At 46.4% G+C, this 115343-nt stretch carries 94 protein-coding genes, 1 tRNA gene and 1 pseudogene (1 of these 96 running past the window's edge); 49 read left to right on the top strand and 47 right to left on the bottom strand.

Annotated features, from left to right (window positions below):
- Positions 1-577 carry the start of a Glu/Leu/Phe/Val dehydrogenase gene (locus tag ACFW2W_RS20090; RefSeq protein ID WP_378182233.1) on the bottom strand. Its footprint begins 722 nt before the window's first position, so the window shows 577 of its 1299 coding nt (coding positions 1-577); the start codon lies at positions 575-577; its stop codon lies off the left edge, out of view.
- A gap of 784 nt (positions 578-1361) precedes the next feature.
- Here ACFW2W_RS20090 and ACFW2W_RS20085 point away from each other — a divergent pair.
- Positions 1362-1940, top strand: a complete 579-nt coding sequence (locus ACFW2W_RS20085; protein ID WP_378182230.1) for a DUF4126 domain-containing protein — start codon at positions 1362-1364, stop codon at positions 1938-1940.
- A 71-nt stretch (positions 1941-2011) separates the two neighbouring features.
- On the opposite strand, the gene hemH is transcribed toward ACFW2W_RS20085, so the two are convergent.
- Positions 2012-3175 carry a ferrochelatase gene (hemH, locus tag ACFW2W_RS20080; protein ID WP_378182254.1) on the bottom strand — a complete coding sequence of 388 codons (1164 nt, stop codon included), beginning with the start codon at positions 3173-3175 and terminating at the stop codon, positions 2012-2014.
- Between the two features lie 111 nt (positions 3176-3286).
- Between hemH and ACFW2W_RS20075 the strand changes: the two genes are divergently transcribed.
- Together ACFW2W_RS20075 and map are read left to right on the top strand one after the other, a co-directional pair.
- Positions 3287-3913, top strand: coding sequence for a class I SAM-dependent methyltransferase (locus ACFW2W_RS20075; protein ID WP_378182227.1), 627 nt, complete (start codon positions 3287-3289; stop codon positions 3911-3913).
- A gap of 149 nt (positions 3914-4062) precedes the next feature.
- Positions 4063-4824, top strand: a complete 762-nt coding sequence (map, locus tag ACFW2W_RS20070) for a type I methionyl aminopeptidase (protein WP_378182224.1) — start codon at positions 4063-4065, stop codon at positions 4822-4824.
- Between the two features lie 116 nt (positions 4825-4940).
- Here the strand turns inward: map and ACFW2W_RS20065 are convergent, their stop codons facing one another.
- The 5 genes from ACFW2W_RS20065 to ACFW2W_RS20045 all read right to left on the bottom strand — a co-directional run bounded on the left by ACFW2W_RS20065 (position 4941) and on the right by ACFW2W_RS20045 (position 10100).
- Positions 4941-5297, bottom strand: coding sequence for a hypothetical protein (locus ACFW2W_RS20065; RefSeq protein WP_378182221.1), 357 nt, complete (start codon positions 5295-5297; stop codon positions 4941-4943).
- 306 nt (positions 5298-5603) lie between these two features.
- On the bottom strand, positions 5604-6137 hold the full coding sequence (locus ACFW2W_RS20060) for a hypothetical protein (RefSeq protein ID WP_378182218.1): 534 nt from the start codon (positions 6135-6137) through the stop codon (positions 5604-5606).
- Between the two features lie 65 nt (positions 6138-6202).
- Positions 6203-7537 carry a bifunctional ornithine acetyltransferase/N-acetylglutamate synthase gene (gene argJ, locus ACFW2W_RS20055; RefSeq protein ID WP_378182215.1) on the bottom strand — a complete coding sequence of 445 codons (1335 nt, stop codon included), beginning with the start codon at positions 7535-7537 and terminating at the stop codon, positions 6203-6205.
- 155 nt (positions 7538-7692) lie between these two features.
- Positions 7693-8868 carry a DUF1822 family protein gene (locus ACFW2W_RS20050; protein ID WP_378182212.1) on the bottom strand — a complete coding sequence of 392 codons (1176 nt, stop codon included), beginning with the start codon at positions 8866-8868 and terminating at the stop codon, positions 7693-7695.
- Complete coding sequence (locus ACFW2W_RS20045) at positions 8865-10100, bottom strand: sigma-70 family RNA polymerase sigma factor (RefSeq protein ID WP_378182209.1); 1236 nt, start codon at positions 10098-10100, stop codon at positions 8865-8867. The genes ACFW2W_RS20050 and ACFW2W_RS20045 overlap by 4 nt, the downstream gene beginning before the upstream one ends.
- A 113-nt stretch (positions 10101-10213) precedes the next feature.
- On the opposite strand from ACFW2W_RS20045, the gene ACFW2W_RS20040 reads away from it, so the two are divergent.
- Complete coding sequence (locus ACFW2W_RS20040; RefSeq protein WP_378182206.1) at positions 10214-11017, top strand: hypothetical protein; 804 nt, start codon at positions 10214-10216, stop codon at positions 11015-11017.
- A 189-nt stretch (positions 11018-11206) separates the two neighbouring features.
- Here the strand turns inward: ACFW2W_RS20040 and ACFW2W_RS20035 are convergent, their stop codons facing one another.
- Positions 11207-12343, bottom strand: a complete 1137-nt coding sequence (locus tag ACFW2W_RS20035; protein ID WP_378182204.1) for a PD-(D/E)XK nuclease family protein — start codon at positions 12341-12343, stop codon at positions 11207-11209.
- Between the two features lie 337 nt (positions 12344-12680).
- A complete protein-coding gene (locus ACFW2W_RS20030; protein WP_378182202.1) occupies positions 12681-13079 on the bottom strand; it encodes a Uma2 family endonuclease in 399 nt (132 codons plus the stop codon).
- Between the two features lie 871 nt (positions 13080-13950).
- Here ACFW2W_RS20030 and ACFW2W_RS20025 point away from each other — a divergent pair.
- The 5 genes from ACFW2W_RS20025 (at position 13951) to ACFW2W_RS20005 (ending at position 19950) form a co-directional block, all read left to right on the top strand.
- Positions 13951-15321: a CmpA/NrtA family ABC transporter substrate-binding protein gene (locus tag ACFW2W_RS20025; RefSeq protein ID WP_378182199.1), complete on the top strand. Its 1371-nt coding sequence runs from the start codon at positions 13951-13953 to the stop codon at positions 15319-15321.
- Between the two features lie 101 nt (positions 15322-15422).
- Entirely contained in the window at positions 15423-16256 is an 834-nt protein-coding gene (gene ntrB / locus ACFW2W_RS20020; RefSeq protein ID WP_378182195.1) for a nitrate ABC transporter permease, read from the top strand.
- A gap of 101 nt (positions 16257-16357) precedes the next feature.
- Positions 16358-18358 (top strand): nitrate ABC transporter ATP-binding protein, encoded by a 2001-nt coding sequence (locus ACFW2W_RS20015; RefSeq protein ID WP_378182192.1) that lies wholly within the window; start codon positions 16358-16360, stop codon positions 18356-18358.
- A 154-nt stretch (positions 18359-18512) separates the two neighbouring features.
- A complete protein-coding gene (locus ACFW2W_RS20010) occupies positions 18513-19367 on the top strand; it encodes a nitrate ABC transporter ATP-binding protein (RefSeq protein ID WP_378182189.1) in 855 nt (284 codons plus the stop codon).
- A 124-nt stretch (positions 19368-19491) separates the two neighbouring features.
- Positions 19492-19950: a phosphate-starvation-inducible PsiE family protein gene (locus ACFW2W_RS20005; RefSeq protein ID WP_378182186.1), complete on the top strand. Its 459-nt coding sequence runs from the start codon at positions 19492-19494 to the stop codon at positions 19948-19950.
- 410 nt (positions 19951-20360) lie between these two features.
- On the opposite strand, the gene ACFW2W_RS20000 is transcribed toward ACFW2W_RS20005, so the two are convergent.
- Entirely contained in the window at positions 20361-20528 is a 168-nt protein-coding gene (locus tag ACFW2W_RS20000) for a hypothetical protein (RefSeq protein ID WP_378182183.1), read from the bottom strand.
- A 957-nt stretch (positions 20529-21485) separates the two neighbouring features.
- Here ACFW2W_RS20000 and ACFW2W_RS19995 point away from each other — a divergent pair.
- Positions 21486-26744 carry a caspase family protein gene (locus tag ACFW2W_RS19995; RefSeq protein WP_378182180.1) on the top strand — a complete coding sequence of 1753 codons (5259 nt, stop codon included), beginning with the start codon at positions 21486-21488 and terminating at the stop codon, positions 26742-26744.
- Between the two features lie 35 nt (positions 26745-26779).
- On the opposite strand, the gene ACFW2W_RS19990 is transcribed toward ACFW2W_RS19995, so the two are convergent.
- From ACFW2W_RS19990 to ACFW2W_RS19980, 3 genes are all read right to left on the bottom strand, one after another.
- Positions 26780-26989 carry a hypothetical protein gene (locus ACFW2W_RS19990; RefSeq protein ID WP_378182177.1) on the bottom strand — a complete coding sequence of 70 codons (210 nt, stop codon included), beginning with the start codon at positions 26987-26989 and terminating at the stop codon, positions 26780-26782.
- Positions 26990-27487: 498 nt separating this feature from the next.
- Positions 27488-29359, bottom strand: coding sequence for an iron uptake porin (locus ACFW2W_RS19985; RefSeq protein WP_378182174.1), 1872 nt, complete (start codon positions 29357-29359; stop codon positions 27488-27490).
- A 66-nt stretch (positions 29360-29425) separates the two neighbouring features.
- Positions 29426-30631 carry a hypothetical protein gene (locus tag ACFW2W_RS19980; protein ID WP_378182171.1) on the bottom strand — a complete coding sequence of 402 codons (1206 nt, stop codon included), beginning with the start codon at positions 30629-30631 and terminating at the stop codon, positions 29426-29428.
- Positions 30632-31062: 431 nt separating this feature from the next.
- Between ACFW2W_RS19980 and ACFW2W_RS19975 the strand changes: the two genes are divergently transcribed.
- Positions 31063-31818, top strand: a complete 756-nt coding sequence (locus ACFW2W_RS19975) for a class I SAM-dependent methyltransferase (RefSeq protein WP_378182168.1) — start codon at positions 31063-31065, stop codon at positions 31816-31818.
- A gap of 197 nt (positions 31819-32015) precedes the next feature.
- On the opposite strand, the gene ACFW2W_RS19970 is transcribed toward ACFW2W_RS19975, so the two are convergent.
- Positions 32016-34271, bottom strand: coding sequence for a Tex family protein (locus ACFW2W_RS19970; protein ID WP_378182165.1), 2256 nt, complete (start codon positions 34269-34271; stop codon positions 32016-32018).
- A gap of 101 nt (positions 34272-34372) precedes the next feature.
- Here ACFW2W_RS19970 and ACFW2W_RS19965 point away from each other — a divergent pair, with 101 nt between their 5' ends.
- Both ACFW2W_RS19965 and ACFW2W_RS19960 read left to right on the top strand, forming a co-directional pair.
- Positions 34373-34981: a Uma2 family endonuclease gene (locus ACFW2W_RS19965; RefSeq protein WP_378182162.1), complete on the top strand. Its 609-nt coding sequence runs from the start codon at positions 34373-34375 to the stop codon at positions 34979-34981.
- Between the two features lie 26 nt (positions 34982-35007).
- Positions 35008-35502 carry a DUF6615 family protein gene (locus ACFW2W_RS19960; protein WP_378182159.1) on the top strand — a complete coding sequence of 165 codons (495 nt, stop codon included), beginning with the start codon at positions 35008-35010 and terminating at the stop codon, positions 35500-35502.
- 386 nt (positions 35503-35888) lie between these two features.
- Here ACFW2W_RS19960 and ACFW2W_RS19955 read toward each other — a convergent pair whose 3' ends face one another.
- The 4 genes from ACFW2W_RS19955 to ACFW2W_RS19940 form a co-directional block, all read right to left on the bottom strand.
- A complete protein-coding gene (locus tag ACFW2W_RS19955) occupies positions 35889-36251 on the bottom strand; it encodes an aspartyl protease (RefSeq protein ID WP_378182156.1) in 363 nt (120 codons plus the stop codon).
- The gene (locus ACFW2W_RS19950) at positions 36248-36565 is read right to left on the bottom strand and encodes a hypothetical protein (RefSeq protein WP_378182153.1); all 318 of its coding nucleotides are present in this window, start codon (positions 36563-36565) and stop codon (positions 36248-36250) included. Before ACFW2W_RS19950 ends, ACFW2W_RS19955 begins: the two co-directional genes overlap by 4 nt.
- 135 nt (positions 36566-36700) lie before the next feature.
- Positions 36701-37588 (bottom strand): hypothetical protein, encoded by an 888-nt coding sequence (locus ACFW2W_RS19945; protein WP_378182150.1) that lies wholly within the window; start codon positions 37586-37588, stop codon positions 36701-36703.
- 272 nt (positions 37589-37860) lie between these two features.
- Complete coding sequence (locus ACFW2W_RS19940) at positions 37861-38355, bottom strand: DUF4385 domain-containing protein (protein WP_378182147.1); 495 nt, start codon at positions 38353-38355, stop codon at positions 37861-37863.
- Positions 38356-38435: 80 nt separating this feature from the next.
- Here ACFW2W_RS19940 and ACFW2W_RS19935 point away from each other — a divergent pair, with 80 nt between their 5' ends.
- The 4 genes from ACFW2W_RS19935 (at position 38436) to ACFW2W_RS19920 (ending at position 40344) form a co-directional block, all read left to right on the top strand.
- The gene (locus ACFW2W_RS19935) at positions 38436-38918 is read left to right on the top strand and encodes a VOC family protein (RefSeq protein ID WP_378182144.1); all 483 of its coding nucleotides are present in this window, start codon (positions 38436-38438) and stop codon (positions 38916-38918) included.
- A gap of 16 nt (positions 38919-38934) precedes the next feature.
- On the top strand, positions 38935-39213 hold the full coding sequence (locus tag ACFW2W_RS19930; RefSeq protein WP_378182141.1) for a hypothetical protein: 279 nt from the start codon (positions 38935-38937) through the stop codon (positions 39211-39213).
- A 337-nt stretch (positions 39214-39550) separates the two neighbouring features.
- Complete coding sequence (locus ACFW2W_RS19925; RefSeq protein WP_378182138.1) at positions 39551-39943, top strand: phage holin family protein; 393 nt, start codon at positions 39551-39553, stop codon at positions 39941-39943.
- A gap of 212 nt (positions 39944-40155) precedes the next feature.
- A complete protein-coding gene (locus ACFW2W_RS19920) occupies positions 40156-40344 on the top strand; it encodes a YqaE/Pmp3 family membrane protein (RefSeq protein WP_378182134.1) in 189 nt (62 codons plus the stop codon).
- Positions 40345-40755: 411 nt separating this feature from the next.
- On the opposite strand, the gene ACFW2W_RS19915 is transcribed toward ACFW2W_RS19920, so the two are convergent.
- Positions 40756-41565 carry a histidine kinase gene (locus ACFW2W_RS19915; protein WP_378182131.1) on the bottom strand — a complete coding sequence of 270 codons (810 nt, stop codon included), beginning with the start codon at positions 41563-41565 and terminating at the stop codon, positions 40756-40758.
- A 164-nt stretch (positions 41566-41729) separates the two neighbouring features.
- Entirely contained in the window at positions 41730-43256 is a 1527-nt protein-coding gene (locus ACFW2W_RS19910; protein WP_378182129.1) for an alpha/beta fold hydrolase, read from the bottom strand.
- Positions 43257-43379: 123 nt separating this feature from the next.
- Between ACFW2W_RS19910 and ACFW2W_RS19905 the strand changes: the two genes are divergently transcribed.
- From ACFW2W_RS19905 to petJ, 3 genes are all read left to right on the top strand, one after another.
- Entirely contained in the window at positions 43380-43604 is a 225-nt protein-coding gene (locus tag ACFW2W_RS19905) for a hypothetical protein (protein WP_378182126.1), read from the top strand.
- A 99-nt stretch (positions 43605-43703) separates the two neighbouring features.
- On the top strand, positions 43704-43967 hold the full coding sequence (locus ACFW2W_RS19900; protein ID WP_378182123.1) for a hypothetical protein: 264 nt from the start codon (positions 43704-43706) through the stop codon (positions 43965-43967).
- 52 nt (positions 43968-44019) lie between these two features.
- Positions 44020-44355, top strand: a complete 336-nt coding sequence (petJ, locus tag ACFW2W_RS19895; RefSeq protein ID WP_378182120.1) for a cytochrome c6 PetJ — start codon at positions 44020-44022, stop codon at positions 44353-44355.
- A gap of 61 nt (positions 44356-44416) precedes the next feature.
- Here petJ and ACFW2W_RS19890 read toward each other — a convergent pair whose 3' ends face one another.
- Positions 44417-44626, bottom strand: a complete 210-nt coding sequence (locus ACFW2W_RS19890) for a hypothetical protein (protein WP_378182117.1) — start codon at positions 44624-44626, stop codon at positions 44417-44419.
- Positions 44627-44685: 59 nt separating this feature from the next.
- Between ACFW2W_RS19890 and ACFW2W_RS19885 the strand changes: the two genes are divergently transcribed.
- From ACFW2W_RS19885 to ACFW2W_RS19875, 3 genes are all read left to right on the top strand, one after another.
- Positions 44686-45705, top strand: a complete 1020-nt coding sequence (locus tag ACFW2W_RS19885) for an aldo/keto reductase (RefSeq protein ID WP_378182114.1) — start codon at positions 44686-44688, stop codon at positions 45703-45705.
- A 108-nt stretch (positions 45706-45813) separates the two neighbouring features.
- The gene (locus tag ACFW2W_RS19880; RefSeq protein WP_378182111.1) at positions 45814-47946 is read left to right on the top strand and encodes a M3 family metallopeptidase; all 2133 of its coding nucleotides are present in this window, start codon (positions 45814-45816) and stop codon (positions 47944-47946) included.
- 359 nt (positions 47947-48305) lie between these two features.
- Positions 48306-48677, top strand: a complete 372-nt coding sequence (locus tag ACFW2W_RS19875) for a cupin domain-containing protein (RefSeq protein ID WP_378182108.1) — start codon at positions 48306-48308, stop codon at positions 48675-48677.
- A 539-nt stretch (positions 48678-49216) separates the two neighbouring features.
- Here ACFW2W_RS19875 and ACFW2W_RS19870 read toward each other — a convergent pair.
- The 8 genes from ACFW2W_RS19870 to ACFW2W_RS19835 form a co-directional block, all read right to left on the bottom strand.
- Entirely contained in the window at positions 49217-50341 is a 1125-nt protein-coding gene (locus tag ACFW2W_RS19870; protein WP_378182105.1) for a M24 family metallopeptidase, read from the bottom strand.
- 142 nt (positions 50342-50483) lie between these two features.
- Positions 50484-51584, bottom strand: coding sequence for a galactose-1-phosphate uridylyltransferase (galT, locus tag ACFW2W_RS19865; RefSeq protein WP_378182103.1), 1101 nt, complete (start codon positions 51582-51584; stop codon positions 50484-50486).
- Positions 51496-53469, bottom strand: a complete 1974-nt coding sequence (locus ACFW2W_RS19860) for a glycoside hydrolase family 2 protein (protein WP_378182100.1) — start codon at positions 53467-53469, stop codon at positions 51496-51498. Before ACFW2W_RS19860 ends, galT begins: the two co-directional genes overlap by 89 nt.
- A gap of 270 nt (positions 53470-53739) precedes the next feature.
- Entirely contained in the window at positions 53740-53973 is a 234-nt protein-coding gene (locus tag ACFW2W_RS19855; protein WP_378182097.1) for a hypothetical protein, read from the bottom strand.
- Positions 53974-54108: 135 nt separating this feature from the next.
- Entirely contained in the window at positions 54109-54531 is a 423-nt protein-coding gene (locus ACFW2W_RS19850; RefSeq protein WP_378182094.1) for an STAS domain-containing protein, read from the bottom strand.
- Positions 54532-54603: 72 nt separating this feature from the next.
- Positions 54604-56838, bottom strand: coding sequence for a family 1 glycosylhydrolase (locus ACFW2W_RS19845; RefSeq protein WP_378182251.1), 2235 nt, complete (start codon positions 56836-56838; stop codon positions 54604-54606).
- Positions 56839-57116: 278 nt separating this feature from the next.
- A complete protein-coding gene (gene glf / locus ACFW2W_RS19840; RefSeq protein ID WP_378182091.1) occupies positions 57117-58343 on the bottom strand; it encodes a UDP-galactopyranose mutase in 1227 nt (408 codons plus the stop codon).
- A gap of 136 nt (positions 58344-58479) precedes the next feature.
- Entirely contained in the window at positions 58480-59865 is a 1386-nt protein-coding gene (locus ACFW2W_RS19835) for a glycosyltransferase family 1 protein (RefSeq protein ID WP_378182088.1), read from the bottom strand.
- Positions 59866-61314: 1449 nt separating this feature from the next.
- On the opposite strand from ACFW2W_RS19835, the gene ACFW2W_RS19830 reads away from it, so the two are divergent.
- Positions 61315-62160, top strand: a complete 846-nt coding sequence (locus tag ACFW2W_RS19830; RefSeq protein ID WP_378182085.1) for a WGxxGxxG-CTERM domain-containing protein — start codon at positions 61315-61317, stop codon at positions 62158-62160.
- Between the two features lie 117 nt (positions 62161-62277).
- On the opposite strand, the gene ACFW2W_RS19825 is transcribed toward ACFW2W_RS19830, so the two are convergent.
- Positions 62278-62475, bottom strand: a complete 198-nt coding sequence (locus ACFW2W_RS19825; RefSeq protein WP_378182083.1) for an NblA/ycf18 family protein — start codon at positions 62473-62475, stop codon at positions 62278-62280.
- 977 nt (positions 62476-63452) lie between these two features.
- On the opposite strand from ACFW2W_RS19825, the gene ACFW2W_RS19820 reads away from it, so the two are divergent.
- On the top strand, positions 63453-64487 hold the full coding sequence (locus tag ACFW2W_RS19820) for a M23 family metallopeptidase (protein ID WP_378182080.1): 1035 nt from the start codon (positions 63453-63455) through the stop codon (positions 64485-64487).
- Between the two features lie 665 nt (positions 64488-65152).
- Positions 65153-65737, top strand: a complete 585-nt coding sequence (locus tag ACFW2W_RS19815; protein WP_378182077.1) for a peptidoglycan-binding protein — start codon at positions 65153-65155, stop codon at positions 65735-65737.
- A gap of 470 nt (positions 65738-66207) precedes the next feature.
- On the opposite strand, the gene ACFW2W_RS19810 is transcribed toward ACFW2W_RS19815, so the two are convergent.
- The 3 genes from ACFW2W_RS19810 to ACFW2W_RS19800 form a co-directional block, all read right to left on the bottom strand.
- Entirely contained in the window at positions 66208-66588 is a 381-nt protein-coding gene (locus ACFW2W_RS19810) for a response regulator (protein WP_378182074.1), read from the bottom strand.
- Positions 66560-70087, bottom strand: coding sequence for a PAS domain S-box protein (locus ACFW2W_RS19805; RefSeq protein ID WP_378182071.1), 3528 nt, complete (start codon positions 70085-70087; stop codon positions 66560-66562). Before ACFW2W_RS19805 ends, ACFW2W_RS19810 begins: the two co-directional genes overlap by 29 nt.
- Positions 70088-70406: 319 nt before the next feature.
- The gene (locus ACFW2W_RS19800) at positions 70407-70904 is read right to left on the bottom strand and encodes a DM13 domain-containing protein (protein ID WP_378182068.1); all 498 of its coding nucleotides are present in this window, start codon (positions 70902-70904) and stop codon (positions 70407-70409) included.
- 446 nt (positions 70905-71350) lie between these two features.
- Here ACFW2W_RS19800 and ACFW2W_RS19795 point away from each other — a divergent pair, with 446 nt between their 5' ends.
- The 4 genes from ACFW2W_RS19795 to ACFW2W_RS19780 all read left to right on the top strand — a co-directional run bounded on the left by ACFW2W_RS19795 (position 71351) and on the right by ACFW2W_RS19780 (position 73190).
- Positions 71351-71770 (top strand): nuclear transport factor 2 family protein, encoded by a 420-nt coding sequence (locus ACFW2W_RS19795; protein WP_378182065.1) that lies wholly within the window; start codon positions 71351-71353, stop codon positions 71768-71770.
- A gap of 37 nt (positions 71771-71807) precedes the next feature.
- Positions 71808-72194 (top strand): nuclear transport factor 2 family protein, encoded by a 387-nt coding sequence (locus tag ACFW2W_RS19790; RefSeq protein ID WP_378182062.1) that lies wholly within the window; start codon positions 71808-71810, stop codon positions 72192-72194.
- A gap of 187 nt (positions 72195-72381) precedes the next feature.
- Positions 72382-72762, top strand: a complete 381-nt coding sequence (locus ACFW2W_RS19785) for a type II toxin-antitoxin system HicB family antitoxin (RefSeq protein ID WP_378182059.1) — start codon at positions 72382-72384, stop codon at positions 72760-72762.
- A complete protein-coding gene (locus tag ACFW2W_RS19780) occupies positions 72759-73190 on the top strand; it encodes a type II toxin-antitoxin system VapC family toxin (RefSeq protein ID WP_378182056.1) in 432 nt (143 codons plus the stop codon). The genes ACFW2W_RS19785 and ACFW2W_RS19780 overlap by 4 nt, the downstream gene beginning before the upstream one ends.
- 82 nt (positions 73191-73272) lie before the next feature.
- Here the strand turns inward: ACFW2W_RS19780 and ACFW2W_RS19775 are convergent, their stop codons facing one another.
- The gene (locus tag ACFW2W_RS19775) at positions 73273-74358 is read right to left on the bottom strand and encodes a hypothetical protein (protein WP_378182053.1); all 1086 of its coding nucleotides are present in this window, start codon (positions 74356-74358) and stop codon (positions 73273-73275) included.
- A gap of 310 nt (positions 74359-74668) precedes the next feature.
- Positions 74669-75379, bottom strand: a complete 711-nt coding sequence (locus tag ACFW2W_RS19770) for a gamma-glutamyl-gamma-aminobutyrate hydrolase family protein (protein ID WP_378182050.1) — start codon at positions 75377-75379, stop codon at positions 74669-74671.
- A gap of 296 nt (positions 75380-75675) precedes the next feature.
- Here ACFW2W_RS19770 and ACFW2W_RS19765 point away from each other — a divergent pair, with 296 nt between their 5' ends.
- The 7 genes from ACFW2W_RS19765 (at position 75676) to ACFW2W_RS19735 (ending at position 85160) form a co-directional block, all read left to right on the top strand.
- Entirely contained in the window at positions 75676-75948 is a 273-nt protein-coding gene (locus ACFW2W_RS19765; RefSeq protein ID WP_378182047.1) for a hypothetical protein, read from the top strand.
- Positions 75949-76050: 102 nt separating this feature from the next.
- The gene (locus ACFW2W_RS19760) at positions 76051-76416 is read left to right on the top strand and encodes a response regulator (RefSeq protein ID WP_378182044.1); all 366 of its coding nucleotides are present in this window, start codon (positions 76051-76053) and stop codon (positions 76414-76416) included.
- Between the two features lie 209 nt (positions 76417-76625).
- Positions 76626-77183 carry a sugar O-acetyltransferase gene (locus tag ACFW2W_RS19755; RefSeq protein ID WP_378182041.1) on the top strand — a complete coding sequence of 186 codons (558 nt, stop codon included), beginning with the start codon at positions 76626-76628 and terminating at the stop codon, positions 77181-77183.
- A 47-nt stretch (positions 77184-77230) separates the two neighbouring features.
- Positions 77231-79930, top strand: coding sequence for a glucosidase (locus ACFW2W_RS19750; RefSeq protein WP_378182038.1), 2700 nt, complete (start codon positions 77231-77233; stop codon positions 79928-79930).
- Positions 79931-79960: 30 nt separating this feature from the next.
- A complete protein-coding gene (locus ACFW2W_RS19745) occupies positions 79961-81490 on the top strand; it encodes an efflux RND transporter periplasmic adaptor subunit (RefSeq protein WP_378182035.1) in 1530 nt (509 codons plus the stop codon).
- Positions 81491-81628: 138 nt separating this feature from the next.
- Complete coding sequence (locus ACFW2W_RS19740; protein WP_378182032.1) at positions 81629-82792, top strand: ABC transporter permease; 1164 nt, start codon at positions 81629-81631, stop codon at positions 82790-82792.
- Positions 82793-83189: 397 nt separating this feature from the next.
- A complete protein-coding gene (locus ACFW2W_RS19735; RefSeq protein WP_378182029.1) occupies positions 83190-85160 on the top strand; it encodes a TolC family protein in 1971 nt (656 codons plus the stop codon).
- A gap of 103 nt (positions 85161-85263) precedes the next feature.
- Here ACFW2W_RS19735 and ACFW2W_RS19730 read toward each other — a convergent pair whose 3' ends face one another.
- Positions 85264-86169, bottom strand: coding sequence for an ion channel (locus ACFW2W_RS19730; protein WP_378182026.1), 906 nt, complete (start codon positions 86167-86169; stop codon positions 85264-85266).
- 234 nt (positions 86170-86403) lie between these two features.
- Complete coding sequence (locus ACFW2W_RS19725; RefSeq protein ID WP_378182023.1) at positions 86404-87855, bottom strand: YdiU family protein; 1452 nt, start codon at positions 87853-87855, stop codon at positions 86404-86406.
- 247 nt (positions 87856-88102) lie between these two features.
- On the opposite strand from ACFW2W_RS19725, the gene ACFW2W_RS19720 reads away from it, so the two are divergent.
- Positions 88103-88606, top strand: a complete 504-nt coding sequence (locus ACFW2W_RS19720) for a GNAT family N-acetyltransferase (protein ID WP_378182020.1) — start codon at positions 88103-88105, stop codon at positions 88604-88606.
- Positions 88607-88878: 272 nt separating this feature from the next.
- On the opposite strand, the gene pbpC is transcribed toward ACFW2W_RS19720, so the two are convergent.
- Positions 88879-91251: a penicillin-binding protein 1C gene (gene pbpC / locus ACFW2W_RS19715; protein WP_378182017.1), complete on the bottom strand. Its 2373-nt coding sequence runs from the start codon at positions 91249-91251 to the stop codon at positions 88879-88881.
- Positions 91252-91391: 140 nt separating this feature from the next.
- Between pbpC and ACFW2W_RS19710 the strand changes: the two genes are divergently transcribed.
- On the top strand, positions 91392-91931 hold the full coding sequence (locus tag ACFW2W_RS19710; protein ID WP_378182014.1) for a Uma2 family endonuclease: 540 nt from the start codon (positions 91392-91394) through the stop codon (positions 91929-91931).
- A 192-nt stretch (positions 91932-92123) separates the two neighbouring features.
- Complete coding sequence (locus ACFW2W_RS19705; protein WP_378182011.1) at positions 92124-93434, top strand: glycosyltransferase; 1311 nt, start codon at positions 92124-92126, stop codon at positions 93432-93434.
- A gap of 232 nt (positions 93435-93666) precedes the next feature.
- Here the strand turns inward: ACFW2W_RS19705 and ACFW2W_RS19700 are convergent, their stop codons facing one another.
- Both ACFW2W_RS19700 and ACFW2W_RS19695 read right to left on the bottom strand, forming a co-directional pair.
- Positions 93667-94206: a GNAT family N-acetyltransferase gene (locus ACFW2W_RS19700; protein WP_378182008.1), complete on the bottom strand. Its 540-nt coding sequence runs from the start codon at positions 94204-94206 to the stop codon at positions 93667-93669.
- A gap of 34 nt (positions 94207-94240) precedes the next feature.
- Positions 94241-94471, bottom strand: a complete 231-nt coding sequence (locus ACFW2W_RS19695; RefSeq protein ID WP_378182005.1) for a hypothetical protein — start codon at positions 94469-94471, stop codon at positions 94241-94243.
- Positions 94472-94999: 528 nt separating this feature from the next.
- On the opposite strand from ACFW2W_RS19695, the gene ACFW2W_RS19690 reads away from it, so the two are divergent.
- The 3 genes from ACFW2W_RS19690 (at position 95000) to ACFW2W_RS19680 (ending at position 105065) form a co-directional block, all read left to right on the top strand.
- Positions 95000-100726 (top strand): alpha-2-macroglobulin, encoded by a 5727-nt coding sequence (locus ACFW2W_RS19690; protein ID WP_378182248.1) that lies wholly within the window; start codon positions 95000-95002, stop codon positions 100724-100726.
- 313 nt (positions 100727-101039) lie between these two features.
- Positions 101040-101741, top strand: coding sequence for a hypothetical protein (locus ACFW2W_RS19685; protein ID WP_378182002.1), 702 nt, complete (start codon positions 101040-101042; stop codon positions 101739-101741).
- A gap of 315 nt (positions 101742-102056) precedes the next feature.
- Positions 102057-105065 (top strand): EAL domain-containing protein, encoded by a 3009-nt coding sequence (locus ACFW2W_RS19680; protein ID WP_378181999.1) that lies wholly within the window; start codon positions 102057-102059, stop codon positions 105063-105065.
- 23 nt (positions 105066-105088) lie between these two features.
- On the opposite strand, the gene ACFW2W_RS19675 is transcribed toward ACFW2W_RS19680, so the two are convergent.
- From ACFW2W_RS19675 to ACFW2W_RS19665, 3 genes are all read right to left on the bottom strand, one after another.
- Positions 105089-106282 (bottom strand): patatin-like phospholipase family protein, encoded by a 1194-nt coding sequence (locus tag ACFW2W_RS19675; RefSeq protein ID WP_378181996.1) that lies wholly within the window; start codon positions 106280-106282, stop codon positions 105089-105091.
- Between the two features lie 80 nt (positions 106283-106362).
- The gene (gene folB / locus ACFW2W_RS19670; RefSeq protein ID WP_378181993.1) at positions 106363-106734 is read right to left on the bottom strand and encodes a dihydroneopterin aldolase; all 372 of its coding nucleotides are present in this window, start codon (positions 106732-106734) and stop codon (positions 106363-106365) included.
- Between the two features lie 68 nt (positions 106735-106802).
- Complete coding sequence (locus tag ACFW2W_RS19665; RefSeq protein WP_378181990.1) at positions 106803-108107, bottom strand: glutamate-5-semialdehyde dehydrogenase; 1305 nt, start codon at positions 108105-108107, stop codon at positions 106803-106805.
- 296 nt (positions 108108-108403) lie between these two features.
- Between ACFW2W_RS19665 and ACFW2W_RS19660 the strand changes: the two genes are divergently transcribed.
- Together ACFW2W_RS19660 and ACFW2W_RS19655 are read left to right on the top strand one after the other, a co-directional pair.
- On the top strand, positions 108404-109108 hold the full coding sequence (locus ACFW2W_RS19660) for a hypothetical protein (protein WP_378181987.1): 705 nt from the start codon (positions 108404-108406) through the stop codon (positions 109106-109108).
- A 508-nt stretch (positions 109109-109616) separates the two neighbouring features.
- Positions 109617-109850 carry a hypothetical protein gene (locus tag ACFW2W_RS19655; RefSeq protein WP_378181984.1) on the top strand — a complete coding sequence of 78 codons (234 nt, stop codon included), beginning with the start codon at positions 109617-109619 and terminating at the stop codon, positions 109848-109850.
- A 12-nt stretch (positions 109851-109862) separates the two neighbouring features.
- Here the strand turns inward: ACFW2W_RS19655 and mazG are convergent, their stop codons facing one another.
- Together mazG and ACFW2W_RS19645 are read right to left on the bottom strand one after the other, a co-directional pair.
- Entirely contained in the window at positions 109863-110720 is an 858-nt protein-coding gene (gene mazG / locus ACFW2W_RS19650; protein WP_378181981.1) for a nucleoside triphosphate pyrophosphohydrolase, read from the bottom strand.
- A gap of 28 nt (positions 110721-110748) precedes the next feature.
- On the bottom strand, positions 110749-111360 hold the full coding sequence (locus tag ACFW2W_RS19645; RefSeq protein WP_378181978.1) for a metal-binding protein: 612 nt from the start codon (positions 111358-111360) through the stop codon (positions 110749-110751).
- An 82-nt stretch (positions 111361-111442) separates the two neighbouring features.
- Between ACFW2W_RS19645 and ACFW2W_RS19640 the strand changes: the two genes are divergently transcribed.
- From ACFW2W_RS19640 to ACFW2W_RS19625, 4 genes are all read left to right on the top strand, one after another.
- Positions 111443-111515 (top strand) — tRNA-Val (locus ACFW2W_RS19640).
- Between the two features lie 271 nt (positions 111516-111786).
- Entirely contained in the window at positions 111787-112278 is a 492-nt protein-coding gene (locus ACFW2W_RS19635; protein ID WP_378181975.1) for a hypothetical protein, read from the top strand.
- A gap of 86 nt (positions 112279-112364) precedes the next feature.
- Positions 112365-114149: an NACHT domain-containing protein gene (locus tag ACFW2W_RS19630; protein WP_378181972.1), complete on the top strand. Its 1785-nt coding sequence runs from the start codon at positions 112365-112367 to the stop codon at positions 114147-114149.
- Between the two features lie 159 nt (positions 114150-114308).
- On the top strand, positions 114309-114527 hold the full coding sequence (locus tag ACFW2W_RS19625) for a hypothetical protein (protein WP_378182257.1): 219 nt from the start codon (positions 114309-114311) through the stop codon (positions 114525-114527).
- On the opposite strand, the pseudogene ACFW2W_RS19620 reads toward ACFW2W_RS19625, so the two are convergent.
- Positions 114421-114850, bottom strand: a pseudogene (locus tag ACFW2W_RS19620) (retroviral-like aspartic protease). The gene ACFW2W_RS19625 and the pseudogene ACFW2W_RS19620 sit on opposite strands and share 107 nt — an antisense overlap.
- Entirely contained in the window at positions 114843-115103 is a 261-nt protein-coding gene (locus tag ACFW2W_RS19615; RefSeq protein ID WP_378181969.1) for a hypothetical protein, read from the bottom strand. Before ACFW2W_RS19615 ends, ACFW2W_RS19620 begins: the two are co-directional and overlap by 8 nt.
- Positions 115104-115343: the final 240 nt, after the last annotated feature.

Genomic DNA, 115343 nt, shown 5'->3' with positions numbered 1-115343 from the left:
AAGCACCCGTGGCGGTGGCGGTATCTCTGCCTAAACTACCCCCCATTGTTAGCGGTTTGCCAGTGACAACTGCTGGAGTAATTTGACGGCGGATGATACTGTATTGATCCATCATCCAACCCATAATCATGGGATTGGTGTAAACGTCGGGTGCTGGAATATCTACGTCAGGACCAATAAAGTCTGCGATCGCATCCACATAACCGCGACTCAGCCGTTCTAACTCCATCTTTGAGAGTTCTTTCGGATTCAGCGTTATTCCCCCTTTCGCACCACCAAATGGTAAATTTAATACCGCGCACTTAAAGGTCATCCAAAAGGCTAAGGATTGCACTTCATCCATTGAAACATTGGGATGATAGCGCACCCCTCCTTTAGTCGGTCCTCTGGTATCATCGTAACGGACACGATAGCCCTGAAAAATTCTCAAAGTGCCATCATCCATCCGGACAGGAATTGAAACGGCTAAACTGGCTTTTGGATATTTTAAGTGTTCGGCTGCATCGTCGGAAATAGAAACAAATTTTAGGGCTTGTTCTAATCTTTGGCTAGCATCAGCAAATAACGAGTCTGACATCCCACGATTCCTCCTGTTGCACGATCAAGCTGGTATGCTAATACAAATTTCAATTTAAGAGAAGCAGAACGGTGCAAATTAAGGTGACTCTTTAAGGCTGGTAACGGATAATTTTCAGTAGTTTTTAGTCCGGTAGTCCCTGGTTTGTTGCCATTTCACTTTTGTGAAGCTACACATTAGATCGCCCCAACCCCTTTAAAAGAGGAGATAAGAAGAAGCTAAAGTGTCGCGGTGAAAAAGTGAACTGGGATGACGCATGACTAATTACCCATTACAAACCCTACAAGTAATGTTTAATTACACCACCTGCTTAAGTAGATCGCAATAGAAAACGATTGCTTTGGCTAGGGTTGTGAATTAAGTAGGCAAAAACTGCATCCCCCCTAAACCTATTTTTTAATAGGTAATCTTGCGAGTTGCTCATCGTCGAGTTTCTCAGCAAAGTGAGGATTTTTTGTTTATTTTTACCGACTTAATAAGTGTGCGCTTAGCAAGTATTGCAATTAATTTTCTTTCCTGAAAGACGCTTCACTTTCCCTATAAACATTAAAACACAAAAAAAACTGTATTATATGTAACATTTTAAGAATAAGCGACACAATTCCGGTTTAAGCGAAGCCTGGAGCAGCGGGTGAGGGGGGATCACCCATCAGCGCAGTCGCTGCTGATGAAATATCTTGGAAATTAGTGGCAAGCTCTCCATAGCAGTGTGAAACTGTAAACAGAGGAATCTTCTCATCTGTCCTGATGTCAAGCAATCAGTTCTTGTGTCGGCTGAATTCTTATGATTGAAATCTTAGCCGCACTCTCTGCGTCTGCGGCGGCAGGGATGAGAGTGGCTCTGCCCTTGCTAGTCATTGGTCTATTGCACAGTGCCAATCTCTGGTCAAGCGTGCCCCTACTGTCGCGCTTTCCTCCTCCTATCGTTTTAGGAGTGCTAACCAGCTGGTCGTTATTTGAGCTGTTCGCCTCAAAAAAGCTGTTGGGTCAGCGCGTATTGCAAATAATCCAGCTAGTTTTCAGCCCGATTGTGGGAGCCATTATGGGCGTTGCAGTTGCCCAAATCACTGGTGCTTCCACTTGGCTTCTGTGGATAGTTGCTGTGGTGGGCAGCTTATTAGCGTTCGTCCTCCAGCTAGTTCAGGTCGGCTGGTTCTACCGCTTGCGGCGTCTACCTCTGTGGGTCGTCTTTTTGCAAGATTTTCTGTGCGTTGTCTTGGTCATCTTCGCTTTCGATGCGCCCAAGCATGGAGGAATCATCGCCTTACTGTTGTTGTGGCTGGCTATTCGCAGCTCTAAGGAATGGTATCGCTGGTATCGAGGACACAAACGCTCTAGGGGAAACTATCAGCAACCCGACTGAAAGAAAACAAAAGTAAAAAGGCAAAAGAAAGGATTGTTTGTTTCTAGTTTTGCTTTTTTACTTTTTACTTTTCACATCAGTCCGACAAAGTGTAGAGGACCGCGACCGCTAAGTAACTCGATCACTAAGGCAATAAAGCCAAGCATTGCCAGACGACCGTTCCAGACTTCTGCTGCTGTGGTCATGCCCCACTCCCAGCGCTCTTGGGGATACATTTTGACTTTTTTCTTGAGCTGTGGGACTTGGGATAGCTTCAGACTGGGGGCGTCGAGGGCATCAACCACCAAAGTCGCCATTGCTTCAATAAAGCGGGGATGAGTATCTAGTGCTGGCACGCGGCGGAAGTCGTGGATGCCAGATTCTTCTGCCAGTTCGCGGTACTCGATGTCAATTTCTTGTAGGGTTTCGATATGCTCGGAGACGAAGCTAATCGGTACAACTAACAAATTTTCGACTCCCTCGGCTCCCAGTTCTTTTAGGGCATCTTCGGTGTAGGGTTTAAGCCACTCGACTGGCCCGACTCGACTTTGATAAGCCAGGGTGTGGGGATTGGGTCGATTGAGGGTTTGCATAATGAGAGCGGTGCAGTCCTCAATTTCTCTTTGATAGGGATCTCCGGCTTCTTCAACGTAGCTGACGGGAACGCCGTGGGCGCTAAAAAAGAGATGAACTTGGTCGGGATTGGCAAATTGGTCGAGTTCTTGGGTAATCAACTCAGCCATTGCTTGCAGGTAGCTGGGTTGGTGATACCAGGAGGGAATGACAGTGTATTCAATTCGGCTAAGTGCTGGGTCTTCCTGCCAGAGTCTTTCTAAAAGGCGGAAGCTGGAACCGCTGGTGCTGATAGAAAACTGCGGATAGAGGGGGAGAATTACCAGGCGCTCTATAGCGTCGCGCTTGATGCGAGCGATCGCTTCTTCAGTAAAGGGATACCAGTAACGCATCCCGATGTAAATATTCGCTTCTTGTCCTTGTTGCTGCAATTTTGCCTGAAGCGCTTCTGCTTGGGCTTCTGTAATCCGCCGCAGTGGGGAGCCGCCCCCGATTTCCCGATAGTTTTCTTGCGATTTCTTGGTTCTTAAGGTGGAAATCAGCCACGCTAAGGGTTTTTGTAACCCAGAAAAGGGTATGCGAATAATTTCTGGGTCGGAAAACAGATTAAACAGAAAAGGTCCAACATCCTCTAAGTCATCCGGCCCACCCAGATTTAGTAGCAAAACTCCTACACGACCCATAGCGGTTACAGTTTCCCAATCTTTCATTTTCGTTACTGATTTTAACAATAATATTCTTTTAAAGGTTCGGGTCTGCAATAAGAGATACACATTTTAACTAGGGGTGGAGTAGTGGCTACTATTTTAAGGACTTGGAGTTATCAACACCAGTGGCTGTATGATGCGATCGCTCGTTTGGCTGCTGTGAGTGTAGGCGGGGAAGCAAGATTTCGTCAACTGGCTTTGCAAGGGTTAACGATCGATTCAGAAACCAAAGTGTTAGACCTGTGTTGCGGCAGCGGTCAGGCAACCCAAATCTTGGTGAAATATTCCCAAGATGTCACGGGTCTGGATATCTCACCCGTATCCCTGGAACGGGCGCAGCGGAACGTCCCGCAAGCGAAGTATGTGGAAGCCTTGGCTGAAGATATGCCTTTGCTGAGCGATCGCTTTGACCTCGTGCATACCAGTGCTGCTATGCATGAAATGGAACCCGATCGATTGCGACAAATTCTCCGAGAAGTCTACCGGGTACTAAAACCGGGAGGCATCTTTGCCTTAGTCGATTTTCATCGTCCCACAAATCCGCTATTTTGGCCGGCAATCTCGCTATTTTTGTGGTTGTTTGAGACAGAAACCGCTTGGCAGCTGTTGCAGACGGATTTGCCTGGGTTGTTGGAGGAGATTGGGTTTAATCTGGTGGGAGAACCTACACTTCATGCAGGTGGAAGTTTGCAGGTGATTCACGCCAGGAAATAAACCGCTCCAGAACGCCAAGGACACAGAGCTAGAGGGAAGCAGCACTTCTACTCTCCATTCCCAGATACACTAATTAGCTGCAAATGAGACGCCTTCTCTTGCCTCAGAAGCGGCTACTCGCCACCAGAAAATCAAGGAAATATATCACGATGAAAAGCGAAACAATTGAGCTGTTATCGAGCCGGGAGTTGGATAAAATGCGTCAGGCTGGACGCTTGGCGGCTGAACTCCTCCACTATCTAGAACCGATGGTCAAGCCAGGAGTCAGTACCCTAGAACTCAACGATGAAGCTGAACGCTGGACTTTGGCTCGCAAAGCTAAAAGCGCCCCGCTTGGCTACAAGGGGTTTCCCAAGTCTCTTTGCACCAGCATCAACGAAGTGGTCTGCCACGGCATCCCCAGCGCTAAACAGGTTCTTAAAGAAGGTGACATCATTAACATTGATGTGACGCCGCTGGTGGATGGCTACCACGGCGATACCTCTAAGACGTTCTTTGTGGGTAAGCCCTCACCCATTGCGAAAAAGTTGGTTGAGGTGACGCTGGAGTGCCTGAACAGAGGAATTGCTGAAGTCAAGCCGGGGGCGCGGATTGGCGATATTGGGGCAGCGATTCAAGAGTACGCTGAAGGAGAAGGTTTTTCTGTGGTGCGGAACTTCGCGGGACACGGCGTTCACCGCATTTTCCATACTGCACCAGAGATTCTCCATTATGGTAGACGCGGAACCGGGAAGCGTCTGAGACCGGGCATGGTTTTTACGATTGAACCGATGATTAATGAGGGAACTTGGGAAGTCGAGATCCTCGACGATGGGTGGACGGCTGTCACACTAGATCGAAAGCTCTCCGCTCAGTTTGAGCATACAGTTGCTGTCACCGAGGAAGGCGTCGAGATCCTGACCCAAGGTTAAGATTAGACGGTTCCTTGATAAAAGGTTGCTTTGTCGGGCTGGAGAATATTGCTGGGAACTTGTGAGGAGCGTAGATGCACTAGGTTTTGACGAAAAAATCTAAAATTGTCTTGCTTCTACCGACGTTGTTGTTGTAATTCAGCTTGTGCTTCTAGTTTGTTGATGCGCTGCTTGAGTTCGATGACCAGAGTGGCTAGGCGGTCAAACATGGGGTCTGCTGAGGCGGGTCGATTGGCTCTAGGGGCAATGGGAGGCGCTGGTTTAGTGGAGCCGGTTCTTTGAGAGGTGGACTGGTTCAGTCCTAATACCTGCGACTGTAGCTGGTTTATTTGCGATCGCAATTGATAAGTTTCGGCTTCCAATCTAGAAATCCGCGATTCCAAGTAAGATGTTTCTTGCGCCAGTGTTTGTTTGGGCACTAGAGCAATTCCCAACATGATGGCAAGACAAAGCAACTCTATTTTTTTGAACATACATTATTTATCCTCCCAACTGCGTATAGCTATAGCAATCCTAAATGATTCGCACTCTCCCTGTAGAGACGCGATTAATCGCGTCTCTACACTAAGGCGAATACTCGCTTATGCTCACATTAAAGCACTTGCCCAAAGGAAGTGCGATCGCCAGCCTTGGCTACAATCGAATTGATTTGTTAGCTACAATACGAGTCGCCAGTAGGCATTAGCCATGACTGAGAACAAAGCATTGATAAATGAGACTGAGATAGAACAGTCATCTGATTTATCGACAGCTGATTCAGCCGAAAAGCAGCGATCGCGCTAAATTAAGTCAGAGAAGGCAGGTTTTGTGGGTGTATCGATTGATTCAGGCGCTGGGACTTTCATCTTTCTAATTTTTGATTTTTTGGTTTGCGTCCAGCTACAGACATCACGGGCTAGCTGTTTCCCATTGACTGCACACTCAGAAGCTTTTTTGATGAACTCTTCTACCGATATACTCGGTTCGCCCGGTTGAGACTTCACAAGACCATGAGCGCATTCATTCCGGTCGTAGCTCCAAAGCCTCACAGCGTCAATCAAATCTTCCCTAGTTTTATACGGAACTATTTCATCCCGCCTTTTCCATTCCTGAATCAATCTTCCGAGAAAAGTTTCTTTATTTGTAAACTGATGAGTTTCGCCTGCTTCTTTCAGTTTAACAATTAAGTAACTCAGAAGCCGATCTGAGATGATGCTTTCCGCAATCATAATTGATTCTAGGAAAAACTCTTTTTTAATTGCCTCCTCCATGCGCTCAAAAGCAAACTTATAGGATTGAAATTTGATGATATTTTTGGTTGTTTCAGCTTTCATCCTATTCACCTTTGCTAGAGTCGGCAATATGGCACCCCGAACAGATCGGCAAAATTACTCAAAAGTCAGGTTGTATACTCAGCGTTAATCTTCACATAGTCATAACTCAAGTCGCAGCCCCAAGCGATACCAGAACCAGAACCATTCCCGATGCTCAGAGCGATCGCCACTGTCTGTTCTTTGAAATTGGTAGGCGATGCGGGGCGACTAAACGCAACAGGTTGACCCGACTCTACTTGCATGACATCATTGCTGGAATCAGTGCTGAGTACCTCTTTTGCCGACGCCGCCGCCGCTTGTTTTAAATAAGCACTCGCCGCCGCCCGATCGAAGGGCAAAGGTTGACCATTTTCCATCAATAAGAAATCCCCTAGCTGAATCCGGAGATGTTCTTGATCGAACAGCACCCCGGAACGACCCGCCGCTGCTGCAATTCGTCCCCAGTTGGGATCGCGCCCAAACACTGCTGACTTGACTAAGGATGAACCGACAACCGTTTTGGCAACCTGACGGGCGGCTTTTTCATCGGACGCGCCGGTAACTTGCACTTCAATTAAGCAGGTAGCCCCTTCGCCATCACGGGCGATCGCTTTCGCTAAATATTGGCAAACTTCAGTCAGCATCGCCTCTAATTTCTCGGCGTCTGGCCCCATTTCGGTAATTGCCGGGGTGCGAGATTCCCCATTTGCTAAGGCGATCAGCGTATCGTTGGTACTGGTATCGCCATCGACGGTAATTTGGTTGAAACTTTGGTCGGCGGCTCGACTCAGCATTTTTTGCCATAGGGAGGGAGCCACCGCTGCATCGCAAGTGACAAAAGCCAGCATCGTCGCCATGTTGGGATGAATCATACCAGATCCCTTTGCCATGCCGCCGATTCGCACCGGGCGATCGCCAAAAGTTGTCTCTAGTGCAATCGATTTCGTCACTAAGTCGGTGGTGACGATCGCTTGTGCGGCTGCATCGCCCCCAGTCTCAGAAGCGGCGGCGACCAATTTAGGAATCCCATCCCGGAAGGCATCCATCTTAATGCGTTGCCCAATGACGCCCGTGGATGCCAACAAGATAGAGTCGGAGGGAATTCTCAGCGCCTGAGCTAACATTTGGGCGCTTTCAATGGCGTCAATCCAACCTTGGGCACCCGTGGCGGCGTTGGCTTGCCCAGCGTTGCAGAGAATCGCGTGGGCGCTGTGTTTGGTAGAGAGGTGCTGACGGCAATAATCGACACAGGCGGCGCGTACCTGACTGGTGGTGAAGACACCCGCTGCGATCGCTTCCACCTCCGAATAAATTAACGCTAAATCCGGTAAGCCTGAAGGCTTCAGTCCGGCGACGATTCCAGCCGCCCGATACCCTCTAGGAGCCGTTACTCCACCACTAATGATTTGCCAGTTTGTCATCACTCCCCCTGAAAGCTAAATGATGCAAATTTTAGCAATTCTCAGGGCTGCGGTGAGTGTTACTGAGTCATAAATTAAATTGGGAGCGATCGCGCAAGTAGATGCCAATACAGTTCACTCCCTTTCTACTTGGCAATTGTTGAAAGCGATCGCCCTTAAAAACGTAAGATTTCTCTTTCGTAGTTTTCTGGAACTGGCTCTATTTCCCACACCAATCCTTCTCCGGGTGCCAAAATGACATCAACGTAAAGCTGCTCTACAGCAGTCGTGGCAATATCTGCGTTGTTTTCAAAGGGTTGTAGGTCTTCAGTCAGCAGTCTCAGGGTAAATCCACCGGGAATGCTCGTGACTATTGATAAATTTCTTAGCTCAAAGCGCCACCTTCGCTCCTCTGGATTGCCTAGAGGGATGACCTGCAATTCATATTGTTGACCGGCAATCACCAATTGGCGAGACAGTGCGGTGGGTGTCGGTGTGGGTTCTGCGCTTCTAGCACCGGCAAAACTCGGTTGAAACTCAATCCGTCCCCAACCCAGTTGCTGTCCGACTTCTGAGACACCTATCCGGAGCCATTGCAGAATTGACCACTGCTCCGGTAGTCCTTGCCGTCGTTCGTACAACCGCTCTCGCCAGCCGCCATGCTCTAGTAACGCTCCCCAGATGGCAAACGGCACTTCTAGCCGAGGCGCTGCAATCGCAGTATTTGCTAAACGCTGGATCAAATTTTCTGCTTGCGTTGATGATAAAGCTGCCAAAGGTGCAACAGAAGCGCGGGTTGCTTCTTCCGGGCATAGTTGACGCGCCACCCACAGGGCATTGATGTCTGAAATTACGTCGCTTTCATCTAGAGAATAAGTGCGATCGCTCGCATCATAATTTCCTCTCGTCTTTAGCTGTTGATGAGTGCAATACCCCCAAATCCTCACCCACCCATCATCCGGCTCGACTTGCACCGCTAGGTAATAATCCCCAACCCAACTGGGTATATCTACCCATTCTTGCGGCACCCGCAACTCGCTCAAGTCGATTGCTTCGCTGGCAATGAATACGAATCGCGTTGTCCCTAATTCAATCGCGGTTCCATTCACCACTTCCCAGCCGCTGGGTAAAGCCGCAACACTAGGCCAAGCTTTGGCTCTCGGTTCGTACTCTTCTCGCAGCCAAGGTAAAATTGCACTTAGGGAAATTTGATTGAGATAAGCATTCCAGCGACTACTGAGTGTAGAAAAAGATTGGCTTTGTTGTTGAGCCTGATTTTGAGCGGTTGGCGATATTTCTAAGCACAGTTGAGTCGGATCGGCAAATGCAAATAAGGCGGCGTCATACGTCATAGGGGCTGCTCCCTGTGGGTTAGGGTGTCAGGATGGCTGTAGTGGATTTTGAGCCATTCTTCCAGCACTGCACTGGTATCTTTTAGTACGTCTGAGGTTAAGGCAATATGCAGGGTGTTCTGACTCCATTGAGCCAGTGCTAGCAGCAAGGATTGCCGCGCCTTAGAAAGCCGACGAGAAACGGTATATTGCTGGATCTCCAACTGCTGGGCAATCTGCTGTTGATTTAGCTGCTGAGTGTAGTACATCTGCAACAGTTGTTGTGCTTGGGATTCCAGCTTGGCAACTGCTGCGACTAAAACCGCGTTAATTTCAGCTAGCTGAGAATTGCGGCTTTGTTCTTCTTCTTTGCTAATTATTTCGGCAAGTAAGGATGGAGATTCAGTTCCTGGCAGAATCTCTAGGAATTCTCCAAAATCTTGTCCTTCTCTGGGAGTATTGAGGGAATTAAACGTGGGATAGAGATAGTCTCGTGCAGCTTTAGCACAACTCAGCAGCCACTTTTCCAACGTTTCAGGAGGAGATTCTGCGCCTTGTCGTTGCGAATTGTAATTGTACAGCGCGGCGATCGCGTTCCAAGCCGTGCTGTCTGGTTTAGGAAGTTTGCGACTAGCGATTGGCGTGGGGACATAAACCGCCTTGAAACAGTTCCAAGCGAGAACGTAACTAGCGATCGCTTGCGAAGATAACCCCGCTGTTTGCAAAGCCTCAATGAGTCGCTTTTGGCTAATTTTACGCAACAATCCCCAAGGCGTGCAGATATCCACTTCCCCGCGCTGGCGCAGGTTTTCGCGGATCAGATTGCTAAAAATGGCACTAGCGTAATTTTTCAGCGCAAAACCTTGGCTGGGGTTAAAGCCTTTGAGGACTTTATCAACTTGCGCGATCGCAATTTGAAAACAGTCGGCGACAGTATTCTGTCCGCTGGAAAAATTCGCAGCTGTTTTTTGAGCCACCCAATAGCAAGCTTCTTGAAGATAAGCGACTAGATGCCATGTTCCAGGGGAATGACTCATTTTGGGCGATCGCGCCAGACTCTCCCCCTGAGATTGCCTTTCCTTGTACCAGTAAAGCACCCAAAAGTTTTCTGAAGTTTCCGGTTGTGGCAGCTGACTCATGCAACCCAGCATACTTCGCCGCAGTTTGGCATCTGTCACCCAACCACTGAACCGATCCGCATCAAATTGCAAGAACGTCGAAAAAATTTCAATGATGTTTTGCCGAGTGTGCATAAAAAATCGCCAGCCGACATAGAGAACAACAGACGGGATTCAACAACGCTTCCCGAACTTGACTACAGGAACTCAACAACGTTCCTCAAACTTTACTACAAGGAAATAGCAAGATGGTCAGGCTGAATTTTCGTTTCCTCTTTCTCAGTGCCATTATGACAGTATCGACTGCATCAGCGGCGGTCGCTCAATTATCCATTCCCTTAACACCAAGCAACTTCAAACTCAGCCAAGCACCCAGCTTTAATTGTGGTCCGCATACTCTCACTTATGTTGTCAAACCTCTCGATCGACGTGAAGGAACTGGCGTGCGCTGCGTCAAGATGAGTGAAGGTAAGCCGGGTAGTAGCATTCCTAAATTGGCGTGGTACGGCGAAGGAAATTGGAAAGGTGCAACTTATCGCCACGTTGGTCACGCCTTCTACAGAGGTCGTAATCTCGTTGGATTCGCTTCCGATATTTATGGAAACGGAGAAAACATTAACAACAATTTTCCCGGAAATTTGTCAATTCAAGTCGTAAATTCAACCACAATTCGGGTCACAGGTGCGTGGAATGAAGAATGGAACCTAGTCAAAGCTGCAAACTATAAACCTCTGCCAAGACCCCAGACTTGCGGTAAATACTTCGACGAATATAAAGTTTCCGACCTAACAGGAACTCGCCAAGGTTCTGGCTTACGTTGTTTTCTGCGAGTAGGTCCCGGCAATACCACTTGGTTTGGCAACGGTAATTGGGGAGGTACCACCTACTCTCACCTAGGGACACGTTCGTTTAACGGTTACGGTGCTGGTGATATTTGCGCTTCCGGTTTCGGTCCCATTTGCAACACATTTGGTTGGGGTTCTTTGAAATTTACGAACATTGCACCGAGTGGATTTAATGTAACGGGTGCCTGGAGCGAAAAGTGGCAATAATTTCTAATTGAATCCCCTAGTTTTAATTTCAACTCCCTCTCATCTAGAGGGAGTTGTTTGTATTACTATTCTCGTGCAGAGGCTAGATATAGAATCGCGCCTTGAGCTATCTTATGTAGAGATAGCGATCGCCCTGAATGGAATACTAGGTAACTATTTGTTACTCGATAACATCAAAGGTTGGAAGCGTTAGCTCAAAGGCGAGATTTTTTCGGTAATTGCCTTCTTTATGACAGGCAAATCGATTGTCAAGAAATGTTCCCAAAAATCTTGAATTTCCCCTACTACACCGTCTATAGAAACTTCCGGATCAATAACTTCCATAATCGGCTGCTTGATAATATAGATCCAACCTTTCTCATTTTCCGGTTTGACTGCGGTAAAACCTGCAATATTATATGCTGCGAGAGCATTGTAGATATCTTGTCTAATTGAAAGATTACCTGGTCCAATTGTCAGCACAAGTATAACCTCTGAGGGTTCAACTTTGAATTCAAAACGTAAAATTCGCTTACTTCCTGCCCAATTATTGCAAGTTCTTTGGAAGGGAAAATCATCCCATTCAGCAACACAAAAGCGAACTAAGTTCTTGGAATTAGAATAAGAGTCTAGCCTCAAACCATGTGATTCAGCGTCTTGAATCAACTTCTTTGCAAAATCGGCAACCTCAGAAGCTAAATTTGGGCGATGCTCATAAATGAGATCGAGAGCTTGCTTATGTTGCTTATAGATTTTCCGACAGAGTTCAGCGATTTCTGAGTCTTTCGCGATATGTCTTCTGATTAAACTGCTGTAATGGCTCATCAATGTATAAATTTCAGAACCGATTGTGGATTGATACCTTCGGCAAGTATCGTCAATTAGTTCAGCAATTTTATCGTAGCTGTGGACTAACCAAACCTTACTGTCATCCTCAGATACTGGAGTCTGTCCTTCGGGAGTCAGATAGATAAATATATGACGGTAGCCTTTAAACTCTTTAAGGATTATTTCTCGGTATCGACGCAATTGGTCTGAATGTTCCTGTGAACCGACTTTATTTTCGATTACGCAGACAACTCGGCTGCTTGGAGAATATACTAAAACATCAATATTTTTCCACTCTCGACGAACTTCGGCATCTAAAAGGTTAGCAACATCAATCTCGACCGGACTGACTTGTGGCTTTTCAACATTTAAGAGGATTCGCTTGAGAAACCGCTTAAGAAACGTATCCCCTAGGCGATGTGTCCCAGAGGGGTTGAGCAGAAATGCTAAAAAGTTAGAGTGTCGAATTTCCTGACGGACGACCCCAATTGCCTCAAAAATATTGAACTGAGCTACCAACGTTTCTAGCTTCTCTAAATCTTCGTTATCAACTACGAACTGCTCCAGAGCAGTTTTATCCTGCCTATCTATCCGAATTTGGGGTTATGAATGTTATTGAAGATACAGTACAATAAACACTGTATTAAAAACTATTTTAGCTCTCACTACACCCTGGCGAAATTGGACAAAGTTACTCAAGCCAAAAGCCTCTTGACAGATACCTGGATGTCTGGAAATGGCAAAGACGCGATCCTAAATGCTGGCAATTGAATCTACGGATGCAGCTACATCTAGAAATGCCAATGCGTCAATCATCCCCTCATTTAGTGTAGATTTTGAGGCATACTGCCCATCTTCAGGGTCTCGAAATACTATAACTTATTCTCTTCTTGAGGTTTACAACCCAGTATTCAGGAATATTGACTTCAGCATAGACTTTACTTTTAGTCTGCCAATCCTTGTCTAATGTGGAATCTGAGTATTCAATCAAGCAAAAAATATTTTCAGGATAGGGGTGAGGCTCTAGGTATTCATGCTCCAAGCGTTGCACAATAGCAATGTCAGGCTCAGGCTCGGATTCATTCGGAAGGGTAATTGTCTTACTTGGGCAAATCATTGCGCGGTAAGCGAAGCCATCCCCAAAGGGCTTATCGCCCAACGAGCAAGTCAGATATTCTCCTGCTTTACTGCTGAAATAGGCGTAGGGTTCTCCTTCCAGCGACATCTCTACAATTTCGCCTTTGAGTAGTTCCACTACACCAATCGTTTAAAATACCACCGCAGCCATGCGGTGATAGTTATCCACAGAGCATTTGGCTATCGTTACGGTCATGGCGAATGCTTCTTCTCAGCTAGGCGATCGCTTTCTTTTGGATATTCTCACTTCACAGCGTAATCTACCAAAGTCACCCGTCTGTCTATTGCACTAGGCGGGAATTGACGATAACTTTAGCTCTCCCTACAGACTGGAGGGATGAAGGAATTCAGCATCAGCGATCGCCTCAAGTTGAGGAAATTAGATAAACCTCATTAAATAGGTTAAATAAGCAAAACTTAATTGGGCTGTTTATACGGTTGAGCGATGACATCCAAGGAAATTTCTATGATTACCATTGGATTTTTCATTAACAAGTCTGCCTGATTTATGCAATTCGAGCGATCGCGCTGCCTTTAGTTAGCTTTTATCGCAAATTCAGGAGTTTAGATAATCACCCATTAATCAGCCTATTAGTTTAGCTGATTATGCGTCTAAATCTAAAGAAAAAATTTATAAATACCATTGAAGATTCCACTGATAAGTAACGCTTTTTAGCTATGCGCTCACTGATTAAGGTGATATATTTACTTTTAACGCAGAGGGCAAGCAGCGTTACCTGACGCAGAGAAGCTAGCGCGACTAGCCTCAGCAAGTTTTCCTAAAGCTAATTGCCGTAGATCTATCACTAGGTTTGCGACTTGGTTGTAGCAAACAACCGTCAATTTTAGTGCATTAAACCTTTAACCATTGCAGGAAATCGGTTTGTTATGCCTCTAATTGGCATAGCTTTTGCGTTCAAAAAGCGTTCTTTTGATTAAGATAGCTTTTCTGTTCAAAATACTAAACAAGATTGTAGCAAGGAGACCTTATGAGCGAATTTTCTAAACTTTCACGCCGCAAATTCATCCTAACTGCTGGAGCCTCCGCAATGGGGTCTTTATTGCTCAAAGGCTGTTTAGGAAATCCTCCCGAACCGGGAAACAGCACTCAAGCACAGACAACTCCTGGTGCTGCTCCTGCCGCTAATATTAGCCCAGAACAAGCTCCGGAAACGACCAAAGTAAAACTAGGATATATCCCTATTGTAGAAGCAGCTCCTTTTATTATTGCTCAAGAAAAAGGCTTCTTTGCCAAGTATGGCATGACTGGAGTCGAACTTTCCAAGCAAGCTTCCTGGGGTTCTATGCGGGATAACACCGAAATTGGTTCAGTGGGTGGCGGGGTTGATGGTGGTCAATATCAGATGCCAATGCCGCATCTCATTACTGAAGGTTTAATCACCAAAGGTAATCAGAAAATTCCCATGTACGTGCTGGCTCAGTTGATTACTCATGGAAATGGAATTGCGATTGCTAGCAAGCATCTAGGAAAAGGTCTTGAGGTGAAAATGGATAAGGCGAAGGCATTTTTTGACGGACTAAAATCCGCAAAAACTCCTTTTACCGCTGCTTATACTTTTGCACAAGTTAACCAGGATTTCTGGATTCGCTACTGGTTAGCTGGAAACGGCATCGATCCAGATACTGAAGTTAAATTAATTCCCGTACCCTCTGCTCAAACTGTTGCCAATATGAAGACGGGGACGATGGACGCTTTTAGTACAGGCGACCCCTGGCCTTATCGAATCGTTAAAGATAAGATTGGCTTCATTTCAGCATTGACAGCGGAAATTTGGAAAAATCACCCCGAAGAATACTTCGCCCTGAGAGGAGATTGGGTTGATAAAAATCCTAAAGCAACCAAAGCGCTTTTGAAAGGCATTATGGAAGCGCAGCAGTGGTTGGATAATTTTGATAACCGGAAAGAAGCGTCTGAAATTCTTGGCGGACGAAATTATTTTAATCTTCCAGCCGAAATACTGGCAGAACCATTCCAGGGTAAATACGATATGGGCGATGGTCGCATCATTGATGATAAATCAATGGCATCTTATTACTGGAAAGATGAAAAAGGAAGTGTTTCTTATCCTTATAAGAGCCACGATCTTTGGTTTATCACAGAAAGCGTCCGCTGGGGATTTTTGCCTGAATCTACATTGGCAAATGCTAAAACCCTTATTGATAAAGTCAATCGGGAAGATATTTGGCGAGAAGCTGCCAAAGAAGCCGGAATTTCTGCTGCCGACATCCCTACAAGTACGTCTCGTGGCGTTGAAGAATTTTTTGATGGTGTCAAGTTTGACCCAGAGAATCCCACAGCTTACCTGCAACAACTGAAAATCAAGAAGGTGAAAGCTTAGTCGGTTGTCAGCAGTTAGTTGATAACCAACAACAGACAACGGACAACAACCAATAGACCAATTACCCATTAGCCAAGTTTAAGTTTAGGAGAACACTGTCCATGACAACGCTACAAAGACGTGCAACTGCTTCCCAGAACACCTGGTTATCCCGCCTGAACAAACAATTTCCCGACCTGATACCGCCATTTATTGCGATCGCTATCTTCCTCCTCGCGTGGCAGCTGTTTTCTTGGACTCCGGGTGCGACACTACCAGGCCCCATTCAGGTTATCAAAGACACTTGGATACTGATTCTGTATCCCTTTTATGACAAAGGTGGTACGGACAAAGGCTTGTTTTGGCAGATTCTCGCCAGCTTACAACGGGTAGCTATTAGTTACTCCTTAGCAGCAATTGTAGGCATTGCCTTGGGCATCTTGATTGGTACGAATAAAATGATGTCCAAAGCTTTAGATCCCATCTTCCAGTTATTGCGAACTGTACCGCCTCTAGCTTGGGTACCAATTTCTTTGGCAGCCTTGCGCCAAAACGAACCAGCCGCCCTTTTCGTGATTTTTATTACGGCAATCTGGCCTATCTTGATAAACACCGCTGTGGGAGTGAAGCAAATTCCTCAAGATTACAACAACGTCGCCAAAGTTCTGCAACTTTCACGGAAAGAATACTTCTTCAATATTCTCATCCCTGCTGCTTTACCATACATTTTCACAGGCTTGAGAATTGCGATTGGTTTGGCTTGGTTGGCGATTATCGCAGCAGAGATTGTGATGTCAGGTATTGTCGGGATTGGCTTCTTTATCTGGGAAGCTTATCAGAATAACGCAGTTAGCGAAGTTATCTTGGCTTTAATCTACATCGGTGTTGTTGGTCTGCTGCTAGATAAAGCGATGGCTTGGATCGAAACGCGGATTTTACCCGAAGGACAGAAGTAGAGAATGGGTAATGGGTAAAAAGCGACTACTTACTACCTATTACCTACTACCAATCACCCATCAGTCATCACCAACTTACTAATTATCAATCACCAACTACCATGAGCGTTTTTGTTGCCGTTGACCAAATCGATAAGGTTTTTTCGTTAGCCGGAGGTGGCACCTATGTCGCCCTCAAAGGAATTGACCTCCAGATAAAAAAGGGAGAATTTGTTTCTCTGATTGGTCACTCCGGTTGTGGTAAATCCACTTTGTTAAACATGGTGGCGGGTTTAGATTTGCCAACGGAAGGTGTAGTGACGCTGGAAGGACAACGCATTACTAGACCTGGCCCTGACCGGATGGTAGTATTCCAAAATTATTCCCTATTGCCTTGGCGCACAGTACGGGAAAATATTGCGTTAGCTGTCAACTCGGTAATGAAAGATTTGCCAGCCGGGGAACGCAAAGCAATCGTCGAGCAGCATATCGATATGGTAGGGTTGCGTCATGCTGCCGATAAACCACCCGCTCAATTATCCGGTGGAATGAAACAAAGGGTAGCGATCGCCCGCGCCCTCGCGATTCGTCCCAAGTTACTGCTACTCGATGAACCGTTTGGTGCATTAGATGCGCTGACGCGGGGTAACTTGCAAGAACAGCTGATGAGAATCTGCGAAGAAAACCAAGTCACCGCCGTTATGGTGACTCACGATGTCGATGAAGCAGTGCTGTTGTCTGACCGAATTGTAATGCTCACCAACGGGCCAGAATCCAAGATTGGTCAAATTCTGGAAGTTGATATTCCTCGTCCCCGCAAGCGGATGGAAGTCGTAGAACATCCCAGCTACTACAGCTTGCGGAGTGAGATGATTTATTTCCTCAATCAGCAGAAACGGATTAAGAAAATTCGGGCGAGGAAGACGGCAGCGATCGCGCGTCACGGACTAGAAAAAGTTAATCTTGATATTGGCTTCTTACCCCTAACCGCTTGTGCGCCTCTAGCGATTGCAAAGGAAAAAGGCTTCTTTACTAAGCATGGACTGGATGAAGTCAACCTGATGCGCGAAACCAGCTGGCGGGGAATCACCGATGGTATAACTGGCGGATATTTGGATGCTGCCCAGATGCCCTCCGGAATGCCCATCTGGTTAACCCTGGGAGGTCATGAGAACCGCCCGGTTCCGGTCGTCACCTCCCTGACCATGACCCGCAACGGCAACGCCATCACCCTCGCCAAGCGCTTCTACGAGCAAGGCGTGTACAGCTTATCTGATTTTAAAGATTACCTGCGTCGCACTCCCGGTCAGCACCGGATGGGAATGGTGCATCCCAGTTCCATGCACAACCTGCTGCTGCGTTACTGGCTGGCAGCTGGGGGCATTGACCCCGACCGCGACGTATCCCTCAAAACCATCCCTCCCGCTCAAATGATCGTGGATTTGCAAGCCGGAACGATTGACGGTTACTGCGTCGGGGAACCGTGGAATCTCCGCGCCGCCGAGGAAGAAATTGGCTTTACGATTGCGACAGACTTAGAAATTTGGCTGGGACACCCAGGCAAAGTTCTAGGGGTGCGGGAAGACTGGGCAGCAGCTTATCCTAACACCCACATCGCCTTAGTGAAAGCTCTCTTGGAAGCTTGCAAATACTGTGCAGATACGGCGAATGCCCAAGAGATTCGGGAGATTTTGGCGCGGCGGGAGTATGTAAGTACCGATTTGGCTTACATCCAGATGGGAGAACCAAACTTCTCCGCCTGTAGCTTAGACCATCCAATGCGCGAGTATGCCCATCACCAGTTTTACGGCGAAGGTGGAGTCAACCGTCCCAGTCGAACTGAGCAACTTTGGATTATGACGCAGCTGGCGCGTTGGGGCGATACTCCTTTCCCTAGAAATTGGGTAGAAATTCTGGAACGAGTCTGTCGAGTTGGTGCGTTTAGCACAGCAGCGCGAGAACTGGGTCTTGATATTAGTTATACTCGCGGCGCAATTCAACTGTTCGATGGCACTCCTTTTAACGCCGATGACCCGATAGCCTATCTCAACAGTCTGGCGATTAAACAGGATTTTTCAGTTGCGGAAGTGGTCATCGATTCAAGGACGAAGACAGCAGCCTAATTAACAGAAACCCCGGCGAATGTAATTCGCGGCTATACAAACACCGCTTACGCGGACTGAATTTAAAACTTGCGAAAGTAGGTAAAGTCTCGTGTAGCCGCGATTTCTAATCGCCCAATTTTGCTCCCACAGTTTATTTACCCTCTCTACAGCCATGCAAGCTTTTAACTTTCAAACTCCAACTTCTTTCACTCAAAACTCAAAACTCAAAACTCAAAATCCTAGTTCTCCATTTTTGGTGATTGAAAATGTCTCCAAAGTTTATCCAACGCCAAAAGGTTCTTACACGGTGCTGGAAGACGTTAACCTCACCGTACAGCAAGGCGAGTTTATCTGTATCATCGGTCACTCTGGGTGTGGCAAATCAACGCTGCTAAATATGGTGTCGGGTTTTAGTACGCCCAGCAGCGGCGAGGTGCGGGTTGGCTCTAAGCGCATCACCCAACCGGGGCCAGACCGCATGGTAGTATTCCAAAATTACGCTTTGTTGCCTTGGCGGACTGCTTTTGAAAATATTTACCTAGCAGTTAACGCAGTTTATCCTAATAAGCCGGAAGCTGAAAAAAGGGCGATTGTAAGAGACCATTTAGCAATGGTGGGACTCACAGAAGCTGCTGACAAAAAGCCGCCCCAACTATCCGGCGGGATGAAACAGCGGGTGAGTATTGCCCGTGCTTTGGCGATTCGTCCCCAAGTCTTAATTCTAGATGAACCTTTTGGAGCGTTGGATGCAATTACTAAGGAAGAATTACAGGAAGAATTGCTGAAAATTTGGAACGACAACCGAGCGACTGTATTAATGATTACTCACGATATTGATGAGGCTTTGTTTTTATCAGATCGCTTAGTAATGATGACGAATGGCCCTCATGCTAAGATTGGCGAGGTGATGGAAATTCCTTTTCCACGTCCGCGCGATCGCGCCCGAATTATGGAAGATCCGCAATACTACAAACTGCGAAATCGCGCTTTGGATTTCCTCTACAATCGCTTTGCTCACGACGAATAAAGCAAAAGGCAAAAGGAAAAATAACGCATCTTTTTTCCTTTTGCCTTTTACCGCGTTAAGTATAAAAAATACTAACGGTTTTAAAATAATCTGAATGGTGTGTCTATAAAAAGAGATTGGCAAAATGTGGATAAGCAAGAGGTTAACAAAACAAATTAGAGCAGCTTTCAAAGATGAAAACTTCCTGCACGGGCTGGAAAAGATAGAGGGCATTGTTTCTAAGGTTCTTTCAGTTGCTATGATCTTAGTTATCCTGGTAGCAATTTGGAATCTAGGAGTTGTTTTGGTAGAAATGCTAACTGGTCAACCAGATGAGCCTTTCACGAAAACATTATTCAAAATATTCGGACTGTTTTTGAATGTTTTAATTGCTCTTGAAATTTTAGAAAATATCACTGCCTATCTAAAAAAACACGTTATTCAAGTTGAGTTAGTAATTGTTACTTCTTTAATCGCCGTTGCTCGAAAAATTATCATTCTAGATTTAGAAAAAACATCAGGAGTTGATATAATTGGGTTGGGGATTGCCCTTTTATCTCTTTCAATTAGTTATTGGATTATTCGCTACATGAACGCCAAGTAGCCTCGCAAATAAGGCAGTTTGGGAACTGGAGATTTGCACCCTCACTAGCAGATTAAAGCGCAGCTAATGCAAAACTTAAAGCAGGTGCTAACTGAGCCTGGTTAGGTTCCATTAAATCTTCAGCGGAATTCAGCAGTGGTGGGCAGTCGGATATTGGGGGAAATTTTAACGTTATCACCTGTACTTTGTTCGGAAAAAACCGTCAATCTAAATTAGTAAAAATATTTCCTATGAATCGCAGCTTCTCCTCATGTTGGAGAAGCTGTTTTTATTTCTAAGTCTTTAAAATAAAGTTTAAATTTCCCTAATAGCATCCTAGCTAATATAGATTACCGAAAATAATGCTGCATAGGTATCCTGATGGCTTTTGGGAATACTGAGCAGGTTAGCACAACTATTAAATATCCAAATCAGCCCAGGACGAAAAAAGGAATTCCCCCCGCCAGTAGAAGCCAAACTACGAGAAGAATTACGCATATCCAGAAGGTTTCTGTAGCTACAAAGAAATCCAAGTATGGCTCAAAGCGATCGCTTCGCGCCAGACTCCGTCCTACGCGCATCCGTGCTAACAATTGCACTGTCCTGATTAGCCTGAACGGGTGAATCAGGACAGTGCATACAAAAAGCAAGCCAAACCTATGTAGTTAAGGAAAGGGTTTTAAAGCAAAACAGCGTTATTGCTAGAGTATTTCTGCTATGTTGAAACGTTACCTAATCGTGGCTTCTAGTACAGCATTGGCTATAGGTTTAGTAAATCCAATTGCAGCACCTCAAGACTTTACTTGTGCTGCGGAAAGACAGACACAAATTGCCAAACCAGAAAGCTCATCCGCGTGTTTCGTCGCACCTGCACCAGCAGACCGAAGCGCACCCAATGGTAGACACAGAGGAGGTGCTAGCCGGGTTAGGTTCCATTAAATCCTCAGCGGAATTCAGCAGGGGTGGGCAATCGGATATTGGGGTAAAACTTAACGATCTCACCTGTACTCCGTTAGGAAAACATCGTTCATGTAAGCAAATAAAACGTTTCATCTGAATCGCAGCTTCTCCTCATGTCGGGGAAGCTGTTTTTATTTATAATTATTGCAAATTTAAAAATTTTCCTGATAGCATCCTAGCTCAAACTGCATAGAACAACAGAGGTCAACCCTGAAAGACTATCCAAATCTCGGATGTGTTGGCTCCCTTTGAGCAGTTTGTTGCGTTTCGCTTACGCTCTACCCAACCTACGATTTTTCTGCATAGAACAACAGAGGTCAACCTATTCAGTGAATGAAGAGGTTCAAACCCGAATGCACGATCATTTACAGGAGAAAAAAAAATACTTGCGCGATCGCTTGTTGTCATGACTGCAATTAGTGCCACAGTTGGTGTTTTCTTGAGCCACAAAGCGGACTGTGCTAGAACTGAATCTATAGCAATCCTATTTGAGTCGTGAGATGCCAGCGGTTCAGATCCCCGACTTCTTGGAAAAGTCGGGGATCTCGCCTTCACGAGTAGCTAAAACTTTTTTCTAATTACCAATCCCTAAAAAAATGTCTCCAGTCAGCGTTGGTACCAGTCGCTCAACGCTTGCCTTAGAAACTGGGCAAGCGAAACTTTGGTTGCTATTGGTGGGAGTAAATCAATACCGGGATGAGCGATTACCTTCTCTGCGCTACTCCGCAGTGGATTGTCAGGGATTGGCAGATGCGTTGGCAGGCGCAACTCAGGGATTTCCGCAAAAGGAAGTGAGAATTCATCACGATTTTGCCGCCCAGTTGCCCCAGTTGGCATCGGTTCGTACCAGTTTGCAGCAAATTGCGGCGGCGGCTAAACCACAGGATACGATTCTGTTTTATTTTTCGGGACACGGGATGCTAGAACCGTCTAGGGGTGGAGTTTCTGCGTCCGGACAGCAGGCGGTTTTGTGTCTTGCCGATACCCAGAAGGACAATTTACTCGGTACGGGTTTATCTTTGCAGGAACTGTTGCAGGGGTTGGGAAATAGTCTCGCACATCAGCAGCTAGTGTGGCTGGATGCTTGTCATAGTGGTGGCATGACATTATGGGGGGCGAGAGGAGAACAAGCAGAATCATTGCCCAATCCGACACCCCAACTTGTGGAAGTTTTGCGACAACGGGCGCAAAAAAGTAAAGGGTTCTATGCTTTGCTGTCTTGCGATCAAGCGCAACAATCCTGGGAGTTTCCAGAATTAGGGCATGGGGTGTTTACCTACTATTTAATGCGGGGATTGCAGGGTGAGGCGGCAGATGCACAGGGCGTCATTGAGGCGGATGGGCTTTACCGATATGTTTATTATCAGACGCTGCAATATATAGATAAAACGAACCAGCAGTTGCGGTTGATTAACCAGCAGCATCGCGGTCGCGGTGAAAGTCAGTTGCATCCAGAATATCCCCTACAAACGCCGAAGCGGATTGTGGAAGGGGTTGGTGAACTGATTCTGGGACTTAAACCCGTGGGTGTGGCATCGCCCTATCCGCGACAAGCACTGGTGGTAGAGGGACTGGCTAGCAATCAGATTACTCTTGCGTTGAGCAAGGTGCTACGCGGTGCGGGTGGCTTTGAATTGGAATACTGGTCTCGACGGGGAACTGATGGATCGGATGTACGGGAAGCGATCGCTAAGTGCTTGCGATCGCGTAGTGTCTCCAACGGAGAATCGCCTTTTGTCTTTGAAACTGAACCGACAACGGCTTTATTGTATCTGCGCGGACACATTGAGGAAACTGAAGCTGGGGAGGCGATGTTGGTACTGGGAGATGATATTCGCCTGAGTCGTTCTTGGTTGAGGCAACAGCTACGTCACTCTACGGTTACTCAACACATTATCATTTTGGATTGTCCGGAAGGGATATACCAGCAGAGGAGCCGAGAAGATTACCAATCCTCTTGTTCAGATTGGGTAGAAGATTTGCAAGTTGGCTCAGAGCAAGGACAGTGTATCATCGCCGCGATCGCTCCAACGGATGCCCCAGAACAATTCGCCCAAGCTTTACTTGATACTTTAGTTGCAGCTAATCAACCAACTGGGTTAACAGCAGCCGGGTGGATTACTCAATTACAAGTTTCCTTGGCAGGAAGCGGCATTCCGTTTCAGGTTTGGCTATCAGGCGCACAGGGCGTCATTGAAGTTTTTCCGGGAAATACGCGATCGCGCGGCATTGAACAAACAGAAGGTTTTGATTTAGGACTCTGCCCTTACCGGGGGTTGAGAGCATTCGGGGAAGAAGATGCACAATACTTTTACGGTCGAGAAAATTTAACGCAGCAACTGATTAACCACCTGGCACACCGATCGTTTTTGGCGGTTGTCGGCGCTTCTGGCAGCGGTAAATCTTCGGTGGTGCAGGCGGGATTAATCGCTCAGTTGCGGCAGGGTAAACAGCTACCTGGAAGCGATCGCTGGTGGATTCGGCAGCTAATACCAGGCGCACGTCCCCTGGAAAATTTGGCGCGGCGGCTGGTCGATCCCGGTACGGACAGGGAAAAAGCCTACCAACAACAGCAACTAGAAGGAATGTTGTATCAGGGGGTAGAAGGCTTTGTTTACTGGGTGCGTAGCCGAACTGAGCCAATGGTAGTTTTGGTGGTGGATCAGTTTGAGGAATTATTCACGCTGGCTCCAACCGAAGACACAGAGCGCTTTTTAGAATTGGTGATGGGGGCGGTGAACTATGCAGGCGATCGCTTTAAGCTGATCCTCACGTTGCGGGTAGACTTCATCGCCGCTTGTTTAGAAGTCCCGGCACTCGCAAAAATTTTACAGCAGTCGAGCGTATTGGTTCCACCCGGTTTAACGGAGGACGACTATCGCCGCGTTATTGTTAATCCAGCGGAAAAAGTCGGCTTAAAAGTAGAAGCAGATTTGGTTGAAGTTTTATGTCAGGAGTTGTATGGCAGCGGTTCCCCCCACGCGAGTGCAGGCGATTTACCTTTACTAGAATTTGTTTTAGAGCAGTTGTGGGAACACCGTCATGCGGGTGAATTAACGCTACAAGCTTATTTTCAGAAAATTGGTGGACTCAAAGGAGCTTTAGAGCGAAAAGCACAAGCAGTTTACGATAGTTTAGACCCGGAGGCTCAAGGTTGCGCTCGCTGGATTTTCTTGTCGTTAACTCAGCTGGGAGAAGGAACAGAAGATACTCGACGGCGGGTATTTAAATCAGATTTAGTGGTGGAGAAATATCCAGCAATCTTAGTGGAGAGAACGCTGCAAGTCTTGACGAATGCCAAGCTGGTTGCGATCGACTTGGAGGACGATGCGGATGCGATCGCGCAAAGTCGGGGCGAAGCACCAGAGACTTTAGATGCAACTTCTTTACAATTATTGAAACAGGAAGTAACTGTAGAAGTTGCCCATGAAATTTTAATCCGCCACTGGTCAACATTGCGCTGGTGGTTGGAGGAAAATCGGGAGCGATTGCGACAAGAACGCCAGATTGAGCAAGCAGCTCAAATATGGCAGCAAAGTGGTCAACAATCTGATTTTTTACTGCGAGGAGTCCGGCTAGCGGAAGCCGAAGAAATTTATATCAAGTACACGGATGAGTTATCTTCAGATGTACAGCGATTTATTGAAGCTTGTCTAGAAGAAAGACATCAGCAACAATTACAGGCAAAAAGAAGACTGAGACAGGCTCAAGCTGCTGTTGTAGCGATTAGTGTCTTAGGACTTGCTGCTTTTGGTTTCGGCGGCTTGGCTTTTGGGCAAAAACAAGCGGCGCAGGTGCGGGAAATTGAGGCATTAAATGCATCATCGGAAGCACTTTTATTATCAAATCAGCAATTAGAAGCGTTGATTGCCGGTGTTAAAGCGGGGCAACAACTCAAGCAAATTTCTGCACCTGAAGTTACCAAAGTGAGAACGGTAGCGACTTTAGGACAAGCGGTTGAGGAAACGCAAGAGAGCGATCGCTTGCAGCAACACACTCAAAAAGTGAATAGCGTTACTTTCAGTCCCGATGGGAATTTTCTGGCTTCTGCTAGCGATGACAATACGGTGAAGCTTTGGCGTCGAGATGGCACGTTAATCAAATCTTTAGAACACAAAGAGAGGGTTATCAGTGTCGCTTTTAGCCTAGATGGTAATTTGATTGCTTCTGCTAGCGCCGATAAAACTATCAAACTCTGGCGTCTTGATGGCACATTACTGCAAACATTCACCGGACATGGAGATTGGGTAACAAGTATCAGTTTTAGCCCAGATGGTCAGTTTTTAGCATCTGCTAGCCGTGACAAAACGGTGAAACTGTGGCGTCTTGATGGCACTTTATTCAAAACATTGAACGGACACGCTGGTTGGGTTTGGGGTGTGAGTTTTAGTCCAGATGGCAAGATTCTCGCTTCTGCCGGTGAAGATAAAACAATCAAACTGTGGCGCAGCGATGGCACGTTAATTAAAAGTTTTACAGGACATAGCGATCGCGTTACTCATGTCGCGTTCTCCTCTCAAAATATCCTCGCCTCTGCCAGTGGTGACAACACGATAAAGCTTTGGAATGCTGACGGCAAATTATTGCAAACTATTGAAGGTCACACTAATCAAGTCAATAGCATTAGTTTTAGCGCCGACGGTCAACTCTTAGCTTCTGCTAGTGCTGATGGTACCGTAAAAATGTGGAGCATAGATACTAAATCTAGTCCAGAAGCAACACTTGTAAAAACCATAAAAGCGCATGGCGCAGAAGTTTTGAGTGTAAGTTTTAGTCCTGATGCTAAGAAGCGGGATACGCCCCTATTGGCTTCTGCTGGTGCAGACAAAACTGTTAGAATCTGGACCATTAATAATATGAAAACAACATCCGAGGGTGGCGTTTATAGTGTGAGTTTCAGTCCCGATGGCAAGATGTTTGCTGCTGCGGGTTGGGATGAAACAATCCAACTTTGGCGTCGAGATGGCATCACCGGGAAAGCGTTAATTAAAACCCTGAGCGGACATCAATCTACCATTACCGCTGTCGCTTGGAGTCCTGATAGTAAAGGTGGGAAAACCTCGCCCCTACTGGCTTCTGCCAGTGCTGATAAAACAATTAAGCTGTGGCGCGATGGGACTTTAATTCAAACATTGACAGGACATACTGATGGGGTGACTAGCATCAGTTTCAGTCAGGATGGTCAACTGTTGGCTTCTGGTAGTGCCGACCAAAAGATCAAGCTGTGGCGTGTAGCAGATGGCACATTAATCCAAACATTAAGGGGACATAGCGATGCGGTAAACAGTGTCAGTTTCAGTCCTGATAGCCAATTTCTGGCTTCTGGCAGCGCTGATAATACTGTGAAACTATGGAATATAGGAACTAAAAAAAATGCAGAAGGAATGCCTGTAAAAAATTTGCAGGGGCATGGCTTAGCAATTTCATCTGTTGCCTTCAGTCCCGATGGCAAAATTCTTGCAACCGCAAGTTGGGACAACACGATTAAGCTTTGGAAAGTCGCAGACGGCACCCCGATCAATACGCTTGCAGGACATAGTGACGGAGTGACAAGTATTAGTTTCAGTCGAGATGGACGAGTGTTGGTTTCGGGCAGTGCTGATAACACGATTAAACTTTGGAATATTGCCGATGCCACCCCGATCAAAACACTTCTTGGACATTCCGGAAAGATTAGTAGCATCAGTTTTAGTCCAGATGGCACATTGATTAGTGGAAGTGAAGATAGCGGCGTCAGGTTATGGAATTTGGATTTAGATAACTTACTGACGCGAGGATGCGATCGCTTGCGTGATTATCTGAAAACTAATCAAAATGTGAATCGGAGCGAATCTCATCTATGCAATCCGACGTAACACTTTACTCAACGTTTTCTTTTTAATCAGCCCCCTTAGTAGCTACCTGCACCTTCTCGACGTTCCGGATATCCCCGATCCGGTGGGTTGTATGCTTGGGGCGTTTCAGTAGTAATGCTGAAAGCGGTTTTGGCGGTATTATTTTGAGAAGGATCTGAGTTGGCTTGAACAGATGGATTAACTGAAGCAATTAGCCCTAAAGTCAGTAAGGAAGTAAATACAAGGGAGAAATATTTTGTTTTCATGGCTCCCTCCGAGCGAGAAACAGTAGCTCACTTGAGCCGTAATGATTAATAGGTTGGTTTCTCAGGAGATATGCATTGTCAGAAGATAGACAAAGTTACTGAAGGGAGCATCCCACTTTGGCAAATATACCTTTACTGAGAGAATGTAGAGCCAAAAACACCAAGGTTCGCGTAGGCAAATATACCTCTGCTGAGAGAATGTAGAGTGAAAAACACCAAGGTTCGCGTAGTTCGCGTAGGTTGGGTTGAGGAACGAAACCCAACTTTGGCAAATATACCTTTGCTGAGAGAATGTAAAGCCAAAAACACCAAAGTTCGCGTAGGTTGGGTTGAGGAACGAAACCCAACAAAACATAAGCATTTGTTGGGTTTCGTTCCTCAACCCAACCTACAATTATTTTTAACCGAACCGTATTGGTTCAGATCCCCGACTTCGTAAGAGTTGCCCTAGGATATCGCCTTCACGAATCATTTAGGACTGCTATATGCAACTGATAACTAAAAGCTAAAAGTAGTACGAATTGCTCCTACAAAAATATCGTTATTTCTGGAAATGTGTCCGGGGTCAGTAACGATAAAAAAGCCTGGAGTTATGGATAGATTATCACTGACGCGAAAGCGATAAAAAACCTCGTAATGCAAGGAATTTCCATCATCTACGTCCTCAATTAGAAGACCTGCATTCAGCCTCGGCGGTTGACCAACTAGAAAAGCTAGCAAATCTCCTTGTCTGCCAAATGGATCGGAGAAGCCTAAAGAAAAAAGGTAAGTGGTGGTTAAAGCCAGTGCATCTGATTTTAGAGAATTGGTTAAAATTGCACCGCCCCAAGTCCCAAAGGTAATGTTAGGATTCAATCGCCATTGGAAAGTAGCGCTGACAGCATGAATTTGGGAAGGCTCATTGAAACCCCCAGAAACATCGGCATTATTGCTACCTGTAAAAGTATCTAATCGACCATCGCTGGAATAGGCATTTACATAAGCTAAACCAGTGATGATGCTGGAGCTGGGCTTAAGTAAAAGCTGTATTCCCAAAGCACTATGCTCCGATTTAAATAAACCTTCTTCGCCATTATTAGCATTTCTGGTGCCATAGGCAAATTGCAAGCGAACTTTATTTGAAAGCAACCAATCAAAGCCTACCCCAGCATCCAAATTCCCAATTTTAAAAACGGGATTTCCTCCCGCAAAACGCGAAATGGCTCCCTGTCCAGCATCAGAGTAAGGGGTATTAAGACTGAGAACACTGCTTAAGCTAAAGCCGACAGGTTTCAGGGTAAAAACAACGCGATCGCCAAAACCAGCAAATCGATATTCCAGCGAATTCAGCTCAATCTGATTGTCCAAATCTGCTTGATAAGAAAGCAGAGCCATATTGGTGTTGAGCGACTCAAAATTTGTAAAGCCACGATTAGCAAAATTACCCGTTGCTAATCCTAATCGCAGTACATCTTTACCTGTGAAAGAAGAAAGGAGTTGCAATTGTGTCAGATGAGTGAGAACGGTGTTACTTTCTCCTCTTCCGGGAGGGTCGCCTCCAGCAGCTGTTTGCAATCCTAAGATGACTTCTCCCCCCAGAACTGTAGTTGTAGAAAACTGGTGCGCTTCTAAGAAAGTAGTTCGAGCTTCCAGATTATCGATACGACCTCGTAAAGTAGCGAGTTCAGTCGCAAAATCTGTTTGGAGTTTTTGCAGTGTTTCTAAGTCTTCTTTACGGACTTTGTCGATTAAACTAGAAGCAGTTATTTCTCGAATTTTTTCCAAGGTTGCATTCAATCCAGCCGCAAATTCATAGCGACTTAAGGCACGGTTTCCCCGAAAAGTGCCATCTGGATAACCAGAGATTGCGCCATAACGTTCTACAAGCGATCGCAATGCCTGATACGCCCAGTCACTCGGTTGCACATCCGACAGTTGAAATACGGGTGTCACCTGCTCCATGCTGCTGTCAGGCGAACCTGGTTCCGGCTCCTGTACCTCATTCTGAGTGAGAAGATCGGGTGAGACTGGATCGGTAGCATTCGGCGCGATCGCTTCTTCTGAAGTCGCCTGCACGATTTCGTCGGTGCGTATTTCGTCAGCGCCAGATGAAATTGAGCTTGCAGTTACAGGAGTATTGTCTGCAATATCAATCGGTTGAACCGGTTCGCTTTTAGGCGTTCGTGATGAGGAGACGCGAGAAGACTGTTCTGGAGCGCTGGATACACCACTCTGCGGCAATACTAAGGGTGTAATCCGCCGCTCATTTTCCTCGGTTGCTGGAGAATCTCCAAGTGGGATTAGTCCATCAGTCGGATTTGCCGCGATCGCTGGTTTAGATAAAAATAAAGCTGATACTCCGAATAAGAATAAAAAATCTTTAGTGTCCACAATTTTACCTCACACCTGTTAATAGAAACGCAAATTTCTCTGCCCTGATAATCTGCTGAAAATTAGTTATCTATCAGGTGCAATCCCAGTTGTCAGCGTTCCCGGAAAAGAACTGCCGACATTAGGTTCTTTCCCTCCTACACCAAAAACCTGAATTTTAGTGACTGTACCATTAGCATTGATAACTGTGGCAGATGCATTATTGCCACTCAAACCAACCGAATTAGAGACACCAGCATTGTTATTAATTGTGGTGGATTGGGTATCGAAATCTACACTAATGCTGCTGACTGTTCCATTAGTAGCCGTAAAAGTAGCAGTATTTTCACCCGTTCTTGTGAAAACTCCAGTAGTGACGCTTGGGTTGAAAATCAAAACGGATGTTTTTCCTTTTTGTCCATCGAAATTGCTATCCCCACCAGTCAGGGCATCTCTTAAGAAAGTTGTTTCAAAACTACTGATTCTTCTCGCTTGATTTCTGACTGCTGCCAACGTACTAATCCGAACAATATTGAGTGTCTGCTGAACCGCATAAGACTCTTGAGCAACGATACTTTCTTGCCCCGGCCCCAGACCTGCTGCTAGCGTAATCGTGCTATAAAACCCCTGAAGGTCAAATTCTACTGGCTGTCCCACCCCGCCCGCTGAGGCGACTACAACCTGCCCCCCTTTCAAGGAAACGGGATTGCTGCCTGTAGGAGTCGCTATTGTTACACCATCAGTGAGGGCAAAATGTTGTGCCGTGTTAGTAGCAGCGTTGTACACGACCATGACTGCACTGCTACCCTGCGATGGTGACAGTGGTGCAGCGGGGGTTGCTGAGGTTGCTAACGACTGAAGCTGGATTGTACTGGTTGGCGTTTCCACAGTCGTCACTGCACTTCCGGGTGGATTAATCACTAAAGCAATGCCATCTTTCAGTTGTAATACTGTTTCAGTAGCAACGCGATTTGTGAGTTGAAAGCGGCGCAGACCTGGCTTAAATAGGAAGGTGGTACTCTGATCGATTCGCGCCAAAGAACCTTCATTAAAGAGTAGTTCCGCTCTCGCACGCGCCGCAGTCCTTAGGGCATCTCTAGGCGCTAATATATCCGCTTTTTTGGCAGGTCGGGCTGGCTTGTTTCTTAAGAATAGTTGGACATTATTTAACAGTTTGTAAACTTCAGCACGGGTGAGTTCATCTTGCTGAGCCAGTCCCGGAGCCATTCCAGACAGCCCTAGGAGACTGCTAATAATTAAACTTAGACTTAATGACCAAATCTGTCTTGCCATCGTTGCATACCTTGAATGATGAATTTAGGTCGGCTAAGTAAGGTGGGTAATGCCTACTAAATACGCAAATTATGAGTATTTTTACCCTACAACTACTGAGTAATTGCAATGGAAAAACTACTAAAAGTTTTCCAAATACTCAGTTAAAAAGTTAAACTTCTTTAACAAATAGAGAATACATCGCTTCCGCTCTTACTCAAGATATTATTGTAATTGTTTATACAAATATTCTCTGTAGATGAACGCGATGCTGCTCTCGCAGCCGCAACGCTTACGCATCACCGACTACTTCCTAATACATCCAATTCTTCATACAGCCGTTTCTTCGGGAATTCGGAAGATTTTAAAGAATCGAATGATATGCTCCTGACTGTCTGGGTGCTAAATTGAGCAAATAGCACAAGGCTGAGGCATATTCAGGTAAAGCAAGGATGGAAACTTTGAAAAGATTACGTGTAGCAGGGATTGTTTTGGTAATTATAGGCGGTTTCTTGCTCAATCCTGCTGACACGGGACTAGCGAATACAATTGCTTCTGATAACGCTATTTATCAGGAACGGCGCAACCATAGCTCAGAAGGGATTGGCAAGTTTTACATGGGTCGAGAAATCGCCAAAGTGATGGGACATGAGGGAGCATTTTGGCTGGAACGACCGAGTCGAGAAGCTGAGGAGCGACCTTCTAAAGTGGTGAATGCCCTCGACTTGAAACCCACTGATATTGTGGCAGATATCGGAGCCGGGACAGGATACATGAGCTTTCGCATTGCTCCCCTCGTGCCACAAGGAAAGGTGCTGGCGGTGGATGTTCAGCCGGAGATGCTCGATATGATTAATTTTATGAAAAAGGAGGAAAATATTACGAATGTTGAGCCGATTTTAGCTAGCATTAAAGACCCGAATCTGCCGACAGCAAGTGTTGATTTAGCGTTAATGGTGGATGCCTATCACGAATTTGAGTATCCCAGAGAAGTGATGGAAGCACTTGTGAAGGCGCTTAAACCAGGTGGACGTGTAGTTTTAGTTGAGTATCGTGGTGAAAATCCGTTTATTTTGATCAAAGCGCTGCACAAAATGACTCAGAAGCAAGTGCGTAAAGAAATGTCGGCGGTGGGTTTGCAATGGGTGGAAACGAAAAGCTTTTTACCTCAGCAGCATTTGATGGTGTTTCAGAAGTTGGAGGGATAATATAATTTTGGGCTTCTGCTGCTATAGCAATCCTACTTGATTTGTGAAATAGTCTTTTTTAACGAACCGCAGAGGACGCCAAGGACGCAGAGAAAAGAAATACGAATTATACAAATCAGTTAGGATTGCTATATATTTTATCCCGCTAACCCCCTTTTTAAGGGGGGTTGGGGGGATCGATCGAGGAAGTTGGAAGCTTACGATTTTCTACCAAACTTCGTTTTTAAATCGTTCAGTGTGGGTGATTTTTGCTGGGTGCGATCGCTTGTTTTTTTGACACTACTTCCACCGCTTACCTCGCCTGCTGATTTCATCGACAAACTAATGCGTTTCAATTGCTCGTTGACTTCCAGCACTCGCACTTTCACGACTTGTCCTACTTTGACAATTTGCTTTGGATCGTCTACAAATCGGTCAGAGAGTTGCGAAATATGCACCAAACCATCTTGGTGAACGCCGATATCGACAAACGCGCCAAAGTTGGCGACATTTGTCACAATACCTTCCAGTTCCATGCCAATTTGGAGATCCCTTATTTCTTTGACTCCCTCTCTAAAAGTGGCATACTTAAACTCGGCGCGGGGATCTCTTCCCGGTTTTTCCAGTTCGTTGATAATATCGCGCAGCGTCGGTTCGCCGACGGTATCGGTGACGTATTTCTTCAAGTTTGTTGACTTGAGTTTTTCTGCAACCTGCGTAATTTGCTCCAACGGCACATTTAAATCTTTAGCGATCGCTTGTACAACCCCATAACTCTCAGGATGCACGGCTGTATTATCCAAAGGATTTTCGCCAGCGCGAATCCGCAAGAAACCAGCCGCCTGTTCAAAGGCTTTTGGACCTAATTTTGGTACTTTCATAAGTTCCCTGCGGTTTTTGAATGCACCCTGCTTGTTGCGATAGGTGATGATATTTTTGGCAACCGTTGGAGTCATCCCGGAAACAACGGTCAAAAGTTCCTTCGAGGCGGTGTTCAAATCCACGCCGACATAGTTCACGCAACTTTCTACCGTCTCATCTAGCTTCGTTTTCAGTAATTTTTGATCGACATCGTGTTGGTACTGTCCGACGCCAATCGATTTGGGGTCAATTTTGACGAGTTCGGCTAAGGGATCTTGCAAGCGACGACCGATGCTGATAGCACCGCGAACGGTAATATCAAGATCGGGAAATTCTGCGATCGCTACATCACTAGCAGAATAAATCGATGCTCCCGACTCATTCACAATTACTTTAATCGGTTTGCGATCCATCGTCTTGAGAATTTCTGCAACGAACTCATCCGTCTCTCGTCCGGCGGTACCATTGCCGATAGCTATCAGTTGAATATTGTACTTTTCAATCAATTTCTTGAGAGTGCTGGCAGCCTTCAATCGCTGCTCGGCTGCTTGATGGGGAAAGACAGCCTGGTATTCTAAAAATTGTCCCGTCTCATCAAGAACGGCAACTTTGCAGCCAGTCCGAAATCCCGGATCGATTGCCAGCGTTGGCTTCATCCCCGCTGGACTCGACAGCAGCAACTCCCGCAAATTGTTTTCAAATGTCTTAATCGACTCGACATCTGCATAAGCTTTTCTATCAGCACGCACTTCGCTAATCAGGGAAGCTTTCATCAAACGGTTGAAGGCATCTTTGAGCATTCCCCGATAAAAATCTCTCACCGCCGGGACTTTCGTTTGAATTTCCTGCGACTCTAAATAGGACAGTACAACTTCTTCATCGAAGGAGAGTTCTAAGTTCAACACTTCCTCCGTCTCCCCTCGCAGCAGTGCCAGCAAGTTGTGCGGCGCAATATTTTTCACCGAAGCCTGGAAATTTCGGTACATCTCAAATTTGGTAGAACCTTCGGGATGATTATCTTTGATGTGCGAGACAAATACCCCTTCGTTCATCAAATAGTCGCGTAAATGCGATCGCACCTCAGCCTTCTCTGACACCGCTTCCGCCAGAATGTCAGAAGCACCTTTGAGCGCCTCCTCCACCGTCTTCACTCCCTTTCCTTCAGAAATATACTTTGCCGCCTCTTCTTCCAGGGATGCAGGCTTAGCAGTGCGATTGTTCAGCGACTTGATAAACTCTGCCAGGGGTTCCAGTCCTTTTTCCCTAGCGATGGTGGCGCGTGTCCGTCGCTTCGGTTTGTAGGGTAGATAAAGATCCTCTAGTTCGGTTTTTTGCACAGAGGATTCGATTTTAGCTTTCAGCTCATCGGTAAGTTTACCTTGGGATGCGATCGCTTCCAGTATCGCCGCCTTGCGCTCTTCCAGCTCCGTCAGGTATGTAAATCGCTCCGACAGGTTGCGAAGCTGGATTTCGTCCATTGTGCCAGTCCGCTCTTTCCGATAACGAGCAATAAAGGGAATGGTTGACCCCTCAGCGAAAAGTTCCAGCGCACTTTGCACCTGAGAAGGTTTGAGGGAAAGCTCTTGTGCCAGTAGTTGAGGAATGTTCAGCATAGCGTGTGAGTTCAGTCTGCCTTTCCAAGGATAAGCTGAGACTAACTAAGATAGTATCGCTCGTCTAAAGCAAGTAGGTATCCGCTCTTTCAGCAGCCACCATGACTACACCACTCCTAGACAAATCTACCCCACAGCCAGAGCAATTTGTCCGGCATGGTCTAACTTGGCAGCAATTTAAAACAATTCAAGCCAGTTTTGAGGATGTTCCAGGCGTTCGCCTCTCCTACCTCGATGGAACTTTTGAGCTTATGACTATTCGTGAACCCCATGAAGTTGTCAGCACTATCTTAGGAGTGCTGTTAGCGCTCTACTTTGCTGAAATCGGAATAAACGTTTATGGCACTGGTAGTGTCACCCTTGAAGCTGTGGAAAGCGCTTCAGTGGAACCGGATCTTTCCTATTATGTGGGAGGAACTGAGGGCAAAGACTACCCAGATTTAGCCATTGAAGTAGTCTATACCAGTGGGAATACTAAAAAACTAGAGAAATATAAGCGGTTTGGGGTTAGAGAAGTTTGGTTTTGGGAAAATGAACAGCTTTTTCTCTATCGCTTGCAAGAACAAGAGTATGAGCAAATTGCCCAAAGTGAGTTTTTCCCCGATTTAAATCTAGCTTTGTTGTTGCGGTGTAGCCTGATTCATTTGCGGGAGAAGAATATGACACAAGCAATGACAGAGTTTATTAAGGAAATTCGTGTTAATAATTAGTAAATAGCAGTTTAAGGGAGTTAAGAATGACTATTTTAGCTGTCCAAATTTTTGAAGAGTTGGCTAAGGCGACTTGGGAGCGAATCCAATTTGGTGAAAAGTTGGGCTGCCGTCAAGGAGAAGAGACTATTACTGATATCAATATTCTTGACTTAAAACGTGCTAGACTTTGCGAAGTTTTTATACCAAAAATCAATAAAGGAACAGAGTCACAAACTGGCATAGATTGGGAATGGTGGATAGGCTCTGACCAGAGAGGTTGGTGGCGTTATGCAGTCCAAGCTAAAAAAGTTGATATTGACCAAAAATATGGAAAACTTAGACATAAAATTGGAAAATTTCACCAAAAAAGATTTCAAATTGACATCCTTGAGAGTTATGCCCAGGGGAACAATTGTATTCCGCTTTACTGCTTATACAATTTTATTGATGATAATAACCTTCAAAAATACTGGCATTGTAATCTTAACTATGATAAATTTCAGTTCGGATGTACAGTTGTGCCTGTAGATGTTATTTGAAAGGCATTTGAATCCGGAGAAAAAAAAACGTTTCAATTTGTGCATTCCCATGAGCCGGTTTTGCCTTGGCGCTGCTTAGTTAAATGTCCGTTAATACTCTCCGCGTGTCATGGTGAACTACATCCTCTTGCAAATGGTATATATGCCGATGTTTATTCGTATGATACACTCCCTTCATTCTTCAGCCAGGAAGCTAGAGAAGAAGCTAGAGAAGGAAATATGATAGAACTCTCAAATGATTTTTATAACCGTCAACTTGAAATTTATCCGAAACGAATCCTGATTATTAAAGTTGATAATGAAGCTTGAGGTAATCTCTCGCTCGCTTTTACCCTGTCAACCTAGACAAAACTTTATAAAAGTTGCAGAAATAAGGGATATTAACTTTACCCCAGCGTCAATAATCCTGCTGTAAAATCCGCTACTAACCGCCGCTGTCTTAAACAAGGCGCACCCATAAGACTTTCCCTAAATGCAGCTCCAGCAACGACTTCAATGGTAAATTCCTCTCCATCCAATACCACTTTTCCCAAGTAGGTATCGAGAGTAGTTTCACCCATTGCAGTTACTATTTTGCGTCTACCGATGCGACTCCATCCAAGACCTTGTAAATCCTGGTCGTTAATTGCTAGCCACTGAGTCGAACCTGTATCCAGTAGTGCCGTTATCGGTAAAATTTCGCCATTGGCAGCAATTAAATCAATTTCAAAAAATAACTGACCTATTTCATCAAACTCGCCTTGGATCATACCCGTCCGGCAACTCCTGTCTCGTTGAGGCGAAAAGTAAAAAATAAAGCTTGCGGGTGTTTCTCAAGTGCTATTTGTAAAGCAGCCATGCTATCTTGTGCGATAAAGTAGTCCTCACTGTCAGGTTCAATGATGATAAACCAGTTGTAGTGGTCTTTAATCAATTCAGGTCGAACTCGCTCAAAAATCAATCGACAACGCTCGTCAAATATTTGGTCTTCAGCTTCTTTCTTAACTCGTTTTTCTGGAGATATGGTAAGTTCTGGGAATATTCTGCCGCGTCGTGCTTGGCGCTTAGATTGTTGCTGTGTCATATTTTTATATGCTAATATTTATGGGAATAATATCATAAATTCAGTCTTTAGTTTAGAGATTTTTAAATAAATATATAAAAGCGATCGCTTGTATTTTCCAAAAGAGCGATCGCTTACTTTTAGCAGCAGCCTTTCTTAGCGGTTTAAACAGCTTGTAGGTGCTTTTTTAAGTTGATTGTGGCGATAAAAACCATTTAAGTTAAGTAAAGCAGAACGATAGCGAATCCTTCTGACATTGTTACTGCCAGAGCTATTAACTCTGCCCATTACAGTAGCTCTCGCAACTTTCAAGTAACCTTGATTATCCCAATTAACCAATTTAGTGCCTGAGGAGTTTGGCGGTGGATTTTGCCGACCAATATCTCCGACCAATTCTATAGCTTGACCGCTAACAGTTTTCTTATTAACTGCGCCGCTAACACAGGCGGTTACTTCGCCAAAAGTTTTGGTATCGTAGAGGTTTCCGACTAGGCGATTTCCTTTCTTACTAAATACATAACAATGACCTAAATCTACACCCTGCTGATCCCCGGTGCCTGAAGGTGGTTTGCTACAAAAGGTGTAGTTACCATTTGGTAAACTTTGAATAGACGTAGTGGGAGTTGGGGTTGAAGTGCTGGATGCGATCGCTGTGATTTTAAACGGTGTAGCTGCCCAACGTTCAGTAGGATAGATTTCTTTTACTTCACCACTAAATACGATGGCTTTCCCTTCAGCTTTGAAGGCATCGGGAAGATTACAAGTGGCATATCTTGTGCCATCGTTTCCTTCACTCACAATGACATAAGTGTCACCAATTAGTGTCACCTTGCCCTTTTGGTTTTTCACAGTCTCCACTGTTTTTCTATTGTCATAGCTGCATTTAGAAGAAAGCTGTGCCAAGGGTGATGATTGTGATATTGTGACTGCCTGGGTTGATTCTGAAGATTGAGCGATCGCTATGACGTGTTGCCCATAGAACATTGTTCCCCAAATGGTGAGGAATAAGCTAAAAAATAGCATTGATTTGCGGCTATTACTCATTTTGATTCTTGTTGCTAAACTAATGGTATACAACACCAATATAAAAAGCGTTTCCGAAAAATTTGGTTTGATTGTGTGTCAATATTTGAACTGACATAAGGGATTGAGTTTTACATTCGGGGAAATAAAATTGCCCTGTAACAGAAAAAAAACTGCATACGTAGGTTTTAAATCCATTTGTAGAGACGCTTTCATTTCGTGTCTCTACAATCCGCGCCGACAGACTTTGTTTGTGGAGTTGCGAATTATATTCGCCGGGATTTATTTTCATTTTATCCTGGCTCGTACATCTGTTTATGCTTCGCTAAAAGCTGTAGATACTTCTCATTCATCTTGGCTTGCATCCATTTTTCTTTAAAGATTGCCGCCGATTCAGCTTTCACTGGGTCTACTTCATGGGGTAAAATATCTTTCCTTGCCTGAAGTTGGGCTTCTTTAGAGGTTTCTTTTTGAGGATTGCTCTTATATTTCCTGCCACTTTTATGATTGGCATATCTGCGCGATCGCGTATAACCCATTTGTAAAAACTTCCGCGCCATATCCGCACCGACAAAATCATCTCGATCGAGGTAATCTAGAAACATCTGGTAGACTTTTTCGCTAGATTCTCTGGCAATTTCCGGAGTTTTGAAGCGCCAGTAGGGAAGGATTTCCGATTTGTAGGGTTCTACCAAAAGCACTCCCTGTTCGCCCTTGCCAACTCGATAAAGTTCAGGAGAAGAGCGAAAATCGATTGCCTTAAAATCTAAAGTGTAATCAAAGGGCATGATAATTTTTATTTTAAATAATAGACTTAAAGAAAAAAGTCTGGCTTCTATCGAAAGTAACCAAAGGAGTCCTTTCTGCCATGCTATCTAGCCTCCAATCCGTCAACACTGCCCTTTCCCCAGGCGATCTGCGTCGAGTCCACCACATTGCCTTGAATGTCCACGATCTGCAAGCTTCCCGGCACTTCTACGGGGGTATCCTGGGTTTGTACGAACTTACGGGTGAAGAAGTGCCAACCACACTGCGATCGCTTGTAGCATCGGGCAAAGTTACCAACTTTGTCACCCCCGATGGCACCGTCCTCGACTTGTTTTGGGAACCGGATCTGCCACCACCAGACAATGACCCCGATCGCGCTTTTACCCGCGCCAATCACCTCGCCTTTGACATCAACCCGCAGTTGTTCGATCGGGCAGTCGAGGTGCTAAAACAAAATCAAGTGCCCATCGATCGTGGCCCAGTCAGCCGTCCCACCGGACGAGGCATTTATTTTTACGACCCGGATGGATTCCTGGTTGAAATTCGCTGCGATCCAGAAGAAACTAAAGGGGAAAGTATCTAATGGGAGTGTGCAACCAGTGCAACTAATTAAGGTGATGGAGGAGGCGTTAAACAAGCCTCCGATCGAATTTGAACCACACAAGCACACGCTGAAAGCTTGGGTTATGTATTGTCTTAGAGACAGAGGCTTTAAAGTGGTTTATGCGGAAAAAGCGGATTTTGCCGTTGAAACTCGCGGCGGAGAGAAGTTCTATTTTAAAGTGACAAATAGTGCAGATAATTTAGACGGGAAATCTGGCTGGATTGTGTTGGATGACTCAACCAACAGCGTCAGCATAACTGCACCTCAACAGTAAGTAGGCGGATGCAATTAAATTGAAGATGTTCGTAGGGAATGGTTGACGCTCTTGAAACCCAACACCTGCACGGGTTACGCGATCGCTAACCACTACTACACATAATTAATCCCACCTACTTAGTTGTGTTGATTGTATTAAAATTTACTGCTTTGTCCTGGCGAGAGGAACTACCTTATCTACATCTTGTGTGTAATGAATCACCAAGACACCAAGGCAACAGGCGATCGCTTTCAGGAAAAATCTACCTTCGTAGGGAGGTTGAAGGCTAGGCGATCGCTGAGCATAGTATCAGCACTTTAAAATTTTCTATTGTGTCGATTTAAGGAAAAAAACCATGATGGGAACGTTTTTTACCTGGATGGCTACAGCTCTTAGCCTGCTGATTGTTGATTTAGTTGTTCCAGGTGTTGATATTGTTACATTTCCCGCTGCTTTAATTGCTGCTGTGGCGATTGGTCTCGTCAATGCCGCAGTTAAGCCGACTCTATCCTTCCTAGCGCTGCCGCTTAACTTTGTCAGCTTAGGAACGTTTTCGCTCGTCGTTAATGGGATCTGCTTTTGGTTGGCTTCAATTTTGGTTCCAGGATTTGGAATGCATGGAATCTTAGCTTTTCTGTTGGCACCCGTCGTCCTGTCTTTTGCGAATACTTTCATCAGCAAATATTTTGCTGAGAGAAATTTGGGTCAACTAAGCGGCAGCAGTAGTGACCTAAAAACTGGAGCTTAATCTCTATCAATAGAAGTAGAATTGAGTGGGGAATTGAAAGGAGGAAAGCTAGATGCTGTTCCTCCTTTTTTATTTGGGAAGCTATAAAGATGAATGCCGTTTTGTATACCATCTATCCAACCGAAGATAATTCGTTAGGAGGAGGTTTTCAATTACTTGATTTAGGAAAATAGAAGTAATAAGAGTTTAAATAAGAAAGTTGAAGTAGCCTCATGAAATTACTCCGAATTCTTGCTGGTCTTCTCGTGCCTCCTTTAGGCATTTTTCTGACAGTTGGTGTGGGTCCAACTTTATTCATTAACATTTTGCTTACGCTTCTGGGTTGGCTTCCCGGTAGTATTCATGCAGTTTGGGTAATCGTGAAGCACGAAGAAAGAATGGATAGAGAAGGCGTATACTAAGCCAACGTTAGTTAGACGCTTCTATCCTTTGTATCTGTAGTGGTGGGGATAGAACTGAGAGACTATCCAATTCTCGAATGTGTAGCCTCCCCTGGCTGACTGACAAATCTTTCCGTGTAGGTTGGGTTGAGCGGGAGCGAAACCCAAAGAACGACTTTTCAAGAGTTTTGGAGAGTCTTGCAGGTAGGCTCCCTTTGAGTTCACGTTCCCCAGCAGTGGTGCAGTTTGTTGGGTAACGCTATCGCTCTACCACTCCCTACGATTTTTATTCATGTTTCAGGAGTTTTGGATAGTCTTTCCGAGGGTTAGAGTCTATCTTCAGCGCTGGTTGCGCGACAAAAGCCTACTAGAAGTTTAAAAATTGAGTTTCAAAAAACAGAACCGGCTAAGTCTTAGCCGGTTCTGTTTTAATTAATGGTGAGAATCTTTAGAAGTCTCCGATTTACTAACAGGTTCCTTTTCTCGAATCGCATCTGCTGCTGTTCGTAACAACTCACTCAAGATTTGCCGTACCTGACGCTCTTTTTTAGCGATCGCTACCCCAGCATCACCCAGTTTTTCTTCAACTTGCGATCGCTTTTGTTCTACCTGTTGCACCATTACTTCAGCTTGAGGACGAGAACGATTGTACCAGTGCTTAGCCTCTTCCAGGTACTCTTTCACGTCCTCAGCGCGTCCCCCGTAACGTGCAGCTAAATTCGCTCGGAGAATCGCTAGTTGAGCTTGCAGTTGAGCGTAGCGCTCTCTCAGCGATGCTACCTCTTCACTGTTTTGGAGGCTATTAATCGCCGATTCAAGGGCAGTTTTGGTAGAAGGCGATGTATCTTTGCTTGTTTCTTCAATGTCTATCAGCAGTTTATCAATGTCTTGCTGGAGTTCATTTTCTTCGTTATCGAGTTGAGCCTGTAGCTGTTTAACCTCTGCTTGAGTTTTCGCAATATTTTGATGCCTTAGATGGCTAAACCCTTCAACCGCTCCCTCAATGGTAGCCGTGACTTCTTCTTTGAGTTCGCCACCTTTTTCTTGCAAGTTCTCCAAGACGACGGAAACCGCATCTTTAACAATTGAGCGAAGTTCGCTGGAACCTTCTTTAAACTCCGAACCTACCTGAGATACAGCAGCTTGAACAATTTCTCGAATTCGCTCTGCTCTTAACTGTCCAGTTTCTTTGGCTTGATGGAGATCGGTTCTAATTTGTTCTTTGATCTTATTATTAGGCATTTTCTTCCTCGCTTTGTAGTAGTTGATTTAGATGGAGCTTTAATTAAACTACTTGTAGAAGCTTTCTAGCAAAAAAAGAGCTTAGAATGCTCTTCCTATATAGTGGCGCAATCGCTTCAAAATCGGTACTTCCTTTAGGTAGAAAAGTTCCAATTTTGGATTGGCTAACTTGCGAGAGGGAAAGCAGCGGCGATCGCCCAACCGAAAAACAAGGCACTCCCCAGGGCATAACTCCACGTTTCGTTAAGCTGAGCGGCAGCAAAGGAGAAAATTGCCATAAATAGCGGAAATAACGGCAGCAAGAGGTAAATAAAGCTGAGTTGAGGCAGCAGGTAAAGCACCAAAATAAAGCCTCCCACCAGCGCCACACTTTGTCCCAGCCACCACGCCACCCGTTTGAATATCCCAGCATCTTGTTGTGCTACCCCCGACGCCAAGAACCAGGGAAGACAAGCCAGCGACAACAAAGGCCAGAGTTTTAGACGTGCTGGAATCAGCCACCACTGAACCCAAACTACCTGCGCGATCGCTCCAAAAGCTACCCAAAGTAGTCCAAACAGTGCCAATCCTAGCCCTACCGCTCGAATTGTGGGGCGCGGTAAACGAGAGAGGATACCCAGCCAAACCACACCTGCGATCGAGAACCAAATCCCCATTGCACCGCCAACCAGCAAGCCACCCAAGCTATCAATGTTGCCCCCACGACTGAGCAACAGGAGTCCACCACTTGCCACAAGTGGGGCTAAAAGTAAACCGAATCCCCTAACCTTCTTGCCGACAAGAATCACTCTTCGCCCTTCTCCTGGTAGGAGAGGGGTTGGGGGAGAGGTTAACTCAGATGGATTAGGTTGTAAAGGTGTTTTGCGATCGCGCGACGGCGAAGCCAGAACCGGGGAAATTGCGAAAAGTAACAGCAGCCATGCCACCAGATGCAAGCCATACCAAGCCATCCGGCGGTCAACATAGTTACTGCTGCTTGACACCCCAAAAGTAGCATCCAGCCATTTTCGGGCGGCTTGGTGGCTGACATTTCGCAAGAGAATGGTGATGTGTTCCGCGTTTGGGATGACGATCAGCGATCGCGCCCTTCCCTCAGCAAAGTTATCATTTTCTCCCCCCGCCGCCGCCAGCAACCGCTGGGCATTCGTCACAAATCCACCTTCCCAACTCCCTGCTTGTAGCTGAAGATTGCGCGGGACAGAAGGCGTGACCCTCGCACCCGTCGGCGAGATGGCAACGGTTGCCGCAAAGCGGTCGGGATTGCGGATACCCGCCGACATCACCGCACCACTACCCATTGAGTGCCCCAGTAGCGCCAAGCGGCTGGGATCGACCTCTGGTTGCTCCAACAGGGCAGCATAAGCCACATTCAGGTCTTGCTGAAGTGTATCGCGCTCTAGGGGTGCTGGATTTGCCCCATGTCCGCCGAAATCCCACAGCATCACGGCATACCCCGCGTGCGCCAAAACGTGCGCGTAGCCCAGCATTAACTGCTTAGAACCCGCATAGCCGTGCGCCACTAATACACCGGGTATTTTCTCAGAATTTTGTGGTGCGACGTACAGCATCGGCAACCCTTTGTCTGAGAATGTTCGCGTCACCAATCCAGTCCGCGCCGCCGCCACCCCCCACCAGGAAAGCGCAATCAGCAACAGCGCCAAGATTGTTAAAAATAAGCGCTTGCGAGTCATATCAATCCTTAACTCCGGAGTTAGGCTTATGGTGATAACCCTTGATATGATGCATCAGATTGCGTCAGAGAAACTCAGAGTTTTAGCGATCGCAGCACCCCCAATATCAATGGAGACTCAATTATGTGGCTGATAACGATTAATTGTTCGGGCGATGCTTGGAAACGGTATGCGAATGACTTTAAGGCGATCGCAGACAAGTATCACAGCACTTGTGTCTCTTCCAAAAAAACGCCAGATGGTCAGCGCTTCATGGAATACAAGGTTGAAGATGTAGGAGACGCCGAATCTTTCCAAGACGAGTGTTTAAGTCTTGAAGGATTCACGGCTTCCTTTGAATCACTTTGACATCGGTGCTTTTGGTCGCTGGCTTTTCAGAATCATTCCCCCAATTCCCACCCGCCGCTTCAGCTTCAAATTAGGAAGTCAAGAAAGAAGCCCAAGCTTATGTTTAGAGTCATCACCCGTGAATTTTCTCAAGAGTTTGAAAGATGGACGGACGCATTAAATACAGCTAAGTCGCTGCAACCAAAATGTAAGAGTCTGTTTCAAGACATCCGCATTTTTGATGGGAAAGAACTTGTATGGGTGTACAGCCGTTCTCACACTTATCCTCAATATATTGGCGCTGGCACCTATAACCGATTGGCACGCTTATTTCTTCAGGAAGCTACAGAAAACGACGAAGTTGATGGAGACACCGATCCATAAAATAGTGGATTGCCACTGGTTATTAATTTAATCGAAACCGAGGAAAATTACCTTGAGGAAGCTACTAACCGTCCTACTGCTAACATTCACTATGCTAATTGCCTTTAGCATTCCAGCTTTAGCCGCAGATACTGCCAACGGTGCCAAAATCTTTAGCGTCAACTGTGCTGGTTGTCATCTCAACGGCGGCAATATCATCAGACGAGGGAAGAATCTGAAACTCAAAGCATTAAAAAGAAATGACATGGATAACGTGGATGCGATCGCGTCTATCGTCGCCAATGGCAAAAACAATATGTCCGCCTATAAAGACCGCTTAACCGAACCAGAAATCCAAGCTGTTTCCGCTTACGTGTTAGAACAAGCTGAAAAAGACTGGCGTTCTTAACATACCAGCCAATTCACAAAGAATCGTCTTTGCCTTAACTAAATTTACCTTCTTGGCAGCTTTAGGGAATTACAGAATTGTCTAAAAATTCTACATCTCCAGTTGGTGGAATATCTTCGACATTATACAAACCTGTCTCTAAGGTTTCTGCAATCTCCCATGCCGTATCTATATCTTCAGCTTCGAGCATTCTGACAACTCGACGTTCGGAACCGGTTCTGTCATAGATGGCATAAAAAGTCTTCAGCGATTCTGGTTGGTTCGTTGTCATAATTGTTAATAAGCTTTTCTTTTCAAACTTTACCAAAATAACCCTAACAAAGCATCAAAATGAACTTACCCGAATCAAGCAGACTGCAATTTACCCCAGATTTGAATATTTGCCGCGTACTGAATGGAATGTGGCAAGTGTCAGGCGCACACGGACGAATTAACTCAAAAGCTGCGATCCAAAGTATGTTTGATTACATGGATGCAGGCTTCACAACTTGGGATTTAGCCGACCATTATGGTCCCGCCGAGGACTTTATTGGCGAGTTCCGGCGACAATTGGTAGAAACTCGTGGTAGAGAGGCGCTGTCTAACTTGCAAGCTTTTACAAAATGGGTGCCAAGACCCACTAAAATGACGCGCAAGTTGGTTGAAGATAATATTAATATTTCCCTCAGAAGGATGGGAGTTGATTCCTTAGACTTGATGCAGTTTCACTGGTGGGATTACCGCGATAAAAACTACTTGGATGCGCTCAAGTATATGGCGGAACTCCAAGATGAGGGAAAAATCAAGCATCTAGCTTTGACAAATTTTGATACAGAACGCCTGAAAATTATTACCGAGGCAGGGATCAAAATTGTGTCCAATCAGGTGCAATTTTCTATTATCGATCGCCGTCCTTTAGTTAACATGGTGCAATTTTGTCAAGAGAACGACATCAAGCTTTTTGCTTATGGGACACTCTGCGGCGGCTTGCTGTCAGAAAAGTACCTGGGACAACCAGAACCGCGAGGGGAAGAACTGAAGACTGCTAGCTTGCGAAAATACAAGAATATGGTGGATACGTGGGGTGGTTGGAGTTTATTTCAAGAGTTACTTTTTGGGCTTCAAGAGATTGCCCAGAAGCACGCGGTAAATATCTCTAATGTGGCGGTGCGTTATATTCTGGAGCAGTCAGCAGTAGCCGGTGCAATCGTCGGCGCACGGTTAGGAGTGTCGGAGCATATCGAAGACAATGCCAGGGTGTTTGATTTGATACTGGATGCAGAGGATGATAAGCGAATGAATGCGATCGCTCAACAATCGCACGATCTATACCAGCTCATCGGTGACTGCGGCGACGAATACCGACGATAAGCAGCAACTTCGCTACGGTTAACCACCCTGTAAGGGTAGCTGATTTTTTTCTTAAGATTCGGATAACCAGGACGATTCAGCCCAAACACGTTTACGAACAAATCACCTATGAGTGCAAACGCCATTGTTATTGATAACCCGTTACTCATCGGCAAAGGGCTGCCCCCATTTGATGCCATCAAGCCGGAACACATCGTTCCGGGGATGACGCAGCTACTGGCTGAACTAGAACAGGAACTTGCCACCCTAGAAACCCAGGTAGAGCCGACTTGGAGCGGTTTAGTCGAACCACTCCAACAACTGGTAGAACGTTTAACCTGGAGTTGGGGCATTGTCGGTCATTTGATGGCTGTGAAGAATAGCCCCGAACTGCGCGAAGCTCAAGAAACCGTGCAGCCAAAAGTGGTGCAGTTTTCCAATAAGCTGAACCAAAGTAAGCCGCTGTATGAAGCATTTAAGGCACTGCAAAATAGCGATCGCCCAGATAGCCTGGAATCAGCCCAAAAGCGTATTGTAGAATCAGCGATCAAAGATGCCGAACTTTCCGGTATTGGGTTGGAAGGAGAAAAGCGCGTAGGCGAAGCCCTTTCGGAGAAAGCTCGCTTTAATGCCATTCAACTGGAATTAGCAGAACTTTCCACTAAGTTTGGCAACCACGTCCTTGACGCCACCAAAGCGTTTAGCTTGACGCTGACTAGCAAAGACGAAGTTGACGGCTTACCGTCCAGTTTAATTAGTCTAGCCGCTCAAACTGCCCGTGCTGCTGGCGAAGAAAACGCCACCCCTGAAAATGGCCCCTGGCGCATCACTCTGGATTTTCCCAGCTTTGGTCCTTTCATGCAGCACAGCACTCGTCGGGACTGGCGCGAAAAGCTTTATAAAGCCTATATCAGCCGTGCATCGAGTGGCAAGTTGGATAACACCCCACTCATTGAGCGCATTTTGCAACTGCGACAAGAAAAGGCAAAGCTACTCGGTTTTGACAGTTTTGCCGAGTTAAGCTTAGCCCGAAAAATGGCTCCCAGCGTTGAGGCAGTGGAGGCGCTGCTAGAAGAACTGCGCGGCGCTAGTTATGATGCTGCCAAGAAGGAATTAGAAGAATTAAAAGCTTATGCTGCTAGTAAAGGAGCCGCAGAAAGCAGCGACTTGAAGCACTGGGATATCAGTTTTTGGTCGGAACGCCAGCGGGAAGAAAAGTTCGCCTTCAGTGCAGAAGAGTTACGCCCTTATTTCCCGCTACCGCAAGTGCTAGATGGGCTATTCAGCCTCGTAAAGCGGTTATTTGGCATTACCGTCACGGCGGCTGATGGTCAAGCCCCAGTGTGGCATCAGGATGTGCGTTACTTCCAGATTGCCGATGAAACGGGCAATGCGATCGCTTATTTCTATTTAGATCCTTTCAGCCGTCCAGCCGAAAAGCGCGGCGGTGCCTGGATGGATGAGTGCCTAGTCCGTGCCAAAATTATCGAAGCTGGCACGCCCACCACACGCTTACCCGTCGCCTATTTGGTCTGCAACCAAACCCCCCCAGTCGATGGCAAACCCAGCCTGATGACCTTTGGCGAAGTAGAAACCTTATTTCACGAGTTCGGTCACGGGTTGCAACATATGCTAACCAAGGTAGATTATCCTGGGGCGGCAGGCATCAACAATGTGGAATGGGATGCTGTAGAATTACCCAGCCAGTTCATGGAAAACTGGTGCTATGACCGACCCACTTTGATGGGAATGGCGAAGCACTACGAAACAGGCGAAACCTTACCAGAGCATTATTACCAAAAGCTTTTGGCAGCACGCAACTACATGAGCGGTACTGGCACCCTGCGGCAATTGCACTTTAGCTTAGTTGACATCGAACTCCACCATCGCTATCAACCGGGTGGGAATGAAACTGTGGCTGATGTGCGGAACCGCATTGCCAAAACCACGACAATTTTGTCCCCTCTGCCAGAAGACGCCTTTTTATGCGGGTTTGGACATATCTTTGCTGGCGGCTATGCGGCGGGTTATTACAGCTACAAATGGGCTGAAGTTCTCAGTGCTGATGCCTTTGCAGCTTTTGAAGATGCTGGCTTAGAAGATGAGACGGCTGTAGCTTCTACAGGTAAGCGCTTCCGCGATACCGTATTGGCGTTGGGTGGTAGCTTGCACCCGATGGAAGTGTTCAAGTCCTTCCGGGGACGCGAACCGAGTACCGAACCTTTACTGCGGCATAGCGGCTTAGCCGTGGCGTCGCGTTAAGGAACCATTTCGCCTGGAGTAGAAATCCCATCCTGTAGAGACGTAGAATTTCGCGTCTCTACAATTCCTGATATTTTGCACATTCTTTGTGTATTCAGGACTTACGCAACATCACCACATAGTAAGGGCAACCACAGGGGGATTGAACCCGAAAAAACGCTATATGTATAAGCTTTGCGTAAGTCCTGGTATTAACAAAGCTCAGTCATCCGACTTGAAAATTTTGCTGAGTTTTATAAAATTGATGCTTGCATAGAAGCCAGGATTAGCGAATGCAGTCTAAAGTTGTTGTTGGGAATGCTCATAGTGAAGGTGCAGTTTTATAAAATTGATGCTTGCATAGAAGCCAGGATTAGCGAATGCAGTCTAAAGTTGTTGTTGGGAATGCTCATAGTGAAGGTGCAAGTCGTTCTGGTTGGTTTCTCGGTCATTTTATAAACCCAACCGATGACATTCGTTCGACTTCCAGCCTAGAAGTAAAATGGGGGATTCACCCAGCAGGAGACGGCAGATCCGAGTGGGCAATGAACGCGGAAGCAACTACACTTTCTGTCCTGATTCAAGGACGATTTCGCCTTCAATTTCCAGAGCAAGAAGTCTTACTGTCTCGTGAAGGTGACTACGTTCTCTGGTCTCCAGGTGTGCCCCATTCTTGGTCTGCTGAGTCAGATTGTACCATTCTAACTGTCCGGTGGCCCTCGAAGTCAGGAGATAGTGTAGCAGTTAGCTGATTGCTGAAAAAGAAGGCTGCATGATAACCTAACTTACCCCCTGAGGATTTAAATCTTTAGCTAATAGCTTAATTCGGCTTAAACTCACATCTTGCACCAGTCGCATTACCCGCCTGGGGTTTAAACCCCAGGCTAATAGCTCAAGTCCACTTTAGTGGACTGAAGTTCTTCCCCAGTCCATTTTAGTAGAGTTAATAGCTTCAGTCGACTTTAACTCACATCTTGCACCAGTCGCATTACCCGCCTGGGGTTTAAACCCCAGGCTAATAGCTCAAGTCCACTTTAGTGGACTGAAGTTCTTCCCCAGTCCACTTTAGTGGACTTGAGCTATTAGCCCGGAACTTGAGTTCCGGGCGGGATTGGCTAGACTTGAGCTAAGTAGATGGAGCTAATTATTTGTAGGATGAGGAGAGGGATAGCAAAACTCATAAAACCCATACCCATTTTGGGTTACAGATAAGCAAACAGGGCTTTCGCATTCGGGAATACATATCTGAAATTACCCACTATATTTTCGCCCGAATGCGAAAGCCCCTACATTATCCAATTTCTAAAGGCACAGGGCGCAATCTTCCTGCTACTTCAACACTAGGAAAATTTGGATCGAAAGTTAGATTTTCCAATCCATTGTCGAGAATTACAAAAGTATCTTCAATCTTTGCACCTGGTAAACTTGGATTCCAAGCTACAGCCATGTTTTCTTCTAAGGTGTCATTAGTCTTTGGATTTGCCACAACTTCTCTAGCCAAATATCCCGTAGTTCCACCCTGATGATGTTCGCGCATGGCATTATGATATCCATGCTTTTGATAAGTATTGGCTAAAGTGTCATAAACTGCATTCAGAGCGATTCCAGGCTTTAAAAAATTCAAGACTTCCGCTTCAATTTGGCGAACATCACCGTGCAGTTTGGCGTGTTCATCGGACGCACCAAATGAGACAAATCGGGTAAGATTCGCATACAAACCATGTCTTCTCGCGCAAAATACCAGCATCGCTTGCCGTCCAATCTCTTCGCCAGTGGCGGTAGCATGACGGTACAGCGGCAAACGCCTCTCGCCAGCTACTAGAGTTAGCGCTGGATGTATCCCCCTCGCCCACAACGCCTCGGCACCCGCACCGGCAAGCTGATATTCTGTCCAATCCGGCTTAGCGGCTTTGAGTACCTCTGTCATCGCTTCGCTTGCCTGACGCCCTAGCTGGCGATATCGCTCCAGCTCACTTGACATCAGGGTGCGTTTATGCTGTTGTAGAGATGCGGGTAATCGCTTTTCGACGTGAGGGATGGAGCGAGCAGGGCTAGGAGCGCTAACGCTGGGGCGATCGCTTAAAATTTCCCCTCCATTGGTCGCCTCGCGCACAAAAGACTCCCGCTTTTGTGCATCTGCCCAAGGATTGACGTAAAACTGGAAATTTCCGGGTATTTCCTCATCTTTTAACCGTTGCGCTTCGATTTCATCGGTTAATATCCAGGCATCTTCGGCAGTCACCAGCACTTCTGCAACTCCAGTTTCAGCCGTCAGCAGTACGGTGTTGGAACCGCCAGCAGTCGCCCAGGCGAACCAATCTGTGCCGCGCAATCGCAAACCCTGCGCTTCAGCTTCCGTTAAGGCGTTTCGGATTAACTCTAGCTTCTGAGAGACTTCTTCACTAAGTTGATTCATAACTCACCTTTTACACCAAAAAACCCCTCTCCGTTTCGGGGAGGGGAACCGGAGTTCTTCCCCGTATAAAAATATTTATTCCGCTTCCCTTTCCTGTTAGGAGAGGGTTAGGGAGAGGTGGGAAGGGTGTTAAGTTTTAATTTCACAACCGCAGGGGATTTTCAAGTGCGATCGCGACAGCTTGTAACTCCTTCGCCTTCTCCTCCGGAAGCGCATCATTCGCAAACATTCCTGCGGCTAGTTCGGTTCCCGCCAGATACTTGAGCCGATCCTGAGTCCGATAGGGAGGATACAACTCTGCGTGCAAGTGTGCTTCTGGGTGCGGATTTCCATCTGTGGGTGCTTGGAACCACGCCATCAAGTAAGGGAAAGGACGATTCCACAAGCCGTCATACTTGAGAGTGACAGTTTTTAAGGCTTTGGCGAGTCCTTGACGCTGTTGTGCCCTCAGATCCACAAATGTAGCGACGGGCTGAATCGGGGCAATCCAGACTTCGTAAGGGTAACGGGCGAAAGCGGGGACAAAGGCGATCGCTTCCTCATCTAGATAAATAATTCGCTGGTTATCCAAAATCTCTTTTTGGATCAAATCTTGCAGTAAACCCCGCTGATGCTCCTGATAATAAGCTTGTTGCCTCTCTAACATCCGCGCTGGGACGGGTGGGACAAAGGGATAGGCGTAGATTTGCCCGTGGGGATGCTGCAGAGTCACCCCCATCTCAACCCCTTTGTTCTCGAAGGGCAGTACATACTGAATCTGCGGCGTTTCGCCCAAAGCGCGAGTGCGATCGCCCCAAACTTGCAACAATAACTCCAATTGATCTAATTCCAGGGAACCGAGGGAAGCTTGCGGATCTTGCGTAAATACCACCACTTCGCACGCGCCGTTTGCCGGGAGAGTTTGCACAATGCTGGCAGGTGGATCGTGCGCCGTCAAAGCCATTGAGGGAAAGCGGTTGTCGAACACCGCCATATCATATTTCCCTTGGGGGAGTTCTGTCGGAAACTGAGGATCTTTGGTGGGGGAAAGCGGATTGTATTCTGGGGGCGGCATAAAAGTCCGCCCCTGACGGTGACTTGCATAAGCAACCCATTCGCCCCGCAACGGATGCCAGCGCAGGTGAGGATTCGCGGCGACTGGTTCATTACTAGGGCTAGTGGTTGTAATTTCCTCCGCAATGGGGAATCTGCTGTATAGAATCAGCTTGCGACCATCCGGCTTCAACAGCTCCTGGGAATACATTTTCCTCTTGCCGCCATGCAGCTTTAACTGTTGTGAGCATAACGTCCTCTTCGTCTTCCTCACCCCTGCCTAGAGTCGCATATGCGATCGCTTCTAAGGGGAATTTCGGAGTTCGGTCGGCATATAGCAGTCCGTTAGCTTCCTGGTAGGTATCCGTCAACTGGGTGTAACAAAAACCGCTAAATAATTCGACTCTGTTCACCACATCTAGTAGCGCCGTATACCTGATTTGCAGTTCGGAGACATCATGGGAACGCACATATCCCCAAGCTTTTTTATCTTCCCGACCCGCATAAGCAATGCCGCCAAACTCAGTCAGCATGATCGGCTGTCCTTGATGGGGATAGCCGTCCAGCGTTAGAACGCGCCCACCCGGACGCTGGCGATCGAAGAGGTCTGATAGCTTCACCTCTGGGCCATAGCGCTTTGCCAACCGAGTCGGCTTATTATCATAATCGTGGATAGCCAGGATATCAGTTGCCGCACTCTCCCAGCCGTCGTTGCCGATGACAGGGCGAGTCGGGTCAAGAGTCTTGGTCAAGTGATACAGTGCTTGGACGCAGTGCTGGTGGGCTTCCGTCGCCGTCAAGTCGGGAACGCCCCAAGATTCGTTGAAGGGCACCCAGACGACAACGCAAGGATGGCTGGCATCGCGTTCAATGACCTCAGTCCACTCCTTAGTAATCCGTTCCACCGCTTTAGGCGAGAAGCGATAGGCGCTGGGCATTTCTTCCCAAACCATCAGTCCTAGCACATCTGCCCAATACAAGAAGCGGGGGTCTTCAATCTTTTGGTGCTTGCGAACCCCGTTGAATCCCATTGCTTTGACTAGCTCAACATCGCGCCGCAACGCTTCATCGGAAGGTGCGGTCATCAGAGTCTCAGGCCAATAGCCTTGGTCTAGAACCAGTCGCAGATAGTAGGGACGACCATTGAGCATAAAGCGATCGCGCTGGATTCCCACCGTCCGCATTGCGGTATAAGACTTGATTTCATCCAGCAACTCGCCATTAGACCACAACTGCACCTCCGCATCGATCAAAGTTGGCTTCTCCGGACTCCACAGCAACTCGTTGCGGTAGTCGTCAATGCCAGGGTCAGAAAGGGCAATGCGTCGGTGAATCTCCCCGTGGATTACTTCATAGGTATCGTTGACTAGCAACTGGCAGCCAACAGTTAGTTTTACCTTCACCTCAATGCCATCGCACTGTTCACCCGCTACAAAAGCTTCAAAGCCAATCTCCCAACGCTCAAAGTGCGGCGTCCAGCGGATGCGCTCAATATAAGTTGAAGGAACGATCTCTGCCCAAACGGTCTGCCAAATCCCAGTGGTGCGCGGGTACCAAATACTGTGCGGTTCCAGTTGCCAATCTTGCTTACCACGCGGTTTCGCTAAGTCCTGGGGGTCGTCTTGCGCCCAGACTGTTATCCGTTGCGGCCCGTTTTCATTAAATACTGGCGTAATATCGATGCTGAAGGGAGTATGTCCGCCTTCATGGTCAGCCATAAATTGACCGTTGATCCACACGCGGGCACGATAATCTACCGCCCCGAAGTGGAGAAGCACCCGACCTTCACCCTTGACGATGTTAAATTCCCGCTCATACCAGCAGTTTGCGTGAAAACCCGTGTCGCCAATGCCACTTTTTGAGGATTCTGGAGCGAAGGGAACTTCAATTGTATGCGTCCACTCAGGAATATCTGAGGGTCGAGTTATTTTCCCATCATCGTCATAGGTAAACTTCCAGGAGCCGTTGAGACAAATCCAGTGCGATCGCTGTAACTGCGGACGCGGATACGCTCTTTCGAGCTGCTCAAAATCAGACTGAGTAGCGCCGCCAGATGCGACATAACAATTTTCCAGCCACTTCCCCAAAGAGTGCATATAGTCATCTATCCAAGGTTATATATCTAGATTACCCATAAAGATCCGACTATTAACTGTTTTTGGTTATTTTATATAAAATTGTTTAAATGTCTACACAGTCTGGATTTGAGCAATTTAAGTTTTAATTTGTTTCCAGCAAAAATCCAACTTAACGACTAGGGCTATTTGATGCCATTTAGAGGATAAGTAATGGCTATAGTCATGACTACACCATTTTGGTAATCTTTTCAGGATAAAAGTATGTTGCGTCTCACGCAATACATCCGGTTACTGTGTTATCGGCACCTCAAAATTGTCAGTCTCGCCGTGACTGAGATACCTGACTTTTTGTTCGAGTCCCGCTGCGATAACAACCTGCATAAAATCCTCTAACGGCGATTTAAAAATCGTGTATTCGTTGTAGTGAATTGGGATGGCGTGCGGCGAGCGATCGCTTGAATTGCCTTTACTCCTTGCTTGGCATCCATTGTCAGAAGAATTCTGAATGCTTTTGTTCCACACAAGTGCAGCAAAGTCAAATCAATATCAGAATACCGCTGAGGAATTTCCTTCAGTTACTGGTTAACTAAAGTATCGCCGGTAATCCGAAGGAACACACGCTCCAATTCTGGAGGCAAATAGCGAGAAACAAACGATTTAACGTGCGGAAGCAGGCTGGATTGGCGAGCTGGTAGACTTCAGTTTGGGGGAATATACTGGCTTTGGCAATGGGTCTGATATTGGATTAAGATTAGTTCGCGCTAGGCTTCCTAAATTTGGAAATTCTTCCGAATTATTAAAGGTTTCCAAAACTTGCTCTAAACCCGTCATCTCCAATAAAATTCTGACCTGTTCGCTCTTGGAATAAAGTAAAAGTTTGCAACCCGTGGATCTGGTAAGCCTGACAATTGAAACGAGAGCCATTAAGCCAGAACTACTGATAAAAGTGACATTTTTGAGGTCGAGTAGAACAAGTTTGACTCCCGCATCGACTAGATTCTCAATTTCTTGATGAAACTGAGCTGCTTTAGAGCTATCAAAAATATCTGGGGACTTAACGATTTTAAAAAGAACGTTCATCTTAAAAGCCTCAATGACTAAATGGAGTAAGGTGGGAAGTGCCCACCATAAAGTGAATTAAAGTAGCGATCTTTACAGGGAAATCTTGGATTCATGGAAGTAGCGGGCGATCGCATTTTCCAGCGACGGTAACAGTACCCCCCGTTCGCTGCCCAAAACGCTGTAGATTGGGCGCGGTGCCAATAGCCTGAGCGCTTGCATGGGACAAGCTTCAATTTGGGTAGCATCGAAACCTGCTTGCTTGGCGGCAAACCGTGCCAAGTCTGCCCAAGAACTCTCACCAGGGTTCGCAATGTGCCACAAACCGCTCTCGCTATCAATTAAGAGATCAAGACTGGCATTGACCAGATCCGGAACATAGGTTGGTGAAACGACCGCATCTTCTGCCGCAATAAAGGGTTTTCCTGCCGCTAGGGTGCGGAGTGCCATTGTAATGAAGTTGTACTCGTCCCACGGCCCGAAGAAGGCGCTGGTGCGAACGACAAGCGACGAGGGATGAAACTCTAGAACTCGCAACTCGGCTTCTACTTTGCTGCGTCCATACACATTGAGCGGTGCAACGGCATCGCTCTCCACATAAGGAGCAACACGAGTCCCATCAAATACAAGATCCGATGAGAAGGTGAGCAGCGCCACTTTCCGCCTCGCGCAAGCAGCCGCGAGAGTTGCAGGACCAACCGCGTTTTCGCGCCGACAAGCATCCGGTTCGCGCTCCGCATCGTCTACGCGAACGTATCCAGCAGCATTTACAACCGCCCAAGGCTTGAGTTCAGCCAGTGCCTTATCAACCGATGCCGGATCGGCAATATCCAGTTCCTGACGGTTGAGGAGCTTATAGGGTATACCCCGGATGTCGCAAATTCGAGCAAAAGCTTTCCCCAGCGTCCCTGTAGCTCCAATAATGGCGATCGCACGCGGTGAGGAAGAATGGAGTGCTGAGGTGCTGAGGTGCTGAGGACTGAGTGCTGAGTGTAATGCATCTGTTGGCTTTTGCGTTTCTGGGTTTTTGCGCCCCTGCTCCTCTGCGCCTTTGCTCTCCTCTACGGGTGGATAGAGCAGTCGCTGGGGTCTGTGCCACCATCCCGGCACATCAAGAAGGGGGTGGTGGGGCATCTCGCCGCGTGCCAAATCGCGCAGCATTTGGGCAAGCGCTGTTGGGCGGGGTTTGGGCGATCGCAAGTCGAACACCCCCGGCTCGTAATGACCATCAGCCCTCGTCACTAAGCTAGTCCAGTCATAGGAACCGAGGAGCGACCAAGCGGTGATGGCACGCACATCAATGCCTTCAGAACGCAGACTGGTTGCTGCCTCCCACACCTCTTTGAGCCAGCGCAGTTGTTCCTCGCGGGTGCAACCGTGATGGACTTCAGTGACCGCAATTGGCAAGCCGTAGCGTTCCCATGTCTCTTTGAGCAGCGTGTATGGTCCGGCGATTCCTTCAGCACGGACTCGCACTGCCTCGACATCTGCGTACTGCTGCTGCTCATTTCCCCCGTGCGTCCACTGGGGATAGCGTTCTAGGCGCTCATCTAGAAAGCGATCGCTCGTCAAGTAGTGGTTAATCCCAATTATGTCTGGCGGACAGGGATTTTCTAAAAACCACTCCAGTTCAGCTTCACTAATCCCCACCCAACGCAGATATTCCCACATCAGATGAGCGCGATTCACTCGACCATACAGCAGATCGAAACTCAGCCAGCGACGCTCATTCTCAAAATCGGCTTGGTACGCCATCTGTGGCGTGCTGAACACCTTGCACAAGTCCTCCGTTTGCACCAGCTTTGCGTTCGGGTTAACTTGGCGAATTGCCCGCATCGAGAGGATCGTGGCGCGGATTTGCGTCAACAACGCCTGCACGAAAGTTAAATTATCCCGACCGTGAGGATACCAGTGACCGTATAATCCGCTAAAACGCGCTGTAGTGAGCGGCTCGTTGACAGGCGTGTAACTTTCCACCCACGGGTAGCGCTCTTGCACGGCTTGGGCGAACTGGGCAAGCTTAGAGGCAAAGGTGGGATCGACCAGGCTAGTATGATGAGGGCCGCTGCCGTGGTGAACTAAACCCACAATGGGACGGATACCGAGTTCTCGCAAACGTCCCAGTCGTTCATCCGCCCAAGACCAATCGGCATACTCTAGCCCATCGGGGGCGGTTAGTTCCCAGAGGACGGGGTAGCGGATGGCACGCACGCCGAGTTCGGCAAACAAATTAAGGTCACTTAAGCGCGTTTTGTGACCGTTTTGCTCCAACTGGTTGAAATAGCGATCGCCTACGCGGTTAACGGTACACTCTACCCCAGCCCACATCTCCAATTTTGAGTTTTGAGTTTTAGGTAGCACTTCGTGCCGCTTTGCTAGTGAGTTTTGAGCTAATTCAGAATTGCTAATTATTAATTCTCTATTTAATGCTGCTTTTACCATTCCTCACCCCCAATTAATTTGTGCATGAAGTGTCAGTAGCCCATTACTCATGGCTATTGTTTCTGATTTTTTATTCATCGTTCATGGCAGTAAAAACGAGTCAAGCAACCATTAGTCATTAGCAAATCACTAATGACTCATGACTGTTGACTACTGACTAATGACTAATGACTAACCGCTTTTCCGTGACCATTTGTGGTTGCAACTTCTGTCTGTGGGCGTTGCTCAACGATTTCATTGAGAGAAACATTCTGGGTGTAGTTGCTTCTCGCTTCTACGGGTTCTAAAACGACTGGTTCGCGTTTCGTGCCAATCTGTTTGTAAACGGTGAGAGCCTGAGCCACGCATTGATCCATGTTGTAATACTTGTAAGTCGCCAACCGTCCTACAAAATGCACCCCCGACGTTGCATCAGCGAGTGCCTTGTATTTCTTGTAGAGTTCGGCATTTTCTGGGCGCGGTACCGGGTAGTAAGGATCTCCCTCGGCGCGGGGGAACTCGTAAACGATGCTAGTTTTATTGTGTTCTTGTCCTGTCAGGTACTTGAATTCAGTGATGCGAGTGTATAAATGCTCGTTGGGGTAGTTGACGACTGGCGCTGATTGATGCACAGGCTTGTTGAGCGTTTCATGCTTGAATTCCAGGGAACGGTAGGGAAGCTTCCCGTAGCGGTAATCGAAGTAAGCATCAACGGGTCCGCTGTAAATCATTTCTCGATACGGAATGACTTTCTGAATCTCCCGATAATCGGTGTTAAGCATGATTTTGATGTTCGGGTTAGCCAACATCTTCTCGAACATCCGGGTATAGCCGTGCAATGGCATCGCCTGATAGCTATCGGTGAAATATCGATCGTCTCGATTGGTGCGGGTGGGTACCCGCGCGGTGACTGATTTATCGAGTTCAGAGGGATCGATTCCCCATTGCTTGCGGGTGTAGTTCCGGAAGAATTTTTCGTACAATTCCCGTCCCACCTTGCTGACAACCACATCTTCACTGGTGCGGATATATTCTTTTTTCTCAGCAACCGAGGCAAAGAATTCTTCGAGTTGAAAGGAGGTGAGATTCAGTCCGTAAAGCTTGTTAACTGTGTCAAGGTTGATGGGGATTGGCACCAGTTGACCGTCTACACTTGCCAAGACGCGGTGTTCGTAGGATCGCCACTCGGTGAAGTTGGAAAGGTACTCAAAGACTTCGCGGGAGTTGGTGTGAAAGATGTGGGGACCGTATTTGTGTACGAGAACGCCTGCATCATCGTAATGATCGTAAGCGTTGCCGCCAATGTGCGATCGCTTATCAACCATTAGAATCTTCTTGCCCGACTGACTCGCCAGCCGTTCCGCAAGGACACTCCCAGCGAACCCTGCACCCACAATAAGATAATCAAACATTCTAAAAGCCTCGCTTATTTAATAGCAATATGGCGCTAACATCCTTACGCAAGTAAGGGGAATGAAATGGCTACCCTTGGGTAGGAAGTAAAAATGAAAAACTGAAAAGTCAGAAATTCAACTAAAAAGCCAGTCCTTATTCACTTTGGGCGGACTGGCTTTTGGATGTTTGTTTGGGTTTGTTAACCGAGGTAACTCCTGCACGCTTGTCCAATTCTGACGCTGAGGTTTTGGCAAGGCGATCGCGCAATTCTTGAGATACACTCGCGTCGTCCATTACACCGTCCACCAGTTGCATCATCCGCGCCCAAGTGGAATCCCACGAATTCTGCCCTAGGAAGGCATCTACCTGACTCAGCCATTCCGATTCATCAGGATTTTGCTTGATTGCTGCTTCGGCTGCGGTAACGAAATCGGCGACTGTATCTGCAATCTTCACCAAACCCATCTCCCCGTAAGGACGAATCACATCCCGGATGGAGGTAGACACGACTGGCTTCCCAGCAGCGAGGTATTCTGGAGTTTTGGTAGGACTAATAAAGCGGGTTGACTCGTTACGAGCAAAAGGCAACAACGCCACATCCCACCCAGCAATATATGCAGGCAACTCTTGATAAGATTTACCACCCAGATAATGAATATTGGGGTATTGGGGCAGATTTTGGGGATCTATTTTGACGACTGGGCCAATCACAACCAGATGCCAGTCAGGTCGCGCTTGGGCAATGCCACTCAGCAGTTCAAGATCCATGCGCTCATCAATTACCCCAAAGAATCCCAGACGCGGGTGGGGAATATTTATTTGATCGGCTGGTTCTTCTGTCAGAGTTTTTGCTTGGGCAAAGTGCGCTCTCTCAATGCTACTGGGAAAGGCGTAGACATTCGGGTGCTGGTGGCGCTTGGCTTCGTAAAGGCTTTGTCCCCCTGTAAATACCAAATCTGCACGGTTAAAGAGTTCGGCTTCGCGCTCGATCATCACGGGTGGCGCTCCCTTAAATGCCGATAGCTCATCCATGCAGTCGTAGATAATGACTAGAGGATCTAAGTGGTGCGCGAACGCGATCGCCATCGGTGTGTAGTACCACAGGATATACTCGCGGATTTGCGCTTGTGCCAACAAATCATCGAGCATCCCCTTTTGAGCAGCTATGATTTCATCCTCACTGATTCCTTCGCTCAAGTAAGGCACCACCACCGAGACACCACTTTCACGGATGCTGACATCCAGTCGCCAAGATGGATCGGAACTTAAAATCGGTTCTTCAATGAAGAATACTCTTCGCTCCTTTGCACAGCGGCTCAAGAGATGTTGCGGTCGTTGGTAGACAAAATCCCAACGCAAATGCGACAGACAAATAAGTGCCGGTGGATTTGACAAGGAAGTTTGGGAACCATCCGACTGTAATTTTGGAGATAATGCACTCGCTGAGGGAGACTCAAGTGCATCTTTTAAGGAGAACTGTATCTCCCATGCCCCCCCATTACTCGCACTATTCTTCATCAAATTTTTGGGCTGGGACATAAATAGCCTCAGATATTTGTAGATTTGATTAAAGCTTTCAGAATCGCCTACCTACACAAAAATAAGAACAAAGTGGAAAACCTTGAACTGAAAAAACACTTGGAATAAATTTCTAGCTATAACTGCAAAAAGCAGCTAGAAAGTATGTTTTCCTGCCTTGTTTACCTTTTTGCGACTCTAAAGCAGTTTTGTTGACTTAACACCTCTGCTTAATTTATCCGTTTTTCTTGCCATTGACTTCTGCCTGGAGAATGAATTTGCTGTTACTGCTAAAAAAATAATTGCTATTGTTGAGTTCTAGCTTCTACCAGAGGAATGACGCTACTTCTTCCTAAAAAATAAATTTAATGTTAAATTAGTTTGTGCCAAATAATACAAAAACTCTACGTATAACGGCTTCTAGTGGGAGTAAGGAAGAGATGCGGGTGGGTCGCAGGAATTAAAGAAAAATGCTTCTAAGTAGCAGCATTGTTGCGTCCAGGTTCAATGGCTGTATCTTCTTTAGTGACAATCCACACCTAATCACACGTAACTTGTTTGGCTAGGTTTATTACTTTAGACACTTGCGTCGCAGGTTATTGAATAAGAGTCGTGTTCGCCGAAACTGGCGATCGCGCGATCGCTCGAATTGGATCGAGTAAACGTTGAATCAAATGCTTGTATAGCTAAAAAATCCAGCACTCAATCTATATAATTTATAGTTTATGCATAGCGTTTGGTAGCAAGTACAAAAGCTTGTAAAAGTTTTTTGCGAACATTTTAATATTTAAAGCCACACAAAAAATAATCTTATTTGTGCTTTAAATAAACACATTAATAATTTATTAATAAATTTTATTGAAAGTGGAGTATGCTTCGAGGAATTGCATGGAAAGACTTTTTTGCCAAGTTACTGAAGAGTAGATAGTGACTTCTCTGGGAGAATTAGCTCACCCTCCCCAAAGGAGTGATGAATCCTGACTCTGTGTTACAAACTGAGTGTTGAGCGATCGCTTTCTCAGAGAAACTGTAAAGCAGATAGAGAAAAGGGGAAAATAGCCAAGGAAAGTTCACAACGAAAGGAAAATACTCTCCCCTCAATGACAAAGTCCCAACCAATCCCTAGGCTTATGTACTGTGCTATCGAGAGAAGCATAGCATAGCATAGCTCCACACAGAACTGTTTGTATTCATAAGCACAGACTGACTTAACGTCAAGTCAATCCCTCAGGTAGAAGTAGAGGGAAATGATGGCAGTTATTCTGCATAAGAGCGATCGCTCTTAGATGCACAATAGCGAAATGCTCTGGTAATTCCAGACCCGTATTCTAAACCACGATTGTCCTAGATCGGGGCTTCATGAGCGGGAAGCATATCTGTCTTCTCAATTCAGCCGTCAATGAAGTTGACAAGACCGTTTTTGAATAATAGGAAGCCGCAGAGTTCTAGAGAATAAGAGCAACCACTACGATGAAACCTTCTGATTTGTCCAAAGTTCTTTTTGCAAGTACCTTCGCCCTCACTTTAGCTACTCTACCCTTAACTCTGCCTGCTTTTGCCCAAACTGGCACTGGTGCAGGTGGTTCAGCTTCCGGTACTAGCACTGGTGCAGGTGGCGCAACTTCCGGTACGACGGGTGCGGGTGGCACTACTTCCGGTACAACCACGACTCCCGGTGGTGCAACTTCCGGTACAACGGGTGCGGGTGGTACCACTTCCGGTACAACCACGACTCCTGGTGGCACTACTTCCGGTACAACCACGATTCCTGGTGGCACTACTTCCGGTACAACCACGACTCCCGGTGGTAGCACTTCCGGTACAACCACGACTCCCGGTGGTAGCACTTCCGGTACAACCACGACTCCTGGTGGTGCAACTTCCGGTACGACGGGTGCGGGTGGCACTACTTCAGGGACTAGCACCGCTCCTTACGGCACGACTACGACGCCTGGTGGCACTACTTCCGGGACTTCTACTGCTCCTGACGCCACGACTACGACGCCTGGTGGCACTACTTCCGGGACTTCTACTGCTCCTTATGGCACGACTACGACGCCTAGTGGCACTACTTCCGGGACTACCACTGCTCCTGACGCCACGACTACGACGCCTGGTGGCACCACTTCGGATACAACTACTATCCCCGGTAGCACGACTCCCAATAGCACGACTTCAGACACCACCTCTTACCAAGGAGTTCGCTCTGCAAGAAGCGATCGCAACTCCAGTTGGGGCTGGTTAGGCTTCCTGGGTCTAATCGGTCTAGCTAATCTGTTCCGCAAGCAGCACCAAGAAACTTCACGTCAGCGTTAACCCAAGGTGTGCAAGTATTTAAAAACCAAAGCTAAAAACCCAAAGCCCTGGCTATAAACCAGGGCTTTACTCATATATATGTAATTTTTTCAAAGTTTAGGCGATCGCTTTCAAGCTTTACACAGATCCCAGGACTGAATCCAGCCCCCATTGATGCTTCAGCAGGTTCTGATAGATATTTTCTCGAATTATCATCTGCTTGTGTAGCTGGAGCAAAAATTGCTGAGCTTGCTCGCGAGACATATGCTGTACTTGATCTGCAAAAGAAATCAAGCTAAATTCTTGCTCTAAAGACAATTCAATGGGTCGTTCCATAATAGTCTCCTGTGCCCAACCAGGGCAAAAACTAGAGTTAAGTAATTGATATGTGTCTGAAAATGAAGCTAAATGAACAGTTTATTTAAACTTCTTTTGTTGGCTGACACTTACAAAGTATCATTTTCAACTTTGCGGCTTCCTCTGCCACTTGGTGTAACTTTCATTTCCTTCAGAAATAATCCGATAGATTTATTCAATAAGAATTAGCCAAATATCTAACACTTCTTTGCAGTCAGGCTGTTTGAGCGGGTGCATTCCAGCGCATGCAAATCACCCACAGACTGGAATGGGGCTACAAAAACAAAGCCTGCCGACCAGGCTAAATGTACTCTTGACGTTATTGTTATTAGTCCGCGTAGGCGGACTTGGTTTTTATAGCCGCGACTTCAGTCGCCAGGTATTTTTACTTTAATTGAGATGCTCCCGTTTGAGCTGCTGTATTTGGTTCATTGAGAAGCGATATGTCAGGACTTACGCAAAGCTTATACATATAGCATTTTTTCGGGTTCAATCCCCCTGTGGTTGCCCTTACTATGTGGTGATGTTGCGTAAGTCGTTCTGAATTAGAGCAAATTTGCACAAATTAAGTCATTTATCAGCGTTTTTGAGTAGTTTTTGCTCTATCCCCAAAGAAGGAACATACTTCTAAGCAACCCTTCTAATAGAAAATATCCAATTAAACTAAATAGCAAGATTCTTAATCTCTAGACCTGTCCAAAAGCTCAACTTCAAGTGAATAGCACAAAGTTCAACTACTTTTCAGACGGGTTTAATGACTCGCTAGCACCTCCCCGTTGAGGGAGGGATTGGGGGACGCGGCTTCCTCTGTGAAGATAGGAGGAGGTTCTACTATCCCACTTTAAACGGGTATCCCAATCTGCTCAGCGATTGTCCTGATATTGCTAGCTCAAAGCTGAAGCCACCAGATAACCAAGCATGCTTCCTAGACCCTTCTTCTTCCAGGCTCTGATCTAATGAAACAACTCGCCATTTCTCAATTCCGTAAATATAGCTTAATTGGCGTTATCTCATGCGCCACCGTGCTAGGGACAAATTTCTGCGTCCTGACTCAAGCAAAAGACTATTCCCCTACTCAAGGTCATCCCTCCCTTGCTTCTGGCTTGATATGGCCCACTCAAGGGAATATCACTAGAGGCTTTAATACTTATCACGAAGGAATTGATATTGCGAGTAGCACTGGGACTCCGATTGTTGCTGCGGCATCGGGTACAGTCATCAAAGCTGGTCGTGATGATTCGGGATGGGGATTAGGCAATGAAATAGAAATCCAGCACAGTAATGGAAGCCACACGGTGTATGGTCACAATAGTCGTCTTTTGGTGAGCAAGGGTCAACAAGTTACTCAGGGTCAAGTAATTGCCGAGATGGGTTCGACAGGCAATAGTACAGGTCCTCACCTCCACTTTGAATTTCATCCTGATGGTCGTCTAGCGGTTGACCCGGCTGCCGGATTGCCCTCTTTAGTCGCAGGCAGGATTCCACCGCTGCAAATAGCAACCGCTGCGCCTAAACCCATTGCGCCTCCAGTGTCTCAGGCTGTACGCAACGACGCGGACACTAGAGGCAACAACACTACACCTTACCCGAATCTAAATGTTTATCCTGGGGGTCGTCAGGGAGGGAACTCTCTCCCAGTAACGCGCGTAATCACCCAGCCCAAACTGCTGCAACCGATTGCAGTGGCAGCTACTTCTGTTGTTGCTGAGACTTTCAATCAATGCAGCAACGCCTTGATTGAAGGTGAGACGGCAAGCTCTCGCGTGAAAGTTTGTCGGGAAAATGGTCAATTGTTTTATGTGGGGCAATTAAAGCAGCAACCGAGCGCTTCGATGCAGCTTGCTGCTTGGCGTGTTGGACAGGATCGGTATCAAGCGGATAACGGCAGTTATTCCTATTTTATTAGCCCACGCGGAGTGGAAGTTTGGCGAAATGGTCGTCAGATACGTTCTGAGCCTTTTAACGGTTCTTTGAGGATTTCACGGTTCTAAAAGGTTTTACAAGTGAGGTTGGTAATCTCCAAAGAATGCGCTACCCGATTTCTTCTCAAGCTACACTATCAGGTTGTCTACGGGCGATCGCTCTCTCTACCCTGATTTTCTCTTGTGAGGTGACAAAGCGATCGCCTTTACTTAACTTTTCTTAGAAAACTTACCTTTGCTCACTTTTTTTATGAATAAAAAATTAAGATTCTACTATTGCACTAAAGGCTACACTATTGTTTTACCATCTGAGGAGTTAAAGCCTTACAGTCTCGATTGACAGATAAACAGATTCCAACTTACACCAGTATTACCATCCCGCATTGGTGCAATTTCTCTAAAGGGTGCATGATTTCGTTAAAACAGCGGTCAGACAACTGAGCAAACGATTCAGTCTAGAGAAGGGATAGACCAGATATTTCGGGAAGACCCGTTGATTGCATCGTCAACTGTCAGCTTGCATTATTTGTGTATAGCTGAAGTGTCTGCATGGTTTGGAACGGCTACAGTTTGAGCATCTAATTTAGAAATAAGTTGCACATTGGCTTCCTCTAACGCTGCTGAAACTCCACAATTCATCAGAAAATCACCTAGTTTCTCAAAAATGTTTCCGAAAAACTCAGCAGCGATCGTGAAGCATCAAAAAGTGTTTCTCAACCATAAGGAGAAAAATCATGGAAACGCTTGCTTACATTCATGTTTCTAATACCTATGAAGAAACAGAAGCTGGTATCGAGTATCATCTGCGTGACTTTTCGCTGAACTGGAAGCAACCACCGAGTTCAGCTTGGCTGGGTTTACTTGGCGTAGCTTTCTTGTTCGGAGGTCTCAGCGACCTCAAACCAGCCAACGCAGCACAGTATTTTGTAAATACAAACGGTCGTTGTCTCAACGTTCGCTACGGTCCCAGCACATCTTACGGAGTGCATAGCTGCGTCCGTAATGGAGCTGTACTTGCACCAGTTGTGGCTTATCGCAACGGGTTTGCCAAGCTTTCTACGGGTCGTTACGTTGCTGCTAACTATATCAGCACGAGACCGGGTTCTGGTTCGGGTTCGGGTTCTGGTGTTGGGGGTGCATATCTCAGCCTAGGCTCTAGAGGTTCTGCGGTTCGACAAGTTCAATCAGCTTTGGGAGTTTCAGCGACTGGATATTATGGTTCCGTGACTCAAAGAGCAGTTCGGAACTTTCAGTCGAGAAATGGCTTACGTGCAGATGGAATAGTGGGACCGCAAACTCGCAGAGCGCTGGGAGTGTAGAGAAGATTCATTCAAGAAGCTGGTCTATTTATCAAAAGAACGATCTAGCTAACTTCTCAGGACTTACGCAACATTACTACATCTGCCACCGCAACCACAGAGGGATTGAACCCGAAAAAACGCTATATGTATAAGCTTTGCGTAAGTCCTGTTCTGATACTAGGTTGCCCTGAGACATAGTAGGTTGGGTAGAGCGTAAGCGTTACCCAACTGCTTATATCTGAGAGCTGGCACCAGTTGCAATAACCCGCCAGGGGTTCAAACCCCACAGCTTATAGCTCAAGTCCACGAAACCTGGACTGGGGAATAATTTCAGTCCATTTCAATGGACTTGATTCTGTAAGCCCGGAACTTGAGTTCCGGGCGGGATTAGCGGCTTGTTGAGAATGGTGCAAGATGTCAGTTATATTTGGTTGGGTTGAGTACCGCTCGCCCAACCTACGCTTGAACAAGAACAACTTAGTATCAGTTCACACATCCCATCCTAAAGACTTCGCAACTTGATCTGCAAGAGTCATCGGGTCGAAAGGTTTCGCAATCACTGCCGTTACTCCTAGTTGAGCGAAACGGCGTTGGTCGGCAGCCTGCATTTTAGCAGTTAACAACAGCACGGGGATGTGCTGGGTTGCCGGATTGGCTTGCAGCTGTTGAAAAGTAGTTGTACCGTCCCAGTCGGGCATCATCACATCCAGAAGGATGGCGTCAAGTGGTTCAACTTCAGCCTTGGCAAGCCCTTCCCTCCCAGAACTCGCTGTCAAGACGTCCCAGCTGGCTACCATTTCTAAGCTCAGCTGAGCCACTTCCCGAATATCCTCTTCATCATCAATTACCAGGATGCGCTTCGTTGTCACTATTGCAGTTTTCCTTCCTGTTGGGAACCATCCGATTCAGCAAGGCAATGACGCGCCCTTCAAATTGTTCTGGAGTAATCCGACCTTTAGTGAGAAACTCGGTTTGTCCCAGCCGCAGCCGCTCTCGTTCAGCATTGTCCAAATCTTTAGCAGAATATACCACGATTGGGATTTGGCGCAGGCGATTTGTTAAGAGCAAAACCGCTTCGCTACCGCACTGACGCAGCCAATCTACTACAGCAAAACCATCGTACTCCGGCAGCACGATATCCAGCACTAGCAGATCGGGATTCATATTTGCTAATTTTTGGATTGCCTCGCGTCCGTTTTTAGCGTGGATAATTTCCAAACCGTGGCGCTCAAACCTAGCAATCAGTACCCGCGCGAGATCCAAGTCGTCTTCCACCAGCAAAACTCTGGCAACCTTTGCCTGTTGCAACGATTGCTCCAGTGCTTGAAATAATGATGCCTCATTCAGGGGTTTGCGAACCCAGCCGGTAAAATCAGGAGTGCGCGGCTTACCATCAGCTGAGTTTGCCCGAAGCGATACCGGAGGCGAAATGTCGTTGATTGTAGAATCCGCGCTGCCAACATCAGAAACGGCTGCATTTTCCATTGCAATTGTATTGGAAGCGATCGCATCAGACTGCTCAGACTGCTGCAACTGACCAAGATCGGTTTGCGGAAGGTCTATATCCAGCAGACTACTTAAAATCTTATTCTCTAAAGAAGATTTGAGGATATTACTTTCCTCTAGGGATAAAACGCTGAAAATGACGATCGGAATCTCTCTGGTATCTGGTTGCTGTTTCAAAACCGCCATTGTTTCCCAGCCGTTCATATCGGGCATAATCAGGTCGAGCAGAATCACGGCAGGCTGCTCCTGTAGCGCCAATTCTACTGCTTCTTGACCTGAGAAAGCCGTCTTGACTTGGTAGCCGCGCTGTTCTAGCAAAGTTTGTACTACCGCACAGACCGCAGGCTCATCATCGCACACCAGCACTAGAGAAGTACCCTGTGCATTGTCGGTGTCCAAAGGTAAGGGTACGGCATCGTACTGAGTATCTAGATGTTCTGCTGGATCTGTAGTTGCATTCCCCTGAGAGAGATTCTCCCGTTCATCCTCAGCATTCAGCACTCGTGTCTTACCGCTCAACAGTGGCAGTGTGAAGAAAAACGTACTGCCTTCATTCAGCGTACTTTCGACCCAGATACGACCTCCATGCTGTTGCACAATGCTGCGGCAGATGGCTAATCCCAGACCTGTGCCGCCTTTATCGCGCGAGTCAGAGGCATCAACTTGTTGGAATCGTTCAAAGACGCTTTCCAGCTTCTGTGCTGGAATCCCCCGTCCCTGATCTTTCACCTTGAACAATACCGTGAGGGTGAGAGGTTGAGGAGGTGAGGGAGTAAATTCTTCCCCTATTCCACGCTCCCCGGCTCCAGAAGCGATAAATTGCGTCTCTACAAGCTGCTCCCTTGCCGGTTGAATTTCAGCACTGAGATAGACGCTGCTGTTAGGAGGCGAGAATTTGATGGCATTGCTGAGTAGGTTCGTTAGGGTCTGGATGATCCGGTCAGGATCGGCGTACAGTTGGGCGGATGTGGGAGACACGGATAGGGTGACTCCTGCTTTGTCAGCCATTGTCCGCATCACTTCGGATGCCTGAAGCATCAGAGTTGCGGCATCGCAAATCTGATGCTCCATCGCCACCTGACCCGACTCAATGCGCTCAATATCGAGGATGTCGTTAATCAGGCGCACTAAACGGTCGGTATTCGAGACGGCAATCTCCAGCATCCGTTGAGCCTTTTCAGGTTTAGCAGTGAGCAGACCCCCTGCCAGCAAGCCGAGGGCACCGCGAATCGAGGTTAGGGGCGTCCGCAGTTCGTGGCTGACGATGGAGACAAACTCATCTTTGAGGCGTTCTACGGCGCGGCGATCGCTAATGTCACGGGCGATCGCTGAGGCACCCGTAACCTGACCCGTCCGATTCTTGATTGGAGAGATCGCGATCGCCACATCAATTTGCTTGTTGTCTTTTCTAAGACGCACGGTTTCATAAGGGGGGATGCGTTCTCCCCGCTTGATTCTTGCCAAAATTGACGGCATCTCATTGAGATGGTCGGATGTCAGCAGAATCGAGATTGACTGCCCCTTGACTTCTTGGGCGGTATAGCCATAGATCCGTTCAGCCGCAGAGTTCCAGCTGGTAATGGTTCCATCCAGTGTTTTGCCCACGATCGCATCCTCTGAAGACTCGACAATCGAGGCTACTTGCGATAAAGCTTCTTCCCCCCGTTTGCGCTCAGTGATATCTCGCAAAATCACGGTAAATATTTTTTCTCCAGCTAATTCCAGCTTAGAAATCGAAGCTTCCGCCGGAAACTCCATACCATCTTTACGCTGCCCAAAAACCTCGCGGCGCTCTCCCATTTTCCGTGCTGTACCCTTAGAGGTGCCAAAATTATGAATATGCTGACGGTGAGCGATCGCAGTCTGCTTTGGCAGCAGCAAATCCAAGGACTGACCGATTACCTCACTCGCGGTATAGCCAAAGATTTTTTCCGCACCCTGGTTAAATAAGGTAATTTGTTGAGTTTCGTCTACCGAGATAATTGCATCCTCAGCAATATCCAAAATCCCAGCCAGCCGCGCTTGCGATGCCTTTCTCGCCTCCTCTGCCAACTTGCGCTGCGTGATGTCTTGAATCTGAGCATTAAAATAGAATGGTTCACCCTTGACATCATGCACCAGCGACCCGCTCAAGAAAATCCATACAATGTGTCCCTGTTTGTGGAGGTATCGCTTCTCCAGGTTGTAATGGCGAATCTCGCCAGCCAGCATTTGGTGCATATATTCCAGATCGGTTTCCAAATCGTCTGGATGCGTAATCGCCTGGAAGTTCGTAGCCAGTAATTCTTGCTCCGCATAGCCAACAATCTTGCATAAAGAACGATTGACTTCCAGCCAGCGCCCATCTGTTGCCACCAGCGCCATTCCTACCGCCGCATAGTCAAAGGCACTCTTGAATCGCTCTTCGCTAGCTTGCAGCGCCGCCTCTGTCTGCAAGCGGTAAGCGATTTGGTTTTCCAGTTCTCGGTTAGTTGCCTCTAGTACAGCTGGACTTGGGAGAGCAAGCGCTTTAGGAACCAATGGCACCAGAGACGCAGCAGTATACACCGAAACTAATGCGGTAATTGCTTTGAGGAACCCCGACAGCCAATAAGTAGGATGCCAAAGCGTCCAAATCTCCATGACATGGGTGGTACCACAGGCGATGATAAACGACCCAAATAGCAGAAAAATCCAGTCAAATGGGAGATCCTGACGCTTTCGGACAAAGTAGAACAGCGTCACTGGGATCGAATAATAAGCAAGGGCAATCAGAGAATCGGACACGATATGAAGCCACACCAAATCTGGCTTCCAGAGGTAGCAATGTCCGTGGGGGATAAACCCTCCTGAAGTAAAAAAGATGTTCAAAAATTCCAGCATCAAGCCTATTTCCTTACCAGCCTGAGTCTACTTTAAGGTAAATTTTCTGACAGGGTGATAAGAAGCGCTGAGATGAGATTTTATTAACCCCCGTTACCTTCCTTGGTAATCCTATTTTGTTTGACCGTTGCCATGTTTGAATTTCTGAAGCTACCGATTGGTAGAGACGAGGATAATTGCAAGTCTTCTACAATCCAAAATTCAAAATCCTATAGCAATCCTATTTTAGTTGTGAGTTGCCAGCAGTTCAGATCCCCGACTTCTCTTACGAAGTCGGGGATCTCATTTTCTGTAGCAGCAATCTTGAAATTCAACGAGACTAACGAGTGCTGGCGTTGCTAGCACCACCGAGCGAAGCATAGCCAAAGGTTGCATTTGCCATACGACACCAGATGACGACAGATTTGAAATTTGCCAGGTTAATAGCAGCAGGAATCGGGTAGCGCTGAGCGCCGCTAACTTTTTGGAGTTTGCCTAGGTTTATGAAACGGTTTTGGTTTTGATACGTCTGCGGCGGCTTTTCAGAAGTGTCTAGAATAACATGAAGATCCGGCCCTTGTTCGCTCGTCTTAAAAGCAGCATTAAATTCTAAGTAGCGTTGTCCATTTTCTGTAACAATACGAGCGGTTCCAGAGGTGGGCTGTTCTGCGGCAACAAAGGTGCCAGAGCGAGTTGTGGGGCGAGTTTGCGCTACAGCAATTCCATTTGATGTAAAAGTTGGACTGACGGCTTTAAATAGTGGGATTTCTGTCAGTCCTGTAGCAACAGAAGTTACCAGGAACGTCATCCCTAGTATTGCTAAGTGGTTTAGCTTCATGATTTTTAATCCTTGATACAACATTTGGCTCTGTCAGTCTCTATCTCAGACTTAAAAAAAATTATTGCTCAAGAAATTAGGGTTTAGATGATTTTATCTTTAGAGATGGCGTTTAAAATGCTGATATTTAACTGAGGAATTTTTTAGATACTTTCTAGGTAAATTAATCTGATTCTCAGGATAAACTCATTCTGCTGCTAGAGGCGTGTATAGCATTCCTAACTGACTTATAAATTTTCTCTGTATTTCTTTCCTCTGCGTCCTCTGCGTCCTCTGCGGTTCGTTAAAAAAGACTATTTTACAAATCAAATACAATTGCTATAGCCTTGAATATTCTATTAATAGCGTCTGGCAACAGCACTATAGAGGCTCAGCTAATGAAGAGTAAAATAAGAGATATTTGTCACTTAAAATTGTTTACATGGGTAGGGTTAGGAGTCATATTATTGAATATAGCTTTTAGCAAAGGTGCGTTTGCCAATCAGTATATGAATCCGGAAGACATTCGGATAGCGATCGCGATCGCTAGAGATGCCTGGATTGCTCGTGACGCCGAGGCTCTAGCGGCACTGTTTGCGCCCGACGGTGAAATCATCGTACCGGGTCAACGATGGCAGGGACAAGAGAGAATTCGGCAAGAAGTCACTCATTTTGCTCAGCAGTATTCAGATGTAAGAATTGAGATTCCGCAGATTATCGTTGATGGCGATCGCGCAGTAGTCGAGTGGTATTACGAAGATCCTGAAAATGCAACTGGTCGTCGTAACAAAGCCGATGATGTCATTGTTATTAATTTCAAAGAGGGTCGGATTAGTCGCTGGCGTGAATATTTTGATACTGAAACACCTAAGCTAAGAAGGCAATAATTGATTCTATCAGAAACTTAAATCAGGTGGGGCAACAATGAGCGACGAGCAAGAGGTATTAGCAGCAAATCAGGCTTTCTATCGAGCTTTTGAGAAAAAAGACATCAATGCGATGAGTGCGATCTGTTCGCAGGGAACAGGTACTCTTTGTATACACCCCGGACGCAAAGCACTTAAAGGGGGGAAGGAAATTCGCTCTTCCTGGGAGCAGATATTTAAAAACACCAGTTACATCGAAATAGAAACAGAAATTATCGCTACAGAAATTCGAGATAATATTGCCTACGTCGTGCTTGTCGAAAATGTGTTTCAAGTCAGTGGTGGCAGAAGAGTTAAAGCACAATCGATGGCGACGAATATTTTTGAGCGAATGGCACAAAAGTGGTATTTAGTCCATCACCACGGGAGTCCTTTAATGCGTTAATAAATTTCGCGTATCTTCAGTGCAACTATCGCCTCTTATCTAGATTTAGTTGTTCTGTTTAGCGGTTGTTTAGGTAGCGATCGCACTTCAATTTCGCACTCAAATAATAAGCGATCGCATTCTAGTATTTTCGTGACGCAGAGCGAGGAGTTATGATCTAAAGGGAAGTTTGTATAGGCTGAATCTTATGAGTGTCAATTTTTTAACTTCTTCTGAAGGCAACTTGACTAAGTTGACCTATCCTGTATTGATTGAAGCCCAAAAACAAGGTAGCTATATGGCAAGTGTGTTGGGTTTGCCAGACTGCACTACTTTTGGTGCTACCCGCGAAGCAGCGCTAACAAATCTACGTCAGCTTTTAACAGCGCGTCTAGAAAAGGCGGAAATAGTTTCTTTGGAAATTGAATTGCCTAAACCCGAACATCCTTGGATGAAGTTTGCGGGAATGTTTAAGGACGATCCGAAATTTGATGAAATGCTGGAGGATATAAAAGCCCTTCGTCGCGAACGTGATGAGGAAATGGAAGCCTACTATCAGCAACTTGATGCCGAAAATGAGGATAAATGAGTTTGTGGGTACTTGATACAGATATTGTTTCGCTTTTTCAACAAGGACATCTACTTGTAAACCAGCGTGTTAATGCAGTCAATCCGGAAGAGATTGGTGTCACAATTATTACAGTCGAAGAACAAATGTATGGACGGCTTAATAGTATCAGGCGGGCTAACTCACCAGAGGCGTTGATATCAGCTTATGCAAGGTTGGCGGCTACCTTAAATTACTTCAGAACTGTCAACTTGCTTGATTTTGACCAAGATGCTGGCAATTGTTATGCAGAATTGGTTCGTCAACGAGTCCGGATTGGCACGCAAGATTTACGGATTGCTGCTATTGCGATTTCGAGGAATGGTATCTTGGTTACGCGCAATCGGCAGGATTTTGCACGGATTCCTAGTCTGAATTTAGAAGATTGGACAATAGATGAATTGAGTTAGGAAAGGTAGCAATCGCTATTGCTTGAGTTTAGACGCGATCGCTCTTGAATTTGAGTATGGGGATAATGGATGCGAGCGCATTTCAATTTCTTACAGAAATCAGCGGCGATTGATATTTGATTAAATTACTAATAGTGTTGTAGTTAATTTGATAGTTAGCTAGCTTATCTTTAGCCTTAGTCGCAACAAATGTACCTTGCGGAATGGTATTTAATAAGTTAATTGCCTGCTGCAATTTGGACTGAGCATTCTGCCAGTTTTCTACAGGATGTGGTGGGTTTTGAACCATAAGGGCAGCTTCCCAGGCCAATTTTTGGGCAGCTTCCAGATTTGCTGCTGCCTTCTGTTCAGTTACGAGTCTGTTACTAATAGTAGTATAGTTAGTTTGATAGGTAATAAGCTTTTCCTTAGCCTGAGTAGAAATAGAAGAATCCTCTGGAATCGCTTCTAATAACTTGACTGCTTCTTGCCATTTGACTGTTGATTGCTGCCAAACTTCTAGGGGATGAGGTGCGTTTTGAACCATATTAGCTGCTTCTATAGCTAATTTCTGGGCAGTTTCCCAATTTGCCACTGCTTGTTCTGGTTTAGGATTCGGTTTATGCTCCCCAGGATTTACAGGAATAGCTACGTTTGCTGTCACCTGCTGACTTTGCGGGAACTGAAACCAGGTTTTCCATCCTACATAACCTAAAACTGCCACAATTGATGTCGCCAATAGAATTTTTACGCGATGGCAATTTTTTGCAGGTTCTGCCTCCGTGTAACTATATTTTTTTACCTCCACAGGTATTTTTTGCGCTTGTTGCTGGAGTTCATCTTGTTGCCGACGTTTTTGTTTTTCAAGCTGTTTTAGAGATTCTTCTACCTGTCCTCTTAGTTTGTTAGCTTTGTCAACTAAAGCATCAGTTTTGTGTTTGAGAGCTTCACAATCATTAAAAATACTTGCGGCTGTTGTCACCTGATCAGCATGAGATAAGATAAGACCTTCCTCATCATCAACCCAGTCTATGGCAAAAATAGACTTTCCGAAGTAAAATACAAAAGCTTTTATGCGATCGCTAAGCTCGACATTTAGTTCTAAATTTTGTATAAGATTATCCAGTTTAGGCTGTAGCTGCCTTAACTGATCTTGGGCTGCCTTTACTTGCTGAATGTGCCGCTTCAAAGCTAATTCATCATCAAATTCTAAGTAAATTCTTAAATTTTCATCGATTTGTCTTACTTGTTCCGTTAAACTTAGCGATTTTCTTTCTTGTTTGATGATCTTTAATAATTCAGAATCACCTTCATCAAGAGTCTATAAAACAGAATTTTTTCATCCTTCAGCTTCAGGACTTACGCAACATCACCACATCTGCTACCGCAACCACAGGGGGATTGCCCCTAACTCTATATGTATAAGCTTTGCGTAAGTCCTGAGCCTTTTCGAGATGTACCAGTGCGTTGTAGTCGAGAACACCTCGATCTCTTGAAAATTAGATCGTGCGCTTACGTGCTGTCTCGACTAATGCCTGAAAGATGCGTTGCTGATAAGGATCGTGGAGAGCGAGTTCTGGATGCCACTGAAGCGCGATCGCCCAAGGATGGTGTTCGTGTTCCATCGCTTCAATTACGCCATCAGAAGCGCGTGCCGTAACCCGCCACCCAGACGGTACTGTCCGCACAGCTTGATGATGCCACGAGACTATCTGCGGCTCTGTGATGCCAATCATTGCAGCGAGGTGACTGTCGGGATCAATTTGCACGCGATGTTCGCAGAAGCGAGACTGATGGGTGCGGTGCGCGATCGCGTCCCCAAATTCATCCGGCAGATGCAGCACCAAGTTGCCACCTGTTGCGACTACCAAAATTTCTAAACCGCGACAAATACCCAAGACTGGGATATCTGTATCTAAAACCAGCTTGGCTAAGGCTAGCTCAAAGGTATCGCGCTGACGATCGACGTTATAAACGGTGGGATGGGATGAGTCGTTGTAAATAGCGGGGTCAATATCACCCCCGCCAGAGAAGATCAAACCATCAATTCTTTCTAAGATGGCTGCGGGATCGGGTTCTCCCGGTGGCAGCAACATCGGTAAGCCACCCGCTAAGCGCACTGCCTCTACATAGTCGCCTCTGATGCTAAACAGGCGCGTATCCATCTGACCAGCGGTAGTAATTCCAATGAGTGGCGGCTTAGATTTCATTTCCTGATGTTAGCAGTTGATTCAGGCGATCGCTCTGGCTCCGTAACCTCAGCATTGTGAGATTCTATCGCTGATGCTGGTAATGCGACTGGTACAAGATGTGAGTTGGATGCACAGTTGACTCAACGTTACAGCGGCGAAGCCAAGCCGGAACATCATCCCTACTGTTTGGGTTGCCAGGAAAGTTGATATTTGTGAATATTCCCTAGGGAGTAATCGAACCAGATTAAATTTAGGTTAAGGTAACATCAACAAGAGATTTTGAAATTAAGACTCAATGTCATAAAAAGATAGCCATGACCAATCCTGACCAAGTGAGCAAAAACAGCTTTCTTTCCCCTCAAAGTCGCTACTACGGCTCATTTACACCCGAACATCTCGCTTTTAATGCCAATTTGCAAGAATTTGCTCACAAAGTTGGCTACATTTCTGCTCTAGAAACCGGAGGCAAGCTTGCTCCCGAACAAGCATACGAACAAGTGAAGCGTCTCTGGAAGCAGTTGAAGCAGAGCAAGAAGGCACTCTCGATTGGTGGAGATCGACCCTCAGAAACAAGAGAGTTTTTTTGAGAGTAACATCTTAAATAAAACTGATACAAGTGGGTTGAGCAATGGAATTGCTGCACACCATTTTTGTTGTCATACCGTCGTTGAATAGTTAGATAGGAACTGATGACAAAAGTGTTAGTGATTGAAGATGAAGAAGTCATCCGTGAGAGCATCCTAGACATCCTGATTGAAGGAGAATTTATTGCCATTGGTGCTGAAAATGGTAGCATCGGAGTGCAATTGGCAAAAGAATTTCTTCCCGATCTGATTTTATGTGATGTTAGAATGCCAGAACTTGATGGGTACGAAGTTCTCAGAGCGCTTCGTTCTGACCCAATTACAGCCACAATTCCCTTCATCTTTCTCACGGCTGATACGACTCAAAACTTCTTTCGCCAAGGGCAACTCTTAGGTGCAAACGGTTATCTTACTAAACCGTTTACAACTGCCTCACTTCTAGAAGCGATCGCTACCCATCTGAGAAAATAATCCGAATTTCTCGTTCTCAGGCAGATGCTTGGGAATGCATACTTGAATTTCTTACCAAAGGAGGAGGCGGAGCATCCTTTTTTCTTGTTACCAGGTAGCAGTGAGTAAACGAGGAAAGTTTGGGATAAAAAAGCGGCTATTTCTCATTGCTTTGCGATCGCGCCTGTAGATCAACGCATACTTGTAGAGAGTGTGCAGGAAGCAACGCCGTGGAAAAAACGGAAAAACAGAAGATGCTGGCAGGTGAGCTATATCTAGCCTCTGACCCGGAACTAGCTGCTGAGAACAAGCGGGCGTGTCGTCTATTAAGAATGTACAACGCTACAACTGAGGAAGAGCTATTGCGATCGCAAATTCTCAACGACTTGTTCGCTCAGGTAGGAGTGAAGGTTCAAATTGTACCTCCTTTTCATTGCGACTACGGCAGCAATATTTACGCTGGCAACGGGTTGTACATGAATTATGGATGCATAATTCTAGACTGTAATACCGTTCATATCGGTGACAATGTCTTGTGCGGCCCTTACGTGCAAATTTACACCGCCGATCATCCAACCGATCCCGAAATCCGTCAAACTGGTCTGGAACTCGCTGCACCGATTAAGATTGGCAATAATGTCTGGATTGGAGGCGGCGCTATCATTTGTCCAGGGGTGACAATTGGCGACAACACCACAATTGGAGCTGGTAGTGTTGTTGTTAAAGATATTCCTGAAAATGTCGTGGCTGCTGGCAATCCCTGTCGCATCATTCGACCGTTAACTTAAGTTTTTCCTGAGTTTAATTAGAAAATTGTTAATAATTTAACAGTACTATGACTCCAGAAGAAAAAAGATTAAAAGAAGACCGCGATCGCCAAGCTCATTGGCGGCGATGGGGGTCTTATTTGAGCGAGCGACAGTGGGGAACGGTGAGAGAAGATTATAGTCCTGATGGCTCAGCTTGGGACTATTTTACTCACGATCAGGCTCGTTCCCGCGCTTATCGCTGGGGAGAAGATGGGATTGCCGGAATTTCGGATAACCATCAGCGACTTTGTTTTGCGATCGCGCTTTGGAATGGGGCAGATCCAATACTTAAAGAAAGGCTTTTTGGCTTAACCGGAAACGAAGGAAATCATGGGGAAGATGTCAAGGAACAATACTTCTATCTTGACAACACCCCCACCCATTCTTACATGAAATGTCTCTATAAATATCCACAACAAGCCTTTCCTTATTCCCAACTCGTTGAAGAAAATAAGTGTAGAGGTTATCAAGACCGAGAATTTGAATTACTCGATACTGGAGTGTTTGATTCCGACGCCTACTTCGATATTTTTGTCGAGTATGCCAAGAATTCACCGGAGGACATCTTAATTCAAATCAGTGCTGTCAACCGAGGAACGGAAGAGAAAACTCTGCATCTTCTGCCAACCCTCTGGTTTCGCAATACATGGTCTTGGAATAATTCTCAAGAGAAGCCTATAATTAAACAGCTCAAAAGTGACAATAATCTGAGTATTTTAGAAGCTACTGAAGCCACGCTGGGCGAACGCTGGCTTTATTGTGAGGGAAACCAAGGCGAGGAAACGCCTCCTCTATTATTGTTCACAGAAAATGAAACGAATCGGGAAAGATTATTTGGGGTAAGTAATCCCTCTCCCTACGTAAAAGATGGAATTAATAATTATATTGTAAACGGTCAAAAAGATGCTGTAAATCCTAATCAAATAGGAACTAAAGTTGCCGCAGATTATATATTAAAAATTGGTGCAGGCGAAACCAAAGTCATTCGACTACGGCTAAGTGACTTTCCCGACTTTACAGAACCATTTGGCGTTGATTTCGACACGATTTTTCAAAATCGCCAACGCGAAGCTGATGAATTTTACGAACAAGTTTCTTCTCCGTGTTCTCTAACGGAAGACAGGCGAAATGTGCAACGACAAGCTTTCGCTGGAATGTTGTGGAATAAGCAATTTTATTACTACGTTGTAGAGGAATGGTTAAAAGGTGATGCGATTAATCCGTCACCAAAGTCGCGCCAAACCATTAGAAATTATGAGTGGATTCATCTTTTCAATGATGACATTATTTCTATGCCGGACAAATGGGAATATCCTTGGTTTGCTACCTGGGATTTAGCATTTCATGTCATCCCGCTGGCAACGATCGATCCTGATTTTGCCAAGCGGCAACTCGATAGATTGACGCGGGAATGGTATATGCATCCCAACGGTCAATTGCCAGCCTATGAATGGGATTTCAGCGATGGTAATCCGCCCGTTCATGCTTGGGCAGCGTTCCGCATTTACAAGATTGAACAAAAAATGTATGGTGGCGCTGATAAGAAGTTTTTAGAGCGCGTGTTTCAAAAGTTACTGCTCAATTTTACCTGGTGGGTGAACCGCAAAGATATCGGGGGTAAAAATGTATTTCAGGGCGGTTTTTTAGGAATGGATAACATTGGTGTCTTCGACAGAAATGTGGAACTTCCTACAGGAGGAAACTTAGAACAGTCGGATGGTACAAGTTGGATGGGAATGTACTGTCTAAATATGCTAGCGATCGCGCTAGAGTTGGCACCGGAAAATTCCGCTTACGAAGATATCGCCAGCAAGTTTTTTGAACACTTCCTTTATATCGCTGATGCGATGAACTGTATGGGGGAAGCAGAGACATCTCTGTGGGATGAAGCTGATGGTTTTTACTACGATATGCTGCATTTACCCGATGGTAGCTATTTGCCACTAAAAGTGCGTTCAATGGTAGGGCTGATTCCCCTATTAGCAGTTGCTACTATCGAACCAGAAATGTTGGAGAAGCTTCCAGGTTTTAAACAACGAATGCAATGGTTTATTCAAAATCGCCCTAACCTGAAACAAAATGTCGCGTGTATGGAAACGCCAGGGGTTGGTGCTAGAAGATTACTGGCGATCGCTTATCGAGATAAACTCCGCCGGATCTTAGAGAAGATGCTCGATGAAAACGAATTCTTAAGCCCCTATGGCATTCGTTCCGTTTCAAAATTTCATGCGGACAATCCCTACATTTTCCGGGTAAATGGGGAGCAATACCGGGTAGATTACGAACCCGCAGAATCCAGCACCGGCTTATTTGGGGGGAATTCCAACTGGCGCGGTCCCATTTGGTTTCCGATTAATTATTTAATTATTGAAGCTCTCCAAAAATTTCATTACTACCTGGGTGATGATTTTCAAGTCGAATGTCCCACAGGTTCTGGTCAAATGATGAATCTCTGGGAAGTCGCCACAGAATTGTCGCAAAGGCTAATCCGAATTTTCCTTCAGGATGAATCAGGTAAACGTCCGGTTTATGGCGATTTGGAAATTTTTCAAAACAACCCCCATTGGCGCGATTTAATTCTGTTCCATGAATATTTTCAGGGCGATAACGGTGCAGGACTTGGCGCTAGCCATCAAACTGGCTGGACAGGCATCGTCGCCAAACTCATCCAGCAATGCGGCGAATACTGCGGACAAAATCAAGCTTCCAAACCCACTCAAAAATAGACTCAACGGTAAACTATCATCAGTAGCAGTGTGATTCAGCTTACCACTGCAAACTGGACGGGCAAAGTGTTGGGAATCGGGAAACTGGGTAAACCAGAATTCAAGGCTGGAGTCAAATGGTTAGCTTGGTCAGCAGGTCTAGCAGTAGCAAGCTTAGGGGGTTGGCTAGTTTATGGGTTGCTGCTAAATCGCTCCGGCGATCCGGTGGCGGTGCGTTTAGTAAAAGTAGAGCGAGGCACCGTTGAGAACACGATCAATGAAAGCGGAGTCGTTGAATTGAGCGGTCAGCAAACCCTGAAATCCCCAGCAGAAAGCGCTGTGGAGCGGGTGTTAGTGCAACTTGGCGATCGCGTTCAAGCCGGTCAAAAACTCATCGTTCTGCGCGACACCAAGCAAGAAACGAGCCTCGACGCCCAGCAGTTGGAGATTAAGAAACAGGAACTCGCTTTAGCACGCAGTCGCCAGAAAGTTGTAGAAGCCCAGGAAAAGTTAAAAACTGCCCAAAGAGAACTCCAAAATCGGATCGATCAGCAGGCGGAGATTCGGAAACAAGAACTCAGCATCAAACGCAATCAGCAGAAAATTGCCGAAGCTCAGGAAAAGCTAACTGCTGCCCAACAGGAACTCAAGCAGCTGCAAGCTTTGGCTGAAAAGGGCTTCATTCCAGCCAACGAACTCCAGGATCAGCAAGAAAACGTCCGCGATACCCAGTCTGCTCTCCGGGACGCTCAGTTAGAAGCGAGTACGAGTAGCCTGGAACTCCAGAACCTTCAGCAGCAGCGTCAAACTGACCAGCAGCAAATCTTAGACAAGGTGGCAACTGCACAAGCTGAACTGCGGCAGGCGCAATTAGAAGTGGATACTACAAGTCGGGATATCCAGGTGAAGGTGCTGGAAATCAAAAATCTTCAGCAGCAACTCCAAAACAACATCGTCACTGCACCCATTGGTGGCAAAGTTCTCAACATCATGGTCAAGAATGGGAATGGGGTCAATATAGGGGATGAGCTGTTGACTTTGGGCGATCCGACACAAGAGTTAGTGAAACTCAATCTTTCCACGCTCAATGCCGCCAAAGTGAAGAACAACCAACTTGTCCGCATTAGTGTGATTGGCCCCGATGCCAAGAAATTCACCGGACGAGTGCAAAGCTTGTATCCCCAAGCGATCGCATCTAGCAGCAGCGAGCAGGAAAGCCAATCTGGGCAAGTCACTGTGCCTGCAATCGTCAAGCTTGACCAACCCACCCGCACATTAATTCCTAGCAGCCAAGTCAGCGTCGAAATCATTTTGCAGCAGCGCCAGAACGTAGTGGTTTTGAATACGGAAGCCATACAGCGCTCTAGTCCTAAACCCTTTGTCTGGGTGCGAGACTCTCAAAGCAAGGCGCAAAAACGGGACTTATCTTTGGGGCTAGAGGGATTAACGACCGTGGAAGTAACTTCGGGCTTGCAACCGGGCGACTCAGTAGTGCTGCCCCCGCCTGATGCTTCCCTAGAGCCAGGAACGCCCGTCATTGCCCAAGATAAATTAGAAAGAAGAATCAGAAGAAATCGGTAATTGGTAATTGGTAATTGGTAATTGGTAATTGGTAATTGGTAATTGGTAATTGGTAATTGGTAATTGGTAATTGGTAATTGGTAATTGGTAATTGGTAATTGGTAATTGGTAATTGGTAATTGGTAATTTTTAATTAATATGAGTCTCTCTCCCTTCGACCTCCTAGCGCTCACCTGTAACTCCCTACGCAGCAACCCTTTGCGTTCTACCCTCACCACTTTGGGCGTTTTCATGGGTGTAGCGGCAGTCAGCGCCACGCTTCAAGTTGGCAGCATCAGTCGGGCGGTAATTGCCAAGCAACTAGCTGAGAAAGACGCCCCTCAGGTCTCTGTCTACGTGGAAGGGGAACTCCGGTCAGAAGACATGGAATACTTGCGACAGCGGCTAGAGGGCGTGCGGGCAATCAGTGCCTCTAGTGGGTTCTATCCGAATCCTCAAACCTTATTTCAGGATGAAGAAGCCCAACCTGAGATGACACCCGTTACTCAAGACTTTCTGCTCACTTCTGGTAAGCAATTGGCGGCGGGGCGCTTCTTCACTCCTGCCGATTTTGAAAACTATCGCCCTGTCGTGGTGATCGATCAATTTTTAGTAGACAAACTTTTTAAAGGTCAGAAGGCTGTTGGAGAGACCATTTATGCCAACGCCAGACCTTATGTTGTTGTCGGGGTAGTGCCCACCGTTACCTCATCTTTTCGAGAACCTGAAGGTGAGGTATTGATGCCGATGTCGTTTTACTACGCCCTGACGGGTAGCCGCGACATTGGCTCCATCCAAATACGCCCTTACAAAATAGAAGACTTAAAAGATTTGGCAGATAAAGCCAAGCAACTGATGGAGCAGCGCTTCCCAGGCAAAGATGTTTATGCCAGGAACAATGTGCAGCAAATTTTGGCGCAGCAGCAAACGCTAGAAATGGCTTCAAATGGGCTGACAGCTGTAGGGATTATCTCACTGCTGATCGGTGGTGTCGGCATTGCCAATATCACGATCGCGGCGGTAATGGAGCGTACCCCAGAAATTGGTTTGAGGCTGGCAATTGGGGCAAAAAAGCGGGACATCTTGCTGCAATTTATTCTGGAAGCGGCAATCCTGAGTTTATTGGGGGGAACTGCCGCTATTATCTCGGTGCATGGGTTGACAATGGTTGTCGCCGAAACTTTTAAGTTACCTTACGAATTTGAAAGCAAGACAGCTGCTTTGTCTCTAGGATCTGCACTGTTGGTGGGAGTAGGCGCGGGGTTTTTGCCAGCGCTAAGAGCCAGCCAGCTCGATCCAGTGAAAGCATTGCGTAACTCTTAGTCAGGACTCGCCGCACATCACCACATCTCTTGGGCAACCACAGGGGGATTGAACCCGAAAAAACTCTATCAGGACTCGCCGCACATCACCACATCTCTTGGGCAACCACAGGGGGATTGAACCGACAAGAACGCTATATGTATAAGCTTTGCGTAAGTCCTGCTCTATATGTATAAGCTTTGCGTAACTCCTAGTTTCAGCCGTAGGCATTGCGTAAAGCCGCCCAATTTTGAATTTTGGATTAAATCGGCAATTGTTCCATTTAAAATCTAAAATCAACAGGACTTACGCACTGAAAGCTTGAAACCTAGATCCCCCTAACCCCCCGCTAAATCGGGGGATGCAAGGGGGATCTCTGCGTAAGTCCTAATCAATTAGCTAAAAGCTACCCGTTATCATGCACAAGCGCGACGACCCAAATTCTGGACATTCCCGTTCTAGCGGTAGGTTTTTGCTGCCTATCCGCTCTTTTTTTGGGGATGTGGTTCTGCTTGTGACTGCAACTTTGGGCACGGCGTTGACGTTAGCCGCCCTTTTTAAGCTTCATTCAACGGCGGTAAGAGCGACGACTGCTAATATTCGGACAGCGATCGCTCAGACACAGCCGCCGGTACTCGCACGCCCGATTATTGTTTCGCCAACGGATACAACGGTCAAAACGGCTCCAGTCTCAGAAAGTCCGGGGGTGAAAATAGGGAAGGCGATCGCATTCTGGGAAACTGGTTTAAAGAAGGCGATCGCTCCTTCTTCTCTTTCCCCACTCCCAACCAAAACCCGTCAAACTCTTGACACCCAGCAAAGACAATTCCCACCTCCTAGTACTAGCCCCCCTTTGCCAGGAGGGTTGGGGGAATCTATTATCTCCCCATCAGCAAAAAGTATTAACATTCAATCTTCGCCTTCACTTCCAACATCTGAGCCAATTTCTCAGACTTTATCTGAAGCCAGAAAACCAGCCGCTTTATTAGCTCAAACTAGACAAAAACCCAAACAACAAGAATCAGTAACAACTGGACGGGGGATTCAATTAACCCTGGCTGATGTTGTCATCTTGGTATTGCAAAACAACAAAGATATCAAAAACGCTTATTTAGAAAGAATAGCCCAAAGACAAGACCTGGCAGTAGCGGAAGATAGATTTGTCCCTGATTTTATACCTAAATTAACATTTAATATCGATCGCTTTGGTTCGGGTGGAAGCACAAGCACTAATGCTGATGTTGGCGTTGGCGCAACTGTTGCTGTCACGGTTCCTACGGGAGGTAGGCTGAGCTTCGGTTGGGAAACCAACGGTCAAACGTCAAATATAAATAATTTAAGTTTGAATAGAAATGACGATCTATTTGGTTCAAATCTTCAACTGCGTTTAACTCAACCTCTACTACGAGGTGCTGGTGTTGCAGTTAATAAAGCTCCCGTTGAAATTGCTCGGCTCGATGAAAGAGCCAATATTCAAGGTTTAAAGTCAACCTTAATTAATACTATCACTGAAGCTATCTTAGCCTACCGCAATTTACTCAGAGCGCAGGAAAGACTTAAGATTGAGCAAATTTCCTTAAAAAGTGCCCGACAAATTTTAGAATTTAACCAAGTCTTGATTGAGGCTGGCAGAATCGCGCCAGTTGAAATTGTCCAAAACCAGACAGACGTTGCGAATCGAGAAGTCAGCTTATTAGAGGCTCAAAATAATCTGGAGTCTGTCAAATTAGCTTTATTGGATATTCTAGATATCGAGCAAACTCTTAATATTGAACCTGTAGAAAAAATTGTATTGCAATCGAAGTCTTTAGATTTAAATAATCTAAAACAAGTCGCCTCTCAAAACAGACCCGATTATTTGCAAGCACAGTTAAGCTTTGAAAAAACAAAATTTGAAAGATTAATAGCAGGTAATAACCGACGCTGGAACTTAGATTTAGATGCAGCTTACGGCAATTCCCTAGATGATACAACCCAATTAACTGCTGGGCTAATCTTGTCGCGTACCTTCGGCGATCTCACTGTGGAAAGAGATTATCAACGAAGTCAGGTAAACTTCCTGCAAGCAGAGAATACTTTAGAAAATCTGCGTCAAAGTATAGATATTCAAGTAACTGATAGGGTAAGAAATGTAAATTCGAGTCTCAGACAGGTGCAACTTGCCCAACAAGCAAGGCAATTAGCTGAAAGGAAACTACAAATAGAACAAGAAAAATTGAGATTGGGAAGATCGCAAATTTTCCAAGTTGTGAGTTTTCAGAATGATTTAGTAGAGGCAAGAAACCGAGAACTGGATGCAACGATTGAGTATCTAAATGCTTTGACAAATCTCGATCAATCTGTTGGCACGACATTAGAAACCTGGCAGGTGACGATTGAAAGAAAATGATATCAAGTCTGGGGAAAAAGCTTATCGTTAAACTACCTCACCTCCAGCCCCCAATCGGGTTCACTGAACTGAGGCTAGGGTAAATAAAACTATCTTTTTCCAATTACTCATTCCCCCTGACCGATTCTATCAGCATCACGTCATGAAAGCGGGTATAGTCGATCGAGCGCCGCCCGTCCGGCATCCTAGATAAGATATCCACAAAACGCATATTCCACACGATATCTGACGTGGCAAAGTAGTGACGGGCATGGATCGTCTGTGAAACGATTTCGTCTAACCCAGTCAGCATCACGACGATCTCGCTTTCCGACTCAGCCAGCGAGTCCAGCGTAGCCCCATAAAGCGGACTCGTCTCGTCAATCTGATGCATCACCGTCCAGCTCAATGCGAACATGGATGTATGACTGCGAACCAATTTGAGATCGTAAAACCGGCGCATGAATTCTCCCTCTCGGTTGACTTCGTTGCGAACTAAAGTCACCCGAATCTGCGCTTCTACAATTAAGTTGCGGCGCTGGTTAGCAGCCCGAAACATCAGAGTCGGCACCCCATCATAGGGAGCGATCGCTGCTACGCGACTGAAAAGCACCCTCGCCGTTGGCACGGAGAACCGCGCAAACGCCAGTCCAGTCGCCATTGCCACTCCGAAAAGACCTCCTAGCGCTTCGAGAGTCACCACCGCATTCGCGTAAGGCGTGCGCGGATACATCGCACCGTAGCCGATGGTAGCCATCGTTTGGACGCTGAAAAAGAAGGCGTCAAGGAAGGAACCCGGTTGAGCGTTCTGGATGCAATCTCCTCCCAGTAGGTATGCCAAGGCAAACACGGCGTTGGAAACTAGATACAACAGACACAACAGCGCTAAGAACCATGCCCAGGAAAGGGTAAGCAGCAAATGATACAGATCGCCCCGCTGAAATTCCGATACACCCCGCCGCACGATGTTCAGCTGCCCATCCCGGCTCATAAAGCGCGTCAATGAGTTTTGACGATACCTTTTGCCCATAGACTTTGGCTCTTTTAGTTCTCTCTCGCCTCATTATCAGCGTTTTTGTGCTAATAGCAGGCATCGCCAGAGAAGAACTCGTAGGAAAGAGCGATCGCTTGTAAACAACTTTCTGAGAATCAGAATAGACTATTTACTGCCGATTAAATCAATTTACGGATTTTCTATTTTTAGGAGTTGAGTAGGATGCAAATAGAAGGAACAAACAGCCTTCTTTCCCACCCCAGTTCTTAACTAAGCGATCGCATTCTTGTGAAATCTCAGCCGCTCAATTAATTCATAAAACGGCGTCCAGTTATCTTCTTGGTCAATTTTCTCCCAAACTGCTTCTATCTCTGGTCTGAGTAACGCAGTTTTGGGATTATGACGACGCAACCGAGCTACTATATTATCTAGCTCGCTATCTGGGAAACTCAGTAAAATTTGTAAATATATATTTCTCCAATCTTCCACTAATGCTGTAGCCTCAGGCGCATTCAAAAATTCATCCGCTTTAAGAATATTTGTCGCATCATCGCGCCAATTGCGGTCAAACTGTTTCGTTACTTCCCAAAAGAAAGTGTGATAGCTTACTTGGCTTTCCACCAGCAATCTTAGGGTTTGCATCAGTAATTCTTCTGCTGCTAAATCGGGCAGATTTTCAAATCCCAATTTCCTCATCATCCGCGCTTTGTAAGTTTGGTTATAATGCTCTGCAAATTGGGATATACCAACTTCCATATCTGCTACAGGAATAACCGCTGATAGCGGTTGTTGAAGCATTTCTAAATTCACCTGACAAATCCCTGGTTGATTGCTGTAACTGTAACGCCCATAATAGTCAAAATAGGCGGCAGTAAATTCGGGATCGTAGGTAGGAATAAAAGCGTATGGGCCATAGTCGAAACTTTCCCCAGTAATTGACATATTATCTGTATTTAAAACAGCATGACAAAATCCCACTGACATCCATTGTGCAACTAATTCCGCAACCCGTTGCACTAATTCGGCATAAAATAGCGCGTAGCGGTCTTCCTTATCATTCAGATGAGGATAATATTGCTCAATTACATGATCTAAAAGCTTTTCGATTAAATCCTTCCGTCCAAAAAAGTGTAACCGTTCAAATGTTCCGAAACGAATGTGGGAACGGCTGAAACGAATCATCACCGAGGATCTTGTAGGAGAAGGTTCATCGCCTCGCCACAGTCCTTCTCCCGTTTCAATCATCGATAAGCAGCGGGAAGTACGAACTCCTAAATAGTGAAGCGCTTCAGCGGCTAAAACTTCTCTGATTCCACCTTTTAGCGTGAGTCTACCATCGCCACCTCTAGAATACAGAGTAGTCCCAGAACCTTTAGTTCCAAAGTCATAAAGTTCTCCATCCTTACCGCGCACTTGTCCGTAGAGAAATCCTCTGCCATCGCCTAAGCGAGAGTTATATTCTCCAAATTGATAGCCGTGATAACGCAAAGCTAAAAACGGTCTGACGCCTTGAAACATACCAAACGCTTCGATAAAATCATCGTCTGTCACCGCTTCTGGTTTCAGTCCTAAGATTGGCAATAATTCATCGTTGCGAAAGCGCAGAATATATTTGGGAAAGTCTGCCGCAGCTACTCGATCAAAATAATCGTCGCCTAAAGCTTCTAAGGCAGTCTCATAATTGAGATTTAAAAAGGGATTGGAAAATTTTTCAGGGTTCATAAGTTGCCAAAAATATCAGGCGAATAGAATTTGCAGCTAAACAAACGTAGGGACATAGCACTTTCATGCCCGTACCGCCTGCGCGGACTGAAATAAACATAAAGACTGTACGGGCAGTATTGGTTTGTTTAGTACCAGATTTTAGTCTGTTTGCGAAGCGGCACGAAGTGCGGACACCTTTGCCAGATGTTTCATTTCTATGCTACGGATAAGCAAGTATACAGTTTCAGCATCAAAAGACTGAAATATGCTTATTCGCACTGCGACACCTGCTGACGTGCCATCTGTCCTACCAATGGTTGCCAAGATTTGTGCCTTGCATGAAGCTTGGGATTCGGCAAAGTATGGATTTCTGATGAATCCAGAGTTGCGTTATGAAAAGTGGTTGAGTAGGATGGCGTCTAGTGCATCGCTAGAAGGGCCACCGCAACGCGATCGCAATATCTTCCTAGTAGCTGAGGCTGAAAATAAGCAACTGGTCGCGTTTCTGGTGGCGACGGTAGAACGGGAAGTCCCGATTTATCGTTTACAGGAATACGCTTTTATTCACGATCTCTGGGTTGAAGAGGAATATCGCCAAGCTGGAATTGCTAAGGCGATGGTGATGCAGGCGATTGAACACTTTAACTCGATTGGAGTCAAACAAATTCGCCTCGATACTACTGTTGCTAACGATGCGGCGAGGCGATTATTTTCTTCCTGCGGCTTTCGCGTCAGTACGATAGAAATGCTGATTGAACTAAACAGCTAATTGCTAATAGTAGATGGATCTAATTATTTTTAGGATGGATTTTGCTTACGCTTTACCCATCCTATCCATCAGGACTTACGCAAAGCTTATACATATAGCGTTTTTTCGGGTTCAATCCCCCTGTGGTTGCCCCCAAATGTGGTGATGTTGCGTAAGTCCTGAGATATGTTTAGTTTAATTATGTCTACCTACTACATTAGATATGTTTAGTTTAATTATGTCTACCTACCTTAATTGCTAATTGCTAATAGTAATAACAAAGCATTTAGCCTTTACTGTGGTTTGGCAAGCGAGAATCCCCGGCGTGTCTGCCGATATTCAGCCAACTGCACTTGGAAACTTACCGTATCAGTCATTTCACCGCTTCTTACTTGCAAAGTCCATTGACCAGGACGAAGCGACCAAAATAGCGAATTCGATGGCTGCGTTGCCAGTTTTTCACCATTTAACCACCACTCTACCGACTGGCTGGGCGTTGCAGCCACTTTAAACTCTAGTTGTTGCATTTCTGTTGCGTTCTCCGCGCCTTTGTGGTTCGTTTTTTCACCTGGGTGCAACAAGAAAACATCCCCATTGTGAGGAGACAAAATCTTGACGCCACTAGAGACAAAACTCGGTTGATGCTGTCTTGCTAACCACTCATCGTACTCTGGGGGCAACTTTGCAGTACCTGACTGACGCTCATAATCGCTAATATCTTCTGCATAAAAATATTCTTGCACTACTGAGGGACAATCAGGGGTATATCGCAACCCGGTAATCGGACAAATTGGACGTTGCACCAGATTTTCTGGAGGGGGAAAGGTGGCGGGTTCTTGATTCTCATGTAGGTGTAACATGATGCGATTCCAGAGGGGTGCTGCACCTGTCACCCCAGAAACTTGCCGCATGGGATCGCCATTAAAATTACCCACCCAAACGGCTACGGTGTAGTCGGTGGTAAATCCAACCGTCCAAGTATCTCGAAAATCGGAGGAAGTGCCCGTTTTAACGGCTGCGGGGAATGGTAAAGCTAGCACCGAGTCTACACCAAAGGCACTCGCACGAGCATGGCGATCGCTCAACATATCCGCAATCAATCCCCAGGTGGAAGGGAGGGAAGGTTGCATCTTGGAAGATTTTAGGTTGGAAGATTGCATCTTTGAGAATGTTGTGACCAGCGGTGTGGCTTCTCCCCGTCTTGCTAAAGTAACGTAAGCCCTCGCTAACTCCCACAAACTCACTTCACCGCTACCCAAAATTAACCCCAATCCGTAATATTCTGGCGACCGATTTAAATGCTCAAAACCTAATTGATGCAGATGATTTAGAAAATTTTGCACGCCTACCTTTTCTAATACCCGCACCGCCGGAACATTCAGGGAATTTGCTAAAGCTACGCGAACTCGCACTGGCCCTAAAAAAGTTTCATCATAGTCTGTAGGACTATAGAGTTTCGCGCCAGGGATGGCATAATGGGTCGGCACATCCGCCAAGATAGTATTCGGACGAATCGTTCGATTTTCTAAAGCGAATTCATATAAAAAAGGCTTCAAGGTAGAACCGGGTTGACGCAATGCCTGTACTCCATCGTTGCGACCGAGTTGTGCTTCATTAAAGTAATCGGGAGAACCAACATAAGCCAAAACTTCCCCCGTGTGGTTGTCAATTACTAAAGCAGCAGCGTGATGGACATTATTAGGGGTGAGGGTGCGAATTACTTGCTGAACTTGCGCTTCTACAAATTGTTGTAAAGGGCGATCGATGGTAGTGCGAATTTGAGAAGAATTCTGTTTTGTAGAGACGCGATAACCCTTGTCTCTACTAGCTACCCAAAATAAAAAATGAGGCGCAGCAATAATCCCCTGTTGTCTCGGTACCAGCGAAACCTCTTCTTTATAGGCTCGATCTGCTTGATTACGTGTGATATACCCGTCTTCAACCATGCGATTCAGGACATAAATCTGCCGCTTCTTGAGGCGTTTCCAATGGTCGTAGGGATTGAAGTAAGTAGGATTATTAGGAACGGCAGCGAGTAGACTCGCTTGGGCAAGATTGAGTTCGCTTGCAGGAATATCGAAATAGTTACGGGATGCGGCTTCTAATCCATAGATATTCCCCCCCATTGGCAGGCGATTGATGTAAGCAGTCAGGATTTCATTTTTATTCATACCGGCGGCGATGCGCCAAGATAGCCAAATCTCGCGCAACTTGCCCGATAAGGTGCGCGGAACGGGGTCTAACATCCGCGCTAGTTGCATGGTAATCGTGGACGCACCGGAGGTAATTCTTTTCGAGTGAATGGCATCTTTAAGCGATCGCGCGACAGCTTTCACATCCAACGCCCCGTGATGATAATATGAGCCATCCTCAGCAGCTAAAATCGCATTGATAAAGTGGGGCGAAACTTGATTCAGCGGCACCACAGCGGTATGCTCTTGGTCGCGGGTCAGCAACCTTCCTAAAGGAAGTCCATTGCGATCGCTAAATTCAATCGCTTGCGTATCCTGGGTAATATCTTTGGCGCGAACGGGTGCCAGATAAGGAAGCGATCGCACTGTCAAACCCAGCAACACCAAAGCTAAGAATCCGCGAAATTTTTTGTTTCTCCCCCAACGCCAAAATAGTTCCTGAATTTGGATTTGCCACTGCTTGGGTTGTCTCATCGCTTAACCCTTTAGCCAACGAAGACTTACCACCTTATCTTCATTGTGGCGATCGCCTTTACCGGATGCGATCGCCATAACTGTAGATTCTCCCTGTAACTGAGTCTAGGATAGACTTACAACTTGCCCGGAGGTCGCCTATGTCCCGCACCATTACAGACCTAGAAAAACTACAAAGCGAACATCCTGACCTACAGTTTGAACTGTGGGATGGGGAAATTATAATTATGAGTCCATCTGATTACGCCTCAGATGAAGTTGGTTCCACTCTAGTCGCACGGTTATTTAATTGGGTCAGACCTCGCGGATTAGGGCGCGTTACTGGTTCTTCTGCTGGATTCACGATGCCTAACGGTGACTTGGTAGCACCTGATGTGGCGTTTGTAACAGCCGAGAAACTGAGGCAGAGTCCGCGTTCCTATGCTAATTTAGTGCCGGATTTAGTCGTTGAGGTCAAGTCCTCCACTGATAGCGTCAAACGACAGAAAGCCAAAGTTGAGAGATTTATGGAGTTAGGGGCGCAAGTTGGGATAATGATTGACCCAGACAAGCACACTGTCACAATTTATCGTCCTGGTGCTGAACCAATAATATTAGGTGATGGTGACACGTTGACAATTCCCCAACTGCTACCAGGATGGGAAATTCAGGTGACAGATTTATGGCCTTTGGTGTTTTAAAGGGATGCGATAGCGAAGCGCTGACTTGTCAGTTCGCGCCTTTAGAACCGCACCAAGATGCAGCTTGGATTGCAGAAAACTCTTCCTAATCACCCGATGGGGTGAACCAATCAGATGAAGCAAGTACCTTAAAACCGCCGTAATTTTGTAGTGGTACAAGTAACTTATCTACAAAAAAATACAGTAGGCATTATGAAGATTGTTCTGCACACTTATGGTTCGCTAGGCGATCTGCATCCTTATATGGCGATCGCTCTAGAATTAAAGGCACGCGGGCATCAAGCGGTCATTGCCACAGCTGGGTACTACCGTAACAAAATCGAAGCGGCTGGCATTGAGTTTCACCCAGTTCGTCCCGATTTTCCCTCAGACGTTGAACAGCAACAAGAAGTTTTGCGTCTGGCAATGGACAAGCAAAACGGCACAGAATACATCTTTCGCCAAGCACTCTTACCGTATCTCCAAGAAACTTATGAGGATATGATGTCAGCAGTGCGCGGTGCTGACCTGCTGGTGACGCATCCCCTCAGCTTCGCCGGAGCGCCCGTTGTGGAGAAAACAGGAATTCGTTGGGTTTCCAGCGTGCTGTCTCCGATGTCGTTGCTCTCCGCCTACGATCCGCCAATCGTGGCAACTTTCCCCAGTTGGCTGAATCTACGCATACTTGGCCCTGGGGTCAATGGAGCGCTCATCCGCCTCGCCAAAAGTCGTTTCAGCTCTTGGGGTGAACCTCTGCGACAGTTACGGGCGCAGCTTGGTTTATCTCCCCTTGCCGATCCTATGTTTGAAGGGATGAACTCCCCCGACTTAGTGTTGGCTTTATTCTCAGAAGTTCTCGCAACTCCCCAACCCGACTGGCCAAAACAGACTTGTGTCACCGGATTTACTTTCTACGATCGCAATGGCAATACTGGTCTATCTCCGGAACTGGCGTCATTTTTGGATGCGGGAGATCCGCCAATTGTCTTTACTTTAGGAAGTTCTGCTGTGTGGGTTGCTGACGACTTTTACCTTGAAAGTGCCAAAGCTGCCTTAAAGTTGGGCTATCGGGCTGTATTGCTGGTTGGCGACGATAACCGCCCCCTGCCAAAAGAGTTGCAATCTAAGGATATTGGTGTTTTTGACTACGCTCCCTACTCGGAACTGTTTCACCGGGCTGCTGCGATTGTGCATCAAGGAGGCGTGGGTACAACCGCACAGGTGTTGCGTTCCGGTCGCCCGATGTTGGTGGTACCCTTTAGTCACGACCAACCAGACAATGCCGCCCGCATTACTCGTTTAGGAGTAGGACGTACTGTTGATCGCGATCGCTACACAGCTTCTCGTGCGGCAAAAGAACTCCATCGCCTGTTGCGCGAACCTCGCAACCTCGCTAAAGCCGCAGAAGTTGGCACTAAGGTACGGGCAGAAAACGGAGTCAAAGTTGCCTGCGATGCGCTGGAAGCACAATGGAAAAAAGATAAGAACGCTACGCTTCATAGTGCGTCCACCTCGTTTGTGTGACAATCTTGTGGGGACGATCGCGCCTTTAAAAGATTAGAGCAATTTTTGATGGGCGCGATAGCGAAGCGCCGACCTGTCGGTTCGCACCTTTGCATCAGGAAAATTTGCAGCCGCCTTCTCAAGGCTTCATCTGTAGGGAGATCGTCACCCACATCAGCATAAACTCATTAAAATACTACTGAATTCCTATTTAGTTAGCTAGTTTTATTGAAATACTGATATTTTCACTTTGCTATGCTTTTTTTTCTTGTATGCACTTGATAGCTTCTTTTATCGTCTCGATAGGAAGAAAAAGAGAAAGAGGGGTATCCTGCAATTCGAGAAAACCGCGCTTTTTGTAATACCCTTTTGCTTGTTCATGCAATGCATCGACCCTGACAGCATAGACTCCTACCTTTTGGGAGATATCTATTGCATTTTCAAAAGCATGCCTCAACAGTTTCTTTCCAAGACCTGTTCCTTGCATCGACTTATCAACAGCTAGTTTTCCAATAAGCATGGCAGGAGTGGGGTAGCTAGGAAGCTTATTCCGTAGGTCAGCGGGTATCCCTTGAGGAGCTATCACACTCATGCTGCAATAATAACCAGCTATTACCCCACTCTCATCCTCTGGGAGAGCTACAAATGTTTTTGCAATCCCACTTTCATCGTTTTTCTTCGCATATTGCTTGAGATATTTATCCAGTTCTGGTTCCCCAGAATTAAATGGATCTTTCTTAAGGCTACTAAGGCTACGCCCTGTAGAATTTATGGGACATACGATCCAATTCACAAGGCTTCAGCTTTTCCTGCGTTGAACCACAAATCTATTCAAATACTGAGAGCAAACCTTCAGAAGGCTCCGGTGGATTTTCCATGACTGCCAGGAAAAACTCGCTATCGCGCTCAGATAGTACCAGAGCTTCATTGTTATATGAGCTAGCAACTTCTCTATTACAAGTCGAAGTCTCAAAGTATTTTCTGAAGACAAGGTAGATAGCAGCACAATGCTTCAGCTTATATTCACAACTTTTTTCGGCTCTAACAAGCGTTAGCATAGTTTTAAACTCCTAAAATGCGTTGCTTTGTTATGGCAAGCCAACGTTGGTGACATCCCTACTGTCTTAATATGTAAGACTTAGAAAGTTAGCTATGTTACATATAATATTATAATACTTTACAGAATTCATGGTTTTGCAGTTTATTATCCGCAGGGGTATCGTCAGAATCAGGTAGTTCTGTTGAGGATGGCAGACAGGGCAACAGGTCGTACTGTATCATAACAGCTTTCCCTAGACTTACTGCCTGGATCTTAGGCGAACGTGAGTAGCGTTAGCTCAGCATAAAGTAAAGATTTTAAGCTTAATTGTTAAGCTACCCGGAAGGCAGATTAGTTGAGATGTAGACCTCTTGATAGTGAATCATGTAGGGATAACTCTTGTAGTTGCCCCTCTGATAAATTATTTGCAATAAGGGGAGAAGTTATGCCAGTTTCAATTCCTGATACAGATTCGCTGTTTTCCCCCCTTGCAGAGGATAGTACAGATAAATCCTTACAACAGATAGGCACGATCGTGAGAATTTGGATGCGGTTTCTGGTTGTCGTAGCATTCGTAGTGGGAATAGCCGGATGTGGCGTGATTAATCTCTCTGGAAATGAGCCACTTCCAGCAGTTCCTTCTCTGGTGACGCCGCAACTACCAGACTGGATTGAGGAAATTAGTCCCACTGGCGAGGTTGAACCATTAGCGCAGATTCGCATCCGATTTAAAGATGCTTTGATTCCGGTTGAGAGTCTTGATAGCCCAGATCAACAGCAAAAGCTAAAACAATTTGAGATTTTGCCACCGCTACCGGGACAATTTCGATTTTTGACGCCGCGAATGGTGGGATTTCAAGCCGACAAAGCATTGCCGAAAGCAACGCGAGTCAGAGTCACCTTGAAAGCTGGTTTGGCGGATCTGAAAAATCAGCGTCTGGATAAGGATTTGGCTTGGACTTTCAATACCGAACCAATTAAATTAACTAATTTACCGACTACTAATAGTGAAAATCCTGATAATCAAGCTATTGAGCTAAAGCCAACTCTGAAATTTAACTCAAATGTAGAACTGGATGTCGCTTCAGTTCAAGAGCATTTGAAGCTAATTCCGGAAGGAAAACAGAAGGATATACGGCTCAAAGTTGAGTTAGAAAAAGCAGAGACACCATCAGAAAATGAACAGCCACAGGAGAAACTTGACCCTTCAACTCGCAACTGGACATATAATTTAGTACCGCAACAGACTTTAGAAAAAGCGACTCGTTACCGCTTAGAATTTTCTCCAGGTTTGCGTCCTACTCGTGGCAATCTGCCTAGCGAAATGCCTTATGTTAGTCAGGTAGCAACTTATTCGCCGCTGAAATTCCAGAAGATTCTATCTTACGGACAACCAGATGCAGGCGGTACCTACGGACGGTTTGTGAAAGGAAGCCCTCAACTGCAATTTAATAATGGAATTGTTGCAGATTCAGCAATTGAGAATATTACGATTAATCCTAAAACTAAAGAATCTCCTAAGCTGGTTCAAGTTAATGATGGAGATAGTCTGGTTAGCCTCAACCCTTGGGCATTAGAACCCACCACGAATTATACAATTACTATCGGTGCCAAACTTAAGGATAAGTTTGGACAAACGTTGGAGAAGCCAGTCACGCTGAAGTACGAAACAGGCGATCTAGCTGGAGATATTTGGGTACCATCTAATCTAAATATTTTCCCGGCTGGTAAAGATTTACAGTTAAATGTTTCTACTGTAAACTTGCCGGAATCGAAGTATAAAGCTGCTTATCGTGTATTGCAGCCGACAGATTTAGTTTATGTAGATTCCGCTTATCCCAAAGGTGATGGGAACGATTTATTGCCGAATCCCAATTCTTGGCAAAATGTCAAGGTATCCGGTAAGAAAAATCAGTTAATTGATGTGGCTGTTCCCATCCGAGAAAAACTGGGTACTGGTACGGGAATGTTAGCTTATGGTATTCAGGCGCGAACCAATCGTTATGAAGAAAATGGTAAGCAACAATGGCGCGAACCGACGACTTATGGAATGGTGGAATTAACTAATTTGGGAGTGTTTGCACAGTGGTTCCCAGATTCGGGATTGATTCGCGTGCATCATCTCTCAGATGGTTCTCCTTTAGCAGCTGCACCCGTAGAAATTTATGAGTCGAAATTGGAGGCAAAATCTCGCCCTCAACCCGTACCTTGTGCATCGGGGAAAACCGATCAAACGGGAACATTACTGTTGAGTCGTGAGGATATGCAGCAATGTACAAAATCCAGAACTGGATTTGAACAAGGGCCTAAATTGCTAGTAATTGCCCGCGAAAATCAAGATTGGGCATTTGTCCGCACGGAAGAATATAGCGGTGCTTATGGCTACGGTGTTGATGCTGGATGGGATGATGGGAAGCCAGCATCGCGGGGGGTAATCTTCTCGGATAGACAGCTTTATCAACCTGGTGAAAAGGCAGCGTTTACGGGTTTTACCTACTATTTACAAAATGGCAATATCCAGCAGGACAAAAATGCTACTTACAAAGTTACTCTCTTAAATCCGGATGGTCAAAAAACGGCTTTAGGTACTCAGACAACAAATGAATTTGGCAGTTTTTCTCTAGAATTGCCGCTTAAGACTAATCAGCCGCTTGGCTATTATTCGATTCAAGCTCAAGGGAAAAGTGGTGTAGAAGTTTTGGGCGATTTTCGCGTTGCAGAGTTTAAACCGCCTAATTTCAAAGTAGAGCTAAATCTAGATAAAGAATTTGCTCTAAAAGACCAAAAGGTGGAAGCGAAAGCTGCTAGCAATTACCTGTTTGGTGCGCCTGTGGAAGGCGGGAAAGCTCAATATTACGTTACGCGATCGCAAGCTGATTTTAACCCGAAAGGGTGGGAGCAATTTTCTTTTGGGCGACAGTGGTTTTGGCCTGAAGAAAGTCCGACTGTCCCCAGTGATGTGTTGCAATCAAATCAGGTATTAGATGGTAGTGGAAAGAGCAGCCAAATTGTCAAGATAGCCAAGGATTTGCCTTACCCGATGACTTATCGGGTAGATGTGCAAGTCGCCGATGTGTCGAATTTGTCGGTTACTGATTCTAAGACGTTTACGGTATTGCCAAGCGATCGCTTGATCGGGTTACAATCCAATTTCGTCGCCGATGCTCTTCAATCTTTCCCCATCCAAGTTATCGTTACCGATCCTACAGGCAAGGCGATGGAAGGGCAACGGGTGCGCGTGGAACTGCAACAGATGAAATATAGCAGCGTCACGCGGGTGGTAGAAGGCAGTAATACTGCTAAAAACCAAGTGGAATACAAGACAGTGGCGCAGACAGAGGTAAAATCGGGAAATAATCCTCAATCTGTCTCGCTTACACCTCCGGAATCGGGTTCTTACCGCATCCGAGCCAACTTTGTCGATACAAAAGATGAAGTTACAGCAACAGACTTGCAGATTTGGGCGACTGGTGGAAATGCGGTAAGTTGGGGAGAAAGCGATCGCGATCGCTTAGAAGTTAAACTCGATAAAGACACCTATAAACCGGGTGAAACTGCCACTGCTTTAATTCAATCTCCCTATCCGGAAGCCGAGTTATATTTTGCCGTTGTCCGCGACAAACCCCTGTACAAGACAATTACCAAAGTAAAAGGGGGTGCGCCGCAAATTCAATTCCAAGTAACGCCAGAAATGCTACCCAATGCAGCAGTAGAAGCAGTATTGGTTCGCCAAGGCGTTCCCCTTAGTCAAGTAGAACCCGGAACTTTAGAAAACTTGGTGCGGATTGGTTTTGCTCCTTTTAAAACCAACTTGGATGATAAATATTTAAGTGTAGAGACGCGATTAATCGCGTCTCTACAACCTGGTGCGGAGCAAACAGTACAACTAGAACTGAAGGATACACAAGGCAACCCGGCAAAAGGACAATTTACCGTGATGGCGGTGAATGAAGCGGTGCTGCAACTCAGTGGTTATCGTCCGCCTGATTTAGTAAAGACTGTTTATGCAGAGCAGTCGATTTCGACTCGATTTAGCGATAATCGCCCTAATGTGGTGGTGCAACCAACCTCAATAGCTAAGCCGAAAGGTTGGGGTTATGGCGGGGGACAATCAGCAGGCGCAGCCAATACGCGCATCCGCAAGGATTTCCAAGCCTTAGCTTACTACAACGGCTCTGTTCTCACAGACGCGACAGGCAAGGCGCAGGTGACATTTAAGTTGCCGGATGACTTGACAACTTGGCGGGTGATGGCAGTTGCTACCGATGGGAATCTGCACTTTGGCAACGGCGAGGCGACATTTATCACGACGAAATCGCTGCTGTCTAACCCTATATTGCCGCAATTTGCACGTCCGGGCGATCGCTTGGAAGCTGGCTTATCGGTGACAAACAACACCGGACAAACAGGAAATCTGGCAATCAATGGTGTGGCGAACGGTTCGCTTCAGTTTGTAGAGAATAACCAGAGTAGAGACGCGATTAATCGCGTCTCTACAGGAGAGTCTGGCACTCGTGCTTATCGCTTTCCCATCGTGGCGGGTAGTGCGGGTAAATCTCAGGTGAAGTTTACCACTCAGTTGAATGGCACCTCTGATGCGTTTGAAGTGCCTTTGGAGGTGAAAGCGCTAGAGATTACCGAACAAGTCGTAGAAAGCGGTACAATCCCCCCCAACCCCCCCTTCAAAAGGGGGGGAGATCAGGTGAAGATTCCCCTGAATGTGGATAAAAATGTTGTCCCTGATGCGGGAGGTTTGGAGATTTCCCTTGCCAGTACGCTGATCCCGGAAATTACCGCACCGGCGCGTCAAGTATTGCAGGATGAACAATTGCCATTCTTAGAACCAGCGGCGAGTCAATTAGCGATCGCATCCAGCTTGCAAACGCTTTCTCAAAAATACGGTCAAACCTTTGCACAATTCAACCCAACTCAACAAGCAACTCAATCTCTAGAACGCTTGCAAAAACTTCAGCAACCGGATGGTGGATTCGCCGCTTGGCCTGGTCAAGAGAAGTCCGATCCGTTAATATCTCCTTACGCAGCTCAAGCTTTGGCGAGAGCCTCGAAAGCGGGACTAACGGTAGAACCGAGAATGGTATCTCGCTTGACGGCTTACTTAAAGAAAATTCTCGCAGATCCCGGTCAATACGATTTTTGTAAGCAACAACTCTGCAAGAATCAGGTGCGATTAGAAGCACTCTCTGCTTTGGCGGAACTGGGTGAAAAGCGCAATGACTTCCTTGCAGATATCTATGCACAGCGCAGTCAATTCGATCCGGTTACGCAGATTAAGCTGGCGCGTTACCTGTCTCAATTCCCGGAGTGGCAAGAAGAATCTCAAACTCTGTCGAATCAATTCCAGCAGAATATTTATCAAACGGGTCGCACCGCTACGGTAAATTTACCCCAAGGTTTATCTTGGCTCAACTCGTCAACAACAGCTCAAGCTCAAGCTTTGCGGCTAGCGTTAGCGCAAAACACTAAACCAGAAATTTTGGATCGGTTGTTGCAAAGTCTCCTAACACTGCGACGAAACGGAACTTGGCAGAATACCTACGACAACGCTCAAGCACTCACCGCTTTGGTGGAATATAGTCAGACGCAGCCAACACCGCCTAACTTTGCAGCAACGGTGAAACTGGCTGGCAAAAAATTGACATCGGCTCAGTTTAAGGGATACGCCAACCCCAGCCAGGATCTTAAGGTGCCGATGACCCAGTTGCCACGCGATCGCCACGATCTGATTGTGCAAAAATCGGGTCAAGGTACGCTGCACTTCCTGGTTGCCTATCGCTATCGCTTACAGGGAAATCAACCGGGAAGATTTAACGGCTTACGGGTGACGCGAGAAATCCGTCCTGCCAATGAAGAAAAGGTGTTGCGAAAGCTCAGTCTTTATGCTTCTGATGAGCCGTTGACGGTGGAAAGCGGTCAGGTGTTTGATATTGGTTTGGAGATTATTACCGATCATCCTGTAGATCGTGTGGTGATTACCGATCCTCTCCCAGCCGGGTTTGAAGCAGTGGATGCGAGTTTTCAAACTTCTACGCCTGCATTACAGGCAAAACAAGATAACTTTGGCTTCAAGACAATTTACCGCGATCGCATTGTTGCATATAGCGATCGCCTGGAAGCCGGAGTCTACTCCCTACACTACCTCGTCCGTTCCGTTACTCCAGGTACCTTCCTTTGGCCTGGTGCAGAAGTCCATCTACAGTATGCCCCAGAAGAATTTGGACGCTCGGCTTCTTCTACTTTGAAAGTGTCGGATTAGAGTCAGTTGTCAGGTAAAAAATAGACGATTAACCACCAAGGCAAACTAACGTAGCCTATAGACGCCAAGAAAACACAAAGTTTCTTGCAGGCTGAGTTAGGGAAGGAGATATTGGGTGCCATCATTTGTTTTGCGAATGATCGCACCCATTTTTTGCCTAGTTTTGCCTTTTGTCTGACTTTTGCCTTTTAACTTTTGCTTGCTTGCCGATTAGTTTTGCCGCGATCGCCCTTTCTTTGCAAAGATTAGATTGTTTGCCACAACGGCAGTTATGGCGATATCAAGACCTAAGTAAATTCATAAGGGAAGCAACATGGCGGGAAAAACAATAAATAGTAGTGCCAGTGGTTTTCTTGTTGTCCTCTTGCCAATGGCGTTTGCGATCGCCTTCCTGTTTGTAGCATGGCCTGTGCTACTGGCACTGGTGTTGGTGGGCATCTGTTTGAGGCTTTGGCAAAACTATCAATGGCAAAAGTGGAGCCAGCAAGTCAATCCCTTTTTCCATCAGCTGATTCAGGAAACCCAAGGGCGCGTTACAGCACTCGACTTGGCAATGAAAGCAAATCTCTCTGGAGCGGCAGCGCAGCGGTACTTGGATACAAAAGCCCAAGAATTTGGGGCACGCGCCCTTGACTATCAAGACAAAGGCAAAGTGTATTACTTTATCACCGCTAACACTTTAGGTAGCATCTTTGACGACAGCGAACCTTCCAGCGAATCTTATTTCAATGATGCCCCAGAAGCTTTGGCACCTTCCCGCAAGGAGCCGCAACCGCAGGAATCAGCGGACGAGGAGTTGGAGGAACCTGAAGAACCCACTGACGAACAGAGGGATTCTAAAGCGCTGATCCAATCCGAACTTGCAAGGCGGCTGGATGTTCATTCCAGTACCATTCACAAACGCAGAAGCGAGCCATACTTCGCAGATTGGAGCCAGGGTCGAGATCCAGAAGGAATATCTTGGAGATTTGAACCCGACAGTATGCTGTTTTTCCCCATCGAAACCGAGTCCTAAAAGGAAACAGGACTTACGCAAAGCTTATACATATAGCCTTTTTTCGGGTTCAATCCCCTTGTGGTTGCCCCCCAGATGTGGTGATGTTGCGTAAGTCCTATATATTTTGCTTCTCTTGTCAAATAACTTCTACTAGACTAGCGCTCTATAAACAGGCAAGTCCGTGTTGCCGATCGAGTGAGTTATCCCTCCCCGGAGGATTGAGAAGCATTAAGAAATTAAAATGATCCTTAAAAAAGAGGCAAAATAAGAAAACAAAGGTTAATAAAACGGGTTTGCATCCTACCGCATCCAACCTGTGGAAAGCATTTATGAATGATCGAACCAAAACTGCCTGCTAATCAAGCGGTTAAGCTGGATACGAATTATTACCCTCGTATCTTTAATAAGAGTATAAGCTTCGTGCCGCGTCAGATTAGCCCAAAACAAGCAGAAGCACTGCGAATCATCGCTCGTCAGGTTGCGACTCAACAAAAATTACGCCGTGGTTTGAACCGTTTAACCCGTGTCCCCCAACCGCACCCGCGAGAGGAAAAGCGGGAGCGTTTCTTTACGATCTCAGAGGAGCGCCTGCGCCTACTAGAATCAGTTGTTGTCAACGCGAATGACGCGATTGTAATTACGGAAGCGGAGCCATTGGAAGAGCCGCTTGGCCCCAGAATTGTCTATGTGAATAATGCCTTTACCCAAATGACGGGCTATCAACCGGAAGAGGTAATCGGCAAGACTCCCCGCTTGTTGCAAGGACCGAAAACTGAGCGATCGCAACTCGATAAAATACGTCAAGCTCTGTCACGATGGGAGCCGGTCAGAGTCGAGTTGATTAACTACCGCAAAGACGGCTCCGATTTTTGGGTAGAACTGAATATCTTACCCCTGGCAGATAGTACGGGTTGGTTTACCCATTTGCTGGCGGTGCAACGAGATATTACCGAACGCAAAGCCGCTGAGTACGAACTAAAATCCTATGCGCGTGCCTCAGCAGCGGTGGCGCAACTGGGTCAACGGGCGCTCTCTGGCACCAATCTTGACGCGCTGATGCAAGAAGCGGTGACTCTGGTTGCCCAAACCTTGGAAGTGCCCTATTGCCAGGTTTTGGAACTGATGCCGGGAGGCAATGCTTTCTTCCTGCGGGCGGGCATTGGCTGGCAGGAAGGGCTGGTGGGTTCGGCAATCATCGGTGCCCACGATCGTTCCCAGGCAGGATATACCTTGCTGACGGGTCAGCCGGTGATTGTGGAAGACCTCCGCATCGAAACGCGCTTTTCAGGAACGCCACTGCTGCACAACCACCGCGCGATCGCTGGCATGAGTGTAATTATTCATAGTCAGGGGAACCCGTTCGGTGTTTTGAGCGTTCACACCCCGACCCAGCGACGGTTTACTGAAGACGAAGTTCATTTTTTGCAAGCAGTTGCGAATGTCTTGGCAACCGCGAATGAACGCCAGCTGGCGGAAGAGGCGCTGCGGGAAAGCGAAGAGCGCTATGCGCTGGCAGTTCGCGGGAGTAATGAGGGGTTGTGGGATTGGAACCTGAAAGCCGAAACCGTCTATTTTTCGCCCCGCTGGAAATCGATGCTGGGTTGCCAGGAGGATGAAATTGGCGATAGCCCGGATGAGTGGTTGAGCCGCGTGCATCCAGAAGACTTGGAGCGAGTCAAAAGCGCGATCGCTGCCCATGTAGAAGGGCTGACTCACCACTTCGAGAAAGAATATCGGATGTTGCATAAAGATAAAACCTACCGCTGGATGCTTTGTCGAGGACTGGCGATTCGAGATGCCAATGGCAAAGCCTACCGCATGGCAGGATCGCAGACGGATATTACAGACCGCAAGGTGGCTGAGGAACATCTAATCTATGATGCATTTCACGATCCGCTAACAGGTTTGCCAAATCGAGCCTTATTTATGGAGCGGCTGTCCCAGGCGATCGCGCGAGCCAGAAGACAGTCACAATATCAGTTTGCTGTCCTATTTCTGGATCTGGATCGCTTCAAAGTCGTCAATGATAGTCTCGGTCATGTCGTCGGAGATCAACTGCTGATTGCGTTAGCAGATCGGCTGCAAAGCAGCGTCGCTTCTTGCCTGCAAGCCTCTGTGTGTGGCAGCCATACTGTGGCACGGCTTGGGGGCGATGAATTCGTCATTTTACTAGAGGAAATTCCAGATATCGGCGTCCCCACTGCGATCGCCGAACGCATCCAAAAAGACCTCCAGCAGCCTTTCAATCTGAGCAGACACGAGGTTGTCGTGACAGCCAGCATTGGCATTACCTTAAGTGCAATCGAGCAACGAGATGGCTCATCAGCCACTTACAAAACTTGCCCCTACCCCGGAGACATTCTGCGCGACGCCGACATCGCCTTATATCGAGCCAAGGCGCTAGGCAAAGCCCGTTACGAAGTGTTTACCACCGCCATGCACACTCATGCGGTGGCTCGCTTGCAGTTAGAAAACAATCTCAGGCACGCCCTAGCCAGGACTGAGGTAAAAGACGGGCATCAAACAAAAATGGTCAATTCTGGTTACTCTTCACTCAGTCCACCCTTCGGGAAGGCGAAGCGCCTAGAGTCCGCATCCCTCAGTCATTCCTTCATCCTTCACTATCAGCCAATTGTCTGCTTCTCGACTGGCAGAATTACTGGTTTCGAGGCACTGGTGCGCTTGTCTCACCCGGTTCGCGGCTTGGTTTCCCCAGTTGATTTTATCCCTATCGCCGAAGAAACAGGTCTGATTATCCCCTTGGGAGCTTGGGTTCTGCGCGAAGCCTGCTGTCAGATGCGTCTCTGGCAACAAGAATTTCCCGACTTAGCGTCTTTAACCATGAGCGTTAATCTTTCCAGCAGACAGTTTTCAAAACCCAATTTAGCCGAGCAAATTAAGCAAATTCTTCAAGAAACCGAGTTAGCAGCGCCAAGTCTCAAACTGGAAATTACGGAAAGTGTGGTTATGGAAAATGCCGCCGCCGCTACGGCTACTTTAGAGCAACTGAGCAACTCCGGCATTCAACTCAGTATTGATGACTTCGGAACCGGCTATTCCTCTTTGAGCTATTTGCACCGCTTTCCGCTCAATACTCTGAAGATTGACCGCTCTTTTGTCAGCCGGATGGATGCAGAAGGCGAAAATTCCGAGATTGTACAAACAATTATTACCCTGGCTCACAATCTGGGATTAGATGTGATAGCAGAAGGTGTAGAAACAGCGACTCAGATGGAACAACTGCGATCGCTACGCTGCGAAGCTGGGCAAGGATTCTTCTTTTCTAAGCCACTAGATAGCGAATCTGCTAGAGCATTCATTGCCTCAACACCCCAATGGTAAGACAATTAAAAATAAGATAATTTTTAATTTCTATGAATCTGCTCACTATTTATAAAATCCCTCAACAATTTTTGCACTTGTGGTAGATTAATGTAAACCTTGGCGGCTTCAATTAGATTCATAATGTTTGCCGGACTCGCATCATCGATATCGTCACTTAACCGTTTCCCAGTCAACTTGCTATCTAATTTGAATTGCAAGCGCAAGTAACGATTATCCTCATCAATCACCTGTTTGGCAATGTAATTATTAATATCTGATGAAGCATCAAATATTACATCAAGAATCGGTAATGCCCACTGAATCGCACCCCATTGTTGGGCACTTTCCAGCGGAATTGCACGGGTAAGACTTCCCGTACCGAGGGATAAAACCGAAATTTCGTGGGGTTTATAGCCCAACCGCAGGGCTTCAGCGATCGCGCAAGCTGTAGGATTATTTGCCCCAACACCGCCGTCAATGACTGAGTATACGTTGGTGACTCGGTAAGTTGAAGTATTATCGGGCACTGCACTCCACGGCTCATCCACAAGCGCCATCCGATTCGCCCCTCTGTAACCAATAATAGTGCGAATCTGACCGCGTCCCGTCCCGCCAGTGATTTCAATCTGCATTTGATTGTAATCCCCATTGTCTTCTGCGGCTTCTTGCCCTAACGTAATCGAGTTCGTGTCTCCGCCTTGGGCAATGCCTTCTTCCTTTTTCTCCAGTTTATGTGCAGGAAAAAAAGTTGGGGCAGAGGCAGAACAGAGACACGCTTCCCATAAGGGAACTTCCGCAAAAATTTTGCGCCAGCTTTTAAAAATAATCGGTTCTCGGTTAATTGTGTCGTAGGCAGTAATCAAGAGATTTGTTGAAGTGATATCCGACAGTTTTTTGTATTTAAATTCTTCTTTGAGAGAGTCAATCAAACCTTTGTTTGAGTACTTGGGGGCAGAAGGGCCGTACTGAAGAACCAACCCTACCCGTTGCGGAGACCAAAGGCTTCGGTAGGGAAAGATGCGAGTTCCTTTTTTCTGGTACACATCCACGATATCCTGGGCTTGGCGATCGCTAGCAATTGCCGTCGCCAAAATTGACCCCGTGGAGGTTCCTGCGATTAAGTGGAAGTATTGACTTAAGGGCTGACCGATAATTTTCTCAATCTCTGTCAGCATCGTTGCAGAAATGACGCCCCGAATACCGCCACCGTCAAAGCTCAAAATGCGAAAAGTCACGCTTTTTTTCTCCACAAAAAACTGCTGTAAAGTCTAATGGCTAATTGCTAATTGTGCCTTGTTCATGGGTCTTCTTCCCATTACCCATTCCTTTTTTGATTCGTTCTCGTAATGTCAATCGTGATTTTGCCGCCAAAGTCTGGAATCGGTGCGCCCGGTTTCGTTAATCGCACTTGGACTTGTGACACTTGCTGGAATTCTAAGATGGCGTCTGCGATCGCGCTGATTAACTTTTCTACTAAGGCAAACTTAGAGGTTTTTACCAAATGCTTCACTGTCGAAATCACCTGGCGGTAATCCAGAGTGTCTTCTATGGCGTCGCTGATGCCTGCTGGTGCCAAATCTAGCCATAAAGTCACGTCCACTTCAAACCATTGTCCCAATACCTGCTCTTCTGGTAGGTAGCCAGTGTAGCCGTAGCAGCGAATTCCTGTTAGCTGAATGCTATCCATTTCGTCAAAAACTTTAATATTTACCTTGTCTCGTTCCCAGACTCAACTTAGAAGAAACCAATGACTCTTTACAAATCTCGATGGGTGAAGGGTTTGGCATCTGCACCGCTATAAGTAGCAGCAATATGCCCATCACCAGCGATTTGATATTTGTATGTCACCAGTCCTTCTAAGCCCACCGGGCCGCGAGGAGGCATCATTTGGGTGCTGATTCCCACTTCTGCGCCCAATCCGTAGCGGAAGCCATCAGCAAAGCGAGTTGAACAGTTATGAAATACTCCAGCAGCATTGACTTGTGCCAGAAAAATAGTGGCAGCGGCGGCATCTTCTGTGACGATGGCATCAGTATGGCGAGAACCGTAGGTATTAATATGGTCAATGGCTTCTGAGAGAGAATCCACAATTTTGATTGAGAGAATTAAATCGCTGTATTCTGTCGCCCAGTCGGCTTCTGTCGCCTGTGGAATGTTCAGAATTTCGCAAGTGCTTTCATCTCCCCGCAATTCTACTTTCTTTTCTTGCAAAGTATTAGCAACTTGCGGTAAAAATTCAGATGCGATCGCTCGATGCACCAGCAGAGTCTCCAAAGCGTTGCAGGCGGCTGGGTAATGGGTTTTGGCGTCTACGGTAATCGATACAGCTTTTTGCAGATCCGCTGCTTTGTCCAGATAGACATGACATATCCCTTCGGCATGACCCAAAACAGGAATGCGAGTATTTTCCTGCACGAAGCGGACAAAGGAATTTGAACCTCTGGGAATAATTAAATCCACATATTGATCTAATTTCAGCAGTTCTAAGGTTTCCTCTCTAGTTGTCAGTAATTGCACCACATCTGGGTTAGCTTCAGTCTTCGCTAATCCCTGGCGAATGGCTTTCACCAGTGCTTCACAAGAACGCACCGCTTCCTGTCCCCCTTTGAGGATGACACCGTTGCCAGATTTGATCGCAAGAGTGGAAATTTGCATCACCGCATCGGGACGCGCTTCAAAAATCACTCCCAGAACGCCTAGAGGGCAGGTGACGCGCTTGAGGATTAATCCATCATCTAGTTCCCGGTGAACCTGCACTGCGCCCACGGGATCGGGCAGACGTCCCACATCTCGCACGCCCGCGATCGCTGCTTTTAGCTTTGTTTCATCTAATTTCAAGCGGGCGTAAAGCGGTTTGGGAATTCCTGCCGCCTCCGCTGCCTTGCAATCTGCCGCATTCGCTGCCACAATCTCTGGTGCTGCGGCTTCTAGCGATCGCGCGATCGCTTCAATCGCTTGGTTTTTCGCCTCTGTGGACAGCACTGCCAAGCTTCGCGCTGCTTGACGAGTTTTTTGAGCGATCGCACTTAAAGACATGGAAGCAATCTGGGAAACAGTCATGGCTCTGAATCAAACGCCTACGTTCAAGCCAAAGTTTAACAAAATGTGGCTTCTGTTTAAATTTTCATGGGTGGGATGCCTGAGTCAAACGGGAGCATCCCGATGACAGCAAAGATAAGTCCACAGGCTAGAAGCCTGGGGCTAGAAGAACGAAGCCTACCAACGCAACGGCTTTATATTAGCCTGCTCTGGTCAGGCTTTATTTGTTTAGCCGCGACTTTAGACTTAATTGTTATTTATAAAAAATATAAGTATTATAAAAATAATATTTAAAAAAAATACAAAATCAAACTTAAATGAAGATACATCAAAAAAAACTGTTGGTTGCTGCTAGCTTACCCGCAGATAAACAGTTGCAATCAAGACAACAGTTGCGGATTGATTTGGCTCAAGAGTGCCAAAAATCGCAGCAGTTACGGGATGATTGCGCTAAAAAGCTCCAAAAATTGCAGCAGTTGCAAGTTGATTTGCCTAAAAGCTGTCAAAAATTACAGCAGTTGTTGGCTGATAGTGCTAAAGAGTGTCAAAAGTCGCAGCAGTTACGGGCTAGTTCAAATAGAAGTGTTCCGATCGAGCTGTTAGACTTTGATTTAGATGGACGCCTTCCCGCGATAGAAAAGTCGTCCTTAGATTCATTTAAGGATTTCGAGGCGCTCGTCCAATCGCAGTTTGAGGTAGATGCTCGTCTGCAAATGATAGATCAATTGGAGTTAGAGGTAGCAGAAAATTTGCGATCGCTTGAGAACTCCCTTGAGCAATTGCCGTTTGATTTAGGCAAATTTCCGCCGAAAGAAGAGCAGTTGATAGAAAATCGGCAGCTAGATGTCTTAGATAGGGATATATCCCAGGAATCTCCCGATAACCCTGAGTGGGGAAAAGTTATAAAAGCGATTGACAAGTTTCTCGCTCAATATTTAAGCGGAGATGGGTCAGAGGATGATGAATTTATCGCCAGCGACACTCAAAGAGTGTCGCTGGCGGCGATGAATTTTTTTATCTAGACCCCTTAAACAAGGGCGTTATCAAGAGGCAGTTCAATTACTCAAGCAATCCTGCCACGATACATCTGTAGGGGCTTTTTCTGTGCCATTCCCCTACCAAACGTTAGAACCGCAGTATATTCCATCCAACTGAGAAACGCTATATGTTCTCAGGACTTACGCAACATCATCACATCTGCCACCGCAATCCCCCAGGGGGATTGAACCCGAAAAAACGCTATATGTATAAGCTTTCCGTAAGTCCTGTTCTAAATTTCGGAAATTTTCTTCATCCCGCATGTAGTTTCAAAAGGGCGAACACTGCAAGCGCACTGTTCGCCTTCTTCTTGGTGCTGATGACTCGAACCGACAAACCAGTTGGTCGCAAATTTCATCGCAAATTTATATAAGTATCAGTTTTGTGTGAAGAGTATATAAAGTTACACAGTTTCAGTATTTTGACGGAAGATATTGGAATTCAATGACCTCTAAGTTAGGTAAAGAACAGTCAGGAAGTGGGCTTCAGAAAATGAGTGCAGTTTCAAAAAATGGATGGGATTCCTGGAGAATGGCATCAATCGCGATCGCTCGGAATGCAAGAGCATTGGAACAGCTATCGGAGAAACTGACCTCAAAGTACACAGATTCAGAGATGGCTGGGATATGGCGGCAGGCACGGTTGGTGCTGGCAGAAGAAGATGAGTGCTGGCTGGAAGAGGAACTGTATCGCATCCTAATTCAGGATTCCCAAGTAGCAGCTTGAAAAATAAAAAATTCAGAGTTCCATTTTTAATTCGTTGGAAGCTGCTAACTGAGCTTTAGCTTGTTGCCAAAGCGTTTCCAACTCATCTAATGTGTAATCAGAGAGAGGACGGTCTGCAAAAGCCTCCATTTTTTTCAGACGCTCAATAAATCGCTGATTCGTTCCCTGCAAAGCTTCTGAAGGATCTAGATCGCACCAACGGGCAAGATTGATCGCAGTAAATAATAAATCTCCCAGTTCCGCTTGCTGATGAGCTTTGTCTTCCTGTTGCAGTGCCTCTTCAAATTCTGCTAACTCTTCGTGAAACTTTGCCCACACGCCCTCAATATTCTCCCACTCAAACCCAGCCGCCGCCGCCTTTTGAGATATCTTCATCCCTGCCATCAGCGGCGGCAATGTGCGGGAATAACGAGTGAGTTTGCGACTTAGCAGCTGAGTGTCTTGAGTCGTTTCTCCTTTTTCGGCGGCTTTGATCTTCTGCCAATTTTGGTGGACTTCCTCAGCACTTTCGACTTCAACATCTCCAAAGACGTGAGGATGACGGCGGATCAGCTTTTGAGTAAGCCCCTGAACCACCTCGGTTAAGCTAAATTGCCCGGATTCGCTGGCAATCTGAGCTTGTAGTACCACCTGTAATAATAAGTCGCCCAGTTCTTCAGCGATCGCATCTTTATCCCCAGTGCGAATCGCATCTACCACCTCATAAGCTTCTTCGATTACATACGGGGTGAGGGTTTGGGGAGTCTGCGCTAAATCCCAAGGACAACCTCCACTAGGCGATCGCAACTGGGCAACAACCTCAATCAACTGTTGCAGCGCTTCTAGTGCAGTTTGAGGCATGGGATAAGCAGATTCTGGGGAATTCAACATAAACGAAAACTCAGTTTGCCTTTCGATCTTACCTTCGCGTCCTCTGCGTCTTGGCGGTTGGTTTCTTAACTCTACGCCGATTCACTTTGCCTATTCGCTTCCGAGTCTTCACCCGCTTAGGCATCACCGCCTTCAATCCATCCCTTTGAAACCGCTTGTAGGCAGAACCCCCCCAGTCACTCAACGAGTGACTCATTGCACCCAATTCCAAACCCACAAACAGCGCCATCCATTCAGCCGGGTATTGAGACGATCGCTGCACCTGATTCGCTACCACCTGCCAAGTCCACCCGACACCCAAGACTAGCTGTAGCATCCCCAATATCAATAATCCCACGAGAAAGAGCCAGCAGGAGAGATAAAGCGATCGCACGATTGTCCCAATTGCCAACCCGTGGGAAAAAATAGATCGGTGACGCAAACTCTTCTGGTAGGGTATCCAAATCCACCGCAACCAGCCCCAGCGCTGATAAGGACGGGAGTTTAGATCCAAGTCTGGGCTAAACATTAGCCCGCTGAATAAAAATCCTCCGGAAACAATTAACGTCAGATCACCACTGCGAGTCAGCCCGAACGTCATGCCAGCCACCCAAGGCAGGCACCATAAAGTGATACGATCGTGCGTCCGACCAGAGGGCATCCGTTAGAATTTGATATTTTTTAAAATTTATTCTGTTTGAATATTAGCAGCGTCTGCTATTATCTAAAAAGTGTGTGAACTTGGGCGGTTAGCTCAGTTGGTAGAGCGCCTGCCTTACAAGCAGGATGTCACTGGTTCGAGTCCAGTACTGCCCATCTGAAATTATATAGTGACTAAATTATTTTTCGTTGGTGACAGATTAATGTCGCTGAGACAAATTAGGTTTCATCCAGATTCGTTTGGAGAAGCTCAGGGAGCGAGAATCTCGGCACCACAATAGCACATTATGTGGGTTAAGAAAATACAACAGAATTTGACAAGCTTCGGGCAACATAAGGAGTCCTGATTTCCGTGAAGACATCGCAGACATTTCAGAGTTGATCGAGTAAAACCGATATAGTGGTTTTGAAGTTCTGGAGTCTACGGATGTCAAGCGATCGCCTGCGCCAAGTTGAAAGAAATTTGACCCGTTTGCGTCAGCAATTGGCAGGAAAAGAAGATGCATTGACGACAATTGCCCCGGAAGAACGGGTTCGGATCAAGCAGCAGATTGCCGATTTGAAGGCAGAGATGCAGCCGTTTGAAAAAGAATATTGGCAGATTTTGGCGGATGAGCCAGCGACAACTGCGATCGCCGAGCCAGAGCTAGAAGTAGTCGTTGCTGAGATTGTAGAACAAGCAGGGCAACTGCAAACCAGTCAGCAATATCCTGATGAGGTGCTGGCATGGCTACAGAAAATTTATACCGAAGTTAGTAAGCCGGGAACACCTGCGGCAGCTAAGTTGAAGGGAGCGCTGTCGCTATTGCCGCCGTTCGTCAGTTTGTCCTACGAGGCAGAGTTGGATACGGAGAACTTTTTACGGACGAATTTTCCGACGTTCACCAAGTGGTCTAAGGCGCTGGCAAAAAAGTTGTAGCCCGCACTCCAGATCCAGATCCAGGGCCAACGCAAGCTAGGCAGGATTCCTCCCAAGAGAAACTGCTGCAAGCCGTCACAACGGAAGTGCGGGAACGGCTAGCGCAGTCGTTGCACAATGCTGTTTGGCTAACTCTGGGAATGGAGCAACAGGACTATCGCGTGCAGCGTCCTTGGTCAGTAAAGGTTGTGCAACAATCACAGTCAACGATGCCCCTAGCTGCTGGAACTCGAATTGTGGAGGTATTTGATCGCCCAGAACTTGCCCGTCAATTGCTAATTCTGGGTGAACCAGGTGCGGGTAAGACAACGATGATGCTGGAGTTGGCAGAGGATTTGCTCAAACGAGCGATCGCAGACAAAGCAGAGCCAATCCCAGTGTTGCTCAGTTTGTCTTCTTGGAAAAATCCGCAGCAGTCAATTTTTGAGTGGCTAGTAGGCGAGTTAAAGAGCAAGTATGGGATTCGTCAGGATTTGGCGCAGCAATGGCTCAAGAATAATCAACTGCTACCGTTGCTGGATGGGCTGGATGAGGTAGCACCCCAGCATCAAAAAGCCTGTGCTGTGGCGCTCAATGCCTGGTCAATCGGAGAACTGGAGCAACGTCCTTGCGGCGTCCTAATTTGCTGTCGGCGAGAAGAGTTTGAGCAAGTAGTACGGCAGCCTTTGAGCCTGTATGGGGCAATCTATTTGCAGGCTTTAACCATCGAACAAATTGAGGACTATTTTGCTCGGTTTGGGTTGCAGGATGTGTGGCAGACGGTACAGCAGGATGAGGCGTTGCAGAAGTTGCTGACAACGCCACTATTTTTGTCGATGTTTGGGTTGGTGCAGACACAGGGCAAGTTTTCGCTCTCTGATTGGCGATCGCGCACCACCTCTGATCTGAAAATTGAGTATTTGCTCGATACCTATTGGGAAGCAGCGATCGAACGAGAGCTAATTATCGACCCTGTTGAACGACAACAAGGCATCTGTAGCAAAACCTACGGCAAAAAGCTACCACCAACGCGACAAGCGGTTCAAAGGGCATTGGTTTTTGCAGCAAAGGCGCTGGAACAAGAGTCGCAGACAGAGCTTTTGATTGAGAGGATGCAACCGTCTTGGCTACCAGATAAACAGCAGAGAAACAGTTATAGGTTATTGTTTATGCTGTTTTTTACATCAGTATTTACAGTAGTTAATTCGTGGGCTAGACTTTTTCCCGAATCATTGCTTCCTTTAGTAGCCACACTTCCTTGGCTGAAATATTTGCTAACAATGGACAATATTGTTCCTACTGAAAAAATTCAGCGAATTTCAAAAGTACAAAGTTCATCTATAAGCGTAGTGCTGAGTTTATCCTCGACGATTCTTTTCGGAGTTGCTTGGCTTACAACAAAAATAGGAACGAGATGGAGCTATTTACTAATAGTATTGCTATCTGGCGTAGCGATCAATTCTTTTGTTCGCTGGCTTATTGCAAATATGAGGGCAGAGATTCAAACTCAAGTAGTTGCAAATCAAGGCATTAAAGATTCATGGAGAAATCTATTCTTTTTTGTATTGTGTGTATTGCTATTCACTGGTCTACTCTGTCTCCGTTTTCAATTCAGCATCCGTGTTTTTATAGAGAGAGGCTTTTCGCCTCAAGTGTTTTTTGGTTACATCATTTACATCATTGGGTTTGCATCCTTTGAGGGTGGCGGAAACGCTCTACTTCAGCATTTTGCTCTCCGTCTTGTCCTCACCTGGAATCGCTACGTCCCTCCACGTTACGACCTCCTGCTCAACTACTGCACCGAGCGCCTTCTATTGCAGCGGATTGGCGGTCGCTATCGGTTCATGCACAAACTCCTGCAAGACCACTTTGCCAAGATGGATTTGGGGTGAAAGGATGCAGCAGTGTAAGGGGGCAATGAAGAACCTTAAAGTTGCGATCGCATTTGAGAAAAGGAAGGAATGCGCTCACAATTTCGACCGCATCTTTTGCCACTCCTCAATCTGCTGTTGTAACTCCTGGATGCGATCGCATGAAAGCAGAATGAAGGTGTGCGATCGCTAATTCATTCCCTCCCAACTTCGATCGCATCGCTTCCCACGCCTCAATCTGCTGTTGTAGTTACTGTTTGGGCGATCGCATTTTGCCTGATGAGTGCGATCGCTATTTTGCTCTCGGACGCAACTCGAAAGCGAAGTCAGCACGATAGAAGCACACATCAAACTCTGCAAAGAAATTCATGTGTCCAAGAATCGGCGGAGCTTCTCTAGATTCTCTCCAGGCAAATGCAAGCAGGACAGAGGGAAACTCAGCAACTGTGGCTGACAGCACCAAGCCTCTTGCTTCCATCCGAGCCAGATTTCCGCTCAACTGGATTGAGACTGATTGAGACTGTCTGTTCCTCCCAGACTGCACCCAGTTGCAGACCGACTTCGTAAGGCAACACATTGACGCTTGCACCTGTGTCCAGCAAAGTCATAGCTTCTACAGAGCGGTTTCTGTAGGTCAGCATTATTGGTAGATACGGCAAGGTGCTGGAAAGACCGAGGCTGTTAGTACGCTCGATAAAAGGAAATCTCTTGCCGTCAAGCATCGCTTCCTTGCTTTGCTACCAGTAGCAGATCTGATAGCGTTTTGGCAGCTTCATGCGCCTCGTAGGGCGACCACACTACAGCTTCAGTAGATGCCAACTGTTTTAACAGCAAAGCCTCTTGAGCCTGACTATCGTTTGCCTCAAGTTCGCAACCCTCTTCCTTCGCTACTGCTAGTAGAAGAAAATGGATGAGGCGTAGCTTGTCTTGGTGAGATAGCTGATTGACAGCAGGCAGTAATTCAGAAAGAGGCATAAATGACAGTTTTACTGATTAGCCTAGCTTAGGATTGATCGGGCTGGCAAACGATATGCCACAATTGCTGGTAACGGGACTTAAACAATGAATTAAAACCAAATGAGTTATGATCCATGCCAGATAAGAAGTTCACGTTGAAAAATACCCATGAAGGAAACTACACCCGACGCAATGCCTCCATGCTTTGAGAAATGGTGCAGTCGGTTTGATGATGTTTTCAGCCATCAAGCCCAAAAA

The organism is Coleofasciculus sp. H7-2 (genome assembly GCF_042747725.1).
Taxonomy (GTDB): domain Bacteria; phylum Cyanobacteriota; class Cyanobacteriia; order Cyanobacteriales; family FACHB-T130; genus FACHB-T130.
The sequence above is the reverse complement of the archived record's forward strand: the minus strand, read 5'-3'. Positions and strand labels throughout refer to the sequence as shown.

Coding starts and splice junctions, on each gene's coding strand:
- ACFW2W_RS19615 (WP_378181969.1), bottom strand. CDS start 115,103: ATGCCTCTTTCTGAATTACTGCCTGCTGTCAATCAGCTATCTCACCAA.
- glf (WP_378182091.1), bottom strand. CDS start 58,343: ATGTTTGATTATCTTATTGTGGGTGCAGGGTTCGCTGGGAGTGTCCTT.
- ACFW2W_RS19995 (WP_378182180.1), top strand. CDS start 21,486: ATGTCTCCAGTCAGCGTTGGTACCAGTCGCTCAACGCTTGCCTTAGAA.
- ntrB (WP_378182195.1), top strand. CDS start 15,423: ATGACAACGCTACAAAGACGTGCAACTGCTTCCCAGAACACCTGGTTA.
- folB (WP_378181993.1), bottom strand. CDS start 106,734: ATGGATAGCATTCAGCTAACAGGAATTCGCTGCTACGGCTACACTGGC.
- ACFW2W_RS20045 (WP_378182209.1), bottom strand. CDS start 10,100: ATGCACACTCGGCAAAACATCATTGAAATTTTTTCGACGTTCTTGCAA.
- ACFW2W_RS19730 (WP_378182026.1), bottom strand. CDS start 86,169: ATGGGCAAAAGGTATCGTCAAAACTCATTGACGCGCTTTATGAGCCGG.
- ACFW2W_RS19835 (WP_378182088.1), bottom strand. CDS start 59,865: ATGTCCCAGCCCAAAAATTTGATGAAGAATAGTGCGAGTAATGGGGGG.
- ACFW2W_RS19735 (WP_378182029.1), top strand. CDS start 83,190: ATGCACAAGCGCGACGACCCAAATTCTGGACATTCCCGTTCTAGCGGT.
- ACFW2W_RS20065 (WP_378182221.1), bottom strand. CDS start 5,297: ATGTTCAAAAAAATAGAGTTGCTTTGTCTTGCCATCATGTTGGGAATT.
- ACFW2W_RS19850 (WP_378182094.1), bottom strand. CDS start 54,531: ATGAACGTTCTTTTTAAAATCGTTAAGTCCCCAGATATTTTTGATAGC.
- ACFW2W_RS19655 (WP_378181984.1), top strand. CDS start 109,617: ATGAGTGCAGTTTCAAAAAATGGATGGGATTCCTGGAGAATGGCATCA.
- ACFW2W_RS19885 (WP_378182114.1), top strand. CDS start 44,686: ATGAACTTACCCGAATCAAGCAGACTGCAATTTACCCCAGATTTGAAT.
- ACFW2W_RS19905 (WP_378182126.1), top strand. CDS start 43,380: ATGTGGCTGATAACGATTAATTGTTCGGGCGATGCTTGGAAACGGTAT.
- ACFW2W_RS19970 (WP_378182165.1), bottom strand. CDS start 34,271: ATGCTGAACATTCCTCAACTACTGGCACAAGAGCTTTCCCTCAAACCT.
- ACFW2W_RS19685 (WP_378182002.1), top strand. CDS start 101,040: ATGGCGGGAAAAACAATAAATAGTAGTGCCAGTGGTTTTCTTGTTGTC.
- ACFW2W_RS19780 (WP_378182056.1), top strand. CDS start 72,759: ATGAGTTTGTGGGTACTTGATACAGATATTGTTTCGCTTTTTCAACAA.
- map (WP_378182224.1), top strand. CDS start 4,063: ATGAAAAGCGAAACAATTGAGCTGTTATCGAGCCGGGAGTTGGATAAA.
- ACFW2W_RS19940 (WP_378182147.1), bottom strand. CDS start 38,355: ATGCCCTTTGATTACACTTTAGATTTTAAGGCAATCGATTTTCGCTCT.
- ACFW2W_RS19900 (WP_378182123.1), top strand. CDS start 43,704: ATGTTTAGAGTCATCACCCGTGAATTTTCTCAAGAGTTTGAAAGATGG.
- ACFW2W_RS20005 (WP_378182186.1), top strand. CDS start 19,492: ATGTGGATAAGCAAGAGGTTAACAAAACAAATTAGAGCAGCTTTCAAA.
- ACFW2W_RS19690 (WP_378182248.1), top strand. CDS start 95,000: ATGCGGTTTCTGGTTGTCGTAGCATTCGTAGTGGGAATAGCCGGATGT.
- ACFW2W_RS20015 (WP_378182192.1), top strand. CDS start 16,358: ATGAGCGTTTTTGTTGCCGTTGACCAAATCGATAAGGTTTTTTCGTTA.
- ACFW2W_RS19830 (WP_378182085.1), top strand. CDS start 61,315: ATGAAACCTTCTGATTTGTCCAAAGTTCTTTTTGCAAGTACCTTCGCC.
- mazG (WP_378181981.1), bottom strand. CDS start 110,720: ATGTTGAATTCCCCAGAATCTGCTTATCCCATGCCTCAAACTGCACTA.
- ACFW2W_RS19785 (WP_378182059.1), top strand. CDS start 72,382: ATGAGTGTCAATTTTTTAACTTCTTCTGAAGGCAACTTGACTAAGTTG.
- ACFW2W_RS19790 (WP_378182062.1), top strand. CDS start 71,808: ATGAGCGACGAGCAAGAGGTATTAGCAGCAAATCAGGCTTTCTATCGA.
- ACFW2W_RS19645 (WP_378181978.1), bottom strand. CDS start 111,360: ATGCCCTCTGGTCGGACGCACGATCGTATCACTTTATGGTGCCTGCCT.
- ACFW2W_RS19765 (WP_378182047.1), top strand. CDS start 75,676: ATGACCAATCCTGACCAAGTGAGCAAAAACAGCTTTCTTTCCCCTCAA.
- ACFW2W_RS20010 (WP_378182189.1), top strand. CDS start 18,513: ATGCAAGCTTTTAACTTTCAAACTCCAACTTCTTTCACTCAAAACTCA.
- ACFW2W_RS19975 (WP_378182168.1), top strand. CDS start 31,063: ATGGAAACTTTGAAAAGATTACGTGTAGCAGGGATTGTTTTGGTAATT.
- ACFW2W_RS20040 (WP_378182206.1), top strand. CDS start 10,214: ATGGTCAGGCTGAATTTTCGTTTCCTCTTTCTCAGTGCCATTATGACA.
- argJ (WP_378182215.1), bottom strand. CDS start 7,537: ATGACAAACTGGCAAATCATTAGTGGTGGAGTAACGGCTCCTAGAGGG.
- ACFW2W_RS19910 (WP_378182129.1), bottom strand. CDS start 43,256: ATGACTCGCAAGCGCTTATTTTTAACAATCTTGGCGCTGTTGCTGATT.
- ACFW2W_RS19875 (WP_378182108.1), top strand. CDS start 48,306: ATGCAGTCTAAAGTTGTTGTTGGGAATGCTCATAGTGAAGGTGCAAGT.
- ACFW2W_RS19660 (WP_378181987.1), top strand. CDS start 108,404: ATGAAGATACATCAAAAAAAACTGTTGGTTGCTGCTAGCTTACCCGCA.
- ACFW2W_RS19890 (WP_378182117.1), bottom strand. CDS start 44,626: ATGACAACGAACCAACCAGAATCGCTGAAGACTTTTTATGCCATCTAT.
- ACFW2W_RS19980 (WP_378182171.1), bottom strand. CDS start 30,631: ATGGCAAGACAGATTTGGTCATTAAGTCTAAGTTTAATTATTAGCAGT.
- ACFW2W_RS19770 (WP_378182050.1), bottom strand. CDS start 75,379: ATGAAATCTAAGCCGCCACTCATTGGAATTACTACCGCTGGTCAGATG.
- ACFW2W_RS19665 (WP_378181990.1), bottom strand. CDS start 108,107: ATGACTGTTTCCCAGATTGCTTCCATGTCTTTAAGTGCGATCGCTCAA.
- ACFW2W_RS19950 (WP_378182153.1), bottom strand. CDS start 36,565: ATGACACAGCAACAATCTAAGCGCCAAGCACGACGCGGCAGAATATTC.
- ACFW2W_RS20050 (WP_378182212.1), bottom strand. CDS start 8,868: ATGACGTATGACGCCGCCTTATTTGCATTTGCCGATCCGACTCAACTG.
- ACFW2W_RS19695 (WP_378182005.1), bottom strand. CDS start 94,471: ATGCTAACGCTTGTTAGAGCCGAAAAAAGTTGTGAATATAAGCTGAAG.
- ACFW2W_RS19945 (WP_378182150.1), bottom strand. CDS start 37,588: ATGAGTAATAGCCGCAAATCAATGCTATTTTTTAGCTTATTCCTCACC.
- ACFW2W_RS19860 (WP_378182100.1), bottom strand. CDS start 53,469: ATGCACTCTTTGGGGAAGTGGCTGGAAAATTGTTATGTCGCATCTGGC.
- ACFW2W_RS19955 (WP_378182156.1), bottom strand. CDS start 36,251: ATGATCCAAGGCGAGTTTGATGAAATAGGTCAGTTATTTTTTGAAATT.
- ACFW2W_RS19725 (WP_378182023.1), bottom strand. CDS start 87,855: ATGAACCCTGAAAAATTTTCCAATCCCTTTTTAAATCTCAATTATGAG.
- ACFW2W_RS19935 (WP_378182144.1), top strand. CDS start 38,436: ATGCTATCTAGCCTCCAATCCGTCAACACTGCCCTTTCCCCAGGCGAT.
- ACFW2W_RS19880 (WP_378182111.1), top strand. CDS start 45,814: ATGAGTGCAAACGCCATTGTTATTGATAACCCGTTACTCATCGGCAAA.
- ACFW2W_RS19820 (WP_378182080.1), top strand. CDS start 63,453: ATGAAACAACTCGCCATTTCTCAATTCCGTAAATATAGCTTAATTGGC.
- galT (WP_378182103.1), bottom strand. CDS start 51,584: ATGTATTCCCAGGAGCTGTTGAAGCCGGATGGTCGCAAGCTGATTCTA.
- ACFW2W_RS19635 (WP_378181975.1), top strand. CDS start 111,787: ATGTCAAGCGATCGCCTGCGCCAAGTTGAAAGAAATTTGACCCGTTTG.
- ACFW2W_RS19965 (WP_378182162.1), top strand. CDS start 34,373: ATGACTACACCACTCCTAGACAAATCTACCCCACAGCCAGAGCAATTT.
- pbpC (WP_378182017.1), bottom strand. CDS start 91,251: ATGAGACAACCCAAGCAGTGGCAAATCCAAATTCAGGAACTATTTTGG.
- ACFW2W_RS19960 (WP_378182159.1), top strand. CDS start 35,008: ATGACTATTTTAGCTGTCCAAATTTTTGAAGAGTTGGCTAAGGCGACT.
- ACFW2W_RS19870 (WP_378182105.1), bottom strand. CDS start 50,341: ATGAATCAACTTAGTGAAGAAGTCTCTCAGAAGCTAGAGTTAATCCGA.
- ACFW2W_RS19710 (WP_378182014.1), top strand. CDS start 91,392: ATGTCCCGCACCATTACAGACCTAGAAAAACTACAAAGCGAACATCCT.
- ACFW2W_RS19845 (WP_378182251.1), bottom strand. CDS start 56,838: ATGTGGGCTGGGGTAGAGTGTACCGTTAACCGCGTAGGCGATCGCTAT.
- ACFW2W_RS19680 (WP_378181999.1), top strand. CDS start 102,057: ATGATCGAACCAAAACTGCCTGCTAATCAAGCGGTTAAGCTGGATACG.
- ACFW2W_RS19920 (WP_378182134.1), top strand. CDS start 40,156: ATGAAATTACTCCGAATTCTTGCTGGTCTTCTCGTGCCTCCTTTAGGC.
- ACFW2W_RS19915 (WP_378182131.1), bottom strand. CDS start 41,565: ATGCCTAATAATAAGATCAAAGAACAAATTAGAACCGATCTCCATCAA.
- ACFW2W_RS19925 (WP_378182138.1), top strand. CDS start 39,551: ATGATGGGAACGTTTTTTACCTGGATGGCTACAGCTCTTAGCCTGCTG.
- ACFW2W_RS19740 (WP_378182032.1), top strand. CDS start 81,629: ATGAGTCTCTCTCCCTTCGACCTCCTAGCGCTCACCTGTAACTCCCTA.
- ACFW2W_RS20025 (WP_378182199.1), top strand. CDS start 13,951: ATGAGCGAATTTTCTAAACTTTCACGCCGCAAATTCATCCTAACTGCT.
- ACFW2W_RS20060 (WP_378182218.1), bottom strand. CDS start 6,137: ATGAAAGCTGAAACAACCAAAAATATCATCAAATTTCAATCCTATAAG.
- ACFW2W_RS19705 (WP_378182011.1), top strand. CDS start 92,124: ATGAAGATTGTTCTGCACACTTATGGTTCGCTAGGCGATCTGCATCCT.
- ACFW2W_RS19990 (WP_378182177.1), bottom strand. CDS start 26,989: ATGAAAACAAAATATTTCTCCCTTGTATTTACTTCCTTACTGACTTTA.
- ACFW2W_RS19800 (WP_378182068.1), bottom strand. CDS start 70,904: ATGAAGCTAAACCACTTAGCAATACTAGGGATGACGTTCCTGGTAACT.
- ACFW2W_RS19760 (WP_378182044.1), top strand. CDS start 76,051: ATGACAAAAGTGTTAGTGATTGAAGATGAAGAAGTCATCCGTGAGAGC.
- ACFW2W_RS20085 (WP_378182230.1), top strand. CDS start 1,362: ATGATTGAAATCTTAGCCGCACTCTCTGCGTCTGCGGCGGCAGGGATG.
- ACFW2W_RS19805 (WP_378182071.1), bottom strand. CDS start 70,087: ATGCTGGAATTTTTGAACATCTTTTTTACTTCAGGAGGGTTTATCCCC.
- ACFW2W_RS19750 (WP_378182038.1), top strand. CDS start 77,231: ATGACTCCAGAAGAAAAAAGATTAAAAGAAGACCGCGATCGCCAAGCT.
- ACFW2W_RS19825 (WP_378182083.1), bottom strand. CDS start 62,475: ATGGAACGACCCATTGAATTGTCTTTAGAGCAAGAATTTAGCTTGATT.
- hemH (WP_378182254.1), bottom strand. CDS start 3,175: ATGGGTCGTGTAGGAGTTTTGCTACTAAATCTGGGTGGGCCGGATGAC.
- ACFW2W_RS19720 (WP_378182020.1), top strand. CDS start 88,103: ATGCTTATTCGCACTGCGACACCTGCTGACGTGCCATCTGTCCTACCA.
- ACFW2W_RS19815 (WP_378182077.1), top strand. CDS start 65,153: ATGGAAACGCTTGCTTACATTCATGTTTCTAATACCTATGAAGAAACA.